Annotated in this window: 70 protein-coding genes, 14 tRNA genes, 1 rRNA gene and 1 riboswitch (1 of these 86 cut by a window edge); of the genes, 22 read left to right on the plus strand and 63 right to left on the minus strand. The window is 50.3% G+C overall.

Annotation, left to right across the window (positions count from 1 at the left end; all coding sequences use genetic code 11):
- Both ACFRAM_RS19690 and ACFRAM_RS19695 read right to left on the minus strand, forming a co-directional pair.
- Positions 1 to 583: the 5' portion of an AAC(3) family N-acetyltransferase gene (locus ACFRAM_RS19690; RefSeq protein ID WP_379467302.1), read on the minus strand. Its footprint begins 233 nt before the window's first position; only the first 583 of its 816 coding nucleotides appear in the window; it begins with the start codon at positions 581 to 583; its stop codon lies off the left edge, out of view.
- A gap of 51 nt (positions 584 to 634) precedes the next feature.
- Entirely contained in the window at positions 635 to 1,342 is a 708-nt protein-coding gene (locus ACFRAM_RS19695; RefSeq protein WP_379467303.1) for a YjjG family noncanonical pyrimidine nucleotidase, read from the minus strand.
- A gap of 181 nt (positions 1,343 to 1,523) precedes the next feature.
- On the opposite strand from ACFRAM_RS19695, the gene ACFRAM_RS19700 reads away from it, so the two are divergent.
- Positions 1,524 to 2,492, plus strand: coding sequence for an MraY family glycosyltransferase (locus ACFRAM_RS19700; protein ID WP_376767059.1), 969 nt, complete (start codon positions 1,524 to 1,526; stop codon positions 2,490 to 2,492).
- A gap of 117 nt (positions 2,493 to 2,609) precedes the next feature.
- On the opposite strand, the gene ACFRAM_RS19705 is transcribed toward ACFRAM_RS19700, so the two are convergent.
- The 7 genes from ACFRAM_RS19705 to ACFRAM_RS19735 all read right to left on the minus strand — a co-directional run bounded on the left by ACFRAM_RS19705 (position 2,610) and on the right by ACFRAM_RS19735 (position 10,494).
- Positions 2,610 to 3,131 (minus strand): mismatch-specific DNA-glycosylase, encoded by a 522-nt coding sequence (locus tag ACFRAM_RS19705; protein ID WP_379467304.1) that lies wholly within the window; start codon positions 3,129 to 3,131, stop codon positions 2,610 to 2,612.
- A 33-nt stretch (positions 3,132 to 3,164) separates the two neighbouring features.
- Complete coding sequence (locus ACFRAM_RS19710) at positions 3,165 to 5,195, minus strand: DUF6449 domain-containing protein (protein ID WP_379467305.1); 2,031 nt, start codon at positions 5,193 to 5,195, stop codon at positions 3,165 to 3,167.
- Complete coding sequence (locus ACFRAM_RS19715; RefSeq protein ID WP_379467414.1) at positions 5,170 to 6,072, minus strand: ABC transporter ATP-binding protein; 903 nt, start codon at positions 6,070 to 6,072, stop codon at positions 5,170 to 5,172. Before ACFRAM_RS19715 ends, ACFRAM_RS19710 begins: the two co-directional genes overlap by 26 nt.
- Before the next feature lie 263 nt (positions 6,073 to 6,335).
- Entirely contained in the window at positions 6,336 to 7,076 is a 741-nt protein-coding gene (locus ACFRAM_RS19720) for an amino acid ABC transporter ATP-binding protein (RefSeq protein WP_379467306.1), read from the minus strand.
- Positions 7,077 to 7,091: 15 nt separating this feature from the next.
- On the minus strand, positions 7,092 to 7,751 hold the full coding sequence (locus ACFRAM_RS19725; protein WP_379467307.1) for an amino acid ABC transporter permease: 660 nt from the start codon (positions 7,749 to 7,751) through the stop codon (positions 7,092 to 7,094).
- Between the two features lie 16 nt (positions 7,752 to 7,767).
- Positions 7,768 to 8,544, minus strand: a complete 777-nt coding sequence (locus ACFRAM_RS19730; RefSeq protein ID WP_379467308.1) for an amino acid ABC transporter substrate-binding protein — start codon at positions 8,542 to 8,544, stop codon at positions 7,768 to 7,770.
- 255 nt (positions 8,545 to 8,799) lie between these two features.
- Entirely contained in the window at positions 8,800 to 10,494 is a 1,695-nt protein-coding gene (locus ACFRAM_RS19735; protein WP_379467309.1) for an MFS transporter, read from the minus strand.
- Positions 10,495 to 10,648: 154 nt separating this feature from the next.
- On the opposite strand from ACFRAM_RS19735, the gene ACFRAM_RS19740 reads away from it, so the two are divergent.
- Positions 10,649 to 11,266, plus strand: coding sequence for a TetR/AcrR family transcriptional regulator (locus ACFRAM_RS19740; protein ID WP_379467310.1), 618 nt, complete (start codon positions 10,649 to 10,651; stop codon positions 11,264 to 11,266).
- 82 nt (positions 11,267 to 11,348) lie between these two features.
- On the opposite strand, the gene ACFRAM_RS19745 is transcribed toward ACFRAM_RS19740, so the two are convergent.
- Positions 11,349 to 12,503 (minus strand): polysaccharide deacetylase family protein, encoded by a 1,155-nt coding sequence (locus tag ACFRAM_RS19745; protein WP_379467311.1) that lies wholly within the window; start codon positions 12,501 to 12,503, stop codon positions 11,349 to 11,351.
- 489 nt (positions 12,504 to 12,992) lie between these two features.
- Here ACFRAM_RS19745 and qoxA point away from each other — a divergent pair, with 489 nt between their 5' ends.
- From qoxA to qoxD, 4 genes are read left to right on the plus strand one after another with little or no spacing between them, the layout of a single operon-like run.
- Positions 12,993 to 13,994: a cytochrome aa3 quinol oxidase subunit II gene (qoxA, locus tag ACFRAM_RS19750; RefSeq protein WP_379467312.1), complete on the plus strand. Its 1,002-nt coding sequence runs from the start codon at positions 12,993 to 12,995 to the stop codon at positions 13,992 to 13,994.
- 41 nt (positions 13,995 to 14,035) lie between these two features.
- Positions 14,036 to 15,979 (plus strand): cytochrome aa3 quinol oxidase subunit I, encoded by a 1,944-nt coding sequence (gene qoxB, locus ACFRAM_RS19755; RefSeq protein ID WP_066377162.1) that lies wholly within the window; start codon positions 14,036 to 14,038, stop codon positions 15,977 to 15,979.
- Complete coding sequence (gene qoxC / locus ACFRAM_RS19760) at positions 15,976 to 16,572, plus strand: cytochrome aa3 quinol oxidase subunit III (RefSeq protein WP_175373855.1); 597 nt, start codon at positions 15,976 to 15,978, stop codon at positions 16,570 to 16,572. Before qoxB ends, qoxC begins: the two co-directional genes overlap by 4 nt.
- A 1-nt stretch (position 16,573) precedes the next feature.
- Complete coding sequence (gene qoxD, locus ACFRAM_RS19765; protein WP_175373854.1) at positions 16,574 to 16,867, plus strand: cytochrome aa3 quinol oxidase subunit IV; 294 nt, start codon at positions 16,574 to 16,576, stop codon at positions 16,865 to 16,867.
- Positions 16,868 to 17,079: 212 nt separating this feature from the next.
- On the opposite strand, the gene ACFRAM_RS19770 is transcribed toward qoxD, so the two are convergent.
- From ACFRAM_RS19770 to ACFRAM_RS19830, 13 genes are all read right to left on the minus strand, one after another.
- Entirely contained in the window at positions 17,080 to 18,789 is a 1,710-nt protein-coding gene (locus ACFRAM_RS19770; RefSeq protein ID WP_379467313.1) for a methyl-accepting chemotaxis protein, read from the minus strand.
- A gap of 394 nt (positions 18,790 to 19,183) precedes the next feature.
- Entirely contained in the window at positions 19,184 to 19,873 is a 690-nt protein-coding gene (locus ACFRAM_RS19775; RefSeq protein WP_175373852.1) for an ECF transporter S component, read from the minus strand.
- A complete protein-coding gene (locus ACFRAM_RS19780) occupies positions 19,846 to 21,582 on the minus strand; it encodes an ABC transporter ATP-binding protein (RefSeq protein WP_379467314.1) in 1,737 nt (578 codons plus the stop codon). The genes ACFRAM_RS19775 and ACFRAM_RS19780 overlap by 28 nt, the downstream gene beginning before the upstream one ends.
- Entirely contained in the window at positions 21,498 to 22,442 is a 945-nt protein-coding gene (locus tag ACFRAM_RS19785) for an energy-coupling factor transporter transmembrane component T (RefSeq protein ID WP_379467315.1), read from the minus strand. Before ACFRAM_RS19785 ends, ACFRAM_RS19780 begins: the two co-directional genes overlap by 85 nt.
- Entirely contained in the window at positions 22,439 to 23,506 is a 1,068-nt protein-coding gene (locus ACFRAM_RS19790; RefSeq protein WP_379467316.1) for a DUF4430 domain-containing protein, read from the minus strand. The genes ACFRAM_RS19785 and ACFRAM_RS19790 overlap by 4 nt, the downstream gene beginning before the upstream one ends.
- Positions 23,507 to 23,690: 184 nt before the next feature.
- The gene (locus ACFRAM_RS19795) at positions 23,691 to 28,319 is read right to left on the minus strand and encodes a DUF4430 domain-containing protein (RefSeq protein ID WP_379467317.1); all 4,629 of its coding nucleotides are present in this window, start codon (positions 28,317 to 28,319) and stop codon (positions 23,691 to 23,693) included.
- 170 nt (positions 28,320 to 28,489) lie between these two features.
- Positions 28,490 to 28,689, minus strand: a riboswitch (cobalamin riboswitch).
- 168 nt (positions 28,690 to 28,857) lie between these two features.
- Complete coding sequence (locus tag ACFRAM_RS19800; RefSeq protein ID WP_379467318.1) at positions 28,858 to 31,902, minus strand: GAP1-N2 domain-containing protein; 3,045 nt, start codon at positions 31,900 to 31,902, stop codon at positions 28,858 to 28,860.
- Positions 31,899 to 33,161 carry a TRAFAC clade GTPase domain-containing protein gene (locus ACFRAM_RS19805; protein WP_379467319.1) on the minus strand — a complete coding sequence of 421 codons (1,263 nt, stop codon included), beginning with the start codon at positions 33,159 to 33,161 and terminating at the stop codon, positions 31,899 to 31,901. Before ACFRAM_RS19805 ends, ACFRAM_RS19800 begins: the two co-directional genes overlap by 4 nt.
- A gap of 106 nt (positions 33,162 to 33,267) precedes the next feature.
- Positions 33,268 to 33,903, minus strand: coding sequence for a beta-mannanase (locus ACFRAM_RS19810; RefSeq protein ID WP_379467320.1), 636 nt, complete (start codon positions 33,901 to 33,903; stop codon positions 33,268 to 33,270).
- 24 nt (positions 33,904 to 33,927) lie between these two features.
- Positions 33,928 to 35,202, minus strand: a complete 1,275-nt coding sequence (locus ACFRAM_RS19815) for a vWA domain-containing protein (protein WP_379467321.1) — start codon at positions 35,200 to 35,202, stop codon at positions 33,928 to 33,930.
- Positions 35,203 to 35,285: 83 nt separating this feature from the next.
- On the minus strand, positions 35,286 to 37,670 hold the full coding sequence (locus ACFRAM_RS19820) for a transcription initiation factor TFIID (protein WP_379467322.1): 2,385 nt from the start codon (positions 37,668 to 37,670) through the stop codon (positions 35,286 to 35,288).
- Between the two features lie 4 nt (positions 37,671 to 37,674).
- On the minus strand, positions 37,675 to 41,064 hold the full coding sequence (locus tag ACFRAM_RS19825; RefSeq protein ID WP_379467323.1) for a tubulin-like doman-containing protein: 3,390 nt from the start codon (positions 41,062 to 41,064) through the stop codon (positions 37,675 to 37,677).
- A gap of 34 nt (positions 41,065 to 41,098) precedes the next feature.
- Entirely contained in the window at positions 41,099 to 42,919 is a 1,821-nt protein-coding gene (locus ACFRAM_RS19830; RefSeq protein ID WP_175373841.1) for a vWA domain-containing protein, read from the minus strand.
- Positions 42,920 to 43,112: 193 nt separating this feature from the next.
- On the opposite strand from ACFRAM_RS19830, the gene ACFRAM_RS19835 reads away from it, so the two are divergent.
- The 6 genes from ACFRAM_RS19835 to nrdF all read left to right on the plus strand — a co-directional run bounded on the left by ACFRAM_RS19835 (position 43,113) and on the right by nrdF (position 49,851).
- Positions 43,113 to 43,265 carry a hypothetical protein gene (locus tag ACFRAM_RS19835; RefSeq protein ID WP_175373840.1) on the plus strand — a complete coding sequence of 51 codons (153 nt, stop codon included), beginning with the start codon at positions 43,113 to 43,115 and terminating at the stop codon, positions 43,263 to 43,265.
- Positions 43,258 to 44,184, plus strand: coding sequence for a hypothetical protein (locus ACFRAM_RS19840; protein WP_379467324.1), 927 nt, complete (start codon positions 43,258 to 43,260; stop codon positions 44,182 to 44,184). The genes ACFRAM_RS19835 and ACFRAM_RS19840 overlap by 8 nt, the downstream gene beginning before the upstream one ends.
- A 32-nt stretch (positions 44,185 to 44,216) precedes the next feature.
- Complete coding sequence (locus ACFRAM_RS19845) at positions 44,217 to 45,998, plus strand: hypothetical protein (RefSeq protein ID WP_379467325.1); 1,782 nt, start codon at positions 44,217 to 44,219, stop codon at positions 45,996 to 45,998.
- 423 nt (positions 45,999 to 46,421) lie between these two features.
- Positions 46,422 to 46,781, plus strand: coding sequence for a class Ib ribonucleoside-diphosphate reductase assembly flavoprotein NrdI (gene nrdI, locus ACFRAM_RS19850; RefSeq protein WP_379467326.1), 360 nt, complete (start codon positions 46,422 to 46,424; stop codon positions 46,779 to 46,781).
- Positions 46,768 to 48,852, plus strand: a complete 2,085-nt coding sequence (nrdE, locus tag ACFRAM_RS19855; RefSeq protein WP_379467327.1) for a class 1b ribonucleoside-diphosphate reductase subunit alpha — start codon at positions 46,768 to 46,770, stop codon at positions 48,850 to 48,852. The genes nrdI and nrdE overlap by 14 nt, the downstream gene beginning before the upstream one ends.
- A 39-nt stretch (positions 48,853 to 48,891) precedes the next feature.
- The gene (gene nrdF, locus ACFRAM_RS19860) at positions 48,892 to 49,851 is read left to right on the plus strand and encodes a class 1b ribonucleoside-diphosphate reductase subunit beta (RefSeq protein ID WP_066377119.1); all 960 of its coding nucleotides are present in this window, start codon (positions 48,892 to 48,894) and stop codon (positions 49,849 to 49,851) included.
- 150 nt (positions 49,852 to 50,001) lie between these two features.
- Here nrdF and ACFRAM_RS19865 read toward each other — a convergent pair whose 3' ends face one another.
- From ACFRAM_RS19865 to ACFRAM_RS19880, 4 genes are all read right to left on the minus strand, one after another.
- On the minus strand, positions 50,002 to 50,928 hold the full coding sequence (locus tag ACFRAM_RS19865; RefSeq protein ID WP_379467328.1) for an ADP-ribosylglycohydrolase family protein: 927 nt from the start codon (positions 50,926 to 50,928) through the stop codon (positions 50,002 to 50,004).
- Between the two features lie 57 nt (positions 50,929 to 50,985).
- The gene (locus ACFRAM_RS19870) at positions 50,986 to 51,984 is read right to left on the minus strand and encodes a Gfo/Idh/MocA family protein (protein WP_379467329.1); all 999 of its coding nucleotides are present in this window, start codon (positions 51,982 to 51,984) and stop codon (positions 50,986 to 50,988) included.
- Between the two features lie 78 nt (positions 51,985 to 52,062).
- Positions 52,063 to 52,449 (minus strand): (deoxy)nucleoside triphosphate pyrophosphohydrolase, encoded by a 387-nt coding sequence (locus ACFRAM_RS19875; protein ID WP_379467330.1) that lies wholly within the window; start codon positions 52,447 to 52,449, stop codon positions 52,063 to 52,065.
- A 128-nt stretch (positions 52,450 to 52,577) separates the two neighbouring features.
- Positions 52,578 to 53,300 carry a YceI family protein gene (locus ACFRAM_RS19880; RefSeq protein ID WP_379467331.1) on the minus strand — a complete coding sequence of 241 codons (723 nt, stop codon included), beginning with the start codon at positions 53,298 to 53,300 and terminating at the stop codon, positions 52,578 to 52,580.
- Between the two features lie 142 nt (positions 53,301 to 53,442).
- On the opposite strand from ACFRAM_RS19880, the gene ACFRAM_RS19885 reads away from it, so the two are divergent.
- The 4 genes from ACFRAM_RS19885 to ACFRAM_RS19900 all read left to right on the plus strand — a co-directional run bounded on the left by ACFRAM_RS19885 (position 53,443) and on the right by ACFRAM_RS19900 (position 56,992).
- Entirely contained in the window at positions 53,443 to 54,123 is a 681-nt protein-coding gene (locus tag ACFRAM_RS19885) for a response regulator transcription factor (protein ID WP_379467332.1), read from the plus strand.
- A complete protein-coding gene (locus tag ACFRAM_RS19890; RefSeq protein WP_379467333.1) occupies positions 54,111 to 55,508 on the plus strand; it encodes an ATP-binding protein in 1,398 nt (465 codons plus the stop codon). The genes ACFRAM_RS19885 and ACFRAM_RS19890 overlap by 13 nt, the downstream gene beginning before the upstream one ends.
- 63 nt (positions 55,509 to 55,571) lie before the next feature.
- Positions 55,572 to 56,066 carry a hypothetical protein gene (locus ACFRAM_RS19895; protein WP_379467334.1) on the plus strand — a complete coding sequence of 165 codons (495 nt, stop codon included), beginning with the start codon at positions 55,572 to 55,574 and terminating at the stop codon, positions 56,064 to 56,066.
- A 185-nt stretch (positions 56,067 to 56,251) separates the two neighbouring features.
- Positions 56,252 to 56,992: a hypothetical protein gene (locus tag ACFRAM_RS19900; protein ID WP_379467335.1), complete on the plus strand. Its 741-nt coding sequence runs from the start codon at positions 56,252 to 56,254 to the stop codon at positions 56,990 to 56,992.
- Between the two features lie 85 nt (positions 56,993 to 57,077).
- Here the strand turns inward: ACFRAM_RS19900 and ACFRAM_RS19905 are convergent, their stop codons facing one another.
- The 8 genes from ACFRAM_RS19905 to ACFRAM_RS19940 all read right to left on the minus strand — a co-directional run bounded on the left by ACFRAM_RS19905 (position 57,078) and on the right by ACFRAM_RS19940 (position 66,727).
- A complete protein-coding gene (locus ACFRAM_RS19905; RefSeq protein WP_379467336.1) occupies positions 57,078 to 57,971 on the minus strand; it encodes a DUF6612 family protein in 894 nt (297 codons plus the stop codon).
- Positions 57,972 to 58,160: 189 nt separating this feature from the next.
- Complete coding sequence (locus tag ACFRAM_RS19910; RefSeq protein WP_066377098.1) at positions 58,161 to 58,718, minus strand: SLOG family protein; 558 nt, start codon at positions 58,716 to 58,718, stop codon at positions 58,161 to 58,163.
- A 122-nt stretch (positions 58,719 to 58,840) separates the two neighbouring features.
- On the minus strand, positions 58,841 to 59,500 hold the full coding sequence (locus ACFRAM_RS19915; RefSeq protein ID WP_379467337.1) for a response regulator transcription factor: 660 nt from the start codon (positions 59,498 to 59,500) through the stop codon (positions 58,841 to 58,843).
- On the minus strand, positions 59,478 to 61,859 hold the full coding sequence (locus ACFRAM_RS19920; RefSeq protein WP_379467338.1) for an ATP-binding protein: 2,382 nt from the start codon (positions 61,857 to 61,859) through the stop codon (positions 59,478 to 59,480). The genes ACFRAM_RS19915 and ACFRAM_RS19920 overlap by 23 nt, the downstream gene beginning before the upstream one ends.
- Before the next feature lie 34 nt (positions 61,860 to 61,893).
- The gene (gene comX, locus ACFRAM_RS19925) at positions 61,894 to 62,067 is read right to left on the minus strand and encodes a competence pheromone ComX (RefSeq protein ID WP_175373822.1); all 174 of its coding nucleotides are present in this window, start codon (positions 62,065 to 62,067) and stop codon (positions 61,894 to 61,896) included.
- 126 nt (positions 62,068 to 62,193) lie between these two features.
- Positions 62,194 to 63,114, minus strand: coding sequence for a polyprenyl synthetase family protein (locus tag ACFRAM_RS19930; protein ID WP_379467339.1), 921 nt, complete (start codon positions 63,112 to 63,114; stop codon positions 62,194 to 62,196).
- Between the two features lie 112 nt (positions 63,115 to 63,226).
- Positions 63,227 to 64,348, minus strand: coding sequence for a hypothetical protein (locus tag ACFRAM_RS19935; RefSeq protein ID WP_379467340.1), 1,122 nt, complete (start codon positions 64,346 to 64,348; stop codon positions 63,227 to 63,229).
- A 348-nt stretch (positions 64,349 to 64,696) separates the two neighbouring features.
- The gene (locus ACFRAM_RS19940; protein ID WP_379467341.1) at positions 64,697 to 66,727 is read right to left on the minus strand and encodes a beta-galactosidase; all 2,031 of its coding nucleotides are present in this window, start codon (positions 66,725 to 66,727) and stop codon (positions 64,697 to 64,699) included.
- Positions 66,728 to 66,845: 118 nt separating this feature from the next.
- On the opposite strand from ACFRAM_RS19940, the gene ACFRAM_RS19945 reads away from it, so the two are divergent.
- Complete coding sequence (locus ACFRAM_RS19945) at positions 66,846 to 67,679, plus strand: AraC family transcriptional regulator (RefSeq protein WP_246317398.1); 834 nt, start codon at positions 66,846 to 66,848, stop codon at positions 67,677 to 67,679.
- A gap of 153 nt (positions 67,680 to 67,832) precedes the next feature.
- Here ACFRAM_RS19945 and ACFRAM_RS19950 read toward each other — a convergent pair whose 3' ends face one another.
- From ACFRAM_RS19950 to ACFRAM_RS19975, 6 genes are all read right to left on the minus strand, one after another.
- A complete protein-coding gene (locus ACFRAM_RS19950) occupies positions 67,833 to 68,882 on the minus strand; it encodes a DUF1835 domain-containing protein (RefSeq protein ID WP_379467342.1) in 1,050 nt (349 codons plus the stop codon).
- Positions 68,883 to 68,932: 50 nt separating this feature from the next.
- Positions 68,933 to 71,167: a class I SAM-dependent methyltransferase gene (locus tag ACFRAM_RS19955; protein WP_379467343.1), complete on the minus strand. Its 2,235-nt coding sequence runs from the start codon at positions 71,165 to 71,167 to the stop codon at positions 68,933 to 68,935.
- Positions 71,168 to 72,159: 992 nt separating this feature from the next.
- A complete protein-coding gene (locus tag ACFRAM_RS19960; RefSeq protein ID WP_379467344.1) occupies positions 72,160 to 73,035 on the minus strand; it encodes a radical SAM/SPASM domain-containing protein in 876 nt (291 codons plus the stop codon).
- A gap of 19 nt (positions 73,036 to 73,054) precedes the next feature.
- Entirely contained in the window at positions 73,055 to 74,041 is a 987-nt protein-coding gene (locus ACFRAM_RS19965) for a Gfo/Idh/MocA family protein (protein ID WP_379467345.1), read from the minus strand.
- Positions 74,042 to 74,245: 204 nt separating this feature from the next.
- On the minus strand, positions 74,246 to 75,634 hold the full coding sequence (gene thrC / locus ACFRAM_RS19970; protein ID WP_379467346.1) for a threonine synthase: 1,389 nt from the start codon (positions 75,632 to 75,634) through the stop codon (positions 74,246 to 74,248).
- Between the two features lie 108 nt (positions 75,635 to 75,742).
- Entirely contained in the window at positions 75,743 to 76,246 is a 504-nt protein-coding gene (locus ACFRAM_RS19975; RefSeq protein WP_175369741.1) for a CYTH domain-containing protein, read from the minus strand.
- A 205-nt stretch (positions 76,247 to 76,451) separates the two neighbouring features.
- On the opposite strand from ACFRAM_RS19975, the gene ACFRAM_RS19980 reads away from it, so the two are divergent.
- On the plus strand, positions 76,452 to 77,210 hold the full coding sequence (locus ACFRAM_RS19980; protein WP_379467347.1) for a 3'-5' exonuclease: 759 nt from the start codon (positions 76,452 to 76,454) through the stop codon (positions 77,208 to 77,210).
- Positions 77,211 to 77,472: 262 nt separating this feature from the next.
- Positions 77,473 to 78,294, plus strand: coding sequence for a MerR family transcriptional regulator (locus tag ACFRAM_RS19985; RefSeq protein ID WP_379467348.1), 822 nt, complete (start codon positions 77,473 to 77,475; stop codon positions 78,292 to 78,294).
- Between the two features lie 450 nt (positions 78,295 to 78,744).
- On the opposite strand, the gene aroD is transcribed toward ACFRAM_RS19985, so the two are convergent.
- Positions 78,745 to 79,509: a type I 3-dehydroquinate dehydratase gene (aroD, locus tag ACFRAM_RS19990; RefSeq protein ID WP_379467380.1), complete on the minus strand. Its 765-nt coding sequence runs from the start codon at positions 79,507 to 79,509 to the stop codon at positions 78,745 to 78,747.
- 27 nt (positions 79,510 to 79,536) lie between these two features.
- Positions 79,537 to 80,463 (minus strand): ribokinase, encoded by a 927-nt coding sequence (gene rbsK, locus ACFRAM_RS19995; protein ID WP_379467416.1) that lies wholly within the window; start codon positions 80,461 to 80,463, stop codon positions 79,537 to 79,539.
- 380 nt (positions 80,464 to 80,843) lie between these two features.
- On the opposite strand from rbsK, the gene glgP reads away from it, so the two are divergent.
- Positions 80,844 to 82,457 (plus strand): alpha-glucan family phosphorylase, encoded by a 1,614-nt coding sequence (gene glgP, locus ACFRAM_RS20000; protein ID WP_379467382.1) that lies wholly within the window; start codon positions 80,844 to 80,846, stop codon positions 82,455 to 82,457.
- A 33-nt stretch (positions 82,458 to 82,490) separates the two neighbouring features.
- On the opposite strand, the gene ACFRAM_RS20005 is transcribed toward glgP, so the two are convergent.
- Entirely contained in the window at positions 82,491 to 83,780 is a 1,290-nt protein-coding gene (locus ACFRAM_RS20005; RefSeq protein ID WP_379467386.1) for a GGDEF domain-containing protein, read from the minus strand.
- A 246-nt stretch (positions 83,781 to 84,026) separates the two neighbouring features.
- On the opposite strand from ACFRAM_RS20005, the gene katA reads away from it, so the two are divergent.
- Entirely contained in the window at positions 84,027 to 85,484 is a 1,458-nt protein-coding gene (gene katA / locus ACFRAM_RS20010; RefSeq protein WP_379467388.1) for a catalase KatA, read from the plus strand.
- 244 nt (positions 85,485 to 85,728) lie between these two features.
- On the opposite strand, the gene ACFRAM_RS20015 is transcribed toward katA, so the two are convergent.
- Positions 85,729 to 85,923: a sporulation protein Cse60 gene (locus tag ACFRAM_RS20015; protein ID WP_066377049.1), complete on the minus strand. Its 195-nt coding sequence runs from the start codon at positions 85,921 to 85,923 to the stop codon at positions 85,729 to 85,731.
- A 359-nt stretch (positions 85,924 to 86,282) separates the two neighbouring features.
- Here ACFRAM_RS20015 and ACFRAM_RS20020 point away from each other — a divergent pair, with 359 nt between their 5' ends.
- A complete protein-coding gene (locus tag ACFRAM_RS20020; protein ID WP_379467391.1) occupies positions 86,283 to 86,738 on the plus strand; it encodes a GreA/GreB family elongation factor in 456 nt (151 codons plus the stop codon).
- A gap of 93 nt (positions 86,739 to 86,831) precedes the next feature.
- Here the strand turns inward: ACFRAM_RS20020 and ACFRAM_RS20025 are convergent, their stop codons facing one another.
- The 18 genes from ACFRAM_RS20025 to rrf form a co-directional block, all read right to left on the minus strand.
- Positions 86,832 to 87,728, minus strand: coding sequence for a DNA polymerase III subunit gamma/tau (locus ACFRAM_RS20025; RefSeq protein WP_379467393.1), 897 nt, complete (start codon positions 87,726 to 87,728; stop codon positions 86,832 to 86,834).
- Between the two features lie 80 nt (positions 87,729 to 87,808).
- Positions 87,809 to 88,759 carry a helix-turn-helix transcriptional regulator gene (locus tag ACFRAM_RS20030; protein ID WP_379467395.1) on the minus strand — a complete coding sequence of 317 codons (951 nt, stop codon included), beginning with the start codon at positions 88,757 to 88,759 and terminating at the stop codon, positions 87,809 to 87,811.
- Between the two features lie 171 nt (positions 88,760 to 88,930).
- Positions 88,931 to 89,083, minus strand: coding sequence for a YdeI/OmpD-associated family protein (locus ACFRAM_RS20035; protein ID WP_379467418.1), 153 nt, complete (start codon positions 89,081 to 89,083; stop codon positions 88,931 to 88,933).
- Between the two features lies 1 nt (position 89,084).
- Positions 89,085 to 89,155: transfer RNA gene (locus tag ACFRAM_RS20040), tRNA-Gly, on the minus strand.
- 12 nt (positions 89,156 to 89,167) lie between these two features.
- Positions 89,168 to 89,241, minus strand: a tRNA-Pro gene (locus ACFRAM_RS20045).
- 23 nt (positions 89,242 to 89,264) lie between these two features.
- Positions 89,265 to 89,341: transfer RNA gene (locus ACFRAM_RS20050), tRNA-Arg, on the minus strand.
- A 7-nt stretch (positions 89,342 to 89,348) separates the two neighbouring features.
- A tRNA-Gly gene (locus tag ACFRAM_RS20055) sits at positions 89,349 to 89,423 on the minus strand.
- Positions 89,424 to 89,429: 6 nt separating this feature from the next.
- Positions 89,430 to 89,513: transfer RNA gene (locus ACFRAM_RS20060), tRNA-Leu, on the minus strand.
- Positions 89,514 to 89,527: 14 nt separating this feature from the next.
- Positions 89,528 to 89,603, minus strand: a tRNA-Lys gene (locus ACFRAM_RS20065).
- A gap of 5 nt (positions 89,604 to 89,608) precedes the next feature.
- Positions 89,609 to 89,683 (minus strand) — tRNA-Gln (locus ACFRAM_RS20070).
- Positions 89,684 to 89,718: 35 nt separating this feature from the next.
- A tRNA-Asp gene (locus tag ACFRAM_RS20075) sits at positions 89,719 to 89,796 on the minus strand.
- A gap of 4 nt (positions 89,797 to 89,800) precedes the next feature.
- Positions 89,801 to 89,877: transfer RNA gene (locus tag ACFRAM_RS20080), tRNA-Met, on the minus strand.
- Positions 89,878 to 89,918: 41 nt separating this feature from the next.
- Positions 89,919 to 89,994: transfer RNA gene (locus ACFRAM_RS20085), tRNA-Val, on the minus strand.
- 7 nt (positions 89,995 to 90,001) lie between these two features.
- Positions 90,002 to 90,073, minus strand: a tRNA-Glu gene (locus ACFRAM_RS20090).
- A gap of 62 nt (positions 90,074 to 90,135) precedes the next feature.
- Positions 90,136 to 90,225, minus strand: a tRNA-Ser gene (locus tag ACFRAM_RS20095).
- A 3-nt stretch (positions 90,226 to 90,228) separates the two neighbouring features.
- Positions 90,229 to 90,304: transfer RNA gene (locus ACFRAM_RS20100), tRNA-Asn, on the minus strand.
- 3 nt (positions 90,305 to 90,307) lie between these two features.
- Positions 90,308 to 90,384 (minus strand) — tRNA-Ile (locus tag ACFRAM_RS20105).
- 59 nt (positions 90,385 to 90,443) lie between these two features.
- A 5S ribosomal RNA gene (rrf, locus tag ACFRAM_RS20110) occupies positions 90,444 to 90,529 on the minus strand; the annotation flags it as partial.

The following is a 90,529-nucleotide window of genomic DNA, read 5'->3' on the forward strand; positions in this document are numbered from 1 at the left end:
AGGATAGGCCACAGTGCCTGCGGGAAGGTACGGCGATTCTCTCACCGCCGGGCGTCACAGTGATTAGATCCTCATGATCATCAGTCATCCGGCCCGGAATATCCAGCCATTCCTCGATACCGTGAATGAATGTGTTGCGCCGCAGGTCTACGCCCAGCAGCATAATATCCGCCTCACGGTCCAGCAGCCTGCCCCAGGCAGAGCCGCGGGCGCAAGGCGTATCCCACCGCTCATCCCCGGCGGTGAACTCAGCCGAGTCCGTACCCAGCGCCGCAACGGAGTGGGTGGGATGCCAGGAACGAATTACGCCGGGACGCTTGCGGAACAATTCCGGCAATACACCGACGCAGGACGGCGAATCTGCAACAGAGAAATGCGGATTCTCAGCGTTAATATATGCCCATGTATGGGTGGGCAATACTAGCAGCCCGTCCGTCATATATTCACTCAAGGCATCCAGGACGGTGTCGGCACCGCCCTCAACCTGCCCGATGCTTTTCAAGGATGAATGCACCAGAACGGTTCCCCGCGGGTCAATTCCGAGCATCTGCAGCTGCTTCATCAAACTTTCTTTCGTATGCAATTCGCTTCCCTCCTTGTCTTCCGGGCCTCAGCCTCAGTCATGAACCGTCCGCTAGAGGATCGCAGGCGTCTCGCCATGCCCGACAATCGCCAGCAGCTCCGATAGATCGCTGATTTCGAATTTGGGCTTGATGCCTAGAGTATTAGGCTTATTCAGCGGGTTGAACCAACAGGTATCAATACCGTAATTAATGCCGCCCTGGATGTCGGAGGTCAGAGAATCCCCAACAATCAGTACCGATGCCTTATCTGTAATGCCAAGCTTGGTAAAAGCGTAATCGAAAATACCAGTCTCCGGCTTCTGACATCCGGCCTCTTCGGAGATAATGATCTGCTCAAAAACATTGTTGAGCGGCGAACCCTGAATTCTGGACGTCTGCACCTCTTTATAACCGTTCGTGATAATCGCCAGACGGCAGTCTCCAAGTGCCTCGCACAGTTCCACCGCTCCCTGGATCAGAAAAGTCCCTTCTCCCAGATAGCGCAGGTACGCTTCACTGAACGCCTCCGGGTCAAGGGCCAGGCTATGAGCAGTGAACAGCCGATTGAAACGCTCTACCCGCAGCGCCGCAGCGCTGATTTCTCCCCGCTCCAGATCCTTCCACAGCGCATGATTGATCTCCTGGTAGCTAGCCGCATAATCCTGTGCTCCGGTCGGCAGACCGAAATGAGCAAAGGTATGACTCAGCGCATGGCTTTCTGCCATCCCGTAGTCATATAACGTATCATCCGCATCGAATAAAATAACCTCGTAGTTCATAAAGTCCTCCCGAAAACGTCTTTTCCCAAAGGTACTATAGGGTTCTGGGCAAGTCAATGACGGGGGTCCTGGACAAAATTCTAACGTAACAAAAAATGTCAAATGAAGCATATAATCGACAACCTGTCCCTTTTTACGGTATACTTCGAAAAGATGGGTGTTTTCAAAATAATCAACGGTGGTGAGCGTTATTTTATACGTTTTTTCGTTTCTGGTGTCGTTTCTCATCGTCTATTTTTTGATTCCTCCGCTGGGCAGGCTGGCTTTCAGGCTTGATTTTGTGGACAAGCCAAGAAAAGATGTTGAACGCAAAATACATAGAGAGCCTATTCCACTTACTGCCAGCTACGCTATTTTCCTTGGATTCTTCATTACTTACTTAGCATTTGCCCGTGAATTCAACATGGAGACCGTCGCCTTGTTCGCAGGAGGCGTTCTGCTTCTGACCATAGGAACAATAGACGACTGGTACAAGACCAAAGGCAAGGATTTCCCTGCACTGCCTAAGCTGTTGGTTCAGGTCACCGCAGCCATTCTGGTCTACCTGTCCGGTAATGCCTTTACCGGCTTCTACAATCCATTCTCCGGCGATTATATCGTTCTGCCGGTGATCCTGCAGTTCCTGCTGACGATCCTTTGGATCTTCGGCGTGACGACCGTAATTAATTTCTCGGACGGTATGGATGGACTGGCCGGTGCGCTGACAACCATCTCGGCCATCACCCTATTCGTAGTGGCCCTGGCTAAAGGTCAATCATCTTCTGCCATCATGGCCATCGCGCTGGTGGGCGTTACACTGGCTTATCTGCGCTATAACAAGCCGCCAGCCAAAATCTTTATGGGTGATGCCGGGGCCACCTTCCTCGGTTTCATACTGGCCGTGATTGCGCTGGACGGTGCCTTCAAGCAGGCGACTGTGCTCTCGATCTTTATCCCGATCCTGGCGCTGGGCGTACCCATCTTCGACAACATTTTTGTTGTCATTCGCCGTCTCATCCAGGGTAAGGCCATTTATGAAGCAGATGCCACTCAGGTTCACTACCGCCTGCTCCGGGCAGGGCTGAACCAGAAGCAGGTTGTTGCTGTGCTGTGCCTGATCAGCATCTGCCTGTCGCTGTCATCCATCATTCTGCTGCTGATCCAGACTTAAGGCCGCAGTTGCCTTCCCTGGTACCCAGGGAAGAACATTAGATCTGAGACAAAGCAGCCCATCTCCAATTTCGGAGATGGGCTGCTTTTTTAACATTGATTGGCTGACCTTTAACATTCAGTCTTCGTTCTCTTCCGTGAACTGGGACAACTCCCGGTAGATGCCAACGATCTCATGCATCGGCATCCGCACCAGACCACTGGAAGACGGGGCCACGAATTCCCGCACCCCATCGACAACCGGCTCCACAGTATCCTGGAAGCCCCAATCCACTTTACTTCTACGGGTAAACTCCGTGTACACACCTTTGCCGACAAAGCAGGCAACCTTCGGCCTGTACTTCTCCAGTTTGGCCCGCAGCAGCTTCCGGCCTGCAACGTATTCCTCGCGGGCAATGTCCTCGACTCCACGCGTAGGCCGGGCAACAATATTCGTAAAACCGTATCCAAGCTTCAATAGCTCCCCGTCCTCGGAGGCATCATATAATCTTGGTGTCAGTCCCGACTGATGCAAAATCCGCCAGAAATTGTTGCGGGGATTGGCATAGTGATGACCCACCTCTCCCGATCGCAGACTCGGGTTGAACCCGATAAACAGGATCTGCAGTCCATCATCCAGATGGTCGGCAATTTCATTCATCAAGCACTCCTCCTTGATCAGCGAGCTATGATTTTATCGAAGCAGTTTCTTTAATTCTGGCGACAGATCGTCCGCTTCAATCAGTACATATTCCGGTGAACCATCTTCATAATTCTTTTTAACCAGATAAGTGCCCTTGCGGATCACATACTTCTTCTGGTATTTCAGAACGTCTGTAATTTGGTCCTTGTCTTGGGTTACCACAGAGCGATTTTGCTTGCGGGCAATTCCCAAGTATTGCTCAGGGTCGTAATAGTACGAACGGTCACCCTGAAGGATTTTTGGTTCAAAGGCAGCGATCTCCACAGAGGCAATATTTTTGGCCGTTATCATAATTTTGTCGGAATAACCTTTGTCCGCCAGCCAGTTCAGCAGCCTGTGATAGGAGGGTAGTATGCTATAGCTGTAAAAAGAGATCACGTTCCTGTCTTCCATCGTTATCGGAATATCGACATCCGCAAGCGGAACATCGTCACCAATCTGATCGGCATACGACATATCCAAAATTTCTTGACGTAAAAGTGCCTTGAATTCGTTGATCTCCGCAGAATGGGTAAGGACGACTACGCCCTCCCTTGTGCTAATATTCATAGTCTTCACGTCATGCTCAAGCTGTGACAAGACATACTCCGACTTCTTGTAGCCTGCTGTCTCCATGATTGCTCTCAGCTCCGGCTCGAAGCCGGCAACAGGCACCTGATATTGCCTGGTCAAAGTGTGTCCGTTCGTCATTCGGTATACAATGCTCATGCTGCGCACTCTGGAATCCTTATAGAAAGACTTCCCGGTGGGCACTGCAGGACGGATTACGGAGAGTGTACTGTGTAGTTTTTGAACAGCCCTGATATAATCCTTGTCACCTGAGAACGGATCGACTTTACTGAACGGACTATACGCCTCGTAGGGATTCGTTGAGCTCTCCTTCTGAGTGTACAGATTATACAAACTTCCGGCATACACCTGAGTTATTTCCCCTTCATCCGGCACTCTAGCTTCATATCCCGTCCAACCGGAGACAGGGATATAGAGCAGCAAACTCAACAGCAAAGTATAGATCGCAAAGTCGAGCGGAATTTTGCGGTTCATGATATGCCAGGTTTTACGAATAACCATCTCAGATAAAATATAGCCGACTACTGCTCCAATCGCATAACCTCCGAAAGTCCAGGCCAGTCTGCCGCTCATATTAATGGAAAAATAGTTTCCGGCGATCAGCATGCAGCACAGCATCACTCCCGCTTTGAAGAGCGGATTGAAATAAGTAAAGGCGATCGCCTGACCGGCCATCTCGACATGACGCTTCCGGTACAGCAAGTAACTCAAGGCCACGACGACAACAGTCAGTCCGACATATACACATAATTCACTGACCTCGAACGCCTGGTTGCTTACAGAGAAAAGATGCACAAGGGGCGACCAGAGATCACTACGGATGCTATTGGTATAAATTCCGTATGGATATCCATACAGATACAAAGAAAAATAATATGAGATCAGTTGCATCAGCATGTAGGGCAGTATAAGTAATACAAAGCTTGCAATTCCCTGGAGAACGGTTTGTCCTGTACAAATTCCTACAAAGACACTAAAACAAAACAGGAAAATGGATAGAACGCTGACTGCAATAGCCCATGTCCAGATATCCTTGCCTGTAAAATCATAGAGATCTCCGGTCCACGGCCGGGTGATCGCCGTTATGGCTGCACAGAGCCAAACCGGTACAAGCACCAGCACGATCCCACTTCCCAAATGAGAGGTCAGAAGATGCTCCCTGCGCAGTGGTAAGCTATGCATTAGATCAGCAGGAGCCTTAACCTGAAGATAACGGAATAACATAAGCCCCGCAGACAAGGGAATAAGGACAATCAGCATCCCTTGCATCCCGTCACCAAGCTGAAATAGACTCGTGACCTTTTGATTGAACAGACTGGGGTTACCGGTCATGAACATTTGCAGCGGTACCGCAAAAATCAAGCCAAGTGTATAGATGATGCCGATCCAACCGTATTGCCGGAAATTCTGGCGGATCAGCGCAAGATTAAAGAAGCAGCGGGCGCGTGTCATACCCGGCATCCCCCATTTCATAGATAAAGATTTCTTCCAGCGTCAGCGGCAGAAGATCAAACACATAAGGCTGATAAATCCCGAAGGCTGCCGTAATCCGCTCACGGTCGCCTCGGACAATAAGCAGGCTGACACTGCCTCTGACTTCACGGTGCAGTACCTGCAGCTTGGACGATATCGCTCGTTCATGCCGTTCGTCACGGAACGCGACCTGAACCTTGTGCGTATCTGCCTTGAGATCATTGAGATCCATCTCGACCCGCATCTTACCGCCATGCATAATACCAACAGGGCCGCATATGTCTTCGATTTCATGGAGATTATGTGAGGAAATCAGGACCGTCAGTTGCCGCTCGGCCACTTCTTGAAAGAGCAGATTCTTGATTTGGCGCCGCATCACGGGGTCCAGTCCGTCATGCGGCTCATCCATCACCAGCACATCAGGCATGCAGGCGAGGCTCAGCCAGAATGCAGCCTGCCGCTGCATTCCCTTGGAGAAGCGGCTTAGTTTGCGGCTCGTGTCCAGCCGAAACACATCACCGAGCTGCTCAAACTGTGCCTGATTCCAGCGCGGATACACCGAGCGATAAAAATTGGCCATACTTTTGATCGTTGACTGCGGAAAGAAGGCGGGGCTATCCGGTATAAATATAATCCGCTGCTTGACCTCCGGCCGCTCAAAGATAGGTTCACCGTCCATCTTAACGGTTCCGGATTCCGGCTGAATGATACCGGCAAGTATCTTCAGCAACGTGGTTTTACCTGCGCCATTGGAACCTAGTAACCCGTAAATCTTGCCTTTATGTACAGTCAGGGAAATGCCATCAACGGCGACTTCACCGCGAAAAGACTTTCTGACTCCCCGTATCTCTAGCACTTCGCTGTCTCCCTTCGAGCTTCTGTTGTGCCCATTGTCCATCATTCATTATTCCCCTGCTGCCCCGGTCGTATAAAATTAAATGCTGCACCAGCAGCCGTTTAATCTGTATCCACATGTATGAACTGTACTATAATTATTGTTACGGCCCTAACAACTGTCAATGAAAAAAGCGCATAGAAGTCTATGCACTTTTTCCCATTGTTCACTATTCTTTTTAATTTTTTTACTGTGAAGAAATGTATAACACCAGTTTATTCATGCTAGAGTTTGAGAAAAGAACGGGTCCGCGCAAGCTTCGGGCTGCCAAAAATCTGCTCCGGGGTCCCCGACTCGGCAATCTCTCCCTTGTCCATAAAGATAATCCGGTCGGCCACATCGCGAGCAAAGTTCATCTCATGGGTAACGATGATCATCGTCATCTTCTCCTCCGCCAGCTGGCGGATGACCCGCAGTACCTCTCCCGTCAGCTCCGGGTCCAGTGCCGAGGTCGGCTCATCAAAAAGCAGGATGTCCGGATTCAGCATCAGCGCCCTGGCAATCGCCACCCGCTGCTTCTGTCCCCCGGACAGCATCGAAGGATAGGCGTCGGCCTTGTCAGCAAGGCCCACCTTGGATAATAGATCCTTGCTTCTCGCTGTGATCTCCGAACTGCTCTCCCGCTTCAGCGTCCGCGGAGCCAGCTCCAGATTCCCCCGCACTGTCAGATGCGGGAACAGGTTAAAATGCTGGAACACCATGCCCATCTTGGACGTAATTTCCTTGATCTGGGCATGCCCGGCGTAGCTGCCGTTGTCTACCAGCGCCTGGCCCTGAATGATGATGCTCCCGCCATTAACCTCCTCCAGATGCACTAAACTGCGCAGCATCGTGCTTTTCCCGGAGCCGGACGGGCCGATCACCGCCACCGTCTCTCCCGGATCTACGGCGAACGTCACCTTTTTCAGCACCTCAAGCTTGCCAAATGATTTTTGCAGTTCTTTTACTTCGATCATACTGCTCATAGATGGACATTCCCTTTACTCGAATTTGAAACGCTTCTCCAGCGTCTTAAGGAATAACGTTAATACCAACGTCATCAGCAGATAAATCACGCCTGCCACCACAAACGGGGTCACCGTAAAATCACGGTTCACCGCTGTCTTAGCATAGTTCAGCAATTCCGGAACCGCTACGGCATACAGTAGCGCCGTATCTTTGACCAGTGAGATGGACTCATTCGCCACCGCAGGCAGTGCGACCCGGAACATCTGCGCAAGAATGACCTTACGCAGGGTCTGCCATTTGCTGAGCCCCAGCACTTTAGAAGCTTCATACTGCCCCTTGTCGATGGACAATAGCCCACCGCGGAATATCTCAGCAAAGTAAGCGCCATAATTAAGGATAAAACCGAGGCTCGCCGCCGTAAAACGATCCATGACCAGATACTCGCCGATGACGGGAATCTGCGGTAGACCGAAGCAGAAGAAAAGCAACTGTAGCAACAGCGGTGTTCCGCGCATGACATAGATATAGCTGTTAGCAATCCAGGCCAGCGGCTTCATCGTGCTTTTCGCCATCAGCGTTACTACAAATCCCAGCGGGATGGACAGCACAATTACAATCAGAAAGAGCAGAATCGTTGTCCGCGCGCCCTCCAGCATAGGCCCGGCGATTTTAATTATATAATCGAGACTCATTGTACCCGCTCCCTGCCTAGTTTAGCACCTTGTTCTCTCCAAACCACTTGGTGGAAATCTCAGCTGCTGTTCCATCACTGTTCATCGTATCAAGCGCCTTTTGCAGCTCGTTTAGCAGCTCTTCATTCCCCTTCTTGATACCTACCCCATATTGCTCTGGTGCTAAAGATTCATCCAGCAGCTTGAAGGTGCCGGGTTCTTTGGACATATAATATCTGGCTACAACCTCGTCAATGACTACGCCGGCCAGACGCGAAGTTTTGAGATCCGTGAGGGCCAGGACATTGTCCGGAAATTCGGAAATGCCTGCAACCTTATCCTTAATTGGGTTGGCATCCAAGGCATCCGCTGCAGAGGACAGGCTTTGCAGACCGATTTCCTTGCCGGCCAGATCTTCCAGCTTAGACAGTGGTGAAGAAGCCAGCACTACAACAACCTGACTGTTCTCCAGATATGGCTTTGTGAATAATACCTTCTCTTTACGCTCATCCGTGATCGTATAACCGTTCCAGATCATATCAATGCGTCCGCTGTTCAGCTCCGATTCCTTGGCCGACCAGTCGATTGGCTGGAAGGTGACTTCCTTGCCCATTTTTTCAGCAGCCGCTCTTGCATAATCAATGTCAAAACCAACAATTTCATTCGCATCATCCCGGAAGCCCATCGGTGCGAATTTATCATCAATCCCGATCACCAGCTTGCCGCTATCCGCTTTACCATTCGACGAGGTGCAGCCCGCCAAGAGCAGAATCGCTGCCATCGCTGTTACCATCCATAATCCCATTTTCTTCATCTTTGTTCTCCCCCTAGTAAATGAAAGCATCTCTCCGCTTTAATTCGTTAATACGTTATTAGAGTATCATGATAACATAGCCTATGAATGTCGTCGATAGAGTTGGGCCCCCGATCTGTGTCAAAAAAGAAAAAGCAGTGCCGCGATCCGCCGAGGAAGGGTGCACTGCTTTTATATATAAGATGAACTTAAGATCTGGATGTAAGGCTCGGTCCTCATTTCGGTGGTATGTTTGGGCTTCCGTGTGTATAACTCCTAAAGTTCGTTTCCAAGAGGCTCCTCATTCAGCACGATGCGCTTCCTCCGTTGATCGCTGAACAAGGCAAAGACGATGCCTGGAAGCAGCAGAATACTCGCAAAAGCATAGGTTCGACTGAAGGCCTCCACTGACGCATCTCGCAACCCACCTTCCGCCTGCTTCATCAGGACTTGAATTTCACTTAACTGGCGCTGCTGGTCAGCCTTGAAGGCAGATCGTTCTTCCTCAGGCAATGCTAAGACGGCCTTCTCCAGATCATTGTTAAGCCTTTGTGATATTTCACCACCCGCTGCTCTATTGGATGCGGCAACACTGCCTGCTTTAACCATAGCGCCGAGCTCTTCCCCAAGCCTTTGCTTCACGATCGGCTGTAATACAGCATTCTCACGAATAGATTGCGCAGCATGCTCAGCAGCCGCCCCGATCCTATCATTGAAATTTTGTTGCAACACCGTCACGATGATGGCTACACCCAACACACTCCCAAGGGCTTTCGTCATATTCGTTATTCCCGATGAGATCCCCACCTTCTCTTCGGGGACATTGCGGATGGCGGAAGACATGACAGGAGCCATAACTAGCCCCATTCCCAGCCCGGCGATACCAAGCGTAATTAGCACTTGCGACAGTGAAGCCTCCCCCTGAAGACCGCTCAAAGCATACGTAGCCCCGGTCATCACGGTTACGCCTGCAGCTGCGAACCAGCGGCTTCCATATTTACTCGACAGTGGTCCGGAAACCCCTGAACTCAAGATCGACCCCAGCGCAATCACAGACAAGACCAGACCCGCCTTCAATTCTGTCATCCCCATAATACGAGTCAGGAAAAAGGAAGTAAGCAGAGAGAGATTCATAAGTCCCGCCCCGACAATCAATAAAGACAGCGCCGCTCCATTAAATGGACGTATTCTAAACAGCGACAACGGCATCATCGGTTCCTTTCCCTTCCATTGAGTTACAAAGAAGAAGAGCAGTACCAAAACACCTGAGGTTAAAAGGCCATAGAATGCACCCGACTGCCAGCCATAATCCTGGACTTTAATTAATGCATACGTAATTAAAAACATACCTACCGAAATCCCTGCCATCCCCGCAAAATCAAGTGTGCGTCCAGCCGAGCTGTCTCTGGATTCATTGATAAAGATAAGAACAAGAATGATACTGAGAATGCCTAACGGCACATTCACCCAGAATATCCATTCCCAGTTCAATTTCTCTGTAAGAATGCCGCCAAGGGCCGGGCCGCTCGCCGCCGCCAGACCGCCTACCGCACCCCAAATCCCGATGATCAATCCATGCATCTCCTTGGGGAAGGTTGTCGTCGTCAGCGGAATCGTAACCGGCACAATAATTGCTCCGGCCAACCCCTGAATGACTCTCAGCACAATCAGCATCTCTAACGAAGAAGAGAATCCAGCGAACAATGAAGCTGCAGTAAAGACGAATATTCCAATCAAAAACAACCTTCTGCGGCCAAATTGATCGGCCAAGCGCGATGCTGTGAGGATAAGCGCCGCAAAAGCCAGATTGTATCCATTCATTACCCATGAAATTTGCGAGACAGTCCCTCCGAAATGCTTCGTCATCTCTGGCAAAGCAACGTTAATAATCGTCGTGTCCAACAACGCCATAAAAAATCCCAATACGATAGCTGTAAAAGAAAAAATCCTTTTTGTTCGTACACTCATCATCCTCATCCCTCCAAATAACTGAACTTTAGTTCACATTTTAGATTATATGAACTAAAGTTCATGTTTGTCAACGAAAATTGAACCATAGTTCAACTTTCGTTGACACGCTAATTTCCCTCTACTACAATCGTTATAACAGGAGGGAATATACGCTATGAAGGACACAGACGATAAAACAAGAACGCCCCAGCAGGACCGGAGCATCAAAACCAAACAAGCCATTGTTACAGCAGCTATGGAGCTGTTTTCAAATAAGGGGTACCATCAGACTAATACCAAGCAAATAGCCGCCGCTGCAGGCGTTTCTACAGGAAGTTTCTACTCTTATTTCACAGATAAGAAGGCTGTGTTTATAGAAGTGCTGAAGTATTATAACGAAGCACTTCTGAGTCGTGTCGATGCTTCCCTTGCGGAGATTAACCTCGACAATTCTGACAAAAAGGCAGTCATCAGCCACCTTGTCGATAGCCTTATTTTATCGCACCAGGTCTATACAGGATTCCATAAAGAATTGTCTATCATGCAGCTTAGTGATGATGAAATCAAGCGATTAATGGACGAGCAATATAGTGTGGGACGTCAGATAACACTCGGTTACTTACAGTTAGACAAGGAAGAGGTCAATGTCGCGGATGTAGAAGCGGCTGCCATAGTGGTGTTCGAATCCGTAAGCACGGTTGTGGATGCCGTCGTCTTTTCCAGCCGGAGCATCGCCGAAGAACGCTTAAAATCAGAGCTGGTCAATATGATTGCGAAATATTTATACGATTAATTGTTGTCATTGAATAGAAAAAAGGATGCTCCGCAGCCTACGTTCATGGCCGGGAACATCCTTATTTATTCCGAATTATTGTTTAACGATAGTCTTTCCAGAAGTTATGCGGCTGCATATCTTTGGTGATAATCTCGAAGTGATACCCTTCCTTCTTCAGCGTCTCCAGAATTTGCGGCAACACCTTCAGTGTGGCCTTCTGGTCATGCATCAGAATGATCGGGTTGCTCTGCGACTTCTTCAGATTATGAACCTGACTCATAACGGTGTTGTAGATTTTGGCGCTGTTCTCCTTGTACTTCCAGTCGTCCGAGTCTACATTCCAGTCCCAGAGGTGATACCCTTGCGTCAGAACCTTGTCTCTAAATGCATTGGTGAAATAAGGCTTACTGCCGTATGGCGGACGAATCAGGGAAGTACCAGTCCCAGTGATTTTCTTCAGGATGGCATTGTCGTTGTTCATTTCACCAAGAGCAGCGGCCGGGGAAGCGTAGAACTTCTCCTTACGGTGCGTCATTCCATGCAGGCCAAGACCATGGCCTTCCTTCGCAGTACGCTTAACCTGTTCAGGATAGGTGTTCATTTTCGGACCCAGCATGAAGAACGTCGCCTTCACCTTATACTTTGCCAGGATATCGAGCAGTTGCGTAGTGGTAGCCGACGGCCCATCATCAAAGGTCATGTATACCGTTGTTCCTGGCTTTCCTGAATTAACAGGCATAGTGGTACCGGACGTTGTTGGGGTCTGAGAGCCAGTCCCTGTCATCGGCTGCAATTCCTTCTTATACTGGCTAACAAATGCCGCATCATTAAGTTTGGCTGCACTGTTCTGTACTCTCAGTAAATATTGCTCCGGAACATAGGAAATAGTATACCCTAGGAGTGCTGATACTCGTACCGGAACCATGAGCTTGCCACCACGTAGAAAGGTATCCATCGCGACCTTGCTTCCATTATTCAGCGTAGCTGTAGCATGGTCGTTCAACAGCTTGAGCGAAGAGCCTCCGGCATTCACACTGATTCCATCAGACAGCCCGTTCAGCGTCCAGCCCAATTCCTGCGCCAAATCTCGCAGCGGAACATAATAAGTATCTTTTACAGATACAGCCTCGATTCCGGTCAGTTTATCATTAACCCCTAGCTTCAGGGCTTGCAAGCCAGCAGCCTCACTTTCATGAACCCATCCTAAACTTACAAAAAATGCAATGAATAATAGCAACAACTTTTTAGTAGACACCGGCAGGATCTCCCTATCTATGTATATTTTCTATTACTCTACCATAGATACATACAATGAAATTTGAGAGATTGTAACCAAGTGCATAAAAAGTTGTTACCAATTAGACACTATATTAAGTTCAGCGTATTTTTTCAAAAAATAGCGCAACTTTCGTCGAATCCTGTCACAGCAATAAAAAAGCGGTTAAAAACCGCATATTTGGAGCAAAATAATTGTGGCGAAATTAGTAACATTAGTGAATTATTGAACAAATTTCGAACAATTAAAAATATCCACAAAACAGCGTCACTACAGTGATCTATGTCACATCATTAGAGAGTTGTAACAATTCCAACACAAATATTTAACGAGATCGCCATATTTAAGGACGCAAATAGGAAAAATGATAAAATATGTCTTTTGCAATCTACCCTCGGACTTCTTACTATATATAGAGGTTAATGATTTCGGCTAAAGATGAAGAATTATTGAAGGAAGGAGTTCAACATGAACAAAAAAGGGCCGTTATACGCTTTGTTCCTCAGCCTGATTCTCCTCCTGCCGGGTTGCAGTTCCATAACTGTATTGAACCCGAAAGGTCCGGCTGCAAGAACGATCTCAGACACGATCATCCTCTCCATACTGGTGATGCTCGGCGTTCTGGCTGTTGTCTACATTTTATACATCTTTGTTATTGTGAAGTACCGAGCGAAAAAGAGCAACGAGGGGTACATTCCACCACATGAAGAGGGCAATAAATGGCTGGAGGCGATTTGGATCGCCATTCCAATCATCATTGTATCTTTCCTTTCTGTGGTAACTGTAAAATCAACAAGCGCTGTAGAGAACGTTGCTGCAGATTATAAAAACCAGAAACCGCTTGTGATTTACGCCTCATCCTCGAACTGGAAATGGCATTTCAGCTATCCGGAGGAAGGCATTGAAACCGTGAACTACGTGAACATTCCTGTTCACCGCGCTGTAGAGTTCAGACTGTACTCTTTCAGCAGTATCACCAGCTTCTGGGTTCCTCAGCTCGCAGGGCAAAAATATGCGATGAATGACATGCTCACAACCCTTCATCTTTCAGCTGACACCGTGGGTTCCTATCTCGGCAGAAACTCGAACTTTAGCGGTAAGGGCTTCGCCCACATGGAATTTGAAACACTCGTCATGCCACAGAAAGATTATGATGGTTGGGTAAAGGATGTTAAGGAAACCGCACAACCGCTGACAGAGGATGAATTCAAGACATTGCTGAAGACCGATTTTGTTGGACGCAAAACCTACTCCTCTAACCACTTAACCTTCAGTCCGCCTCCAGGCAACCATGGTGACCATATGAGCCATGACGGCATGGAAATGGATATGGATAACGGCAATATGGAGCATAAGGAGAACAAGAAAATTCACCCATCTCCGGCGCCTTCTAGTGAGACCATATTTGACGGCAAACCCGATACAGAGGTTCAGCCGGTAGACGAGAGTACACACGAAGGACACCACTAGGCTCTATTGCCAGTGTGAATACCTGAAAGGAGTCATCCCTAATGGATTTGGAAAAGTTTAAGGTTCACGGAGGGGTCCTAATCTACGGAGCTATGGTCAGTATTGCGCTGGCCACGCTGGCGATTATCATTGGACTCACCGTTTTCAAGAAGTGGGGCTACCTTTGGCGCGAATGGTTGACTACAGTTGACCATAAACGCATCGGGGTCATGTATATCCTGGCTGCCCTGCTGATGCTGTTCCGCGGCGGTATCGACGCGCTTATGATGCGTCTGCAGACCGCAGCACCAGAAATGAAATTTCTCGACGCACAGCACTATAACGAGGTCTTTACCACGCACGGTCTGATCATGATTCTCTTCATGGCCATGCCATTTATCATCGGTCTGATGAACGTTATCGTGCCGTTACAAATCGGCGCAAGAGACGTGGCATTCCCGCGTCTGAACGCTGTCAGCTTCTGGCTCTTCTTCTTCGGAGCGATGCTGCTGAACATCTCCTTTGTTATCGGGGGATCGCCGGATGCCGGCTGGTCCGCATACTTCCCGCTGGCAAGCATTGAATTCAGCCCAACGGTAGGTAACAACTACTACTCTCTAGCGCTGCAGATCTCTGGTATCGGTACAATGTTAACAGGGGTTAACTTCATCGTAACCATCCTGAAGATGCGTGCACCAGGCATGAAGTTGATGCGCATGCCAATGTTCACCTGGTCTGTTCTGATCACCAACGTTATCATCGTATTCGCCTTCCCGGTGCTTACGATAGCACTGGCGCTGATGATGTTCGACCGCTTGTTCGGCTCTCAATTCTTTACGATGGCCAACGGCGGTATGGATATGCTATGGGCCAACCTCTTCTGGGTATGGGGACACCCTGAGGTATATATCGTTATTTTGCCGGCCTTCGGTATTTATAGTGATATCATCTCTACCTTCTCCAAAAAGAACCTGTACGGATATACATCCATGGTTGCAAGTATGGTCGTTATCTCGCTACTGTCCTTCCTGGTATGGGCTCACCACTTCTATACCATGGGTCAAGGCGTAATGGTCAACAGCTTCTTCTCCATCACTACGATGGCGATTGCTGTACCGACAGGGGTTAAAATATTCAACTGGCTATTCACGCTCCGAAAAGGGCGAATAACCTTTACCACACCGATGCTCTACACCTTAGCGTTTATTCCGATCTTTACAATCGGTGGGGTTACAGGCGTCATGCTGGCAATGGCCAGCGCCGACTATCAGTACCACAACACCATGTTCCTGGTAGCGCATTTCCACTACGTTCTGATTCCGGGTGCCGTGTTCGCCGTTATCGCAGGTTTCCATTACTGGTTCCCTAAAGTATTCGGCTTCCGCCTCAACGAACGTCTTGGCAAGCACGCCTTCTGGTGGATTATCATTTCCTTTAACGTCGCGTTCTTCCCACTGTTCATTCTTGGACTCATGGGTATGACCCGGCGGATGTACACCTACTCGGCAGAGACGGGCTTCGGTCCGCTTAATATGGTCTCCTTTGCAGGAGCACTTGGTCTGGCCATCGGGTTTGTCATTCTGGTCTACAATATCTACTGGAGTACTCGCTACATGCCACGGGATACCACTGGAGACCCATGGGATGCACGTACCCTTGAGTGGGCGACTAACAGCCCGATCCCGGCTTACAACTTTGCGGTTGTACCTACGGTAACAGACCGTGATGCATTCTGGGTATCCAAGCAGGAGAACATTCCTTTGTTCAAGGACGAAATCAAGAAGATTCATATGCCTAGCAATACTGGCAAACCATTCATCCTTGGTGTAATCTTCTTCTTCTTCGGATTCTTCATGGTATTCAGCATGTGGGTTCCGGCGATTGTTTCCGGAGTCGGCATTCTGATCACGCTTTGTGCGATGTCCTTCGACAGAGACCACGGATTCTATATTCCGGAGAAGGAAATTATCGCTACTGAAAAGAAACTGCGGGGTGAGACTGTATGAAAATAGATGCGTCCAAGCCGCTTGAATATTCAACAGAAGAGAACAGTAACAAGATTTTCGGCTTCTGGGTCTTCCTGGGAGCGGAAATCGCCCTCTTCGCTACATTGTTCACGGTTTACTTTGTACTTGTGGATCGCTTTGCCAGCGGTCCAAATGGCAGCGAGCTTTTTGAGATTGGTCCCGTACTGCTCGAAACATTCTTGCTCCTGACAAGCTCATTTACGATCGGTCTTGCCATTCATGCCATGCGGCATGGATACAAGAAGGCTATGATGTTCTTTTTCGGGATTACCCTGCTTATGGGTCTAGGCTTCCTTGCTATTGAGATTACGGAGTTCTTCACTTATGTTCATGAAGGGGCAACACTGCAAACCAGTGCCTTCCTGTCCAGTCTGTTCGTATTGCTCGGCACGCACGGTGCTCACGTAACCTTCGGGTTCCTGTGGGGAACAGCCATCCTGATTCAAATAAAGCGTCATGGCATCAACCCAGCTACAGCGAACAAGTCGTTTATCTTCTCCCTGTACTGGCACTTCCTGGACGTTGTCTGGATCTTTATCTTCAGCTACGTCTACCTGAAAGGACTGATGTGACATGATGAAGCAACTGTTTCCAATTCGCCATGTGCTGGGTTATATCGCCTCTCTCGTCCTTTCTGCCGCAGCGCTGGCTGTGATCTACCTGGATCTGTCCAGAGCAGCAAACTTGGTAATTCTGGCCGTTACGGCGATCATTCAAGCATCCCTGCAGCTCTTCCTGTTCATGCACATTGGGGAGTCGGCAGATACCAAGAAAGAACTTTATCTCAATATCGCCTATGCCTTGTTTGTCGGCCTGGTAACGATCTTCGGAACCTTATTCATCTTCGTATGGGGCTGGTACGCTTAATTCCTTCAGAAGGAATTGCGGTATAGTGTGATAGTTAACAAGGAGTGTCCCACAGGCCGTGAATGGCTTCTGGGGCACTCCTTTTGTTTGGTATAGGATAAAGATAAACAAAAAGCCGTGATTCCCCTTTGTGGAGAATCACGGCTTTAAATATCTCTTGCACCAATTATTCTTATATGAGCTTATACTCTATAACCTTTATGGCTTTTGACTTATAACTTAAAGCTCGCCAGACTCTTCTGCAGATCCTCTGCCAAGGTCGCCAGGTACTGGGCCGAGGCCGACATCTCCTCCATCGCTGACAGCTGTTCCTGACTGGCTGCGCTTGTCTCCTGAATGCCCCCAGCCCCTTTTTGCGAGATGGTATTCACCTGCTCCATAGATTCCGTAACGCCTTGGGACTCCCTAGAGATATGCCCAATCGATTCCCTGATCTCCTGCGTCTGCGAAGCAGCATCCTTTATAGAGCTTTGAATCTCGTCAAAGGCCCCGGAAACCAGCTTGCTTTGGCTTACACCGTGCGATACAATCAAAGACCCTTGCGCCATAGACTTTATTGCCAGCTCGGTCTGTTGCTGAATGTGTGTAATGATATCCGTGATCCTAAGAGAACTGCTACCAGTTGCTTCCGATAACTTCCGGATTTCTCCGGCGACAACTGCGAAGCCCCGGCCATGCTCGCCGGCTCTGGCTGCCTCGATGGAAGCATTGAGTGACAACAGGTTGGTCTGACTGGAAATAGCGTTGATTGTTGTAATAATGGTGCTGATTTCCTCGGACAGACGTCCAAGATTGGTAACGATCTCCTGGCTCTCCGCCACACTGGTATCAATCTGAACCATCTGATCGATAATTTCAGCTACCGCTTCCGCGCCGCGGTCTGTCGAGCCGGCAGCGACATCCATGAGCGATGCCATCTCATAGCTGCTGCGCTCTACCGCTGAAATATCCTCTGCCATGGACTGCACAGATTGCGCGGTACGGGTAATACTGCTAACCTGCTCATCAAATCCGATGGCAATCTCACTTGAAGTTTCGGCAATCATCTGTGAGGCATGAGCCGTCTGTGCGGCGCTGGCACTCATCTCTTCGGAAGAAGCAGATAGCATCTCGGCACTCTCCGAAACGGATTGCATCATCCTTCTCAGGCTGCCCACCATACTGTTGAAGGAGCGGCTGATAATACCGATCTCGTCTTTGGAATCATATACAGCCGTCGCTGTCAGGTCGCCTTCTTCCGCCCGCTTCATTAACCCTTGAAGCTGTTTGAGCGGCACAGTAATCAAGCGAGTAATAATTACACTAAGCGCAACGCTGATCAACATAATACTCGCAATTAGGATACCATTCAGCAGTTTAAAATTGCTTGCATTTACTGATGTAGAAGTTTTGTGAGCTTCGGCTTCTTTAAGCAGCAAATCTACCATATCATTCAGTATCGAAATCATTCGCTGCCGGGATTCACTAAACTCCTTCCCGTTGAACAAACGGTAGGCTTCGGCATTCAGGTTATTGTCGCCGAGATGAAGAATGTTCTCGCGCTGACTCCGGTAGTCTGGAAGCAAAGCAGAATACTCATTCATTTTAGCTGTGATTTCTTCATTGCTAAAAGTTACAGTCTTGAGTTCAGCAAATAGCTCATTATTCGTTTTCATCGTAGCTTGGATACTGTCTGACAGTTCCTTACTCTTTCCGTTTACTTCTGTAAGCATATTCTCCAGAAGAAAGGAATCAATCGCCCGTGAATTCCCACGGAGTTGGGTGACGATTGAGATCGGTATCAAATTCTCATCATAGGTTTCTTCGGAGCGTTCTGCCATCCGATCCGTGGTAATGATCCCCAGAATACCTACGGCAATCTGCATGCCAATGACAAGGATCATTAGCAATGTCATTTTTTGTTTCACTTTCAAATTTCTCATTATCCCATCCCGCCTTCTTGGTGACTAACTATCCTAATTATCGGCGAAAACCGTCAAATTCTTGATGTTATATTTGAATAATTTGTCGAATTTAAATATTAGTTGTCGGTTGGTGTCTATATAAAATTGAACTTAGGGATTTTCATGGGGTTAGGTCTGCATTGCGGAAAACGTTTGGACTTTCGGCCGCTGTTGTCTCCAGATTTCTTTAGATTGTACCGCTATTCGCAGGTAAAATCCGGAGAGTTTATGCTTTCGAGGCGAGCTTTCCTACGGAAAACTATCAGGCGGTCGCTTTCGCTCCTTCAGTTCCAAACCTCCCCTCCATTCCGTCCCCCTTATGCTAAATTTTCAGTTCAATATATAAAGCAAAAAAGGAGGAACTAATAGTAGTTCACTCCTTTTGCAATAATCCATATTTTTTACGAAAACGCTCCAGCACTTTGATCCAGCCCCCGGCGAGCAGCGACAGAAAAACTACATTAGACACCGCATGGGCGAGGTCAAAGTAAAAGCTCGCGATATATGCCGACACGACCAGCTTCCAGCTAAACGCATCCGGCAGACTGATCAAATACCAAATGTTCATAATCCAGCCAAACAGGAAGCCCCAGACAAAGCCGAAGATAAGCATTCCTGTCCTTTTGCGCATCCACCAGGTTCCCCGCAGCCAGCCTGCCGTCAGGCCGATCATCCCCCAACAGAACATCTGCCAAGGTGTCCAAGGACCCTGGCCAAAGTAGATATTGGAGACCAGCGCTGCTACAGCACCGATGATAAACCCCGCTTCTGCACCGAAGACATAGGCAGAAAGTATTACGATGGCCGATACCGGCTTAACACTGGGCAACGCGGCAAAGGGAATGCGGCTGACCGCTGCTACCGCTGACAGTACAGCGAGCAGCACCAGCTCCCGTGATTCAATCGGCCGGCGCTCCAACCCTGCAAAAAGCGGGAACAGCGCGGCCCCCAGCAAAACCAGACTTAGCAGAATATAATGACTGTCCTTGAGTGCTGCTGTCAGGGCCAAGGCAACGATAAATACGGCCAGGGCGATCAGGACCGGGAAACGAAAGCGGGCCATTGCCGGGTCACCTCCTCTACCGTTAAGGCTTGCGGCAGCCAGTCCCGCACCATGCGATTCACTGCCGTCGTATAGAAATAATTAGCGCTGAAAAAGCGCTCCGGAGGGCCTTCTGCCGTAATCCCGCCATCAAACAGCAGCGCACAGCGGGTCGCATAGCTAGCCGCAAACTCCACATCATGGGTAACGACGATGATGCTCTTACCCAGTTCCCGCAGGTGAAGCAGCAGACTCGCCAGCTTCTCTTTAGCCGCGGGATCCAGTCCCTTGGTCGGCTCATCCAGCAACAGGATATCCGGTCTCAAGAGCAGCACCATCGCCAGAGCCAGCTTCTGCTGCTGACCTCCGCTGAGATCATGGGGATGACGTTCCAGCAGCTCTCCAAGCTCAAAGATGTCCAGTAGCCCATCGATTTCCTCCTGGGCCTCCGTAGCGCTTAGGCCGCCGTACTCAGCCATCTGCCGCAGTTCCTCCCGCGCCGTATCCTGGCTAAAGTATAGCAGCGGGTTCTGGGCGAGATATCCCGTAGAACTGCCTTTGGCCAGATCTATACGTCCCCGTTGCGGTTTCGCCAGCCCATTCAGGAGATGAAGCAGTGTAGACTTACCCGCACCGTTACCGCCCAATATAGCCAGAAGCTCACCCCGGAAAAGACTCAAAGACAGCTTCTTCAGCACCTCCGGTCCTTCCTTCTCATAGCGGAAGGTGATCTCCCTGGCCTTCAATATCTCTTCCGCTAAGGCGGATTCCCCTGAAGGTCTACCTGATGGGATGGATGAACGCTGGCTACCACCAGCCTCTATGGCCGCTGAATCATGTTCTGCAGACGGACGGGCACCTTCTCCTTCACGATCAGTACGCCATTCTCTTTGCAGCCATTGTTTGCCCTCACGAACGGTCAGAGGGATGGAATTAGCGCCTTCTAAGGCCGTTTCAGCAGTCAAACCGAGATATACCCTTGTCGCAGCAGGAAGATACGCTAGATCAGACGGGGAAGCAGTTCCTCCGCCAAGCTTTACAGCAATTTCACGCGCTGTACCTTCGGCTTTCAGCTTGCCATCCTCCAGCATCAGTACACGATCCGCCAGTGGAAGAACCTCCTCCAGACGATGCTCGCTAATAATCACTGTCACAGACATCTCCTCGTTCAGGCGACGCAGCATTTGGATGAACTCACGGGCGGCAATCGGATCTAGCTGTGAGGTCGGCTCGTCCAGTAGCAGCACCTTCGGCTGGAGAACCAGAACAGAGGCCAGATTCAGCAGCTGCTTTTGCCCACCGGAAAGCTCATGCACCGGCTTGTACAGCAGCGGCTCCAATCCGAACAGCCCGGCGATTTCCGCCAGTCTGCTGCGCATTACCGGAAGTGGATAACCCAGATTCTCCATAGAGAAGGCCAGCTCATGCCAGACCGTATCCATCACGATCTGAGCCTCCGGGTTCTGAAATACCATCCCGATCTCGGCAGCAGCTATCTCTGGTGACCATTCCCCCAGCGGTAGCCCCCGATAGCACACGGTACCGCTGCCGGTCCCCACCGGAGTCAATTCACGCTTCAGGTGGCGCAGCAGCGTGGTCTTTCCACAACCTGAGGGACCGCATAGCACCACGAACTCGCCCTCCCTTACCGTGAACGAGAGCTCATGAAGCGAGTCCCGGGCTTCATCGGGATAGCGGAAGGATAGCCGGTCCGCTGTGATGATCTCCATATCCATTTCTCCTTTCCTTCCAGCCCTAACGGGATCAGTACAAACAGGCAAAAGCTTGCGTATACAACCGCTTCCTGCCAGGTGTATTCCAGCGGCTTCAGCCGCGGATAAATCTGCATCGTGCCATAACCTTGCAGCCAGCCTAGCAGTGGAATCAGGCCACTAACTACTAGCATTACCAGGACGAAAATATCCTGCCGGTCCATCTTATAATTAGCGTAACTGCTGCGTTTGCTTACCCCATAGCCGCGAGCTTTCATGGAATCAGCCGTTTGCAGAGCTTCCTCCAGCGACCAGGTTAGAAGCACCTTCAGCAGCGTCATCCCGTCCTTCATTCTTTTGCGCACACTGCCTTTTCCAGTGTCAATCCCTCTTGTTCGCTGAATCTCAGTAATCTGGCGGAGCCGCCGTTGAAACAAAGGCACAAAACGGATCGACATCAGGGTCAGCAGGGCGCTTTTTGGAGCCACGGAAGAGAATAGATACATGAATTTGTCCGTCGTTACTGTATAGTTGTAAGACACAAACACAATAAGGATCGTCAGGAGCACCAGCATCATCATCAGTCCGTACAGAATCGCTTCCAGCGTAACTGGCTGGTCCATGAAGTAGAACAGAATATTGGAACCTCGATGTGAGAAAAAAGGATTAAGTACGGCCACCGACCCGGCCATCAGCAGGTAAAAAGGCAATCCGCGCAGCAGGGTCTTTCCCTGCCCTTGCAGCAGCAATAAACCTAGCACACCAATCAGTTCTGTCATCAAATATACAGGATGAAACAACAGCGCTGCGAACAGCACTAACCCGGCATAATACACAATCGCTACAGTAGGGTGCATGGAGCGGAAGCCGCTACTCATGGAAACTGGGCTCCCAAGTCCTTACCCAGATTAAGTGTGTACAGCCAATCGATCACATCGCCAGGCTTCACATCATAGATTCCCGCGCTTTTATCCGGGAACACTCCGTTCACCCGGTACATCCAGCCACTTTCTGAGCCTCGATCAAATTCATACAGGTTGTCGATACCTTCCACATAGGCAAAAGCTTTCGTTCCGCGGTATTCCATCTGCACCTTGTTCTTCCGCGTAATCCGCTTCAACAGGTCCAGCACGGTATCGCCCTCCTCTACTTCCATAGCTACCGGGGATAAAATCGTCCCCAGCTCCTTATCGCCCACAATGGAAATCGTGGCCGTAGCTGCTGCATCCGGCTTCTCCACCGGCGCTACAGTAGCCGGTTTGGCCGTAGCCGACGGCTTGCTCGTCGGCTTGGCTGTTGCCGCCGGCGCGGTCGCTACGGCGGTCGCTGCAGGCTTCGCCGATGGCTTCGGCGAAGCTATGGACCCCGCTGCTGGCGCTACGCTTGCAGCGGGTTTGGTTGGAGCCGCCGTGGCCTTAGCCGGCGGCGAGGTTACGGGCGCTGCTGCTGCAAGCGCAGCGCCTTGCTCTGACGTCGCCGCCGAAGGGGCCGGCGACGCTTTGCCGCCAGCCGGCGCAGCATCGGCTGCCGGCGGCGGGGTCTGCTGCGGGCCACCAGCCGCAGCAGCGTTGTCTTCGCCGGCGACTGCGGAGCCGGCGGCCTCCCCTGCGGCAGCGCTGCTTGGAGCGCCGCTAGTATTCGCGGCGTTACCCACACCGGTGCCGTCAGCGCGGCCAGTATTCGCAGCGTTACCCGCACTGCTGCCGTCAGTATTTGCCGCGTCGCCGCCAGCATTACTGCTTCCAGCGTCACTATCATTAGCACTGTCACTGGTGTTGCCGCTCTTAGCAGCTTCACTATTCTTGCTATCTTTGTCATTTACATGTGAGGCTTGATTGGACCCCGAGACTTGCTGGTCCCCGGATGAGCATCCAGCGACCAGCAGCACTGCGGTCAGCAGCGCAGCTACAAAAGCAAGCCAACGCTTGGAATGGTTGGACATGAACCTGAGCACCTCCATAGAATAACGCAGTTTCGCCGCTCTATCAGAGCGGCACCTGCTACTTGCAAGTGATGTACAAAATTGGATTAGAAAAGGGAAAAGAACGAGGGCACTAACTTCTCCCCCGTTCCATCCTTTTCACTATATGATTCAAAATACTTTTTCAGACACTACCCGAAAGATCCTAAGGCAGTCTTACCGCAACCACCGCCGCCATTTCTCTGGTTACTGGTGCGGATGGGTCAAACGATCCGCCAAAGCCAGTCATGTATCCCAATTCAGACACAGACTGCACAGATCCTAGTGCATACATGCTGATGCTCACTTCGTCTTTGAAGCTTGGCTTATTCACCGGAGCTTCAAGCTTGAAGGCTCTGGCAATCATCACAGCCATATCCTGACGGGTTATAGTGCCGTTCGGATTGAATGTTGTCTTGCTGACACCATCAATGATGCCAAGCTCCTTCGCCTTGATAACATCCCCGTAGTACCAAGCCCCTGGTTGTACATCGCTGAATACCGAAGCTGAGGAAGCATTTGCAGGCTGGTTGCCTGTCAATCGGAGCAACAATGCTGCAAACTGCGCCCGTGTAATATTAGCTTTTGGCGCAAATACAAGACTGTCAGCACTTACTCCCTGCATCAATTTGTTGTCATACGCAGTATGCACCGATTTCAGAGCCCAGGCTGAGATTTGTCCTTCATCGGCAAAGGTCACGCCTGGAACCGGAGTCGTAACCACCGGTGCAGCGGAGAAGCTATACAATTTGTCCTTATCATTCAAGAAACGGTCGTAAGCTGCCAGTGCTAGTAACGCCTGTTCTGTTGCAATGCTATTGCTGGTCTTGTCACTCAAAGCATGTGCATAACCACCATCACCTTGTCTGAACGACGCCAGATTGCTTAGCAGACCACCTTTAGCTTTCACAAAACGCGGATCGTTAAGACCTGTACCCACTGCTGTCAAGGCAATTATCACCTGTGACACACTTTCGCTGTTCTCAGCGCCGTACGACTTGTAACCGCCGTTCTCCAACTGCTGAGAGGATAGCCAGCCGAGCGCTTTCTCAATGGCCGCTTTTACGAGCGCTTGATCCTTGTAATTAGACAGGGCCGTTACGGCCATAGCAGTAATATCAATGTCAGCAGCACCGCCAACCGACAACGGGAAGCCGCCTTCCTTCGTTTGTTGCTTCAGAAGCCAATCTACCAGGCGTTCACGTGTCCACTGCGCATTTGCAGGTACAGCGTAAGCGCCACTGTCCAGTGCAGTCAAGGCAAAGATCACACCGTTACTGCCTTGAGCAATCATATTAGCATTATTGTAGATTTTCTCGATAAGATTGTAGCCGCTGATGCTTTGCGGATCGCTGCCCACAGCCGCTGCAGCCAACGCAATCCGTTCATAATCGGTCACTTTGCGGAACTCGCCTTTAGCCTCAGCCAGCTGAGCTTTCAGGCCGCTCAGGTATGAAGCAGGTACAGTGTTGCCAGAACGCGCCAAACCGATGGCCTGCCAATCGCTGATTGTTTCTGCGGATGTAATGTATTTTACAGCCCCGGCGATATCTTTCTTAATCTGATCTTGCTGTGGCTCCCATAGACTGCGGTCAATAACTGCATAGTCGGTAAAGTGACTAACTTTTCCTGTAACAATGCCAGTCTTCGCATCTACCGTAGTCGGAACTGGAATCCATTCATTAGTAGTCTTGTTCAGCCAAGCCATAGTCAAGTTATCCAGATGGTCCGTAGTAACAGGTACTTTAATGGCCAGATCCACCGGCTTCGCGAACTTCGTGCCATCCGGAGTAAATTCATACAGTCCGGATACCAGTTCGGAACGGCTGGAGGAGAGCTCTTTTACATTAATCGTAACACCACTGGACACTGCGCCAGCCGGAATACTTAACTGCACTTCTCCGGCAGTGTCTTTCAATGTCGCTGCTGCTCCGACTGGAATCGCCTGCGACAAGGATACTGTATTAGCTGCCAAAGTCTGCTTCAGTTCCGCTGCCTGTGCAGATGTCATTTTTTCATTGGCATTGCTTACTGTTGTAGTCTGTCCCACCTTGTTGAGCGGCAGAGCATTATCCGGGCTGATGACAACCGCAGTGCCCGTTCCTGGAGTACCGGTGGTTGGTCCCTTCGGATCGGTTTCAAAGGATGGCTCACCCAGATCGACTCCAAGATTTGTTGTATAGCGCCAGGCAACCGTATCCCCATCTGCAAGCGTAGTATAGGCACCTGCACTGTAGTTCGGGAATACTCCATTGACCGAGTACATCCAACCGCTTCTCTCACCACGGTCGAACTCTGCCAAGCCATCAATTGATCTAACATATAAACTCGTGCCCGAACCGGTAGCAACCACTTTACCGCCCAACTGACGAACCAGTAAGGTATAAGGCGTATCACCCGGGTTCAAATTGACTGTTGTACTCGGAACAATCGTACCGCGAATGGCATCGCCTTCCACCAAGAAGGTGACCTGCGATTTTGCAGGTGTAGGCGTTGGTGTTGAAGTGCCGTTATCCTTAGCAACGGATATTGGGCTTACCGTTCTAACCACTGTTGGGACCGCATCTTTGCGGTAACCCGTAACTTCTATTGCATAATCACCAACAGCCTTACCAGAAGCAAAAGTTGCTCTGCCGTCATCCTGCGTAGTAGCCGTTTCTCCATTTATTGTAACTTGAACACCCTTAATGGGCAGGTACTCCGCCTGACCCGTGTTCCCGTCATTAACGTTCTTTCTAACTAGAATTTTGAACGGCTGTCCAGCTACAGGCTGTGCTGGTTCTACCTGAATGGAATCTATCAGGGAAGTAATACCGTAATCCCCATAGTAGAATACGATCTCTTCTCCGCTCTGCAGCAAGTATGCTCCCGCACCGGTATTCGGGCTGGTCCAGTGTCCATCTTTTTTCACAGCATACATCCAGCCATCGTAGCCGTGATACTTCCCTGCTTCTATTTTGTTAATGGCAGAGACATATTCGCCCCAAGCGCTCCCCGTCACTTCTAGAGGAATATTGTTAGATTGAGACAGTTTTCTTAGGGCCTGAAGTGGACTTGTTGCATCTACAGTTCCAGATGCTACAGAACCTTCCGGACCTTCAATAGTTATAGCAGAATGAGATTCTGCCGTTACGCTGAACGTTGAAAGTGTACGTAACACAGTTGGTGCCGAATCTTGACTATAACCCGTAACCTCAATGTTGTAAGTGCCTGCGGGCAGACCAGCAAAAACGGCCTTACCGTCACTGTCCGTAGTTACTGAGTTCGCTCCAATGACTACCTTTACCCCTTGGGCAGGTACGTTACTAGTCTGAGGCTGATTGTCAACCCAATTCGTAACATCTTTGTAGACTTGAATCGTAAAAGCTTCTCCCGGAGCCGGTAAATCTGGCAAGACATTTACGTGATTAATAAGGCTAGTGTTAGAGAAGTCGCCATAATAAAATACAACTTGTTGTCCCGGGTCAAGAACATAATCCCCCGCACCTACATCTGGCATTTCCCAATAGCCATCTTTTTGGACAGCAAACATCCAGCCATCCGACTTGCCGTACAAGCCTTGTTCAATACCATTTATACCAGCAACATACTTACCGTAAGCAGTATCCTCTATATTTAGCGGGATATTATTTTTTTTAGAAATTTCCTCCAGAGCCTTTAGGGCCGTCGGCGCTTCTACATTCCCCTGCGCAATCGTTCCTTCAGGGCCTTCAATTCTAATTGAAGCCTGAACGGCTGGTTTCTGAGAAGCCGGTTGCTTTAAGCTATAGAACTTCTCCCCTTTAAGGAATAACTGATACGAGATAAGTGCTTGCAGTGCCTGTTCAGTAGCAAGGTTATCAGATTTTCCAGACATAGCATGACGGAAACCGCCATCAGGCATTTGGTAAGCTAACAGGTTGGTGATAAGGTTATTTTGTCCCTTAGTGAACTCCGGCCCTGTCGGGTCAATACCAGCAGTAGTCAAGCCAAGAATAGCCTGTGAGTTAGCCTCACTGCTCACACCCCAACGGCTGTCATAGCCGCCGTCCTTGTTCTGATTCTTGGACAGCCAATCTACGGCACGCTGGCCTGCGGTCTCTACTTCAGGAAAGCCATTGTAAGTGTAGAGAGACTGTAACGCCATCCCCGTTATATCTGCATTGGAACCAAAAGCCGAGAATACACCCGACGGATCTTGTTTCGAGATGAGATTATTCGCAATCCGTTCCTTGCTCCAGACTGCATCGTCAGGCACATTATATTGTCCGGCTGTTATAGCTAGCAATGCATATATAGGGCCATTTATACCTTGAGCCGCTACGTCCTTGCTATTATAAATCGGCTCAATAAGATTATAGCCGCCGAAGTTGGTTGCATCACGACCGATTGCCGTAACAGCAAGAGCCAACCGGGCATACGTAGTTACATAAGGAGGGGAAGAAGCAGTCATAGCACTCTTCACGCTCTTCTCAAGACTCGCAGTATAACTATCCGGTATCTTTAACCCGAGACGCCCATAGCTAATTGCGATCCAATCCGTTGTAACTCCTTTAGTCTGAACATACTTTATAGCGTCTGTAATCGCCTGTTGAACATCTACGGTTTCTTGTTCTTGTGCAGCAGCAGTAAACGTCGCTGCGCCGTAGGTGGCGTCTGTCACGCTAGTTTCTGTAGCTCCTTGATCAGTAAGGCTTTGCTGTGCTTCGGCGAAGGCTTGTCCTGCTGGTATCAGCGAAGAGCCAAGAATGGAGATGACCAGCACTAACGCCAGTCCAAGCGCAAGCGCCCGGGATGATAACATTCTTTTCATCATGAACCTCTTTTCTTTATAATTTTGGTTTATGCTGGAAAACAAACAACATAAAAACCGCCCTACATAAAGGGCGGTCAGAACAAACTTGGCTTGAGGGCAGACGTACGGGAATTTCTTTCCCGGAGCACATCCATCTGCAACTGGTTCCCGGCCTCACCCCCCGAAGGCATGGGAACACCTTGAAAAAGGCAGGTTTCCTGGCTCATGCCTCATCGCTTCTTTCCGCCTTCCCGACTCCTTTATAGGAACAGTGGCCTTTGAAAAGTCGCTCCGCATCTACAGTGGCGGGACCGCGCCGGATTTTGAACCGGACTTCCCTTTTAAGCAAACCCAGACCATCTGAGTCTGCACCTTCTCCATTAAGTATACTACTATTAAATTTTAATATTCCTAATGATAGCTATAATCCCCCGGTATGTCCATAGAAAAACTGCCGGAATCGGTATTGGCCCATTTTCACAGCGAAAAAGCTCCTGAATGCTGCAGAGCCATAACTTGTCCAAGTCATAACTCTGCAGCTGTTCAGGAGTAGCAATTATTATTTCTTTTTCGGTTTTGCTGTAGCCGTTGGATCAGGGCTTGTGTCGTCCTTTGCCGGAGACTCATCAGAACTTTGTACCGGAGCCTTCTCAGACAACTTCAACTTATAGCCCCCAGCCTCAATTGTGTCGCCCGGCACCAGCACAGCCCCAGACTCTAGCTCAAGGGTTACCTGATATGGGCCCTCTTTCTGATCTATCTGTCCATCCTCTGGCGCAGGCGAAGGTGAAGCAGCAGGATCAATCGTTGAAGATGCCTGATCTTTCTGATTCACAGCATTATTAGCTTGATCAGTCACTGCATCCTTGGCATTGGCAGATGAATGCGGAGGAGCATCCGTTGCCGTTCCAGCAGCGTTTCCGGCTACATTGCCCCCATCAGAATTCTCTTCTTCGGAAGAATCTCCTAGATCCGATGATGGTAATGCGCACGTACTGGTCGTAGCTGTTACTTTATACGTAGTCTTGGTTTCATCGGTATTGAGCACACTAATCTCAGCCGGCTTGAAACTATCGCAATCAGCAGCAGTAGGGAAAATAAACTGCAGCTTGCTACCCTCCACCTGCTCTCCGTCAGGTGCCAGCAGATAGGCCATGACCGGCGGCAGACCGGTACCAGCCGTTTGGTTGGGACTTGGCTGCGGACTGGCCTCCGGCAGCGTGCTCTCTTTCCCGTCGGGCCGCAGCATGCTAAACGCTATAATTGCAATAACCAGGACAATTCCGATTGCGAGCCCCGAGATCAGGATTTGAAATCGGCTGCGGCTGACCCACCGCGCCAGCGGTGAAGCCAATTGGGAGCGGGCTTCATCATATACAGTTTGCAGAGCAGGTCGTGCGGCTGCAAGATAGGTTTTGCGGAATTCGCGATTCTTGAAAGCTTCCCGGTCATAGCTATTGAAATATTTCAGAATGGCCCGGCGGTACCCCGGCTGCAGCTTCTTGTTCGAGACTACAAACAATGGATTGCCTTGTGTCCAAGCCAGGAAGCGGTAGACGGTTTCTTTATCCGAACCTGCCTTCTCGTTAACCATTTCCAGCAGCGCTTCGTAATCCAGCGGTCCGCCCTCACGGTGACTGCTATAATAAAAGCCCAGCGGCAGCCGGTCGAAAGGTTCAGCGGACCTTGACTCCTTCAGCCAGCGCCGTCCAAGAAGCTGCACATCATCCAGCTCCTTCGGAGTCAGTCCGGCGAAGATTCCCTCATCCGGCTTCTCTTCCCCGAACCAGCGGTAGGCAGCCCGCAGGGCGTTCTCCTTCTGCTTGCTGATTTGATCCAGCGGCGGATACCATTTGGCAGCCCCCTTGGGATAACGCAGGAAAGCAATATCCAGCAGCTGCTCCTTCGTTAGTTCTGCCAGAGACAGACGGTTCAGCACAAAACGGTCAGCGGCCGCAGCCAATCCGCGCAGAAGTTCAAGCGCTTCAGGCTGGATACCACCGCTGCGCCGCCGGTCCTTCTCAGCTTTCTCCACACGCTCATGAATCCCGGCTGCAGCGGCAACAGGATTGGCTTCACGCTGAAGCTTTTCCAATAAATAATCCTTTGTCTTGTCCTCAATAAAGGTCTGCTGAAGCACCTCAGGCAGCGTGCGTCCCCAATAGAGTACAAAGCCAGCAATATCCGCTGCTGATGCGGCGGCAGCCAGACGGTTCTCCAAATACGGCTCCAAAAGCTTCCGGCGGAAGATCGGCTGACCCAGCACTTTTTTGAAAAAGGCCGCACTCAGTTCTTCTTCACTCTCGATAATGGCATACGCTGCCTTTAGGTCGTCCTCTCGTCCTTGGTTGCTGTTGTTCAGCATCCCGTTAATGAAATAATCGACGATACGGCCCCTGTAATTATGTCCCGGCAGCACATAGTAAGCCTTGAAGCTCTCCATCAACGCAGGGATCAGGAGACCTCCTTGTCTGATCTGATCAAATTCCCGGTCAAATCGTTCCAGAAAAATATCGTTCAACCGGACTCGTGACTCCAGCGCGCCAGGCCCTTTGAGGTAATCCAGCAAGCCGCCAAGAACCGCGTACTTGTTCTGTTCATACAAGCTTTCATTACCTTGTTCAATCTCGTAAAATACAGCCAGTTCATTATAGAGCCCGAGCGATAGCTTGCGTTCCAAGTTTTCCCCGTCCAGCATCCGGTCGGCAAAATGACCGAAATCATTCATGCTGCCGCCGCTGCTCGTAATCTTCCAGGCCAGATCGGCGTACTGCTGCCGCGAATCCCCGAATTCAGCATTAGTACTGCGCCCAGAGACCAGATCGAACGTAAAATCCTTCTCCACATTGCGATCGCCGGGACGAAGTGAACCTTTTTCTACAAAGGTCAAATGAATATATTTGCGGCTCTTCGGCTCATTGGCATACGTAATAACACCCAGTCTGCGACGGAACTCATGGGGTAGTGCGCCGAAAATAACCTCGGTCAGCTCTGCTGCCCGTCCCGACAACTCTCCAATAGGCACATCCAGCGCTATATAGATCTTCTTCTTGCCGGCCACGGAAGTCATTACCGCCTGCAGCAGTGACTTGAACAAGCTCTCCCCAATATTCAAGGAAGACAGCACTGTCCCAGGGTCAACCTGAGTTCTGCCCGCCACCGGGATAGAAGACAGCTCTGGCAACGTACCACCAAGTTCACCTGTGTAGCTCTCCGCAAAATCCGCATGCAGCCAATCCCCATAATGCTCCACAATCTCTTCTGCACGAGCAGCAGGAACAACAAAGTTATGGGCGAAAAAAGCGCTCCGCTGACCCGTGAAATCGGCCGACTGATAGCGGCTGTTCCCGATGACGGTCTCCCCGTTCTCTGTATGGAACAGGTGCAGCGCTGAAGGGTAGGACGCCTCGTCCTTCTCCCCGCGCGCCGTCAGCTCCGCTGGAGCATCATAGAGACAGAAGGGATGAAGAATTTTTTTGACAAAGCCGCCGTCCAGCCCCTCCGACTTCGCTACCGTATCGAACCCTTCTGTGGAGCGAAAAATCCCGCGCCGCTCCCGGGTGTACATCTGCTGAGTGATCATCGCCCCTGAATGATTCTTCACGGGCCGTCGCTCCCCTCAATGTAATTCAGCTTGTGGAGCAGCCAGATGAACGGCTCGTCCACCCGAATCGGGCTGACCACCCCTTCAATCTTCTGATTTACGGGATTGCTGCCGAGTGCGGATACGGCAAAATAAGCAGTGTTGGAGAAATACACATCCATCGTATCCTTGAACGGACGGTCCACCTTGCCAATAAACCGGCGAATTTCCCCGTCGATGTTATGGAATTCGTCCAGATTCAGCGTTTTGCGGTGCACATAGTTATTGAATACGTTACTGTTCGACTTGATGTAATCGCCATCTTCATCTTTTAAGGAATGCAGCATGTCGCTCTTCGCCAGAACGATTGCGGTAGGAATGTCCGTCTTGCTCTTCTCCTGATAAGCAATAAAATCGCCGAACATGGTCAGAACAACATCGCGTGGCTCATCATATTGCGAGACCCATTCGCCCGGACGGTCGCCTATGTTGATGCGGATCTTCTCGCGTACCGATCGAATTTGCAGCGGATCAACCATAAACAGGATACCCGCAGAATTCTTGATATGCTGGCCATGCAGACCCAGATAATCCTGGTCGACCATACCTTCACCCGCGACATCGAAGAAGACCAGCGTCAGCGGCGGTTTGTTCTCATCCTTGAAGACAAACTGGAAGATGAATGGCTCCTGCATCTTTTCCTTCTGTGTCGAAGCCAGCAGATCCCCGCGTTCAAACAGCGGCTCTTCATAGAGCGTACGGAACTTGCGGCTGATCTCGGCATTCAGCGGCATACAGGCAGCATCAAAATGCCCGGCAGTGGTGTGCTGGAGCGTATGAATCAATGCCGTCATGTACACCGACTTCCCTACTTGGGAAGCGCCGATAATAGAGATGATATTGCTTGGCACCTTGCCTGCTGTGACCGGAAGCTCATTATGGCAGGACGGGCATAGCCGTCTGCGTGTAAGTACCCCATAACGGTCCGTCAGACCGGTAAGTACATTATCTGTGTAATGATGATACTCCTCTGGGATATCGGCCGGACGAATAATAGCCTCGATGTCGTCCACGGTGTCCAGTCCAAAGCGTTCACGGTATTTATTCAGCGCATCATCCTCGCCAAGCGCGTAATTCTCATCGTCCTCCCGGCTATGCATAGCCCGAAAGACCACGTCCTCCGGCGCAAACTTGGTGAAGCAGAAGGGACATACGATATCGTAATAGAGCGGCCGCGGCTGCGACTGATTCTTTTTCATAAAGCGGCTAAAAAAAGACATCTTTTATCCTCCTTAAAGCTTTACGCAGTAAAGCCCGTTTCGTTCACACTGGTCACCTGGACTGCGTGAAGTGTTGTAAATCCCCTTGTTCCTGACGCAGAGCGCCTTACTCCGGCACCAGTTCATAGACAAGCCCATACTTCCGTCCATCGGTGAAAAAGATGCGTACAAAATCATCCTTGCCGATCTCAATCGGCGGAAGCTGGTTACGTCCGGGTGCAAAATCCTGGACGAACGGAAACCGGATGCCATCCTCCTTGCCCGCAGGAGGGCCGCCGCGTTTCTTAACATAACATAGTACATCTCTCGCTACCGGGACTTCTGCCGTAATCGACATATGTACGGTCTTTTGTTTGGCGAACAACCCTTTTTTCTGAACAATAGAGTAATAGATCCGTGCCTTGCCCGCACTGACAAGCACGCGGTTGGCTTCGTCCCGCTGCTGCACCAGCACAGTCCCGCCGTTCTCCGTATGACGGACGTAGACGGTGTACGCGACCAATCCGATATCATCAAGCCGGTCACGATAACCGTTGTTTGACTTGTATTCTTCACGTGTATAGAGCTTCATTCCGCTGGGCGGAATGTCTCTGGCCACAGGCTCATCTGCAGGGCCTTTATGAATGCATACGGCCTGCACACCATCCGGCCAGCGCCATCTCAGCGTGCAGAACCGATCCTCCACCTGTGTAGTGATCTCTGTGATCAGGGGTGTGGATGATTCTGCATCAGCAAACCTCATGACAATAGCTCCTTTCCGCTTCATCTAGAATCCTTTGCTTCCCCGATTCCTGCGCGGCCGCTCAAAACTGCCCGATGCTGTTCCCGCCGCAGCTGCTCTCGTGCCTCTGCGAGTCAATCGGCCTTCACCAACCGGAATGACTCCGGTGAACACCCCGATGATCGCAGCCAGAACCAGCACAGCCAGAAGCCGGATGAGTGCATCGCTGAAGGTGTGGCCGCCAAGGCCGTATTCCAGAATCAACCCGGCTAGCAGACCGGATACGGCGCCGCCGATGCCGAAGCTTTTGGCCAGGTGGCGGTTGTCGAACACGATACCCAGTCCCAAGCCAAGTGTAGCCCCGATTAGCAGCAGTGCAAGGATCCGGACCGCCGCATAATAAGGGCTGTTCTCCGTAGCGTCGCTGCGCACGGTCAGAAGCGTCCGGTCGCCAAGTCGGTCATAGATCTGCTGGAATACATCGCCGAGACGTCCGGCATCGGTCACATCATAATACTGGCCTCCGGTCACGCGGGCGATCTCCTGCAACAGCGCCGGACCAGACGGGTCCTCTATGCCCAGCCCGATCGTATTGACTGCAATACCCCGATCCACATAATCCTGCAGCTCCCGGGCCGTATCCATCTGGCTGAAGCCGTCCGACAGTAGAATGACCATGGAGCCACGATCACTTCTGCTGTCGCTGTTAATGACATTCAGCGCCTCGTGCAGCGCACCACTGATATTCGTTCCGCCATCCGTAGTCTTGAGATTCAGGATAGCCGCCGACACCTTCTCCCGGTTCTTCGAATTCGAAAGAGATGTCAGCGGTTGGGCAATGGACACCTCTCCATTGAAGGTCAACACCGCCACCTGATTATCCTTATCCATCCGCATGACAAGACTCTGAGCAGCCGAATAGCGGCGGTTGTCAGGGTCGCTTTGATTCATACTACCGGAGTCGTCGATGGCCATGACCACATCTTTAACCGGTCTGATGCCGCCAAAGTTTAGCTCATACACGAACTCCGTCACTGCGCCGACACCAAAAGCCAGCACCAGTGTCAGGGGCAACAGCTTCCAGGATAATCCCAAGTACCGCTGCTTCCAAGAAGCGCCGTTCAGTCTCGGGGAGATAATCTCGGCGATCAGGCAGCCTACGCCTACTCCCAGCGCTACGATCGCGAAGTAAATGCCGACAAGCACGATGGATGGCAGGTCTGTGAGCCAGCGGCCCAGCAGCCATTCCCCGATCAGAAAAGCTACGGCCCCCCCGATCAATGCGAAGAAGAGCAGGAGCATATTAATTTTACGCTGCATGTTCATTCATCCTTTCCGGTGGAACATAAGTGAAACCTGGTTTGAAGCTGTTATTTTCTCTTCCTTGCCTGGCGTATACATCTTTAACGCAGCTCAGGAAGATGTTCCTCTTCGATGGCATGCAGCTTGTAACCGTTCTGAACGTAAGTCTCGTAGTATACGCGGCCATTCCGGTAATACAGCAGATCCTCCAGATGGAAGCCGCCCATAAGGTTGAGCTTCTCCACCCCGCTTCTGCGCTGCTCATGCACGAAGCCCAGCCGGTAGATCCGGGTCGTCTCATCCACACCATTGACGTAACGCAGAAATTCGGAGGTGCTGTCGCCGAAGAAATATTTCTCCTCATGCCGATGCTCCTGCGTATATTCGAACAGCCGCACATTGACAATGGCCCCATCTTCCAGGCTGCGGTAGAGCCGCTTGAACAGCTCTTCCTTAGACAACACCTGCTTGTTGTCATAAGCGACAGCCACATTAGCCCGCCGGAGCAGCTCCTCTTCAAAGGAAAGTGCGAAGGCTTCAGCCGCCAGCAGCTCCCGCCGGCAGATCTCGATCAGGCGTTCTACAACCGCCTCCTGACCCTGGTCCAGCAGCTGCGACAGACTGCCCAGATACCGTTCACTGAAGAAGACGCCGGGACCACGCCGGGTCTCGATCTCCTTCATCACCTCTTCGGTAACCACACCATAGTACTCCATGATGTTCTGACCGATGTCATCGCGTGTCCGCTGGATGCTGTCCTGGGCTATGCCACGCAGTTCTTCCTCAAGCGTCTCCATGATTTTTACGCGGGCGATACTCTCCGTATGAATCCGTTCCAGTGCAGCTTCCAACCGCCGGCATAGACCAAGCTCAGTTTCAAGCTGTAGCAGTTCATATCTTTTGCCATAGACGACTGTAAAAAGATACTGGATAAAGTTGCGTACCGTACGCTTGTCGAACAGCGGCACACGTTGGAATGGCTGGCGCTCCACAGTGTCACTATAGAGCTGCTCAAGTTCAGCCTTGGCATTCGCCAGTACTGACCGGAGACCGGCCATATGCTGGCGCAGCCCGTACAGCAAGCTGCCAGCATCGTCGCGGTCGGCCGTCCACTCTGCCAGCTGATAGAAAGTCACCGCCGGAACAGCCTCTTCCTGCGCAGCCAGAAGCGGCCGCCATTCCCGCAGCGGTTCTATCGACTCCAGCCGCCCTGCAGCAGCGGCAGTGAAATTGCTGCGGAAATAGTCGCTTCCGCCGCTGCCGAACAACAACTCCTCAGCCTCCCGCAACGACAAATATTTCAATTCGTTGTAAGATGGACGACCGTGACTCATCAGTCCCGTCATCTCCTGCAGCCCTGCTTCATCCGGCAGAAGCAGCGAGGAGCGCTCACGCAGGGTATCGGCACCAAGTCCGAACAGGACCTGCCGCTCACGAACGCCAGGCGTACTGCCTTCACGCATATTCGCCGCCAGCCGCCGAAAGCCATGATACAGGACCGCCAGGGCAATCTGCATGTTAGGCCTTCTTACGCCAGAGAAACCTGCCGTAGCATAGCCCTGCCGGCCGGAGCTGCCCCGGATGCCGCTTTTAAACGTCATATTGTTATAGCCGCCATGTCCGCTGGCTTCGTCGGATGTAGGACGAACCCGGTTCTTCAGCAGACTGATGTGGGAGATGATCTCGTAATTGTCCTGCATACCGCCTGTAGACATCATGCCCCGCTCATTCTTATCGGACAGCAGGTAGACCAGATCAAACAGCTGGGAAGGACCATGGCTCACCGGAATGGATAGCCCATCTTCAGTCACAAGCAGCGGCGCACGGAACGTGTAGTCCGGCATCTGCATTCCATCCAGCTCCCGCATAAAGGCCAGCCCGACCGAGCTGGAATACCCGAAGTTGTCGCCCTGCTCCCGTTCGTTGATCAGGGCGTACAAGTCGGTCTGCACCGATTTGAACGATTGGCCCAGCACCGCGCGGGCCAGCAGCGTAATCTCCGGCAAGAACACATTAAGCGGGTCATCGACCCGCGTAATGATAGAGAGATGGATAACGTCAAAGGAAGAATACAGCCGTCCGTAATCCGCTATGCTGTTGCTGATCCGCCGCAAGGATCGGTTCATCTCCGCCAAATAGCGGCTGTCCTCCTGGAAGACGCGGTAAATATCTGCCCGGACGGTACGTGGATCATGTCCTGTTGCCGAGGGCAGGGTCAAGGGCATAACCCGCGCGCTCCCACCGGCTCCGTACTCCACTGGGCTTACACCTTCAGGCAATGCGTGCATAGCCATAACGCCTCCGGCGTTATCCCATTTGCGTTCGCAGCTGTCCAGCACCGGAGCGATGGCCGGGGCAATCTTGTCACCTACAAACAAAAACAGGGCGGGGTAATGGATACTGCTGCGTCCATCCCCCTTGCTGCGCAGCGCTTCCTCCTGCTGCGCATATTGTTCACCATAAGATAATGCTAATGATTTAATCATAGGATTATTTCAGCTTTCTGCGGATACTGCCAAGCTTGCCGGTCATGCTCTTGTAGAATCCGTACATTTCGTCGCCATTGGCATGCTCTACCCGCTCATACTCCAAGCTGTCCCGAGCCTCCAGGAAGGAGACATACAACCCTTCCAGCTTGTAGAGCAGCGGAGATACATCTTCGGCGGCGGTCATCTCACCCGCACGGCGCGCTGCCTTGCGTAGCAGCACACTGCGGCTCTTCTCGTCCAGGCTGCGGAAATGACGATACACAGCATACTCCACATAACTGCGTTCCTTCATCAGATTAGCGAATGGCTCCCAGGCATCTTCCTCTTCATCACGATCATAGACATACAGCGCACCTTTCTTGATAATGCTGTCTGTATATAGAGCTTCAAGGAACTGGTCCATCCACTTCTCTTCATCCAGATATTGATGCAGCAGTGCATCCAGCTCTGCAGCCTTGGCCTCCAGCTCAGCAACCTTCGCCAGCTCTTCACGAACACGGGTTATCAGTTGTGGTGTGCGAATCAGATTCTCCTTCGCCAGATCCTGGTTGACACTACCGAAGATATCCTTGACCGCCTCGCGTTCCAGCCCCTTCTCCCGCAGCAAGCGCAGCTCATCTGCAGCCTTCTTGACCTCGCCAAGATTCGGGCGCGGCGCTTGCAGCTGCAAATCAAAGCCTTTCAAGAAGGTTTCAATATCAAACGGCTTCGTGAATATAACCGAATAGCGGCTGCTTGTGTTTTCATCCGTTCCCTTCTCGACAATCACACCTGACGCCAGTGCCTTGTCGAAATCGGCACGAACGCGGGCATTGTAATCACGGACACGGGCGTTAACATAGGTGTCGCCCCATGATTTTTCCGGAATTGGCGACGGCAGATAAGTCCAGTTGTTCTTGTCTGTCATCACCAAATGACGGCCAATGCCTTCCTTGTCCAGAATGGTACGCTCATAGTTCTCCTCAAATACGCGCAGCGGTGTATACACGAAGAGCGGCACCCCGTTGCGTGTGTTCAGCCAGAAAATACGATTCTTAACTTCGCTTTCCTTGATCGTAAAGTGCGATTTGCCCAGCGCATTATTCTGATAATTGCGAATACCTTTCAGGATGCCCGGCGCTTTGACCGGAACCGAGACGAAGCCCCAGGATGGAAAATGAAGATTGCCTGAACTGTTGCTAAGATGGAAAGTCGGCACGGCCTCCTCGTCCAGCTTGCCAGCGATGATACGCTCCACAAATTTGTCGAGCGGCTCCTCATGACCGTATTTCATCACGAGGAAATCTTCCATTGAGCGGGTGATCAAATCGCCGAACTTATCGCTAAGGAAATCAGAAATGGAACGAACAACATCAATCTCCTGCTCTCTGACCCAGCGCCCCGAATGCTTGAGCATTTCCCGGGTGAAGTCACGGATCAGATCGTCGCCATCCTTCTGGTCCATAATTTTGGAGATGGTCGCGGAAATATCCGGTACATTGACGATATTCCAATAATAAGTTTTGTTACCTTTATGATCAGATTGCTCTTCACCGTTAATGAGGATGTCCCCATTCTTGGCAAAAATCGAGCTGAGCGCGCTAAGAATCTCAGTGAACACACCATAAATCCGGCTGTTCTCTTCGTTCAGCAGCTCGTACAGATCCTCATAAAATTCAATCATTCGCTCGGTACGCTCTACATCAGCATGCAGCCAGTACTCATTGATCTTCGCTTCAATATAAGCGTTCTTCTTCTTCTCCTTGGAGACAAAGGCGCTCCGGGCATCCCCCAGCTTCTCGTCCGCACTGTCCTGCGCCGTCTCAATATCCCGCGGCAGGCGCAGCAGACTTTCACGCAGCGTCTCAATATAAGACTGAATCGACTTCAGGATACAAAAGCCTTTTTCGGTATAAAGCAGCCGCGAAACATAGAATGGTCCTTGCTCTGGATGGAGGAAAATCCGCTCCAGCTCCTCACCAAACCGGCCGACAATTTCACCCGGAAGCTGCTTTCTCGCCTTGATGTACTCCTCACGCGCACGTGACAGGAAGTTCTGCTCCAGCTCCGTATCCATGCTGACGACCTGGTTCTTGATGACATTGGCATGGCTCAGCCGTTCGCTGTTCTCGAAGCCCGGCAGCGGCTCAGGCACACGGGATTCAAAGGTCTTGACCATGCTATCGAGATCGATGCCCAGCTTGCGGGCGAACTTTTCTACCTCTTCCTGACCCGGTGCTTGCTCGAACATTTTCTCCATTTTGTCGAACAGACGGTAAGCCAGATAGGTCGTCATTTCCTCGATCGGCAGCACAGCAGAGGAAGCCCCAATAATATTGTATTCATAGTTGGCCGGATAAGCCTTGTTCATCTGGGCAATATTGGTGCGGATGTTACTAATATAGTCATGAATAGCGAATTCTTCACCGGACTGCTTCTCTTCACTGGCCATAAAGTTCGTGATATTCTCCGCCGTGACATTCATGCAGTAATCATAGGCATTCTCCAGCAATTTGCCCTCGGTATTGGTCGCAGAGATGAGATGACACAGATTAAATGGAGGCAATGGCGAATTCACGGTCAAAATATTGCCGTACTGCTGACGGAATCTTTCGCCCCGGCTGTCCACATTCATCCAGTAATCCAGTTCCTTCAGCGCCGCATATCCGTTCTTGCGGATATATTCACGGGTATGTTCGCTCAGGCTCTTGTTCGAAAGATTCACGTCTGGTGTAAACAGATAACCAAGCGTGTTCACCCGGTCAATTCCCGCAGAGCCAAAGTCGCGCTCAATAATTCCGCGCACGATATAAGCGATATCCAGGAAAGCACCGCTGCCCGTTCCGCCCGACAATCCTGTCAGCAGAAACACCATCAGCTTCTTGTTGGTGCCTACAGACAGTGTCTTGATCTTCTTGTCAATGGCACCGACCACTTGGTTAATCTTGGTGAACAAGAGCAGCCGTCCCGCCTGACGCACGCCGGCAGCGCCGTTCATACCATCCGTAATGCTCAGTTCAGGTGACAGCCAATCCGTGATATACGGGTCCAGAATACTGCGGTTCTGCAGCAGTCCCCCGATTTCGGCATTGGCCAAGAGCACGAATTCATTCTGCGAATCGAGCCCAATGCCTTTATATTTTTTATTACGATCTTGTTCGTTGGTTTCAAAAGCTAAAAACTCTACATTATCCGGCTTGTCCCGCTTCTTCTTGGACAACGGGTCTTCTGGCAGCTTGAAACGGCGGTTGATCTGGTATTTCAGGCGGAGGAGGGCGTCAATGCCCGTGCCCCCCAGCCCGATAATGAGTATAGGATTGTCAATCGTATCGACTCTGATCTTATCGCTGACAATTCCCCCGCCAAGCGATACATCCAGTTGCTGAATATGCTCTCGTACTACCGGTTTCATAAGCGTTCCTCCTGAACTGTACTAAAGAATCTGGTTACACCAGGTATTCCAGTAAAATTGTTTTGTCCACGCTATGCAGTGATACCGAAACGCGGTCACCACTTTTCAGTTCCAGACCACGCGACGCATCAGCGGCGCGTCCGGATCTCTCCACGGTGATGCCTTCGCCGCTGCGGAGCAGCAGTCTGTCGTTCTTGCCCGGAGTGAAGACGAGCTTCTCACTTTCCTTAAGCTCAGGTGCTAACTGCAGCAGTTGATGCAAGTTGAACTTGCCTCTGAACGCAGCCAGCTTCTTATACTGCGGATACGTCTTCTCTCCGGTATTCTCGTCCCGCACCTCGATGACGATCTGGCCGGTAAAGCCGCGTGTCGCCTGCTTCCGCAGCAGCCACAGGGCTACTCCAGCCGCCAGCAGGAGCACAATTCCGCCAATGATATAATACAGAGTCATAGATTTCGGCTTGTCGGCGAGCGGGTTACTGCTCTCCGGGGCCGCTGTAGCGCCGCCAGTTCCAGCAGTGCTTTTCTTGGCGCTGACTGTCACAGGATCACTCTCACGGTAAAAGCTTCTTTCCTCCGCACGCACCTTCAGCTCGTAATCATGGCTCTCCTTCACCTCAAACGTCCCTTTGAAGACATCCCCGGTGTTATCCAGCGGGATTTCTTCAGTAGTGCCCGTATCCAGGTCCTTGGCCAGCAGAACGGCCTTCATATTTTGATACAAATTGCTGAGCGTTACCTGAGTACCGTTGCTGAATAAGTGGGAAGCAATATCGATCTTGTCGCCTTTTTTATAGGATGCGGAAGGCAGCGCATCTATTTTAAGTTCCAGGTCATAGTTGAAAACGAGATTAATATCAATTTTATCCTTGGGCACCCCTTTGATCTGGAGCTTCCAATCGCCCTGCTGCGGAGACAACAGCTTAATCAGGCTGTAAGTCTTCGACTTCGAGAGCAGAACATCGCCTGAAGGTATAGCTACTTCTTTCCCGGTTGGGTCCTTCAGCTTCGCAGTTACAGGCTGTGAAGACATAATGGAAATATTGGCCTCCAGCACGCTGGCGTTCGGGACGTTCACCGTCACCTCCTGAAAGCTGCCGTTCCCCGTAATCGACTGCACCGGTACAATCTTGAGCTTAAGATGGCTGGCAAAAATTTCGCTGAGGATCTGCGGCAGATCATCTGCCGAATCTGTAGAGAATGCCTTACCTCCTGTCTTCGTGGACAGGTCAGCCAGAGATTGCTTGTTCAGCTTGCCATCCGCATTCAGACCAATGGTATAAATGGGATAGCCGCTCTTCTTGGCCTCATCCAGTGCTGTATTCAGCTCCTGATCCGATTGGCTCTGAGTCCGTCCAGTAGCTTTGTTAAAATCGTTGTTACCGTCGGCGAGCATGACGATGAGCGGTTCATGGGAAGGATCGCTGCCATTCTGCAGCACTTTTACTGCCTCCTTCACGCCTACGGCAATATCCGTATACGCGCCGCGGTCCAGCCCGTCAATGAAGTCCTTCAGATCCTGCTTGTCGGTCGCCGAATTGATCTGCAGCAGTGCCTTTTCCCGCTGCACTTTATCGGTGTAGGCTACAATCCCGACCTTATCCCCTTGCGCGGACAGCATATCTATGAACATCTTCATTGCTTCGTTGGCAATCTTGTTCTTGTCACTCTTGTTCATGGAGTTGCTGACATCAATTAGCAGCACGGCATCAATATGAGATGGCGCCGGGGTTGCGGCATGAGCCAGCCCTGCACCTAGCGGGGCAACCGCGATACACAGGGTCAGCAGCAGCGCCGGAATAAGGCGCCAAAAGACAATCTTCGATGTTTTTCTACGGTGGTCATTATGAAGCATAAAGATGGCTCCTCTTGTGTTATAGTAGGCAAATATGGAAATCAGCCAAAAAGCTAAAATCTGTAAATAGTATGCCATTATGATATAATTAAACCTTGTAAACTTCAACTTTTAGGACTGATGAACTGTTAAGAAAGAACGCTATAATTCACTTTTTTCGCTGCACTATCTTCCAGAAGAAAGGAAAAGTCACATGATTTCATACGTTATTCTTGGAGTTGCGTTCCTATATGTCGTAATTCACATTGCTATCTATGCCTCTCGCCAGCGAAACCCGCTAACCCGGGATGATATGGACGAGATGCTGCTTGCCACCTTAAATGGAGGTGACAAGGGTCATGAGTAAGAAGAAGCCTGTCACGTTCCGGCCCTTCAAGGCGCCCCGCTATTCCTTCGACAAGCTTCGCATCTGCAGGCGCTGTGGGCGCTATACCGCTCTTAACGAAGAGCGCTGCACGAAATGCGGCAAAGCCTCACTTGTTTCGGTGGAGAACTATGCCAGCGCCCGTGCAGGGCGCAAAATGCACACCCGGCTACTGCTAGTCTTACTGCTTACCCTGGTTTCGGTTTATTTTGGCGACAGCACGCTGCAAATGGCCCTGTGTGGTGCAGGCGGACTCCTGCTGACCGGGCTTCTCTACTATACGCAGCGAAAAGTCAGGCAGAACGAAAACTTGCGCGCTCTGGAGCATCTGCTGGCCTACAACATCGGAATCATCAAGGAGGGGCTGGAGCTTAACCGCCAGGAAGCGGTGTCTGTCCTTCGCGAAAATGATGTGCTGGCCTATGAGAAGCTGCGCGAGATTGCCATTCTCCTGCATGGCGACCGGGTAGCCCGGCAACGGGTCGCCCTCCTGCACGGCTTTCAGCTCCGTAAGGATATGGATCTCGAAATGGAACAGCTTCTGCTGAGAGAGTTCGAGCCACTGCTGGCCGAATACATAGGAGAGATTGCCAAGGTGCGCCGGGATCTGATCAAGGACCGCACACTGCGTTATGTTCAAGCCTATGAGACCCAGATCCGGCAAATGGATAGAGGGATCGCTATCCTGACCGGCGTGGCCGGGGCGGCCGTTCGCATGAAACGTTATGCGCTGCTGCACTCCCGTTTCATCGGCAGATACGTGCATGAGCTGCCCAAGGACCGCTTCTTACGATTAGCCCGGCTGATCGAGGCCAACCCTTATGAGCCATGGAACGGGCTTGACCAAACCGTAGCCGAAATTCGTGAATTCAAGTACCGTTGGGACCCTGAATTTCAATAAACCATCGTATGGCAAAAAAGAGGCTATAATATATGACGATCAAAGAAGTAATATCCCTGCGAAATTTTATGATCATTTTGTGTATATTAATGGTTTTACTGCTGGGACAGAAGGCCCAGCGCATGTCTGACAAGGTGAATGCTGTGCAGGAAGGCAGTCGTCTGCATGCGGCAGGCGACCTTATCGGCGCAGAAGAAAAGTACCGCGAGGCGAGGGAAAATCACTCCTTTTCATACAAAGAAGAAGAGATAGCAACACAATTGGAGAAACTGGCCCCGATCACAGCCATCCGTGCGGGTCTGGACAACGTTGCCCGGTACGCCAGCTCGCAGGCTCTGTCAGGTGACTTCGAAGGATTCATGAAGAGCTATGATGATCTTCTCCAGCTGAAAGCCCAGTATATGAAGCCCGGAGGCCCTTACGAAGCCTATTACCGCAAGTTGTCTGCCGCGTCGGGCCTTTCAGAGGAATGGACGACCTTCTTTCAGCATTTCAAAAAGCAGTTTTTGGACACCCTTGCCCAAAACGCTAACGGAAACGACGGCGGGGATGATGTGAAATGGAAACTGCTGCGGATACCAGATGCTTTCTTTGGCGGTTCATCTGCTAAGCAGGAGCAATTGAATGCTGCGTTCCGCAGCCACGATACAGGTCAGTTAAAGGCCTTGGCCGCTGCCGGAAGCTTCGGTCCCTTGCTCGAAAGCACCTTGTCCATGCATAAGGCGTACGAGAGCCATAAGTATGCGGCGCCCTGGCTCAAGGAACAAGTGGAAAGCAGCGGACGTATCATCCTGAAGAAAGATCTGGAGGGCAAGAACATATCCGCCTTCGCAGAACATGCTGCCGCCTATCGCAAGTTCGCAAGCAGCGCAGGCTTCAAGGCAACCCAAGTGCTGAAGTACATAGATGCTCAAAATGCCAAACTGCTCAAAAGTGCCGCGAGCAAAGCCAAAAACGGAGCATACGAGGACGCAATCAAGCTCTACACCGAGCTATATCCATTAAAAGACCATTCCGAGGACATTGCAGCGGTCCGCCTCGCCTGGAATATAGCTGATCCTGTACGGTTGCTCCCCGGAGGCGGGGAGCAGGGGCGCTACAATAATGTGATTTCCGGTAAAGGAAAGTACGGCGCCAAGGTCTATGTTGCGGCAACTGACAGCAGCGGGTCCCTTCATTATGCCGTAATGAACAAGGATAACGCTGTATCATCTTTCTCCATGGGCGTTATTCCCGGGTTCCCCTCCTTGCACCGGGTCTTCTTTGACGAGGCTCTTGAGGCAGCCACCGGAGAACCTGTAGTTGTTGCTGAAGCCGACAGCACAGATGACAACGGCAGGACACTTTTTACAGGTTATGCGCTTCAGATGCAAGGAATATCACAACTGTTCTCCTTTAGCGGGGATAGCTACGAACTTCAGCCAGATGGTTCCATCCTTGTGCATAATGTTGGTGCTGGTGCCGGAGATGGTAATGCGGGGCAGACAGCCATTTATCGCAAATCGGGGGAAACTTACCAATTCTCCGAAATCGTACAGGCTTACCCGCCAATTCAGGCGTCGGAGCTGGAGCTTCATCCTTTGCAGAATGTATCGATAAGCTGTGAAATCTATCTCGACAATTCAGGGAGTGCTGTCGCTTATGCCGATGGCCGCTACATCCTGCTTCAGGGCTATCAAGGGTCCATAACAGGCCCCATGCTGCTAAGCGGTCAGTTCCAGAACGACTACGGTATACTGCAGACCGAAACTGGTGAGGAGAGCGTCCCCGTATTTGTGGTAACTTCTGCCGGGAGTTTGAGTATAGTGAACTAAGCGAATCAAGTCAGTACAGACACCCTCCTGAATGCCATTCAGGGGGTATTTACTGCCAGCACCTTTTCCACCATTCACAAAAGAGACAAGGATCATTTTAAATTTTTTTACCCTGAAGTGCTCTCGCAGTTGCGTATTCTGGATCTGTTCCAAATCCCTTATTCCACCTGCCCTCCCGCTAATATTCTTCTCAATTCAGCTCTTTTTCTAGTATGAAATCTCGTGATTTGCGCGTTCTCCCTACCCCTTGAGATCTATTGACTTCTCCATATCTAGTGTTAAAATGATTAAGCGTCTCTAAATATAGTGTTATTCCGAAGAAAACGGTTTATATACAGGGTAAACCCTATCAGGGCGCGGTTTGTCCCAAAATCTATTTTTAATAAGCTGGAACATTCGCTTCCACTAAGGAGGAAAACAACCATGCTGATCGCTTATGATTCCAAAACAGGCAACGTCAAACGGTTCATTAACAAGCTGAAGCTTCCGGCCGTACAGATCGAAGAGCATATGACGATAGACGAGCCTTATGTACTTGTTACATACACCACCGGATTTGGACAAATTCCAGAGAAGGTGTCTTCTTTTTTGGAGAACAACCATACAAGTCTGAAAGGAATCGCCGCCAGCGGCAACAAAAACTGGGGTCAACTGTTCGCGAATAGCGCAGATTTGATTGCAGAGCGGTACAATGTGCCGGTAATTGGCAAGTTCGAGTTGTCGGGAACTTTTGGCGATGTAGAACGGATTAAACAGGAGGTGAACCGAGTTGCGGCATATTGAGCTGAACAACATGCTTTTGAAGAGAGACGAAGAAGGATTCTTCCAATTAGATAAGGACCGCGAGGCGGTTGTGGAATTTATGGGAGAAGTGGAGCGGCGCAGCCTTACTTTTGCAGACACTAAATCCAAAGTGGATTATATGATAGAGAATGACTACTATGAGAACCTGTACGAACGCTACGCTGCTTCAGAGATTGAGGATGTTTACCGGATCGCACATGAATATGGCTTCCAGTTCCCTTCCTACATGGCGGCTTCCAAGTTCTATACAGACTACGCGGTGAAGACCAATGACCGGAAGCAATACCTGGAGCACTACCCGGATCGTGTGGCTGTGGTGGCTCTGCATCTGGCCCGCGGCAATGCCGATACCGCTCGTGTACTGGTCCGCTCGATGATGGAGCAACGTCTTCAGCCAGCTACACCAACCTTCCTGAACGCAGGTAAGAGCCGTCGGGGCGAGATGGTCTCCTGCTTCCTGCTCGAAATGGATGACTCTCTGAATTCGATCAACTATGTACTGAATACATGCATGCAGCTCTCTAAAATCGGCGGCGGCGTGGCGGTTAACCTCTCGAAGCTGCGCTCGCGCGGCGAGACGATTAAAGGCGTAGAAGATGCGGCCAAAGGTATCGTGCCTGTGCTGAAGCTCATGGAAGATGGATTCTCCTATGCCGACCAGATGGGGCAGCGTAAAGGCTCCGGGGCGGCTTACTATAATATTTTTGGCTGGGATGTACTAGAGTTCCTGGATTCCAAAAAAATCAATGCCGATGAAAAACTGCGACTCAAAACACTGTCCATCGGGCTGATCGTTCCGAACCGCTTCTACAAGCTGGCCCAGGATAATGAGCCGCTGCATGTGTTCGCACCATATAGTGTGTTCCAAGCCTACGGCACCCATCTGGACGATATGGATTTGGACGAAATGTACGACAAACTGCTTGCTGACCCGCGCGTTAAAAAGAAAGTCGCGATGGGCGCACGTGAGATGCTGACCAAGATCGCCATGATTCAGTTGGAATCAGGCTACCCATATATTATGAACAAGAGCAATGCCAACAAGGCACATGCGCTGAAAAATATCGGTCAAGTGAAGATGTCGAACCTCTGCACAGAGATTTTCCAATTACAAGAGACTTCGGAAATCACTGATTACGGTCAGGCAGACACCATCCGCCGGGACATCAGCTGCAACCTGGCTTCCCTCAACATCGTCAACGTCATGGAGCATGGCAAAATCCGTGAATCCGTTCACGAGGGCATGCTGGCTCTGACGGCTGTCAGCGATATGACTACCGTCTCCAATGCCCCAGGTGTGGCGAAGGCGAACAAAGAGATGCACTCCGTCGGACTGGGCGTTATGAACCTGCATGGTTATTTTGCCAAGAACAAGATTGCTTATGAGAGTGAACAGGCCCGGGATTTCGCCCGCACCTTCTTCATGACCATGAACTTCCACTCGCTGGAGAAGAGCATGGAGATTGCCGCCGAGACCGGTGAGACCTTCCATGGCTTCGCAGAATCGGATTATGCCACAGGCGTCTACTTCGATCGTTATCTGACTACGGATTACCGTCCGGTGACACCTAAGGTGCAGGAACTATTCAAGGATATCTATATCCCTACCCAAGAGGATTGGGCGCAACTACGTGATTCTGTTGTCAAAAACGGACTGTACCATGCTTACCGTCTGGCGATCGCGCCAACGGCCAGTATTTCTTATATTCAGAACGCTACTTCCAGTGTGATGCCGATTGTGGAGCAAATTGAGACCCGGACCTATGCCAACTCCACTACGTACTATCCGATGCCTTATTTGCAACCTGACAATGTCTTCTATTATAAATCCGCCTATCAGATGGACCAGTTCAAGGTCATTGACCTGATTGCCGAGATCCAGCCCCATATTGACCAGGGGATTTCCACTGTCCTGCACGTGAACAGCGATGTTACCACCCGCGAGCTGGCCCGCTGCTATCTCTATGCGGCGCACAAAGGGCTGAAGTCGCTGTATTACACCCGGACCAAGAAGCTGTCTGTCGAGGAATGTATCACTTGCTCGGTATAACCGTAGGCTTTTTTTGAACAGAAAAGGAGATTACAAGATATGAGCGCTATCCAAGCCGTAAACTGGAACCGACCGGACGATGATTTCACCCTGATGTTCTGGAATCAGAATATTATGCAATTCTGGACCGATGACGAAATTCCGCTATCCGATGATAAAATGTCCTGGCTGACTCTCAGCGAGCTGGAAAAGGATGCCTACATGAAGGTACTCGGCGGTCTGACCCTGCTCGATACCGTACAGGGCGGCGTCGGTATGCCGCAGATTATGGAGCATGTGGACGGCCTGCAACGCAAAGCGGTGCTGGGCTTCATGGGGATGATGGAACAGATTCACGCCAAATCGTACAGTAGCATTTTCACAACCTTGGCGAGCACTGAAGAGATTGATTCCGTCTTCCGCTGGGTGGAAGAGAATCCTCGCCTCCAGACCAAGGCAGAGACCATCTCCCAATATTACAAGGCTATCGAATCGAAAAAAGACTTGTACCTCGCCATGGCGGCCTCTGTGCTGCTGGAGAGCTACCTGTTCTATAGCGGCTTCTTCTATCCGCTTTATCTGGCTGGTCAAGGCAAAATGACTTGCAGCGGCGAAATCATTGACCTGATCCTGCGCGACGAGAGCATTCACGGCGTATACGTCGGCGTGCTGGCCCAGGAGATTTACGAGGAGCTGGAGGAAGACGAGCAACGTGATCTGCACCAAACCCTTGTAGGTTTGGTACGATTCCTTCACGCGAATGAGGAAAAATACACCGAAGAGATTTACGCCTCCATCGGGCTTGTAGATGAGGTAAAGACCTTCTTGCGCTACAATGCCAACAAGGCGATGATGAATCTCGGACATGATCCGCTCTTTGATGAAGAGGAAATCAACCCGATTGTCCAAAATGGGATCAGTACCCATACGAAGCAGCATGATTTCTTCTCCAAAAAAGGCAACGGCTACGTTCGTGCCATGAACGTGGAGCCTTTGAAAGACGAGGATTTCCAGTTCTAAGATATAATCCTGATTAAACATAAACAGCCAGGCCCCGGTAAGGGGTCTGGCTGTTTATGTTGTGCCTGACGGATGAAGTATTACTGTGAACGCGAGTACTGGGTTGCCTGGCAGCCGCTAGATCGCCGCCCATTCGCTCAGCCTCCACGCCTATCCCCAGGCACGCTCGCGGTACAGCCTTTCGGCATAGTCTGTGATGACCTCACGCATGGCGAGCTTGTCTCGCCACGCTGCATGAATGCCGGAGAGCCCATAGTAGGCTCCGGCAATCTGTCCATAGACGGCGCCGGTAGTGTCGGCATCATCGCCCAAATTCACTGCGAGCAGTGCACCCTCGGCGAAGCTTGTGGAGCGATGGAAGGCCCACAAGGCTGCTTCTAATGATTTCACCACATAACCGGATCCTTCGATAGACGGCGGTTCCTTGGTTTGGTATGAACCTTGTAAGATTTCCTCTATTGAGGGTGCCAATGAACCCTCTTCCAGCCACTCCCGGTATGCTTCAGGAGCTAGCATCTCCTGCTTGCTCCACCCACTGAGCGCCCCCACAAGGATGGCCGCCAACAGGCGGCACGCATGCAGACAGGCTTGCGCCTGGTGCGTCGTCCTTGCGCTAATCGCTGCATACGATATCGCTTCCTCCGGCCGCTCCGCGTAGTACATCACGGCCGGGGCCAGCCGCATGATTGGTCCGTTTCCGGCTGATGAAGGATCCACCGAGCCACTAAAGGCTTCGCCTGTAGCCTCATAATGAAGCAATGCCGCACGCGTGGCATTGCCAATATCGAAACATTCACCCGTGCTGCTGAGATGCCCTTCCCGGAACCATCTTACGTATCGATCCATCTGATCTCCAGGATCAAAGCCGCCCTTTTCTAGCAAGCTCTCTGCCAGACATAGAGCCATCGAGGTGTCATCGGTCCACTGGCCTGCTCTCAGCCCAAAGACCCCGCCGCCGACCATATCCTTCATCGGCTCGAAAGTTCCCGGCGGTTTGAACTCCACTGTTGTTCCCAGCGCATCTCCCACCGCCAAGCCAGTCAGGCAACCCAGATAACGGTCCATTTTAGCTATCATGCTTCCCCACCTTGTGCTGTCTTATGATCTATTCTTCTTTGCTGGACTCCTGCTTGATTATTCGCCCGGATATTTGAGGCCCCACTGGGCGCGGATATCATCCAGCAGCTTTATAATCGCTAGCGACTCTTCTAGCGGCAGAATCGGACTTTCCGTCAGCCCCTCCGCCAGGCAGCGTCCGACTTCCTCAGCCTCAAAGGCATAACCGTGGGAGACACGCTCATCCTTGAATGTCTCCACTTGTTCATCATTGATATACAGCTCGACAGATCTCGGATTGACCAATGTGTCGGGAATGACAATATAGCCTTCTGTGCCGAAGATATAGGCCTGTTCCAGCATTTTTAACCGGACGCCCCCGTTGATGGACGCCGCCTTGCCATCCCCATAGGAGAGCAGCAGCGAGAAATGTTCGTCCACGCCTGTCTCACCGATATGGACGGTGCTTTGAATATGTTCAGGATGCGGCCCGAAGATCATCGAAGCCAGGGAAATCGGATAGATGCCGACGTCAAGCAGTCCACCCCCGCCAAGCTTGGGATCCAGCAGGCGGCTGGATGGATTCCAGTCGGCACGGAAGCCCAGATCGCCTTTAACCAGACGTACTTCACCGATTCTCCCTTCTGCAATCCACTCCCGAATCTTGGCATGTACCGGAAGGAAACGGCTCCACATCGCCTCCATAAGAAACAGCTTCTGCTCCCGGGCATAGGAGATTAGCTCTTCCAGCTCTGCACTATTCACAGTAAACGGCTTCTCGCAGAGTACCGCCTTACCTGCACGCAGTGCCAGCAGCGCATTGTCCTTATGGAACGGATGCGGAGTGCCGATGTACACGGCATCCACCGCTGGATCGTTAACCAGTTCCTCATAGGTAGCGTAGGCATGCGGAATGCCGTGCTTTTGGGCAAATTCATCAGCGCTTCCCTGGCTACGCGATCCTACGGCATGAGCTACACCGTTACTAGCGTGCATGAGATCCGAGACAAATTGGCTGGCGATTGAGCCGGTGCTAATAATCCCCCATTTTATCGTGTAAGCGTTATCGTTAGACATTGGCCTCTCTCCTTTGATGTCTTTTCCTAGATACCTATGATTCTATCAAACCGTTGTTCCTAAGTAAAAAGATCTCCATCAGTCATTGCGCATAAGCCGTTCCACAAACGGGATATCTGCCGCCGCAAAAATATATACCCCCAGTTCTCCGGGCTGAACCCAGCGGTACTCATCATGATCCGTCAAAGTAATCGTTCCGTGTACATACTTCGCCTTCCAAGCAATTAATGTAAGATCTACGCTCCCATAGCTGTGCTCATTCACCCCGAAGGCAGTATAGGGCCAGATTTCAATCCCCATTTCTTCCTGCAGCTCACGGATTAGACAATCCTGCACACTTTCGCCTGCCTCCAGCTTACCGCCCGGAAATTCCCACAGGCCCCCTTGTGACTTGCCCTCCCGTCTCTTGGCTATCAGTATCTTTCCTGTCTCATCATAAATAATGGCCGCTGCAACTTCAATCACGGCTTAACCCTCCCTGAATTCCCGAATACGCCTTAGCTCTCTAAAGAGAGTATACCATTGCACGCAAATAAAGGACGCTTTCCAATGCCGCGCGGGCCGGAAAACGTCCTTTGTTTATACGTCTTATGTTATTTAGTCAGTACAAGCTCCAAACGCACGTCCAGATTATTTTCAGTACTCAGCACAATGGTATGCGGATTACTTAGGCCGAAATCGCCAAAAGTAACTGTAGTTGTTCCCGACAACAGAAGCTGTCCTTTGCTGTATACGGCCTGTGTCTGGAAGGTAACGTCTTTTTCAATTCCTTTTACCGTAAGGGTTCCCTTCATCTCAACCGGGACTGGCGTTCCCTCACTCCATTCAGCCGGAAGCTTCGAGAATGACTTCACCGTAAAAGTAGATTCCGGATGCTCTGCAACCGACAGGAAGTCCCCGGATTTAACATGCTCGTCCCGCTGACCGTTGCCGGAATCCAAGGCATTCATATCCACATTGCCCTGTCCAGTCATAGCTGTGTTGTCATCCAGATTCACGTACCAACTGCCCTGTACCTTCTTATCCACAAAATTAACGGTTTCCTGTGAGGTGGTCACCGACCAGTACACTTTTGATGTGTCGGCAATCTTCCATTCGCCGTTTAATTGCTCTGCTGTAACTGCCGCCCCTGGGGCTTGTCCCTGCGCTGCTTCCGCGGTTCCCGATCCGCTATTAGTGCTGTTTTGCCCTGTAGCCGGGATAACCGACTCGATTGCGATCTTATTGCCCAGGGACTTGTTCAGCAGGGTGTACCCTGTAATACTTCCGGCGACAATAACAACGCCCACAAGAATCAGTAACGATTTCTTCTTCATTATACTTCCCTCCATCCCAAATTCCTTGTATCTATAAGGCCAGTCCTCATTCTAACAAAGGAATATGTCGGGAAGAAGTCAAAGCAGCGCCAGCATGATTATGATAAAATTGGTGTACTTTTTAGAAGGAGGCTCTGTGATCATGCAGTCCATTCTGATTGTAGAGGACGAAGAGGCCATCTCTCGTGTTCTCAGCGCTTATTTGCGAAAAGCAGGCTTCAGCGTCACCCGGGCGTCCGATGGACGCGCGGCGCTGGAGTCCTTTACCTTAAATCCCCCATCCCTGATTCTCTTGGATGTGATGATGCCAAATATGGATGGCTTCGAGCTACTGACCCATATCCGCGCCAAAAGCAGCTGCCCTGTCATTATGCTAACGGCCAGAGGCGGCATTAAGGACCGGCTCGCCGGATTGGACGGCGGAGCGGATGACTATATGTCCAAGCCATTTATCCCCGAGGAGGTTGTGGCCCGGGTCAAGGCTGTGCTGCGACGTCCTTCCCAGTGGTCCGATGGCAGCCGCAAACGGCATTTTGGCAGTCTGTTCGTTGACTATAGCGCCCGAAGTGTCTTCCTTAACGGAGCTGAGGTCAGTCTCAGCCCGCGCGACATGTCTGTACTGCTATTCCTGGCCGAACGGCCGAACCAGATCTGCACCCGGGATCAACTGCTTGAGCATGTGTGGGAAATGGATTATGACGGAAGCGACCGCGCCGTGGATCTATCGATCAAACGACTCAGACAGGCCCTGTCGCACTGGCCTGCCAGCGAAGGGGAAATCCGCACCTTGCGCGGTACAGGGTACCAGCTATGGACAAACTGAATAAAGGTACCTCAATCCTGTACTATTGGACCATCCGTTATTTGTTAATTATCAGCATTGGCCTACTGATCACCACAGCTGCCACGTTCTGGTGGATTCAGCAGGAGGCCATGGAGAACCGAATGCAGACCACTGCATTGCTCGCTCAGGAATTTGCCGACCTTAGTGTCAAGGATGGCTCCATCAACATTTCGCCTCGGCTCGGAGATTTGTTTGAGAATCGAAAGCAGTTCTTCAAGCTGAATACGGATATGTGTGTCATTATCTTGGATCAGAGCGGTGAAATGTTATTCTCCAGCCCGCAGATGAGCAAGGAACGCATGCGTATGGAGCTTAATGAGAGCCTGAACAATGCCCGGAGCCCGGAATACAGGGCGGCCGCTGCGACGATTAGTGGGCCAGAGGGTATGCTGGGCAAAGTATTTGTCTTGCAGTCGGTGCGATCACTCAAACATATTCCACGAAATGAGGTCCTCTTCTTCGGGCTGCTTCAAGTGTTCCTGATCATCCTAAGCTGGCTAACCATCTACCTCCTGTCCCGCAAGCTGGCCAAGCCGGTCCAGACCGTTGCCGCCGCCGCAGTCCAGATCAGCAGTGGAGAATACAATATCAAGCTTCAGAAGGGTGCCAAGGAGCGGGAAATCAACGAGTTGATCGTGTCGTTTCAAGACATGGCTGGCAAGCTGCAGCAGTTTGAGGAGTCCCGGGCCTTTATGTTGGCAGGGGTATCCCATGAATTGAAGACTCCAGTCACGTCCTTCAAGGGGCTTATTCATGCGGTAAGGGAAGGTGTCGTTGAGAACGAGGAGGCCGAAGAATTTCTGGATATTGCCCTATTGGAAGCTGACAAGCTACATCGCATGGTTGAAGATCTACTGGATTATAATGCGCTGACTGCCGGTATCGTTCCGATTCGCCACAACCGGATTGCAGCCATCCCCCTGCTCTCCGAGGTTGTGTATCAATGGAAGCTGACGCAAGCGGAAGAGGTCTGTGAGCCAATGTTGATATTACCGGCTCAGCCCCTGTACTTGCTGGGAGACCCGCTACGCATCCAGCAAATCATTGTAAATCTGCTGAACAATAGCGTGCAAGCCGGAGAGACCGGTCGAAAGCTGCAGCTGACCCTGGAGCTAAGGGAGCAGCCGGAGGGCACCGCCCAGATCACCGTGACGGACAATGGTACGGGCATCGCCCCTGACATGCAATCCCAGGTGTTCGAAGCTTTTGTCCGCAGCCGGGAGAAGAACAGCATTGTCCGCGGATTAGGCCTCGGCCTCACCTTCAGCCGCCTGTTAGCCGAGTCCATGGGAGGTAGTCTAGACCTGCTGGAGAGCTCGGAGCAAGGCAGTACCTTCCTGCTAGAACTGCCGCTCGGGCGCTAGAAGTAGTCTGCTACAGGCCAGTCATGGTATAATCACTTGCACAATGAAACCGGAGGCTTATAGATGCTGACATTTGAACAGAAATTGAATATTCTTGATTCTTACCCGCAGCTCCAGCGCAATAATGTATCGCTTGGACGCGTGAATTACCATTACGAAGAAAGCCGGCATGAGAAAAAGACCGTGGCCTATCACTTGCATCCGAACGGCAATGGCTTTGTCTATGGGGGACTGCTGCGCGGATATGAGACGGACAGCAAGGGCCTAGTTAACATCCGCGACTTCTCGGAGGACGAACTGCGCACCCTGCTGGATGCCTCGATCGCCTCTTTGTCCATCAGCAAGCCGGAAGCTCCAGTGGTCAATAAGCGCAAGAAGAAGGCTCCATCAGTAGAAGAGACCCGCTGGGTGAACGATGAAGGTCATACCCTTACACTGAGACTGGAAGATGATTTGTGGTATCTCTATGCGGATCTCAACTTGGAAATGGCCTTTGAAACGGTGGATGAAGCCGAAGAGTACTTGGTAGAAGAAGGATTTGCTCCGTCGAACGGATAACCTGTTCGACAGCGGCCCCATTCGGAAAAAGCCTGCAAGCCCACAGCTTTATGCTGTTGGAGCTAGCAGGCTTTTTTGCTGAAGGATGGCTTGCGATAACTGAATATTCAACATGAAATAATCAGGCAGATCATCATATACTTAACGAAATAGTCGAATTTCCATTTCAAGAAGGAGGTACATCCATGAATAATCCGGAAGGTGGAACACCGTTCAATAATCCCGAAGGTCAGAGGCCAGATCCGGAACCATCCCAAAAGCAGAGCTCGGTTACCGAGCAATGGAACACACTGCTTCAGGATGAACGTGTTCAACAAGCCAGGCAAGCGAGCAAACAATACTACAGCTTTTTTGCCAGTACCCTAGCCCGTCCTTACCGTACCATGTTATCCGTCGGGTCAGCACAATTCCAGCATGCCCTCATTACACTGTCGCTGGTTGCGGTTCTATCCTCACTCTATTTTCTGACTTGGTTCTTAAAATGGAGCATCACGCCAGCCATAGGCCCCGGCTTTTTGAAGCCGCTACTACTGACCGTATTGGGGCTTGCTATTGCGTATGGAGCCGGCTACGCGATCCTGCGGCTGGAAAAAGTGAGCTTTGACCCAAAGCTGCTGTTAGCGCGGTTCGGCACACTACTAATCCCAGCGGTAGCCGCTCTACTGCTTGCTATTGTTTTTCTTGCACTGAGTCTGACTACATTCTCTATGTATTTGCTGTTCTTATCGTATCTTTTCATCTTTGTTGCATTGAACGCGGCCATCTTCCAATATCCTATAAGGACATCCGCCGGGCCGATCGACACCCTCTTCACGCTAGCGATTGCCAATAGCATTACGGCTTACATCTTCTATAAGCTGATTGCATCTGTCATTGCCGGAGCGATCGGAGGCTTCTTCGGGGGCTTGTCGCCATTTGGTTTCTAAGAAGACACGCAACAAGCTGCCACAATACAAAACAGCAAGCCTCCAATCCTCTGGAGACTTGCTGTTTTTTCAAGCGTAGCGATTACTAGGCTGCCGGTATTTGCACCTCTTGTGCGTTCTTCGCTTCGTCTGGAACCTTGATTTCCTTGATCTCGTTATGCTTTGAAAGGTCCCCGGTCATTTTCATGTCGAGGCTTATATTCTGGCCGGATGCTTCCATATCCATTACCATATCTACATTTGTTTTAGTAGGCAGGTAGGTTTTCTTGTCGACAGCATAAGAAATCTTCATGCTTTTGATGTTCATTTGCTCCATCAGTGCTGTCATTTGCGGATCCCCGTTACTCGCCTGGTCCAGATAGCTTTTAGCCAGTTCCTTCACGCTATCGCCGGATACTTCAGCCGTTAGCAGATAGGTATCTCCTTCTTCAGATATCTTGGTATCCTTGGCAATAGACTTAAACTGCTCCAGTTGTTTCTCCGGGCTACCCGATTCCTTTACCATTTCGGTCATTTGGGCAGTCATCTCGGACGGCAGTTTCATCCATTCTTCCCCAGTATGGGTATAGATCCCGTCTGCCGTAATATATTGTTCGATCTTCTGTTCACCCTGGCCCGCCAGGTCCATCAGGATCTCCTGATGCATCTGCATAGGCTCTTTAATGATTTCAGATGTCATCGTCATATTCACTTTTTGATCCTGCGAAGTTTCGCCCTGCTTCATTTTGATGTTTTGCTCAATTTTTGATTCCATCGCGAAGCTCTGGAGAGTTTGGCTGGCTTCGGTAGTTTTTTGAATCAATTCTTCAACAGTCGGCGTTCCCGATTTGGCATCCCCGTTTGTTGTTACTGCATTCGATTCTGTGGTTGCCGTTGGGTCAGACGCGTTGACCGCGTTCTTGGCTCCCTCATTGTTTCCACACGCGGTAAGACTGATAGTTAAAATCGCCCCTAGTAATACAGTAGTCCATTTCTTCAAGTTCATGATCCTCCTGAGTGTTTTGGTATATGACAAATGCTCATGGAAGCATATGCCAACTATTTATATGTTAGCTATTACCCAGATAAGAACATTTTCTAACAAAAAAATATTTTTTTCGCGTTTCACTCCCAATTACACATAATATATACTCGGCAGAAGCATACGCGTAACTGATCACATATTCTGTTATTCATAGTCGCTTCGGGCCTCTTCATCCGCAATATTCTGGATTTCATCCGCATGAATCAATAACAATCCATAGTCACTTTCCGCATGAAGCTTAAGCGCCTTCTCCTTCATGAATTTCGGGCTGCCTTCCGCTGCCTCCTCATCATAGAACAGAAGGATGCCGTCGCTCTTACGGAACAGCAGATCATCTCTAGCACGGAACTGCCAACTTCCGTCATAGGGAGCGTTACTAACCGCACCGTAATAGTCCGCACCAGCCACGATACGCCGGTATTCATTCTGTTTATCTTCCTTCCACTTCTCCTCCGGTGCCGCATGGGCGGTAATAATGCCGAGCTTCAGGTTCGGATACTGCCGTTTCAACTCCAGCACCACTTCACAGGCCCAGAGATCGACACCATATTGACCCGGTGTGATTACCCATTCCAGCCCTTCCTCCACAAGAGGAAGCAGCCTGGCGGCAAGGGCTTTTTTGATATAAGGAATCCCTGGATGCTTGTTGTCAAAAATCCCGAGTTCATGCGCACGATAGCCTGTCACTAACAATGTTTTCATACCTTGCCTCTTTCTCTCCGCTGCTTTTCTTAACATTATATAATACATTAACTAATCGAAACCAACAGTCATCCCATAAAAAGAAGCACCAGCATCCACCTCACGGAGGGTACGAGTGCTCTCTATAAGAAATCCCCTGTATGTATCAGCCCCAGCCGCTTGGCTTCCATAATCGCCTCCGATCGCGATCGGACTCCCAGCTTCTCAAAGATACGCGTCAAATTATATTCCACCGTTCGCTGACTCATCAGCAGCCGTCCGGCAATCTCCTTGTTACTGCTGCCCCCGGCCACCTGCTGGAGAATTTCCTGCTCCCGTTCATTGATCGAGACCTCCTCCAGACGCCGGTCCTCCCGGGAGGTCGACAATCGGACTTCATTGCGCCGCAGCTGCCGCAGAAGAGGGATAGGAATTACCGCCTCACCTCTGAGGGAACAGCGGATAGCACTTAGTAGTTGTTCACGCGTTGCAGTCTTGCTGACCATGCCCGAAACACCGGCTTCCACCAACAGGTTAAAATGTGGGCTAAGCTCATAGCCGGTATAAATCAGAATACAATAGTCAGGATTGATCTGCAGCATCCGTTTGGTCAGTTCAAGACCGCTAATGACGGGAATGTTCAAGTCGAACAGCATAACATCAAACTGCTGCGTTTTTACCATTTCTAAAGCCTCAACGGAAGTGTAACAAACCGTGACTTGCATGTCAGGGTCCTGCTCAATCATATTTTTGGTTCCTTCGCAAACAGACGGATGATCGTCAACCAGCAAGATGGTGATCATCTGAATCTCCTCCCTCCCCATTTCTCGATGTCGGCACCAGTGGGAACATTAGGCGAACCTCAAATCCCTTGTTCAATTCAGAGAAAAAGCTAACCTCTCCGTCCAAGCTGCGAACCCGTTCCTTGATCCCCGATATTCCCATATGCCTGAAGGAATCCTGCAGTTTGGACAATTCCAATCCGCGTCCATTGTCCTTGTAATGAAAAAACACCTGCTCCCCCCTCTGCTCCAGCTCGATCTGGATATCGGTGGCTTGGGCATGCTTGCCTGCGTTGCGAAGAAGCTCCTGCACAATCCGGTAGACCGCAAGAATCTGTGAATCATTTAATTCGATCGACGTCATATTCGTCTGCAATGAGATCGAATAATTCGAACGAAGCCGTTCCTCTGCGAACAACTGCTCCAGAGCTTCAATCAATCCCATCTCGTTCAGTAGCGGTGGACGCAGCTCATTACAGGTCTGGCGAATCTGATGAATCACATCGAGTAGCCCTTCCTTGATCAACTCCAACTGCTTCCATAGTTCGTCCTTCATGGGATAATCAAGCATAAGTGCTTCCAGCTTACGGTACCAAATCAGCTGATCCTGAAGCGCGGCATCATGCAAATCAGCGGCCAGCCTTCTCCGCTCATTCTCCGAAAGGGTAAAGATCAGGCGCAGCACCCAGGACGGCACATCCTGCTGATCCTTCATTTGTGCCTCAAGATCCTCAATCAGACCTTCTATCAGATAAAGATTCTCGTAGACAATTCCACAGTAATGCGCAACCGTCTGCAGCCAGGTGCGCTCATCCAAATTGAGGCTCGTATGATTGTCTTTGTCATCGATCCACAGCAGCTCATGAGTCATACGGTAATGGCCGATGACAAGACCTACGCCTTGCGGCAACGCAATCAGTTCGCCCACAGCTGGATGCAGAGCCCGTTCCTGAAGACTACGAACAATTTCCGGCTTAAGCCGCTCCGTCCCCGTAAGCGAATGATATCCTGTCTCCTGGTCATAAGTAAGCTTCAGAAAGACCAGTTCCCTCACCGGAAGAATCGCCCGAATCTCACGTACCAGCACCTGTTCTAAATCGGAAATCTTCATGACCCGAGAGACCTGCTTGGAGAACCGTTCAATGCTGCCCTGAAAATTATAAGACTCCTTCAGAAAGCTGCGCCGCAAACGGAAATCTATGAATTCCTTGGCAAAGAGGAACACCGTCAGAATAAAATAGACCACCAGAAAGATCTGTACCCATTTCAGCCAGGTATACTGTGATTGCTTCAAAATTCCAACCATTAGCCCGATAATGAGCACCGCTGGAATAAATGAAATTGCCGTATAGTACAAAAAACGGTTCAGTACAAAATCAATATCAAAAAGACGCCGCGTCATAAACAGATAGAAATACACTACCGGTATAGCGAATAAAAACACGGCCGAAATCTCGGCTGGCACCACTGGAACTCCCCATAGCTCGGGTACGCTGTAAAATAGCAAGAACGGTAAAAAAGCAAGCACATGTCCAGTCAATGTAAACTTGAACAGGACCTGCAGCTCACCTGTACGGTGTTTGTAATATTTGGCGATCAGCTTGCAGACAATCCATACATTCGTGGAGCTGAAGAAGACCAGCAGTACCTTCGATTCCATTAAAAGCATAGAATAATCGGTTAAAGCACTTAGAGTGACAATGCTTCCCGCCACACAAGCCATGAAATATAGCACTCTTAGGCAAATAAGAGAGATAAAATCCTCCTTATAGCGTGCGAGATACTCCCTCATGAAATGAGCGAAGAAAACCGGCAGTAGGGAAAAGCTCCATCCCAAGGTAATTCTGCCTACCGGATCGACCAGACCGGAAGCCGTGGAGCTGAAATAACTCAGACCAGTGCTCAGAAAGAACAATATTAGGATATTTGCTGCCCGATCATGCTTTTGTCTGTAATATACCTGGAAAGAAAAGACGAGAAACAACAGCAAAGAGACACTTGGAAACACAAGGTGAAGGATCAGACTCCAATTGGATATCCTGCCTTCTACGATAAAGTGAAGCCTTGCGGCTTCCCCCTCATTTCCCTTGCGGATCACATCAAGCGTCTCTGCCCGTTCAATCACTTTATACTTCTGGACAAGCTCGTAATCAGCCGCTGCCTCTCCATTGATAGCGGTGAGAATATCCCCCTGCTGTAACTGGCCGTTGGCCCAACTATCCCCGTCAATCTCGGCCACCACAACTTGTCCAAGATCGCTTATGCGCACACTGACTCCAATCTTCTGCTGGTTCAGTACAACATTGCTCAAATAGAGTACCAACAGCAGCAATGGAAGCAAGAAAATTATTAATTTAAGTTTGGTGCGCAATCTGGGCAAGGGTACAAGCCTCCATCACAGCAGTTATTATTTCTTAGTACCAATAGCGGTTGGTGCGCATAACATTTCCTGGCTTTTCGTTCCGGATAATATCCATCAGTGCCTTGCGCTCCCATGACGTCATACCTGCCAGCTGAAGCTGTCCACTCTGGAACTGAACTTGGGCCTGTGGGTTCTTCACGATATTCTGAAACATCTCTTTCAACATATTAAATTCCTCCTAATAGGATAGTAGACTGCACTTTCTGAACCCAATATATCAGGTTTGACTCTATCCTCAAACGACAACCTGTCCCGTATTTCCCGCAAACCTCTTTGCGGTATATTGCCCGGGCTATTCCGCAGCAGCAATCAGCGCCTGTTTCCAGGGGGACTCCAGCCCCATGCTATCGAGAATCTCGCGAAAATGATAATAGGAGGACCGCTCCCGGAAGGAAGCGTACATGGATGTTCCGGTTCGTTCCACAATGACCGCAAACTCCTCACTTCGGTGCTGAATATCGCTGAGCTCCAGACGGCCCTCAAAGTAATCAGCCACCCAGCGCTCGTCCTCTTGGTTGATCGAGGAGAGCAGGAACAGGAGCGGAAGTGTTCTTTTACGCTGAAGAAAGTCACTTTTATGATCCCAGTTCAAAAGGTCCCGGAAATCATTCTTGATCTGCGCCGAAACGCCTATTTCCATTGCGTATTCCTCTACATGAGGGGAGACATCGCCCGTTGCCAGGATCACGCCGATCATGCAGGCACAAACCAAAAGTGCAGCCGATTTTTGCTTGACCATGGTGATGTACTCTTCCTCTGTGGAGATCGTGTTCAGCAGATCCAGCGTCTGGCCGTTGGTTGCTGTTATCACCTGTCGGCTCAGGTACATTGCGGCTTTATGAATATGTTCGGAGGGAAAACGGCAGCGTAGAAGCGTCTCATGGGAGAGCGTCAAGAAAGCGATCGCAAGATTTAACGCAATATTCTTCGGCAAATCATTCCATGGCATAGCCTTGTGGTCATCGTCCTGAATATCGTCAATAATATCGAGTGCCAGGATCATAAATTCCACTGCAGCGGCCGCACGATATATATCATCCCCAACGCCGCCGAACATCCGATAATGCAGCAGCGTCATTCTCCCACACATTAACGATTCCGTCGCCTTTACCTTTACGGAGGCTAGTGCTGCCTCGTACAGGTAGTCTTCGGCAAAACTGCGGAGTACTTGGGCTTCCATCTCTTCTGCCAGCTTCATAGCGCCATCTTCCACGATATTCCTCCTATATCGAACTATATAGATAGTATATAATCTCTATTTTATCTGATATAGTATTTTTATTCCATAGTTTTACTTATAAAGTAAAGTTACCTTCCTTAGAACTCTAGTGAACCATTCGCTCATTTGCTTCTCCATTCATAAGCATCGCGCTGAGCTCCAGATATGCTTCGCGCCAGTTCAAAGACAGACCTTGCTCCACGGTCTCCGCAACCAGTCCTGAAATCCGCTGCTTCCGGACAGGCGATACTTGAAGAAGCGACATTAGAGAATACAGGATGGAGTCGATCATCCGGTAGATGATAAAACCTCTGTCGTGGCAATGCTTCTGGAAATCCTCCAGTGAATGATAGATCAAGTGAAAGTCATTGAGTGCATCATACCTCTGGATGAAGTCACTGCCCTCCAGCAGCTTCTGAAATGTTATCTCCCCTTCCTCGAACGCCTGATTAAGAATCGTAAGCAGGCAATCTATGAAAATCTGTAAGCGACTAAAGATGAATTCCCGCTCATATTTCCCTTCGGCAAACCGCCGCAAACCCACTTGAATAAACTGCTGCTCTTCTTCAGTTCGGCTGAACAGGTTCTCCCAAATATTCCAATCCGCGCCGTTTTGCTTGCTAGACAGCTCCATCTGACCTTTGATATATTCCAGATTGGCGCGCAGCGACAAATATCCGTATCTCAATCCTCCCGCAGAGCGATTGACATTAATCAAAAATATTTTGGCGCATTCAATATTTTGCCGTTCAGCGGACAGAGCTGTCCATGTATCGAACAGGTCTACCAGCAGCTGGCTTTTGAGCAGCTCGATCTCATAATTCATCTTGAAGCTGCCAATAGCATTTTTGTGCTGAAACTCCTTCTCCTCCACGACAGTCACTTCGCCATCTATGCGTAGCGGAAGGTATTGTCCGGTGTAACCCTCCAACTGGGCCAGTTTGTGCAGGATGTTCTCGTAATCATCATATTCGGTCTGCGGTCTCGGCCGGCTGTAGCGCTCCGCCAGGCGACGAATAACAGATTCAAGCCCGTTGTCCGCTTCAGCGGCGGGAAAGCTTATTTTCATATGGAATCCGTGTGTCCAGCTCCTCTGAAAAATCACATTCATCAGCCTTCTGGCCTGAACAAACCGAATTACGCCCTGCAGCAAAAAAGTAATAGCCTCGTTATCGTATAAATAGCAGTTGATCGTACGCATCCCCGTACCGCCACCTTCTCTACTCATCAAACATACAACCCCCGTCGTTCTGTGATCTTTGTCCCAATAAACCGTACCCGCTTACCTTAACACAGCTGTAGCATGACCCTCACCGAATATGTGATGTAGGAAAACCGCATACTTTTTGCGGGGCTGAGAAGAACATGAAGGCATGTTATAAATTGGGGATGCCAGCAAACGATTCTCCGTGCAGTCAAATTGGCATGAAAAAATGGGCAGCATCCAATTTCTGGAGACTCCCCACTCTTCATTCCGATATCATCAGACCAAGCGTATCTACATTTTCCGCAAAAAAAGACGGCTGCCGGTATGCGATAATTCGCATCCGTGAAGCCGCCCTTGTATACATCTGTCTTACTTCTTGTCGGACAGGATCAGCACACCATGTGCTGGAATTGCCGCTGTACCGCTGACTTTGTTGCCTGTCAGCAAGTCCGTACGCTCTGTAGAACCAATGTCGGCGCTCAATTCGCCATTCGTATGGTTCAGCAGGAACAGATAGGATACGCCATTTTTCACCCGTTGTACGGATTCGATTCCCTCTGGTGCCTTCACCAGTGGAAGAATGTTCTGCTCCGCGCACAGGTTGCCAAGGAATCCGCGCAGGAACGCCGCATCCGGGCTGGTAGCCACATAATAAGCTTTACCTTCACCAAAGCTGTTGGCAGTCAATACCGGCATGCCTTGGTAGAAATCGGAACCATAGCGGGCCAGTACTTCTGCACCTTCAGCGTGAATCAGATCGCAGAGGAGGTTACATTTGTACGAACCGTTCAGCTCGCCCCAGCTCTTCTCCATCACAATCTCATTACTCATTTCAGGCAGCAGAGAGTCGATCTCTTCAGCCCAAATACCAAGCAGATTGCGCAGTTCACCCGGATATCCGCCCAAGGTAACAATGTCGTTCTCGTTGACGATTCCGCTGAAGTAGGTAGTCACGAACGTACCACCTGCTTTCACGAAAGCTTCGATCTTCTCTTTTACACCCGGTTTGAGCATGTACAACACCGGAGCAATGATCACTTTGTATTTGGAGAAATCTTCCTTGAGACCGATCATATCGGCTTCGATGTTCTCTTGGTACAGGGCGTCATAATACTTGTGAATTTCATTGACATAATCCAAGCCGACGGAAGGCCCACTGGACAATTCAACCGCCCAGCGGTTTTCCCAGTCGTACAGAATACCGACCTTAGCTTCGCCTCGCGCATCCAGCAGTTCATCGCCCAGTAGCTGAAGCTCTCTGCCCAGCTCTGCAGTCTCGCGGAAGACACGGGTGTGCTCATGACCTACGTGCTCAATTACTGCACCATGGTACTTCTCACATGCACCGACAGAACGGCGAAGCTGGAAGAACAGCACAGTGTCCGCGCCGTGAGCTACTGCTTGATAGCTCCACAGACGCATTACGCCCGGACGCTTCAAGGAGTTATACGGCTGCCAGTTCTGCTGGCTTGGTGTCTGCTCCATCAGCATGAACGGTTGTCCGCTCTTGAGTCCACGCATCAGATCATGCGACATGGCAGTAAAGCTAACTGGAGTATCCAATGCAGGATAGTTATCCCAAGAGATCACATCCAGATGCTCAGCCCATTCGAAGTAGTTCAGCCCTGGATAGAAGCCCATCAGGTTCGTAGTGATCTGTACATTCGGACAATGCTTTTTAATCGCATTGTATTCAAGCAAATAGCATTCCAGATGTGCGTCATTCATGAATCTGCGGAAATCAAGGGAAAGGCCCTGGAAGTTCGTATTATTGCCATCCCATTCTTCACTCAGCTCGCTCGGGAGAACAATCTCATCCCAGTCGTAGAATGTATGTCCCCAGAAACGAGTATTCCACACCTTGTTTACCACATCAAGGGAGCCGTAACGCTTCTTCAGCCATACACGGAAAGCAGCCGCAGATTGTTCTGAATAATCGTAGTTGCTAATCTCATTATTGATATGCCAAGCGACTAATGCTGGGTGATCTTTGTAGCGCTCTGCCAGCTTGCTTGCTAGACGTTCAGCAAATTTACGATAGATAGGGCTATTCATATTAGAATTATGGCGTCCGCCGAATTTACGCTTTCTACCCTTCACATCAACTTGAGTAACTTCAGGGTATTTGCGTGCCATCCAAGCCGGGTGCGCAGCCGTGGATGTTGCAAGACAGACATACGTACCACTCTTATATAGACGATCCATTTGGGCATCGAGGAAAGAGAAATCATACGTATCTTCATCGGGTTGAAGCATAGCCCAAGAGAATACATTTATCGTTGCAACATCAATGCCAGCCAGTTTGAACATACGCTCATCTTCGGCCCATGTCGGGGCGTCCCACTGCTCAGGGTTATAGTCTCCACCGTACCAAATCTTCGGCAATTTATCGTTGATCATGCTTGGCACATCCTTTATAGTATAATTATATATTTATTGTAAACGGTTAATCACTCCCTTTAAATATAAAATTTCTGACCATCAGTATAATAATATAGAACTAAAGGAGGTGGGTGCTTTGGCAGCAGCCACGCACCGCAGAATTGTATTCGCCCCCGAGGGGGGACAGCATTTGCCGGTCTCGCTGGACAGCATGGGCCACTACCCGGATCAGGAGAAAATCGTACGCCCCGATGGCTACCATACGTATCACTGGATTCAGACTTCGCAGGGTGAAGGGGTGATTCATTTTGACAATAAGACGATCGCCCTGACAGAAGGCAGTGGCGTCCTGCTTCTCCCTCATATTCCCCATAGCTACGAAGGGGTCACCGATAGCTGGCACACCTATTATTTGACGTTCAGCGGTAATTCTATCCGTCAAATCCTGGAGACACTCGGGATGGAGGATAACGCCTTTTACCGCTGGGAGAGTGAAGCTCCACTCTCGTACATGCTGGAAGAGATGCTGGACCGCCATGACGCAGGCGGTGACATGTTTGGCCTCGAGGCCTCCAGTGACGCGTACCGTTTTCTCTTAACTCTGAGCAAATACGGACAGCTTCATAACAACACTACCATTTCGCGCAATCTCGACAAGCTACAACCCTTGTTAAAATGGATGGACATCCACTATGGCAACCCGGATATCGGACTGCTGGAGCTGTCCACCCAACTTGGGGTGTCCGGTCGTTACCTGAACAGTCTGTTCCTCCAGACCTTCGGACTGTCACCCTATGCTTATTTTGTCCGGCTGCGCATGCGCAAGAGCAAGGAGATGCTCCTTAGTGAGCGCCAGTTGACCGTCAAAACCATCTCGCAGCGGGTCGGCTTCCGCGATGTCAGCCATTTCGTAGCGACCTTCCGTAAGCAGTCTGGCACGACACCGGACCAATTCCGCAAGCTGCACTGAGCCTCATTAGTGTGTGATATCAAGCCCTGCCGATCAGCCCCGCCGGGCCATCAAACTGGCGACCCGAGCAGTCGCAAAATGGTGACCCCTGGCATTTGCAAAAAATCCGGCCTCACTCTCGAGGCCGGATTTTTAATGCGGACTATCTTCTTCTTATACCCGGCGTCTTACACTGTAATATCGCATCGCTTTGGGTACGCCTTTGATCTCCAACTCACCACTGTAGATTAAGTGCCGTAGCCGATATTCAAAATATATATCACCAATGTATTGGTCAGATTGTCCGTAAGCTTCACCGATAACTCTTGCGGCTTTGATAAAATCCCCATTCCCTCTGGAACGATGTAACCCTTCTGTAGTCTTCAAAATATAATCATCGAAATAGGCTGCATCAACAGGGCGTATCTGTCCGTCTATCCAGATCCGTAGAACCTCAGTTTGTTGTGCCAAGCTTAACCACTCTTGTTCCAGATCCTGCCTGAGTTCCGTGCTTAAAGCAGGACTGGCCACAGCTTCTTCATAAACAGCTTGCAGTTTTTCAGCTGGAATTTCGCCAGAATGCATGTAGTCGATCCTATAATTCTCAGTGTTGTATCTTCGGCTGCAGAGCTCAGCCGGATTACAAACATAGACCCTGTTTGGTTTATCTCTAAGCAAATAAGCAGCAAAGCGCAACCCTATCTGCTCGTGGGCGTTGCTACTGCTCCAGATCATGACTTCAGCCTGATCCGGAATATTGGCAATTTCCCTCAGGCTTTCACGGCAATATTCACCAAACTCACTACCGTCCATACTATCACCCAGATTGAGATGGTCGCTGAACCATTGATACCTTCGTTCTTGCCCTGTTTCTTCATGAAGATGCGTGATTGGCCCAATAGACAGGAGATCAGGGATCGCAGTCACTACGTCCGTATTTACCAAACCCATTCCCTTAAAGGCCTGCTTCAAGCTCCCAGCCATGGATTCGCCGAATACGATGTGTACTCTCTTTGCATCACTGTCCGGCTCCCGAACTTGGATTTCCGGCTTAGGTGTCATCAGTTCGTCATACAGCTGCGTTAAATTGTCGTACAATTGCGCCTTGATTCCTTCGTCACTCTTCGCCAAATTTGCTTGTAATAGAATGTGCTTCAGTGCCAACTTGGCCTCTTTTAAAGACAATCCATCTACGGCCTTCCAGATCTCCGATACTTTATCCAACGCCTCAGCCTGCCCTTCACATGTACTTACATCCTGCATACTACACCAAATCATCCAGTTTTGCGGATAACGATAAAGCAAGTACTGTCCGGTAGCGCTACAACGGCTCCATTCTCATCCATGACGGTTACCCGGTCCTGCAATGCCTCGGTATAGCCTTCCTGCAAATAATGACGGAGCACCTCAATCGTGGCCTCCTCACCTAAAGTCCGCCCAATAAATTCGGCATAAGCTGATGGTGTGAAATAACCGAATTGCTCCTGCACCTCATGTACGTAAGCTTCTGCTCCCCAAGTATAGGTATACAGAAATTCCATAGCATCATTCACGGGCATATGTACCTCATGTTCATCCAATTGTTCATATTGGATCATGCGGCCCTGAAAATCTTTGGCGTACCGTTCCAGCCACTTCATTCCGTCTGCCTCCAGGAAACGCACCCGCCGTAAGTCAGTCACAGGTTCAGTCATAATACCATCACGGATAATGATGGCGCCGCCAGGGGACAACACATCGAAGGCGCTGCGAAGCGCAGCCGCAACTGTATCATGATTAAACTTGACACCATTCAGCGGTACATATGAATACAACTCATGTAAAATAGACGAGAAGATAACCGTATCTACTGATCCGGCTTCGACAAAATGCTTCAGGTTCAGCGCATCGCCCTGCAGTACCTCCCAGCGGCGCCCTTCCCGCTGCTTGCGCTGCTGGAGCGCCTCAATCACATTGCTGGAGATATCAATCCCCACCGGAGTTATCCCGGGCATGCGCTCTTCCAGCAAGTCCAGCAGCACACCACCGCCTGGACCGATATCCAGCACCTTGCTGCCAGTGATGTGTTCCAGAATCACAGCCTTGTAATCGGCCGTCCCGTTCATTTGGCTGAGATAGACATCCTCATTATGGAAACGATCAAAGGCATCCCGGCGCAGTTCAAACAGATCGAACAACATAAGTACAGCCCGCTCATAAAGCGCTGATTTTTCCGCCTCAATGCAAAATTCGATCAGCTTCTCTGCAGCAGGGGAGAAGTTGAATTCAAAGAAAACCGTATCCGGCAAATGAGCTTTGCGATACAGACAGTGGCTTAGATGGGGGTTTCCAAAAGCCGCAGTGCCACTCGCCAGTTCCTCCCACTTCAGACCGGTGAGGTATTTCTCAATAATCCGCTTCTTGTAGACATTAATCTTCTTGATGCCCTTATAGTCGTAATAGATGCTGTTCATCACGGGTTCAAAGCTGATATGATTCAAAGCCTCTATTTCTCCACTGCCCGCTGCCAGCAACATGATCTTCGCGAACTGCTCAAAGGAGAACGTCTGCAGGGCCGACTCGACATACCAGAAGGTGATACCCTTCAATAACTCCAGGCGGCTGGTGCAGAACGCTTCCTTTTCCAGACGAAGCCATTCTCCTTCAAAATCCTCTCCCCGGGCAATCGGACCAGAACGCATTCTGCGCAGTCTTTCCTGCATCGACCAATCCTCATACAACATTCCTGAACAAATCGTAGTAACTAGCTCCTGCACCTCCTGCCGCACATTCTCCCACAGATCCTTTGAAACAGCCCCGATAATACATTGGTTCAGTGTCAGCAGCAGACGCTCCAGCTCCTCCGGAGACAGCAGCCCTTCCTGCACAATGTCATAGAGTGGCAAGTTCGCGGATGACGGAACCTCACCACGAATCTGCTGGCCGATCAATCCGTGCGTTCCGATCAAGCGATGGACGAGGGTAAATCTGGCCGGGTAAATATCTATTGCACCGTTCAGTTCATCGGCCATCCTCCCCACTGAAGCAAGCGCACCCTCATTGTACGATTCATCTTCCGGTTCCGAGTCGTTGAAAGTTTTGTACTCAGACATATCCCTGGTGTGATCCTGTGGCACAGAGTCCATTTCATCACTCCATGTCTTACTGACCAGATGACGCCGGTATAGCTGCGCCGAGCCGACATTATGCACAAAGCAATTAATCCCTTCCTCCTGCCAGCGGTGGCGCTGACGTAGCGTGCCCCCTTTGGCTGTTTCTGACCAGACAAGAGTCTCTTCTACCAGGTCCTTGATCCAGTAGGATACGGCCAATCCATCCAACACTTTCAGGCTCCGCTCAACATACTGCAGCACCGGATTATGGTTCCGTAGCTCCTGCAGCGAATCCACCCGCTCCAGATTCACGATCTGTTCCTCTGCTTCGGCAATATACTTCAGCCAGACGATATCCTTCAAGCTGTCCAGCTTGCCTTGGCGATACAACTCAATAGCTTCCAGCGATTTCAGCATAAGTGCCTCCCTCATCCCTACATAATGGGGCTATTTTATCACACCTTCTTGGGGCACCCAAACCCTCCTCTATACCATCAACACCTTTCCTGTCTCTTTAAACATACTCGCTTCTTTTGCATCATTTCTTGCTCATCTTCGGCATCATTTCTTCCTTAACATCATTACTTCTTTGAACTTCATTTCTTATTAGTTTTCCAAATCGTTCTTCCATCCCTCCCAAACCCTCCCTTCCTAAGGGAGGACCCCAAAGGGTCGCACCCTCTGGACACCCGCTAAGAGCAACTGACGTAAGCGATAGGGTTGAGGAGTCTTGAACGGTAGAAGTATGAGCGCTTTCGTCCCTATCGGGACACGCTTATTGTCAGCGGGGCTTAGGTACTGATGACATGAGATAAATATGTTAAGTGTGAGTGGGTTGGTGGGTTGGTGGGTTGGTGGGTTGGTGGGTTGGTGGGTTGGTGGGTGAGTGAGTGAGTGAGAGGGTGAGAGGGTGAGCTAGTTGGGTTGGGTTCGCTGATATCTGAAGAATAAGAGCAAATTTGTATCTTAATTTCACGAAAAACTGGACTTATGAGTGATTAGCGGCAAAAATGTATGTTAATTTACTCGATTATCCTCAAAATGGATTAATACACAAAATTAAGGTCATAAATTGCTCTTAATTTCCCCAAAAACACTATATGCCTGAAATTAACGTACAAAATTGCTCTTATTTGCAATCTTTAGCTCTCTGGGCGCGTTAACACAATACGACACGCCTCCTCTCCAGCCTCACACTTGAAAATCAGAGCGGAATATCCCATGTTACTTTACACTATGGTTAACCAAACGCAACACATTAGGCTGCTGACCATTACCGGCAGCAAAATACAAACCAAAAAGCAACAAACCAAAAAGCAGCAAACCAAATAAATCCCAAAACAAAAAGCAGCAAGCCCCCTCCTCCCAAGGGGGCTTGCTGCCTCTCCAATGCCCGGTATCCCGGGCATTCAGGTGCCGAAGCGCTGGCGGTAGCCGCACTTTCGGCATAGTTCCTCCACGGCTTCCCTGCGGGAGAAGCCGTAGAACAGATTGTTGGCGCGCTCACCTTCAACAATCTCAGAGAATGGAGTCTCGTGCAGATTGCCGAGATTGATCACCCCTTCACCGTCGAGACAGCATGGAACGACGGTGCCATCCACCAGCACAGCGGCCTGAGACCGCAGCGCATGGCAGAAGCCCTTGCCGTCATCCTCCGGCTCGTGGAGGGCGGGCCACCTGAACTCGTGATCCTGGTTCAGGTAGATGCGCGGCGCGATTTTAACGCCGCTACCGGGCATGACCTTCTCTTCGATTTTGAAATCGAGATCGAAGGCCTCCTCAAGCAGTGCCAGTGTCTCCCGGTTACGCTCACGCGCAAGATTAGTCATATTATCCTCGGTCAGATTCCACAACCGGAAGGAGATCAGTACCCCCTGCTCAGCTGCCTGCTTGGCAAATGCGATAATTTCCGACACATAGCCCTCGCGGTTCTCCGAGCCTTCATGCCCGTCGAAGCTGTGTAGCGAGAAGTTCATCTGCCGCAGCGCAGGTTTGCCCAGGATTTTCGGCCCGGCTTTATGAATCAGCGTTCCGTTAGTCGTAATGTTAACCTTGAATCCTTTGGTATCCGCGATGTCCAACAGCTCGGCGACACGCGGGTGCAGCAGCGGCTCGCCTTTGACATGCAGATAAATATGATTAGTATGCGGCTTGATCTCGTCGAGAATCTTCGTGAACGTGTCCGGCTTCATGAAATTCTTCGTCCGGGCCGTTGGCGGACAAAAGCTGCAGGCGAGGTTGCAGACACTTGTGATCTCAATATATACCTTCTTAAATGTCTTCAAGCCTGGCCCTCCATTTCATTCATAGATCTGAGGCATACCGGAGTCCGATCTGTGCTCTGGCTTCCTCCATAATTTCAGCCACAGCCAGCGAATTGGCATGACTGTTGATAGTGCTCTCCCGCTCACCATTCTTGAGCAGTTGGATGAACTCCTCCACTTCATAATACATGGACTCAAACACCTGCGGCTGGGTCAATTCCTCTACCGTTCCGTCGCGGTAATGGACTTTCACCTGATAAGGCTGGTTTATTTTATCAATAACCATTGTACCATTCTCACCCTGAATTTCAGCGGGGAGATAGGAATCTGCAATTTTCGAGTGCATTACGACAGCATCCATATCATCATAACGCATAACGATACTTCCTTCTCCATCCACACCTGAAGACAGCAGTACACCCACCGCCTGTACAGACTCCGGCTTGCCGAACAACGCTACCATCGGATACAAACAATAAATGCCCAGATCCATAAGAGATCCATTGGAATAGATAGGATTGAATGCGTTCAATACCGTCCCTTGACGGAAAGCGTCATATCTCGACGAGTATTGACAATAGCTTGCAAAATAACGGCGAATACGCCCGAGTTTATACAAATTATCCTTAACAATTTTAAAGTTCGGCATAAAGGTCGATTTCATCGCCTCCATGAACAGCACGTTGTTAGTGCGCGCTGCTTCGATAATTGCCCGAAGCTCTGCACTGTTGGAAGCAGCCGGCTTCTCACACAGAACGTGCTTACCGTGATTGAGACAGATGACCGCCTGCTCCGCATGCATGGAATTGGGACTAGCAATGTACACCGCATCCACTTCTTTACTGGAGACCATGTCCTCTAAATCGGTATAAATCGTGGCTCCCGCATATTTGGCGGCGAATGCCTGGCCTTTCTCCTGCGTACGAGAATACACCGCTGTCAGAAGAAATTCCTCATTCTCCAAGCCGGCCTGAACAAAGCGGTCTGTAATCCAGTTGGTCCCTATGACCCCAAATCGAATTGTCATGATGTGATCCCGTCCTTTTTTATTCTACTGACTCTATATGCTATTTTCTCACTCCATGATAGGTCTGTCTACTTTTACGGACATTTTTCCGACAAATTTTACGCTTATTTGACCTTCAATTCACACAGTACGTGCCGCCGCACGAAAGAATGGACTCCGCATCTACTGATACGAAGCCCATTCTGATTTTTACTCTAATCCATTTTATTCGTAAAAGGCCTGAAGCTCACGGATAATAACTTCCTTGTCATGCTCTACCACTGTTTGATGCTGTGGCATTTCGAAAAGCGCAGCGATAGGTGCCGGGAACTCCTGCTTGATGTCGATCAGTTGAATCGCTTCATCGAACTTCGCCGGATGCGCCGTCGCAAAAGTAATGGTAGTCTCTCCAGTCCCGCTAAACGCCTCAAATGCCGCAATACCACAAGCCGTGTGCGGATCGAGCAGATAATCATACTCCTGCTTGTATTTGCCAATCGTATCAAGACACTGCTGATTCTTCGCACCAAGCGCATCAAAGTCGGATTGCACCTGAGCCAAAAGCTCACCGTCTACCGTGATTTTGCCTTCACTTTGCAGCTTGGACATATAACCGGACAGTTTCTCTGCATCCTCACCTAACAGATAATACAGATAGCGCTCGAAATTGCTCGCCACTTGAATATCCATGGAAGGGCTGTAGGTGCTCTTGAAGTTCCCCGGTTTGTACTCCCCGGTATTCACAAAACGCTCCAGAATGTTATTCTCATTCGTTGCGATAATTAACTTGTTGATCGGCAAGCCCATTTGCTTCGCCAGGTACCCGGAGAAAATATTCCCGAAGTTGCCGGACGGCACGCTGATATTGATCTTCTTCTCGGCACTGCCTTCCACTTGCAGATAAGCATAGAAGTAATATACGGTCTGTGCCAGGATGCGCACAAAGTTAATGGAGTTGATTGCCCGCAGGTGATAACGGCCCTTGAAGTCCAGATCAGCGAACAGATCCTTGATGACTTTCTGGCAATCGTCGAAGTTGCCATGTACGGACAAATTCAGCACATTGCTGTCATCCACCGTCGTCATTTGCAGCTCTTGAACCTTGCTTACTTTGCCGTGCGGGTGCAGGATGCAAATCTTGATGCCTTCCTTGCCACGTACGCCTTGGATCGCCGCCGCACCGGTATCGCCCGAAGTGGCTCCAAGAATATGGATAATCTCGCCGCGTTTGCGGGAGATATAGGAATACAGCTCACCCATGAATTGCAGTGCAACATCCTTGAACGCAAAGGTAGGACCGTGGAACAGCTCCAGCACATACAGGGAATCATTCACCTGATGCAGCGGAGTTACCTCCGGCGAACGGAAAGTAGAATAGCTGGTGGCTACCAGTTCTTTTAAATCCTCATATGGGATCTCGTCGTTCGTGTAAAGGGAAAAAATTTTCAGGAACAGCTCCTGATAGCTGAGGCTTCTCCATTCCTCCAGCGTAGCCGCGGATACGGCCGGAATCTGCTCGGGAACCATAAGTCCTCCGTCGTCCGCAAGTCCCATCAAGACTGTATCAATAAAGCCCTTAGGCTCCACATGGCCTCTTGTGCTTATATACTTCATGTTCATCCTCCTGAACCCCTGTTTATTTACCCTATATAGTAACACGTTTACGCGCTAAAGTCCGTTATTTTTGTATTGTAATTGTTGAAAATAGACTTAGCATCACCTTTAGCGGAATGCCTTGTTCTGAAGTTCCTTCCAGACCGTCTTGTTGCTGTACTGCCGCTCGGTACTAACATCCTTGCCGAACCAGTCTGGCGCCTGAAAGCTTTCTGCTTCCTCAAGGGAATCAAATTCAACCTCCAGCACCGCCAGCTCCAGCTGGGTGTACACATCAATCTCTACCGTAACCCCGTTCCAGAGGGCGGTAATACGCTCCTTAACCAGCGGGATCGCCCGTACAGCTTCAACCATCTGAGTGTACAAACCTTCTGAAATGCGGTATTCAATCTCTTCACGCTGAATGCCTTTACCATCCTTGAACGTATGGGTGTAAAACACCTCTCCCGTGTCCAAATCCGAAATCTTGCGCACTCGCAGCTCCTGACCTCCGTCAATCGCCAGATATGTCTGGTCGATGCTATGCCGGGTCACAATCTTCAGTTCTCCTTGCTCAATTCGTTGCTCCGGGTATTCCGGTAGCAGAAACTTACGTTCAATCTCCTGGCCCATGGTGTCTCTCTCCTTCTTGTCTTTAGCTACTTCTATATTATTAATCATCATAGGGGCGGGGCATACGCAAGTCAATCCGCAGAAGTGCATCAATAAAAATACCTGCATGGTTCAGCAGATTTCCCGTTGCCCCTCTTTTTTTGTTAGAATAGAAGGGTCGGCGCGTAGATTACAGCGTCAGTCAAGGAAACGGAGGCAAGTACCTGTGGATTATATTATTCTGGACATCGAATTCAACGGCCGCAAGTTTGCAAGCGAGCATCCTATGGAGGTCATTGAGATTGGAGCTGTCCGGCTAGACTCTTCATTGCAGTATAAGGATGAATTCTCATCCCTGATTAAACCTATATATTTCTCCACCCTTAACTCTTTCATCAAGAAAAAAACAGGCATTCCTCAAGAGGATATTGACGTTGCAGCCCGTTTCCCCAAGGTCATCACCGCGTTCAGGGAGTGGCTTGACCAAAGCACGGACGGCGTACTGCTGCTCACCTGGGGCGGCGAGGATATGAAGCGGATCATTCAGGATATCCGTATGCACAAAATGGACGATGCCTACTGGATGGCCGCCACCTATTTTGATCTTCTGAAAGGCGTGCTCCGCGCCCGCGGCTTAAGCAATGACATCAGCGTCGAGGGCGCAATGGCACTCCTGGAGCTGGAGGCTACCGGATCTGCACACCGGGCGCTGGATGATGCCCGGATGACGTCGGAGATTTTCAGTGCTATATTCAGCGAATTGGACTTGGAACGGGCACAGCATTACGTAGACACCTTCTCCAACGCAAGGGAGCGCAAGACCGTCAAGATTGCCATCAAGGCAATGACCTCACAAAAGGTCGTCCCGACCTGGGAGCTGGTGGAGGAGCATTACTTCTCCGACAAGAATACTCTTGCCGATCCCCGCAAGCTGGCGGAGCTGAAGGCGTTTTTCGAAGCACAAGTGGGGAACGCTAAGAAGTAGTTCCTTCTCGTATTCTATTTTTCCGGTCTTTTGATTAAACAACCAACAATAAGAACAGCGGCAGTTTCCTTACAGTGATTCCATTCGGTGATCCTGCGGGATAACGCCGCTGTTTTGCATTCTCCCTCATTATTCAGGCTATGAATGATTCATGCCATCAATCATCTCCTCATTCGTAAATTTCCTTGCAAAAAACCATTTGACATTGCCGTTACGTAAAGGTGTACATTGATTTTAAGCTTAAGCTGACGAAATACAAAGGGTGTTCGAAGCGGCCGCTGGACAGCCAAATGAGCAGCGTTTTGGAGGGATTACTACGGAATACACAGTGCAAAAGCTAGGGACACTCGCCGGAATCAGTACAAGAACGTTGCGGTATTACGATGAGTTCGGAATTCTGAAGCCGGCCAGAATCAATTCTTCCGGATACCGCATATATGGTCAGGCCGAGGTGGACCGGCTGCAGCAGATTCTTTTTTACCGGGAGCTCGGCCTAAGCCTTGACCGGATTAAAGAGCTGGTGACAGCACCGTCCTTCGACGGGGCCAGAGCACTGCAGGAACACCGCGACAAGCTACTGCAAAAAAGAGAACAGCTGGATCTGTTAATCGAAAGTGTCGAGAAGACTCTGGCGCAAACGGAGGGGAGAATAATGATGAGTAATGAGGAAAAATTCGCAGGCTTTAAACAAAAGCTGATTGAGGACAACGAGCAGACCTACGGGCAGGAAGCGCGTGCGAAATATGGTGATGAGGCCATTGACCGTTCCAACCGGAAACTGAAAGGTATGAGCGAAGAACAATACGCTGCCATTCAGCAGCTGGAAAAAGAAATGTTTGAGGTATTGGAAGAGGCTATGGAGCAGGGTGACCCAGCCAGTGCATCCGCTCAGAAAGCAGCCGATCTCCACCGCCAGTGGCTCTACTTCTACTGGGACACCTACTCGAAGGAAGCCCATGCCGGAGTGGCACAAATGTATGTGGATGATGAACGCTTCACAGCCTACTATGACAAGCACCAGCCTGGTTTGGCCTCCTTCCTGCGGGATGCCGTGCACATCTACACAGGCACAGAGCAAGCGTAATCATAGATTTCGCACTGAACACCAAGAGCGGCACCGGGATATCCCGGTGCCGTTCTTTTTGCTGCTTAGCCTGCGTCTCTCTGTTATCGTCTGGGCCTACCAGCCTTTGTATACAAAGCAAAGCCTGCATATCCCAACTTATCAGAGCCCGTTCCTAGATACGGGTGGCTCCTCATGCATCCTTACGGAGACAACCACCAGAAACTCCGATGCAGCAGATTCGGCGTTTGGCGCAGCTCCACTGGCCTGTAATCTACGCCCCGGGTTAGCTAGGCAGGTACGTGGTGGGCGAAACTCTCAACTTCATAAGACCATACCCACATGCGAGCGGGACTCCATACACTCTGGCACTTCATCACCCAGCAACACTCTAAGTATCGCGAATAAGCTGCGATGCAACCTAATATGGGCGTCTTATTAAGAACTTAGGCAGGAACATCCATTTACCGCCTACAAGCTCCGATGCAGCAGGTTCAACGTATCGCGCAGCTCCGCCACCGCGATCTGCCCCGGAGCCGATGGCTTGCGGGCCGCACCGAAGGTTACGGCGGAGCCGAACACTTCGCCCGCCAGACGGCTAATCACGCCTGCCCCAGCCATCGACATCGTAATGATAGGCCGGTCAGCGTACTCCGACTTCATCTCGTGGGTAGCTTCCAGCAGAGTCAACACATCGGCTGGCGATTGCGGCATCACCGCAATCTTAGGCAGATCTCCTCCGAGCGCCTGAGCTTTACGAAGGCGGGAGATGATCTCCGATTTTGGCGGTGTGGCGTGAAAATCATGATTAGAGAGGATCACAAACACTCCATGGGCGTGTGCTGCTTCTACAAGCGCCCTTACGTCATCCTCCTCGTTAAATAACTCGACATCAATGATGTCGGCTAGTCCACTTGCTGCAACTGCCTTGTTAAGGTTCACATACGCTTCCCGGCTGATCTCTTTCTCGCCGCCTTCCCGCTTACTACGGAAGGTGAAGATCAGCGGCAGCTCAGGGATAACCGATCGGATGGCCTGCAGCGCTTCCTGAACGGCTGCGATATCCTCGACCCCCTCATAAAAATCCACACGCCACTCCGCCAGATCCGGGGCCAGCAGCTTTAGCGCCTCAGCCTCCTGCTTTAGCTCGTCCACCGTCACTCCGACAAGCGGAACACAAATCTTGGGTACACCTTCGCCGATGGCTACATTTTTCACTGTCAGTATGCTACTCATTTTGTTCAGCTCCTTGTGTATCCAAATCTATTCCTGCTCCCCGGCTCCAGAGGCCGCCTGCAGAAACTTCTCTACCTCGGCCAGCCTCGGCAGAGAAGGTATCGCCCCTGGCTTGCCTACAGCCAGGGCGCCTACCGCATTGGCGAAGCTTACCGCTTCAGCCAATGCCGCCCCACGGGTCACTTGCAGCGCCAGTGCCCCGTTGAAAGAATCGCCGGCGGCCACGGTGTCCACCGCCTGCACCGGGAATCCGGGAACATGCTCTGTTCCCGCTTCATTGACAATGAGTGCCCCTTTGGAACCAAGGGTCACGATGACGTTCTGCACGCCCTTCGCCAGCAGCAGGCGGGCGGCTTCACCCGCGGTGTCCACACTGTCCACCGCAACTCCGGACAAGACGCCCGCCTCTGTCTCATTGGGCGTCAGGTAGGTCACATGGCTGAGCAGTTCATCGCTCAGCGCCTGTGCCGGGGCGGGATTCAGGATCACCGGAATCCCGTGAGCATGGGCAATGGCCGCGGCGCGCTCGCTCATGGCCATATCCATCTCAAGCTGCAGGACGACGATCTCCGCTTGGCGGATTACATCCCCCAGCGCTTCAATGTCTGCTGCAGTAAGTTCAATATTCGCACCGGGAACGACGATAATCCGGTTCTCACCATCTTCCTCCAGCACGATGGAGGCGACTCCTGTCGCTTCCCCCTTACTGACGGAGATATGCTCTATATTCACTTGCTCCTGTCTCATAATCTCCCGCATTTCGTTGCCGAAGCCATCCTGGCCGACCCGGCCAATCATGGTCACCTTTCCGCCCAGGCGAGCTGCGGCAGCAGCCTGATTGGCCCCTTTTCCGCCAGGGGACAGACTGAAGCTTTGTCCGAACAACGTCTCTCCGGGTCCCGGAGCACGTCCTGTACGAACAACCATATCCATATTCAAACTTCCAATTACCACGATACCCAAGCTAGACACCACCATTAATGTTCTTTTTCTGACTCAAAACCAAAATAAGCAGTTGCCGCTTCATTAAAACCGCTACGGCTGCGGAGAGTTCTTCCGATCCTCCGCTCTGACGCCAGCGTAATGTCAACCTCTGATTTTAGATAGAGCCCTTATTCTTTTATTCCTTTATCTTATGGCCTACACCCCAGTTAATCAAATAATTCTCTGCATTCCGGTACAACTTTTCTTTGGCCCGCTCCTGTAAAAAGACAAGATCATGATTACCCTATCGATAAAAGGGGAACATAATAAGGAGCCCTCTGCTGATAAATTCTCTGAAGAGGCGCTTCACAACAAGTTGTTCATTCCATTCCTGATTGGGAGGCTTAGCAGTGAACGAGAAGAAATTGCCGGTGGTCGCCTATTTTTGTATGGAGTACGGCCTTCATTCCGATTTCAAGCTGTACGCAGGCGGACTGGGCATTCTGGCAGGTGACTATATTAAAGGCGCTAAAGATATAGATGCTCCCCTCATTCCCATCGGGCTGAAGTGGAAGCAGGGCTATACGGATCAGAAAATAGGTGGAGACGGTAAACCCTTCGACGCTTATCACAATTATGTCTATGATTTTCTTGAAGATACTGGCGTTAAGGTGACGGTCAATATACGGAAGATTGATGTGGTATGCAAAGTGTGGAAGACCGATCATTTTGGCAACAATCCGTTATATCTGCTGGACACGGATGTCCCGGAGAACAAGGATGCTTGGATTACAGGACAGCTCTATGGCTGGTTTGACGAGGAACGAATTGCTCAAGAGATGGTGCTTGGTATTGGCGGGGTAAAGGCATTGCGGGCCCTTGGCATAGCGGTCGATGTCTATCATTTCAATGAGGGTCATGCGGCCTTGGCCGCCACCGAGCTGATCCGTGAGAAAATGTCCGGAGGGCACACCTTCGAGGAAGCCTGGAGAGCCACCCGGGAAGAGGTTGTATTCACTACCCACACTCCGATCAAAGAAGGCAACGAAGCGCACCCGCTGGACAGACTTGAATATATGTGCGGCTTCAACGGCTTGACTCGTGATCAGATGGAACGGATCGGCGGTGAGCCTTTTAACATGACTGTAGCCGGGCTCCGGCTTGCACGGATTTCAAACGGAGTAGCGGAGCTACATGCCGCAACAGCCAATAAAATGTGGAAGACAGTCGCGGGTAGATCGGAGATTATCCCTATTACCAATGCCATTCATACCCCGACCTGGGTGGATGAACGTATCACCAAAGCTTATAAGACGGGCGGTGATTTGTGGGCCGTTCACCAGGAGCTCAAGGGCGAGCTGATCGAATTTATTGCTGAACGCTCCGGAATTACTCTGAATCCTGATAAACTGCTGATTGGATTTTCACGCCGGGCAGCCCCCTACAAGCGAAGTGATTTGATCTTCTCCAAGCCCAAGCTGATCGAGCCATACCTGGAGAGCGGGCGTATCCAGATCGCCTTCTCTGGCAAAGCGCATCCGCTGGATGATGTCGGCAAGCAAATTATCAGCAACCTGGTAGGGATGATGAAGAAGTATCCGAAAAGCGTGGTATTCCTCGAAAACTACGACATGACTATTGGCGCTAAGCTAACCCGTGGCTCCGACATCTGGCTCAACAATCCGCGCCGGCCGCTGGAAGCCAGCGGTACCTCTGGTATGAAAGCCGCTATGAACGGGGTTCTGAATTGCTCTATTCTGGATGGCTGGTGGCCTGAGGCCTGCATAGACGGTGAAAATGGCTGGAAGATTGGCGATACCTTTGAGACAGGTGATCTGGACTTTCAGAACCAGCACGACAGCGATGCGCTGTATGATACCCTTTTGAACAGAGTGGTTCCGACCTTCTATGAGAATCGCAGCAAATGGGTGCAGATGATGAAAAAAAGTATTGAGACTACGATTACTACATTCGCGACCAAACGCATGCTGGAAGAATACTATAACAAAATGTATATCAAATAAGCCGTTATGAACCATAGCCGTATCTTACACCGTCTAGACTTCCCAGTCTTCCGGCTTCTTCCCGTCCACTGACAGTGGGCGGGTTTTTGGCATATTCATACGGACTACGCTATTCCGCCCCCCTGCTTTAGCCGCGTACAGTGCCTCATCTGCAATCTTCATCAGCTCGGCAAACTGGCCGTTATTACGGATTCTACCCGTGGCCGTTCCCAGACTCCCTGTCACAAATTCGCCCGTGACGGAAAATTCGTGGGTGATCTTCATTCCGCTGATTTGTTCACGGATTGTTTCGGCAATCTCCGCGATCTCTTCCCTGCCAGTATGAAAAGCGGCAAACACAAACTCTTCACCGCCTAGCCGTGCAGCGATATCCCCAGGCCCTCTGGACGCCGCATGGATGACCCCGGCAATCCTTTTGATCACCTCATCGCCTTCCGCATGACCGTAATTGTCATTGAACTGCTTGAAATAATCAATATCCAGCATAATCAGAGAAACCTCCGTATCTGGAGCATCCTGGCTACTGAGCATCGTTTGTACCTGCTGGTCGAAGGCACGCCGATTGGGGATCCCGGTCAGATCATCGACCAGCGACAGCTTCAATAGCTCCTCGTTGGCCCGTTCCAGTTCCCGGTGTACCCTTAAGTTCTCTTGTATTTCCTGCTCTAGTCTAGCATTGCTTTGCCCTAGCAGAACTTTGCTATAGAAATTGCGGCAATAGGTCACATACAGAATCCGGGAAGCTATCCATGTGAAGAATACGAAAATGGCCAGATTTACATAATGGCCGACCAGCACCTCACCTGAAGCTTGATAGAATGGCAACCCCGCTGCCAATAACAAAGTCGAAACACCATATAACAGCAGAATGGTCTTATTGTTAAAGTAGAAAATTACCGAGATACTCATCAGATTCACGACAAAAGCCATCAACTGGCCATACAGCCGCTGATCCGCCAAAGCGACAATACTTCCCCATACCACGAATATAATCGAGTAAAGAAGAAAGACCCCTTGATATCTCCGGAATTGCTCAGGTGAATACGTCTTGTCAGGATCATATCTTCTAGCAGCAAGCAAAAAACAGATATTCATAACAATCATCAACATATACATAACAAAATAAAAGCTGAAGTGAAAGCTCTCATGTGCGTTGGAAAGAGAGGCCGTCACATCAGCAACCGTGAGTGCAGCTTCCAGACCGATGATGATTCTGGCGAACAACAACCCTCGCGCAATATTTTCCTCGAACATCTGATTCTGCAGCTGCTGCTTTTCCTTGGCAGTTAACTCGAATGGTAGCCTGATCAACCTACTCAGCATGTTAATCTCCCTTTGCCGGGGAAGAAGCCCCGGTAATCTACTGGTAACGGGTTTATTATCCTTTATCTTCTAATGGTAGTACATCATAAATACCTATTCTATGCAAATTGTGTAACTCCCCCTTGCTCTATTTATAAATATTTCTTATTTAAAATTATTATAAAAAAGGATTGCAATTTCCTCGAATCTTGTTAATATAGAACTTATACTAAATCTAAAATCAAATCCCATGAGGTGATTCTATTTATGAGTTCCAACCCTAATAACCTTACGACTAGCTGGGGGGCGCCTGTAGGCGACAACCAGAATTCCATGACCGCTGGCTCCCGTGGCCCTAGCCTATTGCAGGATGTCCACCTGCTAGAGAAGCTCGCGCATTTCAACCGGGAACGGATTCCCGAGCGTGTCGTGCATGCCAAAGGAGCCGGAGCCCATGGATACTTCGAGGTCACACAAGATTTGTCGCAATATACGAAAGCTAACTTCCTGTCCGAGGTAGGCAAGCGTACACCGATGTTCATCCGTTTTTCCACCGTTGCCGGTGAATCTGGCTCATCAGATACAGTACGCGATCCGCGCGGCTTTGCCGTGAAGTTCTATACCGAGGAAGGAAACTACGACCTTGTCGGCAACAATACACCTGTCTTTTTCATTCGCGATGCCATTAAATTCCCGGACTTTATTCATACACAAAAGCGTCACCCCCAGACCCATTTGAAGAATCCCAACGCCGTCTGGGACTTCTGGTCACTATCGCCGGAGTCGCTGCATCAAGTCACCATTCTCATGTCCGACCGGGGCATTCCCGCTACACTGAGACATATGCACGGCTTCGGAAGCCATACCTTCAAATGGGTGAATGCAGAAGGTGCCGTAGTCTGGGTGAAATATCATTTCAAAACAGAGCAAGGCGTGAAGAACCTGGATGTCAAACTGGCTGCCAAGCTTGCCGCTGAGAACCCGGATTATCATACCGAAGATCTGTTTAATGCCATTGCCGCTGGTGACTTCCCTGCTTGGAAACTCTATGTGCAAATTATGCCGGAGAAGGATGCCGACACCTACCGCTTCGATCCGTTCGACGTGACCAAGGTCTGGTCGCAGAAGGACTATCCCCTGATTGAAGTGGGCCGCATGGTGCTGGACCGCAATCCCGAGAATTATTTTGCCGAGGTAGAGCAAGCGACCTTCTCCCCAGGTTCGTTCGTGCCCGGCATTGAAGCTTCCCCCGACAAAATGCTGCAGGGCCGCCTGTTCGCTTATGCCGATGCTCATCGTTACCGGGTAGGCGCCAACCACAACAGTCTGCCGATCAACCAGCCCAAAGCGGAAGTGAGAAATTATCAGCGCGATGGAGCCATGAACCACGGCACTAACGGCGGAAGCTCTGTCTATTATGAGCCTAACAGCTATGGTGGCCCTGCGGAATCACCTGCAGCCAAACCCGCCGCGTTCGAGGTGTCGGGTCAGGCAGACAGCGTTGCTTACGATCATAATGATCATTACACCCAGCCCGGTGATTTGTACCGTCTGCTTAGCGACGAGGAACGTACCCGTCTCGTTGAGAACATTGTCGGTGCCATGACCCCGGTTGACCGGGAAGACATCAAGCTCCGGCAGATCGGTCATTTCTATAAAGCGGACCCTGAATTCGGACAGCGTATTGCCGCAGGATTGGGCTTAGAGGTACCCGATAGCGTGTAAGGTGTTCTGGTATCTATAGGAGCAGCTTATTGTAGAAGTAAAATTGGAGTGCCCCTATCACTTAATTTGTGATTCTCCAATCCCCTAACCCTTATTTATATAAGAAAAAGGACCTCAATCTCCACTCTGCAGTGGGGTCTGAGGTCCTTTCATATGTTACTAATGGATGAATCCAAAATAAATTACAACAATTAAAATAGCAATCGTTGATATTGCAGAAAGACAAGTAAAAAAGAGGCTCCAGCTATTGTTTCTCATTCGTCTTGTATACGATTAGGATCGTCGATCTCTGGTGTTCCGCACCGTCGCGTGAAGACTTGACCACAGAACCATAACAAACATTCACTACCTGTTCTTCTTGCAGTCCTGCTAAAAATTCATTCGCTTTGTTCTCCGCATAAGAATTGTCCGTATCCACGAACTCCTTGACTTGAATCATCCTAATCTCTCCTTTGTAAGAATATTAATTTCGATTTACTCAGCTTCTACCTGAGCCCCCAGAATGCACATGACGCATCACTCCTAAGGTAACATTTAATGTAAACTATTCGCAAACATAGAGTAAGGCACTCCGCAGCTACACGCAGAATGCCTTTACTTGAGCTAAGCTTAGCATTCCCCTTGCAAAGAGTCAACGGGATGGATTGGATTTACAGTTGGCAGCTGTTATACTGTGGTGAAGGCCCCGAATGATGCGGGGTCTCTATTCGTATAGACTAATGCAGGAGGGATTCAGAATGGCGAGGTTTTATATTTTATCTACAAGAAACGTGATGCTTAGAGGGGGGGAAATCTACTATGAACCATAGTCTTCTCTACCAGGGCTCGCGGACGCAACTCGTTAGCCAGCTTCTGTATTTTGACGAGGAGAAGCTGGGCTTCCTAAATCAATATTTTCCCGAGCGAAGCAAGGAAAGAGTCACGGCCGAAGCGCTGTTGTCCTGCTATTGTGTCACACTCGAACAGCTACTCGCCGATTTTAATGAAGAGCAGCTGAACTCTAGGGTCCTGATTGGCAGCCAGCTCACTCTGCGGTATCTTGAGGATGGCGAAACCGATATCTACACCATCGTGTTCCCCAATCAGGCGGAGCCCAGTGACAGCAAGGTCTCCATGCTCTCGCCTGTGGGCATGCAACTGCTATTAGCAGAGGTGGGTAGCACAAGGCGTCTTAAAGTTCCTTCTGGTGAATTGGACGTCGTCGTTGAGAGTATTACATTTGTGAATAGCGGTGAAGTGGGACAGGTCATTTGATTCCTTTCCCAGAAGGATTGGCCTAAATAACATAGATCGTTTAAAAAGTGGCCTCTTTACTGTCTCAGACAGGAAGAGGCCATTTTGGGCTGCCTATATGTATCTACTAAAGATTCTATGACCTGAATCCGGTTTATAATCAACAAACAACTCGCTAATGTCCTTGTCTACAACCACTCTGTTCAGAAGTTCTGCTCCCACCTTCGTATTATTCACCATAGTATCCACCAGTTGTTTTTGCTCGGTGGTGAGCTGTATGTAATCGGCCGGAAACTTGCGGCATTTCAACACCATTCCCAGCAGGGCATCCGTGGTGCGTGTACTAAGTTCAATGATCTCCTGTATGTATTTGCGCGTCGTTTCTACCGTGCTGACATACTGGTTTATTTTAGCAGCCTCCGTATTAGCTCGCTCAGCGAGTTTTTTATTCTTTTTATACCTAAGAAGATCGACGTTCAGGATAGCACCGCAGCCCAGAGAGCCAGCTAGTCCCAATAGAGAGGTCTCCTTAGTGGCATTTCCTTCTCTTGCGGTAGCCTGTATCTCATTCCTAAGCCAAGGTAGCTCAGCATGGGTCGAGCCTGCACTGCTAAGCGTAGTTCCAGAAGCCCTTGTACCGAACGTAGTGGCAATGGCCAGCACCGCTGTTCGTCCATGAGAAGCGACACCCCTACCGGCTATAATATCCGTAGCTGGCAGTCCACCAGAAGTGTGACTTGCCTTGCTAATCCTCAACTCCAATGTTTTCAGAAGACCACAGAACTTTTTAGTCTCGATCTTGATTACCTTTAACTCCGTATTCAGTACCACTGGTTTGTTGCTCATGGTATTGATGAAGTCCCATGCTTCATTAATTATCGTCTGGAGTTTCTGTCGTTTATCCAGCAGCTGCTTCGCATCCTTAATAAAGCCTTGTTTCTCTGCTTCATAGGTGGCCTGTACCTTCTTCATATTCCCAATGGCATCTTCCCGCTGACCTTTGTTGAACACCGGTTCGCCCCCTCATGAGCAATAATAGATGTAATCAAGCTCTCTCTATGGGAGTATACCTAAAATTTGGATAATGGTCACTACCGATACAGGTTTCTCCATTGCTCCAGTTGCAGCTTCAACTGCTCTCTGGCAGACGACGGCTCCAGAATCTCGGCATTAGGTCCGTATTGGAGAATCCATTTCATAAATTCCTTCTCGTTATTGACGGTAACCTCAAAGAGCAAACTACCATCCTGCTCATCCCTCATCCGTGGATGTACGAATAGCTCCTCCTCTTTGATATACCGGGCCACCTCTGGAGAAAAACGAACTTTGAAGTTCGTATTTTTGTTTCCCCGATCAATTGACCATGTGTTTTTCAAATATTGCTTAATGTTGAAGCCGCCTTTGTCAAAATACTCTGCCGTAATCTCCACCTGCTGAAATCGGCTAATTCGGAAGGTGCGAATGGCCTTCTTCAGATGGCAATGCCCGACAAGATAAAAGCGCTGATCGCGCGGAATCAAATAATACGGATCAATCTCCCGCTCTGTGACCGCATTACGGCTCTGCGAGTGATATACAGCACGGATACTTCTTTGCTCCAGAATCGCCTCAATAATAGGCTGAAGAAAACTTTTGCTCTCCTTACGATAAGCTGGCGTCCCCATCTGAATAATATCAGCAATATTCTCAAGAATACCGTTCTGCCTGGATTTCTCCTTCAAATGCGTACCCATCACCTTAGCGTAGCCAGTATGAAACCCCTGCGGGATGTTATCCTGATTCAGGACAGAAGGCAGTAGGGAAAACGCCAGCGCCTCCTCTTCGGAGAAGTCCAGCGGGTACATGAAGAACTTGCCCATAAATTTATATCCCGTTCCCCTTCCTTCATTTGTTATAGGTGCAATGTGACTCAACAGCTCTAGGTCCCGGTAGATTGTCCGGATGTTCACATCACATTTAAACGCCAGATCGGAGGCAGTGATTCCCGGGTTAGACTGGACGGCATTGATAATTTTGAAAATACGAATTACTTTGTCTGTCATTATGTATGCATTGCTCCTTTGTTGCTATGTTACAAAACCATCCATTTGCAAATTGAATATAGCAGCCTCTCCAGTCTTTACGCTGGTGACATATATCCGTTCCATTGCATAATAAAAAACACGGAGAGCAAAAGCCCCCGTGTTCGGATGAAGCTATGTTTTGCCAAACCATTATTTCAACCTGAGTCCTTCGGCCAGCTTACCCACTGATTTTTCAATCCGGGCTGCCCGTGTCACTTGGCGCTTCGCTCCCTCGATCCAAGCAGCTAGGTGGACTAAACAAAAAAAGGCACCTGCCCGGAATGGGCAAGTGCCTCTTGTTATAAGCGGGTGATGGGAATCGAACCCACGCTATCAGCTTGGAAGGCTGAAGTTCTACCATTGAACTACACCCGCATAGATATAAAATCGGGATGACACGATTTGAACATGCGACCCCCTGGTCCCAAACCAGGTGCTCTACCAAGCTGAGCTACATCCCGACAATCAGTTGTGTTAATAAAAATGGCGCGCCCTGAGAGATTCGAACTCCCGGCCTTTTGATTCGTAGTCAAACGCTCTATCCAGCTGAGCTAAGGGCGCAAAATTATGGAGCGGACGACGGGAATCGAACCCGCGACCCTCGCCTTGGCAAGGCGATGCTCTACCGCTGAGCCACGTCCGCAAAACATGGTGCGCGTGAAGGGACTTGAACCCCCACGTCGTGAAACGCCAGATCCTAAGTCTGGTGCGTCTGCCATTCCGCCACACGCGCACACTTTAAAGAAATGGTGAGCCATGAAGGACTCGAACCTTCGACACCCTGATTAAAAGTCAGGTGCTCTACCAACTGAGCTAATGGCTCATAAATGGCTGGGGATATAGGATTTGAACCTATGCGTGACGGAGTCAAAGTCCGTTGCCTTACCGCTTGGCTAATCCCCAACGTTCATGAAATGGTAATTAAAACTTGTAAAGAATGGCGGAACCGACGGGATTCGAACCCGCGATCTCCTGCGTGACAGGCAGGCATGTTAGGCCAACTACACCACGGTTCCAAATTGGTTGCGGGGGCAGGATTTGAACCTGCGGCCTTCGGGTTATGAGCCCGACGAGCTACCGGGCTGCTCCACCCCGCGTCATTAAAAGCATATCTTATTGTCTCCCGAAGGAGGTTACATGGTGGAGGCTGAGGGGATCGAACCCCCGACCCTCTGCTTGTAAGGCAGATGCTCTCCCAGCTGAGCTAAGCCTCCATAAATATGACCCGTAGGGGATTCGAACCCCTGTTACCTCCGTGAAAGGGAGGTGTCTTAACCCCTTGACCAACGGGCCATGCTGCAAAACCAATCAATTAAACGTTACATCGCTTGTCCACTAAGGATAAAAACTGCGAACGGAGAGAGAGGGATTCGAACCCTCGAGACGCTTGTGGCGCCTACACGATTTCCAATCGTGCTCCTTCGGCCAAACTCGGACACCTCTCCAAATGGCTCCCCGAACAGGACTCGAACCTGTGACAACTCGATTAACAGTCGAGTGCTCTACCAACTGAGCTATCAGGGAAAATGGTGGGCCTTAGTGGACTCGAACCACCGACCTCACCCTTATCAGGGGTGCGCTCTAACCAGCTGAGCTAAAGGCCCTTTTTACTACATATGTAAGCAATGCGGCAAAAAAATAACCACAGGCTTTGTGGTTGTCCGCTTGGCGGCGTCCTACTCTCCCAGGACCCTTCGGTCCAAGTACCATCGGCGCTGGAGGGCTTAACGGTCGTGTTCGGGATGGGTA

Origin of the sequence: Paenibacillus sp. NPDC056722 (assembly GCF_042790635.1) — a bacterium.
Taxonomy (GTDB): domain Bacteria; phylum Bacillota; class Bacilli; order Paenibacillales; family Paenibacillaceae; genus Paenibacillus_AQ; species Paenibacillus_AQ agri.

Bases quoted from the DNA above. Each gene is read 5' to 3' on its own strand.
- ACFRAM_RS20005 (WP_379467386.1), bottom strand. From the start codon at position 83,780: ATGCTGAGTAGGTTGATCAGGCTACCATTCGAGTTAACTGCCAAGGAA.
- ACFRAM_RS19780 (WP_379467314.1), bottom strand. From the start codon at position 21,582: ATGGAGATCATCACAGCGGACCGGCTATCCTTCCGCTATCCCGATGAA.
- ACFRAM_RS19770 (WP_379467313.1), bottom strand. From the start codon at position 18,789: ATGAGAAATTTGAAAGTGAAACAAAAAATGACATTGCTAATGATCCTT.
- ACFRAM_RS19870 (WP_379467329.1), bottom strand. From the start codon at position 51,984: ATGTCTAACGATAACGCTTACACGATAAAATGGGGGATTATTAGCACC.
- qoxC (WP_175373855.1), top strand. From the start codon at position 15,976: ATGAAAATAGATGCGTCCAAGCCGCTTGAATATTCAACAGAAGAGAAC.
- qoxA (WP_379467312.1), top strand. From the start codon at position 12,993: ATGAACAAAAAAGGGCCGTTATACGCTTTGTTCCTCAGCCTGATTCTC.
- ACFRAM_RS19710 (WP_379467305.1), bottom strand. From the start codon at position 5,195: ATGACACGCGCCCGCTGCTTCTTTAATCTTGCGCTGATCCGCCAGAAT.
- ACFRAM_RS20020 (WP_379467391.1), top strand. From the start codon at position 86,283: ATGAACCATAGTCTTCTCTACCAGGGCTCGCGGACGCAACTCGTTAGC.
- ACFRAM_RS19785 (WP_379467315.1), bottom strand. From the start codon at position 22,442: ATGAGTAGCGGCTTCCGCTCCATGCACCCTACTGTAGCGATTGTGTAT.
- ACFRAM_RS19940 (WP_379467341.1), bottom strand. From the start codon at position 66,727: ATGATCAACGATAAATTGCCGAAGATTTGGTACGGTGGAGACTATAAC.
- katA (WP_379467388.1), top strand. From the start codon at position 84,027: ATGAGTTCCAACCCTAATAACCTTACGACTAGCTGGGGGGCGCCTGTA.
- ACFRAM_RS19820 (WP_379467322.1), bottom strand. From the start codon at position 37,670: ATGATTAAATCATTAGCATTATCTTATGGTGAACAATATGCGCAGCAG.
- ACFRAM_RS19810 (WP_379467320.1), bottom strand. From the start codon at position 33,903: ATGAGGTTTGCTGATGCAGAATCATCCACACCCCTGATCACAGAGATC.
- nrdF (WP_066377119.1), top strand. From the start codon at position 48,892: ATGAGCGCTATCCAAGCCGTAAACTGGAACCGACCGGACGATGATTTC.
- ACFRAM_RS19730 (WP_379467308.1), bottom strand. From the start codon at position 8,544: ATGAAGAAAATGGGATTATGGATGGTAACAGCGATGGCAGCGATTCTG.
- qoxD (WP_175373854.1), top strand. From the start codon at position 16,574: ATGATGAAGCAACTGTTTCCAATTCGCCATGTGCTGGGTTATATCGCC.
- ACFRAM_RS19825 (WP_379467323.1), bottom strand. From the start codon at position 41,064: ATGAAACCGGTAGTACGAGAGCATATTCAGCAACTGGATGTATCGCTT.
- ACFRAM_RS19740 (WP_379467310.1), top strand. From the start codon at position 10,649: ATGAAGGACACAGACGATAAAACAAGAACGCCCCAGCAGGACCGGAGC.
- ACFRAM_RS19815 (WP_379467321.1), bottom strand. From the start codon at position 35,202: ATGCAGCGTAAAATTAATATGCTCCTGCTCTTCTTCGCATTGATCGGG.
- ACFRAM_RS19865 (WP_379467328.1), bottom strand. From the start codon at position 50,928: ATGATAGCTAAAATGGACCGTTATCTGGGTTGCCTGACTGGCTTGGCG.
- ACFRAM_RS20015 (WP_066377049.1), bottom strand. From the start codon at position 85,923: ATGATTCAAGTCAAGGAGTTCGTGGATACGGACAATTCTTATGCGGAG.
- ACFRAM_RS19695 (WP_379467303.1), bottom strand. From the start codon at position 1,342: ATGAACTACGAGGTTATTTTATTCGATGCGGATGATACGTTATATGAC.
- nrdI (WP_379467326.1), top strand. From the start codon at position 46,422: ATGCTGATCGCTTATGATTCCAAAACAGGCAACGTCAAACGGTTCATT.
- ACFRAM_RS19880 (WP_379467331.1), bottom strand. From the start codon at position 53,300: ATGAAGAAGAAATCGTTACTGATTCTTGTGGGCGTTGTTATTGTCGCC.
- ACFRAM_RS19805 (WP_379467319.1), bottom strand. From the start codon at position 33,161: ATGTCTTTTTTTAGCCGCTTTATGAAAAAGAATCAGTCGCAGCCGCGG.
- ACFRAM_RS19955 (WP_379467343.1), bottom strand. From the start codon at position 71,167: ATGCTGAAATCGCTGGAAGCTATTGAGTTGTATCGCCAAGGCAAGCTG.
- ACFRAM_RS19725 (WP_379467307.1), bottom strand. From the start codon at position 7,751: ATGAGTCTCGATTATATAATTAAAATCGCCGGGCCTATGCTGGAGGGC.
- ACFRAM_RS19965 (WP_379467345.1), bottom strand. From the start codon at position 74,041: ATGACAATTCGATTTGGGGTCATAGGGACCAACTGGATTACAGACCGC.
- ACFRAM_RS20030 (WP_379467395.1), bottom strand. From the start codon at position 88,759: ATGACAGACAAAGTAATTCGTATTTTCAAAATTATCAATGCCGTCCAG.
- ACFRAM_RS19840 (WP_379467324.1), top strand. From the start codon at position 43,258: ATGAGTAAGAAGAAGCCTGTCACGTTCCGGCCCTTCAAGGCGCCCCGC.
- ACFRAM_RS19890 (WP_379467333.1), top strand. From the start codon at position 54,111: ATGGACAAACTGAATAAAGGTACCTCAATCCTGTACTATTGGACCATC.
- ACFRAM_RS19790 (WP_379467316.1), bottom strand. From the start codon at position 23,506: ATGTCCAACCATTCCAAGCGTTGGCTTGCTTTTGTAGCTGCGCTGCTG.
- ACFRAM_RS19705 (WP_379467304.1), bottom strand. From the start codon at position 3,131: ATGAATGAAATTGCCGACCATCTGGATGATGGACTGCAGATCCTGTTT.
- ACFRAM_RS19975 (WP_175369741.1), bottom strand. From the start codon at position 76,246: ATGGGCCAGGAGATTGAACGTAAGTTTCTGCTACCGGAATACCCGGAG.
- ACFRAM_RS19720 (WP_379467306.1), bottom strand. From the start codon at position 7,076: ATGAGCAGTATGATCGAAGTAAAAGAACTGCAAAAATCATTTGGCAAG.
- aroD (WP_379467380.1), bottom strand. From the start codon at position 79,509: ATGAGTAGCATACTGACAGTGAAAAATGTAGCCATCGGCGAAGGTGTA.
- ACFRAM_RS19830 (WP_175373841.1), bottom strand. From the start codon at position 42,919: ATGCTTCATAATGACCACCGTAGAAAAACATCGAAGATTGTCTTTTGG.
- comX (WP_175373822.1), bottom strand. From the start codon at position 62,067: ATGTTGAAAGAGATGTTTCAGAATATCGTGAAGAACCCACAGGCCCAA.
- ACFRAM_RS19735 (WP_379467309.1), bottom strand. From the start codon at position 10,494: ATGATGAGTGTACGAACAAAAAGGATTTTTTCTTTTACAGCTATCGTA.
- ACFRAM_RS19845 (WP_379467325.1), top strand. From the start codon at position 44,217: ATGACGATCAAAGAAGTAATATCCCTGCGAAATTTTATGATCATTTTG.
- ACFRAM_RS19900 (WP_379467335.1), top strand. From the start codon at position 56,252: ATGAATAATCCGGAAGGTGGAACACCGTTCAATAATCCCGAAGGTCAG.
- ACFRAM_RS19795 (WP_379467317.1), bottom strand. From the start codon at position 28,319: ATGATGAAAAGAATGTTATCATCCCGGGCGCTTGCGCTTGGACTGGCG.
- ACFRAM_RS19910 (WP_066377098.1), bottom strand. From the start codon at position 58,718: ATGAAAACATTGTTAGTGACAGGCTATCGTGCGCATGAACTCGGGATT.
- qoxB (WP_066377162.1), top strand. From the start codon at position 14,036: ATGGATTTGGAAAAGTTTAAGGTTCACGGAGGGGTCCTAATCTACGGA.
- ACFRAM_RS19835 (WP_175373840.1), top strand. From the start codon at position 43,113: ATGATTTCATACGTTATTCTTGGAGTTGCGTTCCTATATGTCGTAATT.
- ACFRAM_RS19895 (WP_379467334.1), top strand. From the start codon at position 55,572: ATGCTGACATTTGAACAGAAATTGAATATTCTTGATTCTTACCCGCAG.
- ACFRAM_RS19935 (WP_379467340.1), bottom strand. From the start codon at position 64,348: ATGAGTAGAGAAGGTGGCGGTACGGGGATGCGTACGATCAACTGCTAT.
- ACFRAM_RS19775 (WP_175373852.1), bottom strand. From the start codon at position 19,873: ATGGCCCGCTTTCGTTTCCCGGTCCTGATCGCCCTGGCCGTATTTATC.
- ACFRAM_RS19885 (WP_379467332.1), top strand. From the start codon at position 53,443: ATGCAGTCCATTCTGATTGTAGAGGACGAAGAGGCCATCTCTCGTGTT.
- ACFRAM_RS19915 (WP_379467337.1), bottom strand. From the start codon at position 59,500: ATGATCACCATCTTGCTGGTTGACGATCATCCGTCTGTTTGCGAAGGA.
- thrC (WP_379467346.1), bottom strand. From the start codon at position 75,634: ATGAAGTATATAAGCACAAGAGGCCATGTGGAGCCTAAGGGCTTTATT.